The sequence below is a fragment of the Providencia rettgeri genome, assembly GCF_013702265.1.
Classification (GTDB): Bacteria; Pseudomonadota; Gammaproteobacteria; order Enterobacterales; family Enterobacteriaceae; genus Providencia; species Providencia zhijiangensis.
Window position 1 is genome coordinate 2,535,374 of the sequence record NZ_CP059348.1, and the last position, 115,343, is coordinate 2,650,716.

Annotated in this window: 96 protein-coding genes and 9 tRNA genes; 33 read left to right on the forward strand and 72 right to left on the reverse strand. The window is 43.5% G+C overall.

The annotated features are described in order from the left end of the window. The first annotated feature begins 160 nt into the window (after positions 1-160). Positions 161-1,600: a catalase gene (locus H0913_RS11635; RefSeq protein WP_154602866.1), complete on the forward strand. Its 1,440-nt coding sequence runs from the start codon at positions 161-163 to the stop codon at positions 1,598-1,600. An 82-nt stretch (positions 1,601-1,682) separates the two neighbouring features. Here H0913_RS11635 and menE read toward each other — a convergent pair whose 3' ends face one another. From menE to H0913_RS11665, 6 genes are all read right to left on the reverse strand, one after another. Further along, positions 1,683-3,101, reverse strand: coding sequence for an o-succinylbenzoate--CoA ligase (menE, locus tag H0913_RS11640; protein ID WP_181477298.1), 1,419 nt, complete (start codon positions 3,099-3,101; stop codon positions 1,683-1,685). Next, positions 3,089-4,060, reverse strand: coding sequence for an o-succinylbenzoate synthase (gene menC, locus H0913_RS11645; RefSeq protein WP_154639268.1), 972 nt, complete (start codon positions 4,058-4,060; stop codon positions 3,089-3,091). Before menC ends, menE begins: the two co-directional genes overlap by 13 nt. Continuing rightward, positions 4,060-4,917, reverse strand: coding sequence for a 1,4-dihydroxy-2-naphthoyl-CoA synthase (gene menB, locus H0913_RS11650; protein ID WP_154602869.1), 858 nt, complete (start codon positions 4,915-4,917; stop codon positions 4,060-4,062). Before menB ends, menC begins: the two co-directional genes overlap by 1 nt. A 12-nt stretch (positions 4,918-4,929) precedes the next feature. Next, positions 4,930-5,712, reverse strand: coding sequence for a 2-succinyl-6-hydroxy-2,4-cyclohexadiene-1-carboxylate synthase (menH, locus tag H0913_RS11655; protein ID WP_181477299.1), 783 nt, complete (start codon positions 5,710-5,712; stop codon positions 4,930-4,932). Then, positions 5,706-7,385, reverse strand: coding sequence for a 2-succinyl-5-enolpyruvyl-6-hydroxy-3-cyclohexene-1-carboxylic-acid synthase (gene menD, locus H0913_RS11660; RefSeq protein WP_181477300.1), 1,680 nt, complete (start codon positions 7,383-7,385; stop codon positions 5,706-5,708). Before menD ends, menH begins: the two co-directional genes overlap by 7 nt. Positions 7,386-7,541: 156 nt before the next feature. Further along, positions 7,542-8,867, reverse strand: a complete 1,326-nt coding sequence (locus H0913_RS11665; RefSeq protein ID WP_181477301.1) for an isochorismate synthase — start codon at positions 8,865-8,867, stop codon at positions 7,542-7,544. A gap of 716 nt (positions 8,868-9,583) precedes the next feature. Here H0913_RS11665 and H0913_RS11670 point away from each other — a divergent pair. Further along, a complete protein-coding gene (locus tag H0913_RS11670; RefSeq protein ID WP_154602871.1) occupies positions 9,584-10,795 on the forward strand; it encodes an alpha-xenorhabdolysin family binary toxin subunit A in 1,212 nt (403 codons plus the stop codon). An 11-nt stretch (positions 10,796-10,806) separates the two neighbouring features. Then, a complete protein-coding gene (locus tag H0913_RS11675; RefSeq protein WP_181477302.1) occupies positions 10,807-11,814 on the forward strand; it encodes an alpha-xenorhabdolysin family binary toxin subunit B in 1,008 nt (335 codons plus the stop codon). A 79-nt stretch (positions 11,815-11,893) separates the two neighbouring features. Here H0913_RS11675 and nuoN read toward each other — a convergent pair whose 3' ends face one another. The 14 genes from nuoN to H0913_RS11745 form a co-directional block, all read right to left on the reverse strand. Then, positions 11,894-13,405 carry an NADH-quinone oxidoreductase subunit NuoN gene (nuoN, locus tag H0913_RS11680; RefSeq protein ID WP_181477303.1) on the reverse strand — a complete coding sequence of 504 codons (1,512 nt, stop codon included), beginning with the start codon at positions 13,403-13,405 and terminating at the stop codon, positions 11,894-11,896. Between the two features lie 9 nt (positions 13,406-13,414). Next, positions 13,415-14,938: an NADH-quinone oxidoreductase subunit M gene (gene nuoM, locus H0913_RS11685; RefSeq protein ID WP_154602874.1), complete on the reverse strand. Its 1,524-nt coding sequence runs from the start codon at positions 14,936-14,938 to the stop codon at positions 13,415-13,417. 19 nt (positions 14,939-14,957) lie between these two features. Next, positions 14,958-16,799 carry an NADH-quinone oxidoreductase subunit L gene (gene nuoL, locus H0913_RS11690; RefSeq protein ID WP_181477304.1) on the reverse strand — a complete coding sequence of 614 codons (1,842 nt, stop codon included), beginning with the start codon at positions 16,797-16,799 and terminating at the stop codon, positions 14,958-14,960. Next, positions 16,796-17,098, reverse strand: coding sequence for an NADH-quinone oxidoreductase subunit NuoK (nuoK, locus tag H0913_RS11695; protein WP_006660292.1), 303 nt, complete (start codon positions 17,096-17,098; stop codon positions 16,796-16,798). Before nuoK ends, nuoL begins: the two co-directional genes overlap by 4 nt. Next, a complete protein-coding gene (nuoJ, locus tag H0913_RS11700; protein ID WP_036952750.1) occupies positions 17,095-17,640 on the reverse strand; it encodes an NADH-quinone oxidoreductase subunit J in 546 nt (181 codons plus the stop codon). Before nuoJ ends, nuoK begins: the two co-directional genes overlap by 4 nt. A gap of 12 nt (positions 17,641-17,652) precedes the next feature. Beyond that, positions 17,653-18,195 carry an NADH-quinone oxidoreductase subunit NuoI gene (gene nuoI / locus H0913_RS11705; RefSeq protein WP_004259834.1) on the reverse strand — a complete coding sequence of 181 codons (543 nt, stop codon included), beginning with the start codon at positions 18,193-18,195 and terminating at the stop codon, positions 17,653-17,655. A 14-nt stretch (positions 18,196-18,209) separates the two neighbouring features. Further along, positions 18,210-19,187: an NADH-quinone oxidoreductase subunit NuoH gene (gene nuoH, locus H0913_RS11710; protein ID WP_036952747.1), complete on the reverse strand. Its 978-nt coding sequence runs from the start codon at positions 19,185-19,187 to the stop codon at positions 18,210-18,212. Further along, entirely contained in the window at positions 19,187-21,919 is a 2,733-nt protein-coding gene (gene nuoG / locus H0913_RS11715; protein WP_154639263.1) for an NADH-quinone oxidoreductase subunit NuoG, read from the reverse strand. Before nuoG ends, nuoH begins: the two co-directional genes overlap by 1 nt. A gap of 88 nt (positions 21,920-22,007) precedes the next feature. Continuing rightward, positions 22,008-23,369, reverse strand: coding sequence for an NADH-quinone oxidoreductase subunit NuoF (nuoF, locus tag H0913_RS11720; protein WP_036952742.1), 1,362 nt, complete (start codon positions 23,367-23,369; stop codon positions 22,008-22,010). Further along, the gene (gene nuoE / locus H0913_RS11725; protein WP_225575697.1) at positions 23,366-23,938 is read right to left on the reverse strand and encodes an NADH-quinone oxidoreductase subunit NuoE; all 573 of its coding nucleotides are present in this window, start codon (positions 23,936-23,938) and stop codon (positions 23,366-23,368) included. Before nuoE ends, nuoF begins: the two co-directional genes overlap by 4 nt. A 2-nt stretch (positions 23,939-23,940) precedes the next feature. Continuing rightward, on the reverse strand, positions 23,941-25,743 hold the full coding sequence (gene nuoC, locus H0913_RS11730; RefSeq protein ID WP_181477305.1) for an NADH-quinone oxidoreductase subunit C/D: 1,803 nt from the start codon (positions 25,741-25,743) through the stop codon (positions 23,941-23,943). A gap of 74 nt (positions 25,744-25,817) precedes the next feature. Beyond that, positions 25,818-26,492 carry a NuoB/complex I 20 kDa subunit family protein gene (locus tag H0913_RS11735; RefSeq protein ID WP_004912254.1) on the reverse strand — a complete coding sequence of 225 codons (675 nt, stop codon included), beginning with the start codon at positions 26,490-26,492 and terminating at the stop codon, positions 25,818-25,820. A gap of 18 nt (positions 26,493-26,510) precedes the next feature. Then, the gene (locus H0913_RS11740) at positions 26,511-26,954 is read right to left on the reverse strand and encodes an NADH-quinone oxidoreductase subunit A (RefSeq protein ID WP_036952734.1); all 444 of its coding nucleotides are present in this window, start codon (positions 26,952-26,954) and stop codon (positions 26,511-26,513) included. A gap of 980 nt (positions 26,955-27,934) precedes the next feature. Continuing rightward, positions 27,935-28,843, reverse strand: a complete 909-nt coding sequence (locus H0913_RS11745; RefSeq protein ID WP_154602877.1) for a LysR family transcriptional regulator — start codon at positions 28,841-28,843, stop codon at positions 27,935-27,937. An 810-nt stretch (positions 28,844-29,653) separates the two neighbouring features. Here H0913_RS11745 and H0913_RS11750 point away from each other — a divergent pair. Continuing rightward, complete coding sequence (locus H0913_RS11750; RefSeq protein ID WP_154602878.1) at positions 29,654-30,868, forward strand: pyridoxal phosphate-dependent aminotransferase; 1,215 nt, start codon at positions 29,654-29,656, stop codon at positions 30,866-30,868. A gap of 484 nt (positions 30,869-31,352) precedes the next feature. Beyond that, on the forward strand, positions 31,353-31,934 hold the full coding sequence (yfbR, locus tag H0913_RS11755) for a 5'-deoxynucleotidase (RefSeq protein ID WP_181477306.1): 582 nt from the start codon (positions 31,353-31,355) through the stop codon (positions 31,932-31,934). A 619-nt stretch (positions 31,935-32,553) separates the two neighbouring features. On the opposite strand, the gene H0913_RS11760 is transcribed toward yfbR, so the two are convergent. The 4 genes from H0913_RS11760 to yfbV all read right to left on the reverse strand — a co-directional run bounded on the left by H0913_RS11760 (position 32,554) and on the right by yfbV (position 36,325). After that, positions 32,554-34,383: an SLC13 family permease gene (locus H0913_RS11760; RefSeq protein ID WP_154639262.1), complete on the reverse strand. Its 1,830-nt coding sequence runs from the start codon at positions 34,381-34,383 to the stop codon at positions 32,554-32,556. A gap of 87 nt (positions 34,384-34,470) precedes the next feature. After that, positions 34,471-35,145 carry a sugar phosphatase gene (locus H0913_RS11765; protein WP_181477307.1) on the reverse strand — a complete coding sequence of 225 codons (675 nt, stop codon included), beginning with the start codon at positions 35,143-35,145 and terminating at the stop codon, positions 34,471-34,473. Positions 35,146-35,213: 68 nt separating this feature from the next. Continuing rightward, positions 35,214-35,708: a YfbU family protein gene (locus H0913_RS11770; protein WP_036952716.1), complete on the reverse strand. Its 495-nt coding sequence runs from the start codon at positions 35,706-35,708 to the stop codon at positions 35,214-35,216. Positions 35,709-35,869: 161 nt separating this feature from the next. Further along, the gene (yfbV, locus tag H0913_RS11775; RefSeq protein WP_036952713.1) at positions 35,870-36,325 is read right to left on the reverse strand and encodes a terminus macrodomain insulation protein YfbV; all 456 of its coding nucleotides are present in this window, start codon (positions 36,323-36,325) and stop codon (positions 35,870-35,872) included. Between the two features lie 638 nt (positions 36,326-36,963). Between yfbV and ackA the strand changes: the two genes are divergently transcribed. The 3 genes from ackA to H0913_RS11790 all read left to right on the forward strand — a co-directional run bounded on the left by ackA (position 36,964) and on the right by H0913_RS11790 (position 41,644). Further along, complete coding sequence (ackA, locus tag H0913_RS11780) at positions 36,964-38,166, forward strand: acetate kinase (protein WP_036952711.1); 1,203 nt, start codon at positions 36,964-36,966, stop codon at positions 38,164-38,166. 81 nt (positions 38,167-38,247) lie between these two features. Further along, positions 38,248-40,377, forward strand: a complete 2,130-nt coding sequence (gene pta / locus H0913_RS11785; protein ID WP_154600249.1) for a phosphate acetyltransferase — start codon at positions 38,248-38,250, stop codon at positions 40,375-40,377. A 139-nt stretch (positions 40,378-40,516) separates the two neighbouring features. Beyond that, positions 40,517-41,644 (forward strand): hypothetical protein, encoded by a 1,128-nt coding sequence (locus H0913_RS11790; RefSeq protein WP_181477308.1) that lies wholly within the window; start codon positions 40,517-40,519, stop codon positions 41,642-41,644. A gap of 46 nt (positions 41,645-41,690) precedes the next feature. Here the strand turns inward: H0913_RS11790 and yfcD are convergent, their stop codons facing one another. Then, entirely contained in the window at positions 41,691-42,233 is a 543-nt protein-coding gene (gene yfcD, locus H0913_RS11795) for an NUDIX hydrolase YfcD (RefSeq protein WP_154602882.1), read from the reverse strand. A 271-nt stretch (positions 42,234-42,504) separates the two neighbouring features. On the opposite strand from yfcD, the gene H0913_RS11800 reads away from it, so the two are divergent. Further along, on the forward strand, positions 42,505-43,410 hold the full coding sequence (locus H0913_RS11800) for a TIGR01777 family oxidoreductase (protein ID WP_154602883.1): 906 nt from the start codon (positions 42,505-42,507) through the stop codon (positions 43,408-43,410). 16 nt (positions 43,411-43,426) lie between these two features. On the opposite strand, the gene H0913_RS11805 is transcribed toward H0913_RS11800, so the two are convergent. The 11 genes from H0913_RS11805 to pdxB form a co-directional block, all read right to left on the reverse strand. Then, on the reverse strand, positions 43,427-43,999 hold the full coding sequence (locus H0913_RS11805; RefSeq protein WP_154602884.1) for a UbiX family flavin prenyltransferase: 573 nt from the start codon (positions 43,997-43,999) through the stop codon (positions 43,427-43,429). Positions 44,000-44,381: 382 nt separating this feature from the next. Then, positions 44,382-44,921, reverse strand: coding sequence for a hypothetical protein (locus tag H0913_RS11810; protein ID WP_154602885.1), 540 nt, complete (start codon positions 44,919-44,921; stop codon positions 44,382-44,384). A 271-nt stretch (positions 44,922-45,192) separates the two neighbouring features. Further along, entirely contained in the window at positions 45,193-46,710 is a 1,518-nt protein-coding gene (gene purF / locus H0913_RS11815; protein WP_154602886.1) for an amidophosphoribosyltransferase, read from the reverse strand. 14 nt (positions 46,711-46,724) lie between these two features. Further along, a complete protein-coding gene (gene cvpA / locus H0913_RS11820) occupies positions 46,725-47,228 on the reverse strand; it encodes a colicin V production protein (protein WP_132495458.1) in 504 nt (167 codons plus the stop codon). A gap of 177 nt (positions 47,229-47,405) precedes the next feature. Further along, positions 47,406-48,128 (reverse strand): cell division protein DedD, encoded by a 723-nt coding sequence (gene dedD, locus H0913_RS11825; RefSeq protein WP_181477309.1) that lies wholly within the window; start codon positions 48,126-48,128, stop codon positions 47,406-47,408. Between the two features lie 5 nt (positions 48,129-48,133). Continuing rightward, entirely contained in the window at positions 48,134-49,423 is a 1,290-nt protein-coding gene (folC, locus tag H0913_RS11830; RefSeq protein WP_220127907.1) for a bifunctional tetrahydrofolate synthase/dihydrofolate synthase, read from the reverse strand. Beyond that, complete coding sequence (gene accD, locus H0913_RS11835) at positions 49,413-50,381, reverse strand: acetyl-CoA carboxylase, carboxyltransferase subunit beta (RefSeq protein ID WP_108478580.1); 969 nt, start codon at positions 50,379-50,381, stop codon at positions 49,413-49,415. The genes folC and accD overlap by 11 nt, the downstream gene beginning before the upstream one ends. A gap of 160 nt (positions 50,382-50,541) precedes the next feature. Continuing rightward, positions 50,542-51,249: a DedA family protein gene (locus tag H0913_RS11840; RefSeq protein WP_154602888.1), complete on the reverse strand. Its 708-nt coding sequence runs from the start codon at positions 51,247-51,249 to the stop codon at positions 50,542-50,544. A 35-nt stretch (positions 51,250-51,284) separates the two neighbouring features. After that, on the reverse strand, positions 51,285-52,100 hold the full coding sequence (gene truA, locus H0913_RS11845; protein WP_181477310.1) for a tRNA pseudouridine(38-40) synthase TruA: 816 nt from the start codon (positions 52,098-52,100) through the stop codon (positions 51,285-51,287). After that, complete coding sequence (locus tag H0913_RS11850; protein ID WP_154602890.1) at positions 52,100-53,110, reverse strand: aspartate-semialdehyde dehydrogenase; 1,011 nt, start codon at positions 53,108-53,110, stop codon at positions 52,100-52,102. Before H0913_RS11850 ends, truA begins: the two co-directional genes overlap by 1 nt. Positions 53,111-53,184: 74 nt before the next feature. Further along, positions 53,185-54,309 (reverse strand): 4-phosphoerythronate dehydrogenase PdxB, encoded by a 1,125-nt coding sequence (gene pdxB, locus H0913_RS11855; RefSeq protein ID WP_181477311.1) that lies wholly within the window; start codon positions 54,307-54,309, stop codon positions 53,185-53,187. 266 nt (positions 54,310-54,575) lie between these two features. Here pdxB and H0913_RS18915 point away from each other — a divergent pair, with 266 nt between their 5' ends. After that, complete coding sequence (locus H0913_RS18915) at positions 54,576-55,439, forward strand: hypothetical protein (protein ID WP_232368785.1); 864 nt, start codon at positions 54,576-54,578, stop codon at positions 55,437-55,439. An 11-nt stretch (positions 55,440-55,450) separates the two neighbouring features. Here H0913_RS18915 and H0913_RS11865 read toward each other — a convergent pair whose 3' ends face one another. Beyond that, positions 55,451-56,248, reverse strand: coding sequence for an AraC family transcriptional regulator (locus tag H0913_RS11865; RefSeq protein ID WP_154602892.1), 798 nt, complete (start codon positions 56,246-56,248; stop codon positions 55,451-55,453). 98 nt (positions 56,249-56,346) lie between these two features. Here H0913_RS11865 and H0913_RS11870 point away from each other — a divergent pair, with 98 nt between their 5' ends. Continuing rightward, positions 56,347-57,267, forward strand: coding sequence for a DMT family transporter (locus tag H0913_RS11870; RefSeq protein WP_181477313.1), 921 nt, complete (start codon positions 56,347-56,349; stop codon positions 57,265-57,267). A 175-nt stretch (positions 57,268-57,442) separates the two neighbouring features. Here the strand turns inward: H0913_RS11870 and H0913_RS11875 are convergent, their stop codons facing one another. Both H0913_RS11875 and tctD read right to left on the reverse strand, forming a co-directional pair. Beyond that, the gene (locus H0913_RS11875) at positions 57,443-58,879 is read right to left on the reverse strand and encodes a sensor histidine kinase (protein ID WP_154602894.1); all 1,437 of its coding nucleotides are present in this window, start codon (positions 58,877-58,879) and stop codon (positions 57,443-57,445) included. Then, positions 58,876-59,544 carry a transcriptional regulator TctD gene (tctD, locus tag H0913_RS11880; protein ID WP_154602895.1) on the reverse strand — a complete coding sequence of 223 codons (669 nt, stop codon included), beginning with the start codon at positions 59,542-59,544 and terminating at the stop codon, positions 58,876-58,878. The genes H0913_RS11875 and tctD overlap by 4 nt, the downstream gene beginning before the upstream one ends. A gap of 342 nt (positions 59,545-59,886) precedes the next feature. On the opposite strand from tctD, the gene H0913_RS11885 reads away from it, so the two are divergent. From H0913_RS11885 to H0913_RS11895, 3 genes are read left to right on the forward strand one after another with little or no spacing between them, the layout of a single operon-like run. Next, positions 59,887-60,861: a Bug family tripartite tricarboxylate transporter substrate binding protein gene (locus H0913_RS11885; RefSeq protein WP_154639253.1), complete on the forward strand. Its 975-nt coding sequence runs from the start codon at positions 59,887-59,889 to the stop codon at positions 60,859-60,861. Positions 60,862-60,871: 10 nt separating this feature from the next. After that, complete coding sequence (locus H0913_RS11890) at positions 60,872-61,303, forward strand: tripartite tricarboxylate transporter TctB family protein (RefSeq protein WP_181477314.1); 432 nt, start codon at positions 60,872-60,874, stop codon at positions 61,301-61,303. A 10-nt stretch (positions 61,304-61,313) separates the two neighbouring features. Then, positions 61,314-62,822 carry a tripartite tricarboxylate transporter permease gene (locus H0913_RS11895; protein WP_154602898.1) on the forward strand — a complete coding sequence of 503 codons (1,509 nt, stop codon included), beginning with the start codon at positions 61,314-61,316 and terminating at the stop codon, positions 62,820-62,822. 67 nt (positions 62,823-62,889) lie between these two features. On the opposite strand, the gene H0913_RS11900 is transcribed toward H0913_RS11895, so the two are convergent. The 3 genes from H0913_RS11900 to fabB all read right to left on the reverse strand — a co-directional run bounded on the left by H0913_RS11900 (position 62,890) and on the right by fabB (position 65,023). Further along, positions 62,890-63,216: a hypothetical protein gene (locus H0913_RS11900; protein ID WP_154628915.1), complete on the reverse strand. Its 327-nt coding sequence runs from the start codon at positions 63,214-63,216 to the stop codon at positions 62,890-62,892. Positions 63,217-63,391: 175 nt separating this feature from the next. Beyond that, positions 63,392-63,649, reverse strand: a complete 258-nt coding sequence (locus tag H0913_RS11905) for a hypothetical protein (RefSeq protein ID WP_154602902.1) — start codon at positions 63,647-63,649, stop codon at positions 63,392-63,394. 162 nt (positions 63,650-63,811) lie between these two features. Beyond that, positions 63,812-65,023, reverse strand: a complete 1,212-nt coding sequence (gene fabB, locus H0913_RS11910; RefSeq protein WP_154602903.1) for a beta-ketoacyl-ACP synthase I — start codon at positions 65,021-65,023, stop codon at positions 63,812-63,814. A gap of 201 nt (positions 65,024-65,224) precedes the next feature. On the opposite strand from fabB, the gene mnmC reads away from it, so the two are divergent. After that, positions 65,225-67,255, forward strand: coding sequence for a bifunctional tRNA (5-methylaminomethyl-2-thiouridine)(34)-methyltransferase MnmD/FAD-dependent 5-carboxymethylaminomethyl-2-thiouridine(34) oxidoreductase MnmC (gene mnmC, locus H0913_RS11915; protein ID WP_220127908.1), 2,031 nt, complete (start codon positions 65,225-65,227; stop codon positions 67,253-67,255). Between the two features lie 227 nt (positions 67,256-67,482). Here mnmC and H0913_RS11920 read toward each other — a convergent pair whose 3' ends face one another. From H0913_RS11920 to hutI, 11 genes are all read right to left on the reverse strand, one after another. Further along, positions 67,483-68,016 carry a GNAT family N-acetyltransferase gene (locus tag H0913_RS11920; RefSeq protein WP_181477316.1) on the reverse strand — a complete coding sequence of 178 codons (534 nt, stop codon included), beginning with the start codon at positions 68,014-68,016 and terminating at the stop codon, positions 67,483-67,485. A gap of 4 nt (positions 68,017-68,020) precedes the next feature. Next, positions 68,021-68,293, reverse strand: a complete 273-nt coding sequence (locus tag H0913_RS11925; RefSeq protein ID WP_181477317.1) for a YfcL family protein — start codon at positions 68,291-68,293, stop codon at positions 68,021-68,023. A gap of 31 nt (positions 68,294-68,324) precedes the next feature. Beyond that, positions 68,325-68,873, reverse strand: coding sequence for an elongation factor P hydroxylase (locus tag H0913_RS11930; protein WP_154602907.1), 549 nt, complete (start codon positions 68,871-68,873; stop codon positions 68,325-68,327). 17 nt (positions 68,874-68,890) lie between these two features. After that, positions 68,891-69,694, reverse strand: coding sequence for a TSUP family transporter (locus H0913_RS11935; protein ID WP_154602908.1), 804 nt, complete (start codon positions 69,692-69,694; stop codon positions 68,891-68,893). A gap of 176 nt (positions 69,695-69,870) precedes the next feature. After that, positions 69,871-70,959, reverse strand: coding sequence for a chorismate synthase (gene aroC / locus H0913_RS11940; protein ID WP_181477318.1), 1,089 nt, complete (start codon positions 70,957-70,959; stop codon positions 69,871-69,873). A 116-nt stretch (positions 70,960-71,075) separates the two neighbouring features. After that, positions 71,076-72,008 (reverse strand): 50S ribosomal protein L3 N(5)-glutamine methyltransferase, encoded by a 933-nt coding sequence (gene prmB / locus H0913_RS11945; protein WP_154602909.1) that lies wholly within the window; start codon positions 72,006-72,008, stop codon positions 71,076-71,078. A 193-nt stretch (positions 72,009-72,201) separates the two neighbouring features. Beyond that, positions 72,202-73,608 (reverse strand): amino acid permease, encoded by a 1,407-nt coding sequence (locus H0913_RS11950; protein ID WP_181477319.1) that lies wholly within the window; start codon positions 73,606-73,608, stop codon positions 72,202-72,204. A gap of 100 nt (positions 73,609-73,708) precedes the next feature. Beyond that, entirely contained in the window at positions 73,709-75,241 is a 1,533-nt protein-coding gene (hutH, locus tag H0913_RS11955; protein WP_181477320.1) for a histidine ammonia-lyase, read from the reverse strand. Positions 75,242-75,253: 12 nt separating this feature from the next. Continuing rightward, positions 75,254-76,933 carry a urocanate hydratase gene (gene hutU / locus H0913_RS11960; protein ID WP_036949358.1) on the reverse strand — a complete coding sequence of 560 codons (1,680 nt, stop codon included), beginning with the start codon at positions 76,931-76,933 and terminating at the stop codon, positions 75,254-75,256. Positions 76,934-77,260: 327 nt separating this feature from the next. After that, the gene (gene hutC / locus H0913_RS11965; RefSeq protein ID WP_181477321.1) at positions 77,261-77,992 is read right to left on the reverse strand and encodes a histidine utilization repressor; all 732 of its coding nucleotides are present in this window, start codon (positions 77,990-77,992) and stop codon (positions 77,261-77,263) included. 296 nt (positions 77,993-78,288) lie between these two features. Beyond that, positions 78,289-79,524, reverse strand: coding sequence for an imidazolonepropionase (gene hutI, locus H0913_RS11970; protein ID WP_181477322.1), 1,236 nt, complete (start codon positions 79,522-79,524; stop codon positions 78,289-78,291). Between the two features lie 266 nt (positions 79,525-79,790). Between hutI and smrB the strand changes: the two genes are divergently transcribed. Continuing rightward, a complete protein-coding gene (smrB, locus tag H0913_RS11975; protein WP_036949350.1) occupies positions 79,791-80,336 on the forward strand; it encodes an endonuclease SmrB in 546 nt (181 codons plus the stop codon). Between the two features lie 42 nt (positions 80,337-80,378). On the opposite strand, the gene sixA is transcribed toward smrB, so the two are convergent. The 4 genes from sixA to H0913_RS11995 all read right to left on the reverse strand — a co-directional run bounded on the left by sixA (position 80,379) and on the right by H0913_RS11995 (position 85,190). Then, positions 80,379-80,864, reverse strand: coding sequence for a phosphohistidine phosphatase SixA (gene sixA / locus H0913_RS11980; RefSeq protein ID WP_154602913.1), 486 nt, complete (start codon positions 80,862-80,864; stop codon positions 80,379-80,381). Between the two features lie 232 nt (positions 80,865-81,096). Beyond that, positions 81,097-83,310, reverse strand: coding sequence for a fatty acid oxidation complex subunit alpha FadJ (fadJ, locus tag H0913_RS11985; protein WP_181477323.1), 2,214 nt, complete (start codon positions 83,308-83,310; stop codon positions 81,097-81,099). After that, entirely contained in the window at positions 83,310-84,629 is a 1,320-nt protein-coding gene (gene fadI / locus H0913_RS11990; protein WP_181477324.1) for an acetyl-CoA C-acyltransferase FadI, read from the reverse strand. The genes fadJ and fadI overlap by 1 nt, the downstream gene beginning before the upstream one ends. Positions 84,630-84,893: 264 nt before the next feature. Further along, entirely contained in the window at positions 84,894-85,190 is a 297-nt protein-coding gene (locus H0913_RS11995) for a YfcZ/YiiS family protein (RefSeq protein ID WP_132495504.1), read from the reverse strand. Between the two features lie 351 nt (positions 85,191-85,541). Between H0913_RS11995 and fadL the strand changes: the two genes are divergently transcribed. Beyond that, a complete protein-coding gene (gene fadL / locus H0913_RS12000; protein ID WP_181477325.1) occupies positions 85,542-86,825 on the forward strand; it encodes a long-chain fatty acid transporter FadL in 1,284 nt (427 codons plus the stop codon). A gap of 527 nt (positions 86,826-87,352) precedes the next feature. Here fadL and mlaA read toward each other — a convergent pair. Then, on the reverse strand, positions 87,353-88,102 hold the full coding sequence (gene mlaA, locus H0913_RS12005; RefSeq protein ID WP_154639331.1) for a phospholipid-binding lipoprotein MlaA: 750 nt from the start codon (positions 88,100-88,102) through the stop codon (positions 87,353-87,355). Between the two features lie 392 nt (positions 88,103-88,494). Between mlaA and H0913_RS12010 the strand changes: the two genes are divergently transcribed. Together H0913_RS12010 and H0913_RS12015 are read left to right on the forward strand one after the other, a co-directional pair. Then, positions 88,495-88,566 (forward strand) — tRNA-Arg (locus H0913_RS12010). A gap of 103 nt (positions 88,567-88,669) precedes the next feature. After that, positions 88,670-89,041 carry a hypothetical protein gene (locus H0913_RS12015; RefSeq protein ID WP_181477326.1) on the forward strand — a complete coding sequence of 124 codons (372 nt, stop codon included), beginning with the start codon at positions 88,670-88,672 and terminating at the stop codon, positions 89,039-89,041. Between the two features lie 26 nt (positions 89,042-89,067). Here H0913_RS12015 and H0913_RS12020 read toward each other — a convergent pair whose 3' ends face one another. Then, positions 89,068-89,484, reverse strand: a complete 417-nt coding sequence (locus H0913_RS12020; RefSeq protein ID WP_154602927.1) for a GNAT family N-acetyltransferase — start codon at positions 89,482-89,484, stop codon at positions 89,068-89,070. A 209-nt stretch (positions 89,485-89,693) separates the two neighbouring features. On the opposite strand from H0913_RS12020, the gene H0913_RS12025 reads away from it, so the two are divergent. Continuing rightward, positions 89,694-90,929, forward strand: a complete 1,236-nt coding sequence (locus H0913_RS12025; protein WP_154602928.1) for an SLC13 family permease — start codon at positions 89,694-89,696, stop codon at positions 90,927-90,929. A gap of 49 nt (positions 90,930-90,978) precedes the next feature. Here H0913_RS12025 and H0913_RS12030 read toward each other — a convergent pair whose 3' ends face one another. Further along, a complete protein-coding gene (locus H0913_RS12030) occupies positions 90,979-91,716 on the reverse strand; it encodes a cyclase family protein (protein ID WP_154639242.1) in 738 nt (245 codons plus the stop codon). 158 nt (positions 91,717-91,874) lie between these two features. Next, on the reverse strand, positions 91,875-92,717 hold the full coding sequence (locus H0913_RS12035) for a MetQ/NlpA family ABC transporter substrate-binding protein (protein WP_154602930.1): 843 nt from the start codon (positions 92,715-92,717) through the stop codon (positions 91,875-91,877). Positions 92,718-92,948: 231 nt separating this feature from the next. Here H0913_RS12035 and H0913_RS12040 point away from each other — a divergent pair, with 231 nt between their 5' ends. The 5 genes from H0913_RS12040 (at position 92,949) to H0913_RS12060 (ending at position 99,327) form a co-directional block, all read left to right on the forward strand. Then, positions 92,949-94,082: a CMD domain-containing protein gene (locus H0913_RS12040; RefSeq protein WP_154602931.1), complete on the forward strand. Its 1,134-nt coding sequence runs from the start codon at positions 92,949-92,951 to the stop codon at positions 94,080-94,082. 4 nt (positions 94,083-94,086) lie between these two features. After that, positions 94,087-95,547, forward strand: coding sequence for an FAD/NAD(P)-binding protein (locus H0913_RS12045; RefSeq protein ID WP_154639241.1), 1,461 nt, complete (start codon positions 94,087-94,089; stop codon positions 95,545-95,547). Positions 95,548-95,550: 3 nt separating this feature from the next. Further along, positions 95,551-96,564, forward strand: a complete 1,014-nt coding sequence (locus H0913_RS12050; protein ID WP_154602933.1) for a methionine ABC transporter ATP-binding protein — start codon at positions 95,551-95,553, stop codon at positions 96,562-96,564. Further along, positions 96,561-97,229, forward strand: coding sequence for a methionine ABC transporter permease (locus tag H0913_RS12055; RefSeq protein WP_154602934.1), 669 nt, complete (start codon positions 96,561-96,563; stop codon positions 97,227-97,229). Before H0913_RS12050 ends, H0913_RS12055 begins: the two co-directional genes overlap by 4 nt. Positions 97,230-97,599: 370 nt before the next feature. Beyond that, positions 97,600-99,327, forward strand: a complete 1,728-nt coding sequence (locus H0913_RS12060) for a potassium/proton antiporter (protein ID WP_154639240.1) — start codon at positions 97,600-97,602, stop codon at positions 99,325-99,327. A 244-nt stretch (positions 99,328-99,571) separates the two neighbouring features. On the opposite strand, the gene H0913_RS12065 is transcribed toward H0913_RS12060, so the two are convergent. From H0913_RS12065 to H0913_RS12095, 7 genes are all read right to left on the reverse strand, one after another. Further along, entirely contained in the window at positions 99,572-99,865 is a 294-nt protein-coding gene (locus H0913_RS12065) for a helix-turn-helix domain-containing protein (protein ID WP_036949379.1), read from the reverse strand. A gap of 1,392 nt (positions 99,866-101,257) precedes the next feature. Then, positions 101,258-101,333: transfer RNA gene (locus H0913_RS12070), tRNA-Val, on the reverse strand. A gap of 144 nt (positions 101,334-101,477) precedes the next feature. Then, positions 101,478-101,553, reverse strand: a tRNA-Lys gene (locus tag H0913_RS12075). Positions 101,554-101,597: 44 nt separating this feature from the next. Beyond that, positions 101,598-101,673: transfer RNA gene (locus tag H0913_RS12080), tRNA-Lys, on the reverse strand. A 41-nt stretch (positions 101,674-101,714) separates the two neighbouring features. Then, a tRNA-Val gene (locus tag H0913_RS12085) sits at positions 101,715-101,790 on the reverse strand. A 31-nt stretch (positions 101,791-101,821) separates the two neighbouring features. Further along, a tRNA-Val gene (locus tag H0913_RS12090) sits at positions 101,822-101,897 on the reverse strand. 27 nt (positions 101,898-101,924) lie between these two features. Beyond that, positions 101,925-102,000: transfer RNA gene (locus H0913_RS12095), tRNA-Val, on the reverse strand. A gap of 356 nt (positions 102,001-102,356) precedes the next feature. Between H0913_RS12095 and gltX the strand changes: the two genes are divergently transcribed. The 4 genes from gltX to H0913_RS12115 all read left to right on the forward strand — a co-directional run bounded on the left by gltX (position 102,357) and on the right by H0913_RS12115 (position 105,757). Next, positions 102,357-103,778: a glutamate--tRNA ligase gene (gene gltX, locus H0913_RS12100; protein ID WP_154628940.1), complete on the forward strand. Its 1,422-nt coding sequence runs from the start codon at positions 102,357-102,359 to the stop codon at positions 103,776-103,778. A 220-nt stretch (positions 103,779-103,998) separates the two neighbouring features. After that, positions 103,999-104,074 (forward strand) — tRNA-Ala (locus H0913_RS12105). Positions 104,075-104,122: 48 nt separating this feature from the next. Continuing rightward, positions 104,123-104,198, forward strand: a tRNA-Ala gene (locus H0913_RS12110). Positions 104,199-104,410: 212 nt separating this feature from the next. Continuing rightward, entirely contained in the window at positions 104,411-105,757 is a 1,347-nt protein-coding gene (locus tag H0913_RS12115) for a flavin monoamine oxidase family protein (RefSeq protein WP_154639239.1), read from the forward strand. A gap of 22 nt (positions 105,758-105,779) precedes the next feature. On the opposite strand, the gene H0913_RS12120 is transcribed toward H0913_RS12115, so the two are convergent. The 4 genes from H0913_RS12120 to zipA all read right to left on the reverse strand — a co-directional run bounded on the left by H0913_RS12120 (position 105,780) and on the right by zipA (position 110,629). After that, a complete protein-coding gene (locus tag H0913_RS12120; RefSeq protein ID WP_132495526.1) occupies positions 105,780-105,995 on the reverse strand; it encodes a DUF3820 family protein in 216 nt (71 codons plus the stop codon). Between the two features lie 81 nt (positions 105,996-106,076). Next, positions 106,077-107,261 carry a NupC/NupG family nucleoside CNT transporter gene (locus tag H0913_RS12125; protein ID WP_036949543.1) on the reverse strand — a complete coding sequence of 395 codons (1,185 nt, stop codon included), beginning with the start codon at positions 107,259-107,261 and terminating at the stop codon, positions 106,077-106,079. Positions 107,262-107,503: 242 nt separating this feature from the next. Next, positions 107,504-109,540: an NAD-dependent DNA ligase LigA gene (gene ligA / locus H0913_RS12130; protein WP_154639238.1), complete on the reverse strand. Its 2,037-nt coding sequence runs from the start codon at positions 109,538-109,540 to the stop codon at positions 107,504-107,506. 45 nt (positions 109,541-109,585) lie between these two features. Then, positions 109,586-110,629, reverse strand: a complete 1,044-nt coding sequence (zipA, locus tag H0913_RS12135) for a cell division protein ZipA (protein WP_154639237.1) — start codon at positions 110,627-110,629, stop codon at positions 109,586-109,588. 219 nt (positions 110,630-110,848) lie between these two features. On the opposite strand from zipA, the gene cysZ reads away from it, so the two are divergent. From cysZ to ptsI, 4 genes are all read left to right on the forward strand, one after another. Continuing rightward, positions 110,849-111,613: a sulfate transporter CysZ gene (gene cysZ, locus H0913_RS12140; RefSeq protein ID WP_154639236.1), complete on the forward strand. Its 765-nt coding sequence runs from the start codon at positions 110,849-110,851 to the stop codon at positions 111,611-111,613. 255 nt (positions 111,614-111,868) lie between these two features. After that, positions 111,869-112,825 (forward strand): cysteine synthase A, encoded by a 957-nt coding sequence (cysK, locus tag H0913_RS12145; protein ID WP_154639235.1) that lies wholly within the window; start codon positions 111,869-111,871, stop codon positions 112,823-112,825. Between the two features lie 355 nt (positions 112,826-113,180). Beyond that, positions 113,181-113,438, forward strand: coding sequence for a phosphocarrier protein Hpr (gene ptsH, locus H0913_RS12150; protein WP_006658608.1), 258 nt, complete (start codon positions 113,181-113,183; stop codon positions 113,436-113,438). Positions 113,439-113,574: 136 nt separating this feature from the next. Then, positions 113,575-115,302, forward strand: a complete 1,728-nt coding sequence (gene ptsI, locus H0913_RS12155) for a phosphoenolpyruvate-protein phosphotransferase PtsI (protein ID WP_154602689.1) — start codon at positions 113,575-113,577, stop codon at positions 115,300-115,302. Positions 115,303-115,343: the final 41 nt, after the last annotated feature.

The window sequence follows — 115,343 nt, forward strand, 5'->3', positions numbered from 1 at the left end:
CTATGATTACAGTGATTGGTCAGAGCGATTAGATAATTAATTCTTTGCTTATTATACTGTTCATCAAGTTTATTATAGAGATGAAGTGATATTCTACAAATATTCATCCAGTTAGTTACTTTTGTGTAGTCTATAAATCTAATAGCTTGGGAGTATTGTGATGAAAAAAAGAGGTCTAACTACCGCTTCAGGCGCACCTGTAGTGGATAACAATAACGTGATGACAGCGGGCAAACGTGGCCCGATGCTGTTGCAAGATGTTTGGTTTTTGGAAAAGCTCGCCCACTTCGATCGTGAAGTGATCCCAGAGCGCCGTATGCACGCTAAGGGTTCAGGCGCATTCGGTACTTTCACGGTCACCCATGACATTACCCGCTATACCCGTGCTAAATTATTCAGTGAAATTGGCAAAAAAACTGATTTATTTGTCCGCTTCTCCACCGTAGCAGGTGAACGTGGTGCCGCTGATGCCGAGCGCGATATTCGTGGTTTTGCCATGAAATTTTATACCGAAGAAGGTAACTGGGATATGGTGGGCAACAACACCCCTGTATTCTATCTGCGTGACCCGCTGAAATTTCCAGACTTAAACCACGTCGTTAAACGCTGCCCTTACACCAATATGCGTAGTGCAGCCTATAAATGGGATTTCTTCTCTCATTTACCTGAAGCACTGCATCAATTAACCATTGATGTGAGCGACCGTGGATTACCAAAAAGCTATCGCTTTATGCATGGCTTTGGTAGCCATACCTATAGCTTTATCAATGCGAATAACGAACGTTTTTGGGTGAAATTCCACTTCCGTAGCCAGCAAGGTATCGAAAACCTTATGGATGACGAAGCAGAAGCGCTGATTGGTAAAGATCGTGAAAGCTCTCAACGTGACCTGTTCGATGCTATCCAACGTAAAGAATATCCTCGCTGGAACTTACAGATTCAGATCATGCCAGAAAAAGAGGCGTCAACCGTCCCTTATAACCCATTTGATCTAACCAAAGTGTGGCCACACAAAGATTATCCATTGATTGATGTGGGATATTTTGAACTGAACCGTAACCCAGATAACTATTTCTCAGATGTGGAACAAGCGGCATTTAGCCCTGCGAATATCGTTCCGGGAATTGGGTTCTCTCCAGACAAAATGCTGCAAGGCCGCTTATTCTCTTACGGGGATACTCAGCGTTACCGTTTAGGTATTAACCACTATCAAATTCCGGTGAATGCGCCGCGCTGCCCATTCCACAATTATCATCGTGATGGTGCAATGCGCGTTGATGGCAATAGCAGCAATACCGTAACCTATGAGCCAAACAGCGCAGGTATGTTCCAAGAACAACCGGACTACAGCGAACCGCCATTATCCATCGAAGGTGCGGCTGATCACTGGAATCACCGTGAAGATGAAGATTACTTCAGCCAGCCTCGTGCACTGTATGAATTACTGGACGATGCCGAACACCAACGTATGTTCCAACGTTTAGCGGGCGAGTTGATTGAAGCGTCAGAAGAGACGCAAAAACGTCAAATCGAGTTGTTTAAGAAAGTGCACCCAGAATATGGTGCGGGTGTTGAAAAAGCGTTGAATGCACTGAAATAAACAAGCATTTCCTGTTATAACCAAGCGCTAGAGCTTTCTAGCGCTTTTTATCTATTCCTTAATTCATTCCGCGTTTAATTCATCACTGTCTTTGTGTTAACACCCACTGCTTCACCTGCTTGCGAGACACTTTAATCCCCCCAGCTTTCAATTCAGGATCTAAACGATAAAATGCCATTGGGAATTGATACGGGGCTAATTTATCTTTTAGCCAATCCGCCAGCATGTTTAAATCCATTGATTCATCCGCGTCAATAACTGCCACCGGGCGCTGCCCAAATTGCACATCATCAACAGGAACAACAAAGCTTTGGTGCACATCAGGATGCGCATTGATCACCGCTTCAATATCTTCCGGCTGCACACACTCCCCACCACTGATAAACAGATTATCCAAACGGCCTAAAACCTGATATTCACCATCAATAAAGGCGCCTTTGTCATTGGTTTTAAACCAGCCATCCACTAAATTTAAAGGATGTAATTGCCCATCAAACCAATACCCTAAGGATTGGCTGTCCGACTGAATTTGAATTTCATCATCCACCAGCCGTACTTGTTTACCCGTTAACGGAAGCCCCACGCCTTTCTTACCATCTGTACGTTTAGCACACACGGTTGACGCCATTTCCGTCATCCCATAACCGCTCCAGCATACAATACCACGCTGCTCGGCTAGCGCCGTTAAACTGGTTGGGATCATGGCGCCACCCAACAACACTTCTTTTAACGAAATATTTAATGGCATCTCGTCATTCAGTAACCGCCATAGCTGAGTCGGCACTAATGATGCATGGGTGACACCCTGTAATGCCTCTGGCAATGGTGTAGAACGAATAGCGAGTTTTGCACCACTCAGTAACCAACGCCATACAATCCCTTGCCCTGAAACGTGAAATAATGGCAACGAGAGTAACCAGCAATCCTCTTGCTGATAATTCATGGCATTCAGTACGCCAGCCGCACTGTTCAAATGAGCCGAAACACTGTGTACTGCCGCTTTAGGTAACCCTGTTGAACCTGAAGTTAAAATTAACGTTGCAGGTTGCTCAGCGATTTTCTGAAAACTCACCGAAGGGAAATCATCATATTCAATAAAATGAGAATAAAGCTGGTGATCCAAATGGCGATAATCCGCTAACGCGTTCTGCTCATCGGTAAAATCAATCACTGCACCAATATCAAGATGCGGTAATAATTCATTTAATAACCGCTCAGGAAGGCGAGGATTGAGAGGCAAAACTTTCGCCCCACAAGCTAACAATGACAATTGACTGAGTAGCAGTTCGACGGAGTTTTTACCGCGCAAAGCGACACATTGCCCTTCTTGCACACCTTGCATCGTAAAGTAAGTGACTAAATCGGCAATCTGCTGATTTAACGCCGCCCACGTTACCGATTCGGTATCCGTAAAAAGTGCGATGTTATTTGGTTGAAGACTGGCCCAATGCTGCCAAGGCCAGTCGGTAAAGCGGCTAGACGATGATGCTAACTCTGCCATACAACGGTCAGCTCATCTAACTGTTGAACAGGAATTTGGCATTGTGGCCAAGGCCTCACTAACTGAGATTGGATCAGTGAAACCGTATCTAAACCAGGGATGGTGTTCGGTGTTAACCAATTTGCGACCCGCGCCAATTGGGTTAAACCAAAGCTACTTTCGATGGAGGAACTGATCACGGCTTGCATCCCTAACTGATGAGCTTGTTCCACCAAACTACGGCAATAACTCAAGCTGCCCGTTAAGGTCGGCTTAATGATAATCGCCGCCACACCCGGCTGTGCTTCAACCTTGAAGCCTTCTTCACGCACACTTTCATCCCATGCGATAGCGATGCCAGTCTCCGCGGAAAATTGCAAAGATTCCTCACGGGTTTTACATGGCTCTTCAAGGAACGCAATTCGTGCACGGTAATCTGGATTCACATATTTAGCAAAGCCATCTGCTTTTGCTCGAGTCCAGCTACGGTTAGCATCTAAACGCAGCTTTAGCTCAGGCACCGCTTCCAATAATAAGTTTGCCACCATGCCATCACGTACCGCTTCGTAGAGCCCCACTTTCACTTTGGCGACTTTTTCCCCGTCCATAGCATCAAGACTTAGGATCAGGTCATCAGGGTCACCGCTGCATAATGGCGCTTTACGATAATCCGCTTGTTGTGGAAGCTCACCGGTCAGCTCTGCTAATGCACAGCTACAGCCAAAGGCAACTGAAGGTAAATGGCTTGGCGTCATTGTGCCCTCATTCACCCATTCATTTAGCCATGCGATGGTTTCTGCGGTTGCTTCCTCCAAGGTTTCACGGCTAAATTCTGGCAGAGGTGAAATTTCCCCCCAGCCTTCGCTATCCCCATCTTGTAAACACACCAAAAGCCCATCACGGGTTTTTAGTCGTTGATAGCGAAGGATAACGCCTGCCTCCATCGGCAGGCTGAACGAGTAAAGTTTGGCTTTTCTCATTATGGGTTACGCTTATATTTAGAGAAATCTGGCGCACGTTTTTCGTTGAATGCGTTACGCCCTTCTTGACCTTCATCCGTCATATAGAACAGCATCGTTGCGTTACCCGCTAGCTCTTGCAGACCCGCTTGACCATCACAATCAGCGTTCAGTGCTGCTTTCAAGCAACGTAATGCCATTGGGCTGTTTTCCAGCATTTCACGGCACCAGCGTACGGTTTCTTTTTCTAAGTCAGCATAAGGGACAACGGTGTTTACCAGACCCATGTCTAACGCTTCTTGGGCATTGTATTGACGGCACAGGAACCAAATTTCACGGGCTTTCTTTTGACCGACGATACGCGCCATATAAGATGCGCCCCAACCGCCATCAAACGAGCCAACTTTAGGGCCGGTTTGACCGAAAATCGCGTTATCGGCTGCGATAGTTAAATCACACATCATATGTAAAACGTGACCGCCACCGATAGAGAAACCAGCAACCATTGCCACGACAGGTTTTGGACAGGTACGAATTTGACGTTGGAAATCTAATACGTTCAGATGGTGCGTACCGCTTTCATCGCGATACCCGCCGTAGTCACCACGGATTTTCTGGTCACCACCTGCACAGAAGGCTTTTTCGCCTTCACCCGTTAGGATGATAGTCCCGATATGGTCGTCATAACGCGCGTCTGACAATGCTTGGATCATCTCTTTCACGGTTTGAGGACGGAATGCATTGCGAACTTCAGGGCGGTTAATGGTAATTTTAGCAATCCCTTCTGGGGATTTGTGATATCGAATATCGTCAAAACCTTCTGAGCAATCTTGCCACTCAATCGGTGCGTACAGTTTTTCTTCGCTTGGATAAATCATTATCAAGTTCCTTTAACCACAGTGTGATAAAAAATAGTGAAGTGCAGCTGCATAATGTTGGGGATTTTCCCGATGCGCATTATGCCCTGCATTCTCAATTAGCGTAAACGGCAATGCATATTGTTGCGAAACGCCTCGAAATTTTTGGTCTTTCTCACCGCAAAAATAGCAGTAAGGGACCGATAATTGCTTTAGTGACTCAACTAAAAATGGTTGTTTGGATAGCGACGTATTTTCCAGCATATCAGCAACCGCCAATGGGTTATTTTGACCTCGGAGTGCTACCAGCTTTTCACGTTGGGCAAGAGTAAGGTCGGCAAAAACCGCTTGTTGGTACCAGTCATTCAAAACCTGTTCGATAGGCTGATGTCGAAAACGTTCTGCCCAGCGATGGTCGTTATCCGCACGCGCAATACGTTCTTGTTCACTCTGTAAACCGACGTTGCCCCCCTCTATCACCAAGCCTTGTAGCCCTTTATGAGCGCTAAAGCAGGCAAAGTGCATCGCTAAGCGTGCACCGAGCGAATAGCCAATCAACACAAATTGTGAAGCCGAGTAATGCGCTAACAGCTGAGTCAGTTGCTTGTCAAAATCTATAAAGCCTTGGCAATCGATGCGGTGTGAATCACCATGCCCCGGCAAATCGACCACTAAACGCGGATAATTGGGGCAAGCCGCAACAATCGATGACCAATCATCGTGACTACCTAATAAACCATGAAGGAAAACTAACCACGGTGTTTTTTCGCCGTTGGCAGTCTGTTCCTGACTCGGATAATAGTGCGCAGCTAGCACGGTAAACTTTCCACGTCTTGCAGTAGCTGTTTGAGTGTTCGGGCACCTTCATCCCCATCAACCACTAACTCAATCAGCAGTGTACCGTGTTGCTTGAGCCAGAATTCTTGCACTGTCTCTTTTAAGCTCGACCAATCTGTTGGCGCGCAGTATTGCAGACCAAACATCATCGCCGCACCTTCAAAGCTCACATTTTGTGGCATGCAATAATAGTTTTGGCGAGCTTCTGGGGAGGTTGGCAGCATCGAGAAAATTTGTCCGCCATTATTGTTTACTATAATCAATACGCTAGGGGCTGAAGGTTCACGCAACAATGCCAGACTGTTTAAGTCATACAGGGCGGAGATGTCTCCGACGATACCGAGTGTTGGCTTCGCTGTTGCTCGCTGTACGCCAGCCATCGTCGAGATCAGCCCCTCGATACCACTGGCGCCACGGTTACTAAATACCGGGTAACCCGCAGGCAATTGAGCCAGTGCATCAATTAAACGCACAATTAAGCTATTCCCCACGAAAAGTTGTCCGCGAGGCGGGAGAAGCTCTGGGAGTTGATGCGCTACCGCAGCTTCAGAAAATTGGTTTTGCAGCTGGGCTTGAACATGTTGCAAGGTACGATTTGTTAAGTCCATTAAGCCTTCGCACCATGCACCGCGCGGTTGAGCAGGATGTTGCTCTATCCACCCTTTTACGCTGCAAGTGAGTTTACGACCCTGATGGTTGGCAGGATCTAAACGCCCAGGGATGGTATCAATTATCCAGTACTCTTGAGGATGACACTGGCTTTGCCACTGTAATGCGCGTTTTCCTGTTATGCTGGAGCCAAATTGAACCACTAATTCTGCTTCATCTAACCACGCTTTGGCGTTTGGGTGCTGTAACCATAAATCAGCGCATGGATAAGGTTGTCCAGTCTGAGAGAGCACATCACCGATAACTGGCCAGCCAAGTTCTGCAGCCCACTTTGCAACAAGCTCGCCATCACTGCTGCTCATACGCCCAGCGATAACGACCCCTTTTTTCTGGCGCCAAAAATACCAATCCGCCACCAATGCGACAGCATGGGTCGGAGGTTCACTTAGCCACGGGTGAGACGATTGCCACCAATCACCTAAACTCGCTTGCCACTCAGTTTCCCCTTCCGTTTCACCATATAATGGTTCAGCAAAAGGGCAGTTCACATGAAATGCACCATGGCGTAACTGATTCATACCGTTATCTAGCGCAGAAACCAACCATTTCGCTGAAATATCGCGAGTAGGTCTTGGTAACATGAGATTTTCAAACGGATGACTAGCAAAAATATGGGTTTGGCGGATAGCCTGATTGGCACCACAGTCAATTAATTCTGGTGGCCTATCTGCTGTGAGGAAAATGACTTTTTCCCCCGTTAATCCGGCTTCTATCAATGAGGGATACAGGTTAGCGACCGCCGTACCAGAGGTGACAATCACGCCAACAGGTTCGCCACTCGCTTTCGCAAGCCCAAGAGCAAGATGGCCTAATCCGCGCTCATCAAAGTGCGTATGGCAATGAAGTTTTGCATTATTTGCAGCAGCTAACGTTAACGGCGTGGAGCGAGAGCCGGGAGCAATACAGATATTTTTCATTCCGTGGCGGGCTAGCGCCTCAATAATTACCTCAGCCCAACGGAGATTAAATGCTGAATTCGACATAATGTGCTCGGTAAATTATTCATGATGCTGAGTGTAATAGGATTGAGAAAAATTTCTTGATCTCAAAACAATTTTTCATGAACTAATTGAAAATAAAAAAGAAATAACCATTTTAGCTATAGGGTTTTTAGCCTGTTTTTCATTGTGCTTGGTTTTTCATTGCGTTTTCAGTAAGGATTTTAGCCCAGCCGCTTTGTTTTCAATTTCTTCCCACTCTTGCTCGGGATCTGAACCGCTCACAATCCCTGCGCCTGAATAGAGGGAAATTTGGGCGCCATCAATTTGAGCACAACGCAGCGAAACCGCAAACTCACTGCGATTTAAACTGATAAAGCCACCTGTTCCAGCATACCACCCACGAGAAAATGGCTCGTGCTCAGCAAGGAATTCACGGGCAACGCGACGGGGTAAACCACATACCGCTGCTGTCGGTTGTAAACGCTGCAAACAGTCACTGTCTGAAGGCGCTAGCAGCGTTGCTGCAATAGAGCGATATAAATGTTGGATTTTTCTCAGTCGGATCACCTTCGCGGGTGAAACATCAATACCTGTTACTGCACCTTGTAATTGCTGACAAATATCATCAACCACCACTAAATTTTCATGCTGGTTTTTACTGTCTTCCATTAACCATTTAGCATTTTCAGCCGCAATCGAATCATCGACATGGTTCGCAACCGTGCCAGCTAATGCTTCAGAGTTAAGTTGAGTACCTTGGCGCAAGTAAAGACGCTCTGGCGTCGATGACATAAAGCCGGAATGCGCACTAAACGCCATCATAAAATGGTAGCAATGGTGATTCACTTTTTGGCTAGCGGATAGAAACTCCGCCACAGTTATAGGCTGAGATAGAGACAATTTGGTTTCCCGTGCCATCACCACCTTTTCCATTTTGCCTGCGCGCATATCGTGAATTGCCCCAGTGAGTAACGCACACCATTCATCATGATCGGGAATATGCTGCTGCCCAATGATTTGAGTGGATAATGGGGATACATCGTTCGATACCGAATTTAGCTGCCGTACAAAGGCAATTGCGGCTTGGAGATCCTCAGCACCATCAATGTTTAGCGCAACAGTCACCGTTGAGCGCAAGCGGAAGATTTCTAATCGAGGTAGAAAATAGAATGCGGATTCTCGCTTAAGGGTTTCACTGATACCTTCACCCACACCATTCCAACCATTTAGCCCCCATAATCGCATATCAGGAATTTCAGTATGCTCGGAGATAAATTGCTCAGCATCCGTGATCGCATTAAATGATTTTACTGTGCCTAAAGCACTGCATTCCTCGGAACCAGTACGATGATACCAATAGAACTGAGGGTAGCTATCTTGAGATGATAACCACGCTAATCCCGGAAACGCCTCTTTTGCGTCCATCTTCCACGCTAAGCGGATATATTCGTTAGAATTGAGTACTAATGTAGACAAATGGGTCAGAATTTCAGCTAATAATTTATCAATTTTTGTTTTTGTCACTTTAGATTCCCACTGCACATCACAACGACATCGATTTACTTATAATTATTATATATCGCAATGTAATTTATTAATACATTCATTATTAATAGCACAAGATGTTTAAAAAACCGTCAGGTAAAAATCAAAAATGATACGCTTACGACATGTGCACGTTTTCGAAATCATGTCATATCAAGCTGTTAAATAAGAGCTTATACCCTTCTTATTTGTATAAATTGACTATCAAGTTACGAATTAAATATAAAATATTAATAATTCACCTTATAAACTATTTTTATTCTCTAATTGATTCTAGATATTGAATTCTAATTAAGACTAATTTCTTATTATTTAAAAACCATAACATTCACTTAGAAACTCAGTGACGGCTCTATATCTAGATTTGAAAATGGTAATTTATGTAATAGATAAATATTTAAAACTACAACCAATGAGTTATTTTTTAGCGCTGATTTTCATTTTTTAATATCAACATAAGCTCTACGTTTCTAGTAGGTTATGCGTTATAACTTTGAACGTGATAAGCCTATTGTTTATTACTATTAAAAACTTATAACGATAAAAATTTCACAGTAAATCGAAATTCATCATCATTAGAATCTTATAACTATTAAAAACGAAACGTAAATCGATAAATTAATCATCTAAGTAATAAGATAATTAGCTCTCTAACTTTATCATTCCATCTTTATTTAATTAATTGGAAATCCAGAATGAATACTCAGCTTAACTATGACCGAATTATTGAAAAGGAAAACATTGGCGATGCAACATTGGCATTATTAACCAATCAAGATTCCTTATCCGCAAGATCCGCAGGTATATTCACCCTTGAAGATTTAATTAATATTCACCGGCACGTCCAGTTTGCTTTAACCCTTCCCACTAAAGAAATTGATATTTTCAAATGGTTCGGTATTAATGATGAAAATGATTCATTACTGCCAGCTAATGAGTTAACTGAGATAATCCTGAGTATTCGTAAACACGCCAACACCTGGGATAATGTTGAGCTCAAAGTGAAAGAGCAATCTATCGATTTATCTTTAACCAGTCGTAATATCATACAAACTGGCGCCCAAATTCTTGAATATATTAACCATATGCCGATTATTCAAAAAATCTCAGACAGTTTAGAAGATTTATCGGAGAGTGATTTAAATCAGATTACATACCAAAACGACGACCAACAAATTGCCACCGAGCTTTTAAGTATTCTGCATTTAATAAAAGGAGATATAAAACAGCAATCAATTAAAACCATTCAAATTAAAAACACAGTCTCAGATTTTCGATCTCATATTACCGGTGGATATCTTTCAGACTATACCCATGTAGATTCATTACTCTTCACAATAAAAGGACTATATCAACAATTAGAATCTAACGAGGACCCCAGCAATAACGAGTCATTCTATAAAGAACTTATCGCCTTTAAGAAAAATGAACTACACCAATTAGAGCAGGAGTATAACCACTTTGTTAAGCTTTGTTTTACAGGACTTGCTGGAGGCATTATTGGTTTAGTGATTACAAGCAGTATTTTTGGCGTAAAAGCAGAAAGCATCCGAGATAGGAAGAATAAGTTAATTAAAGAAATCGAAGAAATAAATCACAAATTGCATCAAGAAGAGCTACTACAGAAAACTATCTTTGATATTCAAATTAATTTGCAAAAAATTGAAGGCTTATTTAAAGATGCACGCCTCGCTATTGACCACTTAGATTATATGTGGCTCGTGATCCTCACAGAGGTTAAACAATCTATTGATATATTTGCAAGGATAAACAATGCAGAAAAACTGATCCGGTTTATCACGCAATTCAAACGTATCATCACATCTTGGACTTCTATTCAAGATTATTCAGTTCATTTGATTAAGCTATTTGATGAGCTACAAATCAATGAAAAAAACTCACAATAAAAGGCGTTAATATGCATGATAACCTCGATTTACCTATGTTACCCTCCATTGACATCTACCAATTAAGGTGTATTTCAAATAGCATTAGTTCTTTTAATAAAAATATCCTTAACTATGATTATATTATCTATGGTCGAATTCAAAAAATCGCAATTAAGATTGAAAGGCTCAATGAACTGATTAGAAATTCCGTTCCTATTCTAAAAATTAAATTGAATTATATTATTAAAAATGATGATTATGCATTGCTATCGTCTGAAAATAGTGATGATTTATCAGATATGCGCCGAAAGATTGCGATTACAGGCTTTGTAGATGACTTAATGGATGTCAAATTTGAAATTGAAAAACTTATTTCAAAAACACGCTATACATTAGAATCATTATTAGTTTTTCATTTAAATGAGCCTAACAAACTAAAGCATTCGCAATATGCCAAGCAAAAAGAGTTTCTTGTGAACTCTAAAAATAGTAAGCAATCCAAGGTTAATGAATTAAATAACAATCTCTCTGTAATCCTTGCAGCGGAAGATATTATATTAAAACATAAAATTACAGATTTCTTTGACCGCTATTTTCAAGGGAAAGAACTTATCGACTCTATTGATATTCAACCAAATAAAAAAGACATTCTGAAAGCGGCTATTAGTTATATCCGTAACTTATTAACGATGGTGGATGATGGGCTCGAATTTAGTCAACTTGTTGATGTAAGAATCTATATCAGTGACCAAATTATTGAAGCGCGAGAAGAGATAAATACGATGGATAATAATATATTTCGACTCTCGCAGCTCATGAGCTATGCCAATGATATCAATCAAATAGAGGTCCACAAACAGACCATTATCACTCAATCTAGTGCTTTAAAATCTTATTGGGAATCTTGGTGTGGGTTTATGAGTGAGAAAGTCTCTGAGGAGTGTTTGAATTTCAGTCAAATTAAGACCGTTAGCCAAATGCTAATGACCTATTTGAACGATATTGAGTATCAATATCAACGACAATTACCAGATTAAAAAAAGCCCCGTTACTGTTAAGTAGCGGGGCTTTTATCGGAACTGATTTGTTTACTCTAAACGAGTTATCTATCTAAACTTAGTTAAGAGATGGCAGTGTTGATGTAGCAATATCAATAATCGGTTGTGGCCACAGACCAAACACGATAACCGCTATCGCACACAGCGCCGCAAACACAGTTCCCAACGTCATTTTTTGTGGGCCAGTATAACGGTCTGCATGTTCTGCATCACGGCTATACAAGCTCGCCATAAAGCGCAAGTAGTAGAATAATCCAAGTGCACTACCTACCACAACAGCCCCTGTTAACCACCACAATTGTGCGTAAACGGCCGAAAGAATGGCATAGAACTTACCGATGAATCCAAGCGTAATTGGAATACCCGCTAGAGATAACATCATCACTGTCATCACCATTGCCAAGACTGGCTTGTGCCAGAATAAGCCGCGGAATGCACTGAAGTCATCTTGGTCATCACCACGGTATGGGCTCGAAATCACGCTAACCACACCAAATGCACCCAAGCTCGCTAATAAATAGCTCACCAGGTAGATAGCAATAGTGACTTGTGCCAATTGAGCATCCACACGCATTGCCACTAACGTAACCAGTAAGTAACCCATATGGGCGATAGACGAGTAACCAAGCAGACGCTTAGCGCTCTTCTGAGTCAATGCCAGTAAGTTACCAAACAAGATTGACGCAATTGCAATCACACCAACAACAGCTAATAACGTATCTGTTTGCGCGATACCATCAACATGTGTAATCGGTGCTTCTAAGAAGATACGAACCAATACCGCAAAGATAGCGATTTTACTGCCGGTTGCTAAGAAAGCGGCAACAGGCGCAGGCGCACCTTGATAAACGTCTGGTGTCCATAATTGGAATGGGAACAACGATAATTTAAAGCCGAAGCCCACAATCATCATGCCTAAACCAACTAAAATCAGAGGCGCGTGAATGCTGCTATTCGCTAAGCTTTGACCGACTACGCTGAAGCTTAAGCTACCTGATTCTGCGTATAATAAAGCGATACCAAACAGCAGGAATGAAGACGCGGCTGCGGATAACACCATATACTTGATACCCGCTTCCAAAGTACGGCTGCGCTCAAAGGTATAAGCAACCAAACCAAACAGTGGGATAGAGATCAATTCGATACCGATGAACATCGAAGCCATATGGTTCGACATTCCCAGCAGAACGCCACCCGTTACCGCAATGCTCAATAAGAGGTAAAACTCTTCTTTGTTATCATTAAAGCCTTCTAACCAATGATAAGCAAAAATAGCGGTACCCATACCTGCGATCAGAACCAGTCCCGAGTAGAACAGAGCAAAACCATCAACTAACAGCAGTGAAGTCACTGCTCTTGGCAGTAATGCTTCCTCGCCCACTGATGTAGGAATGGCATAGCCATTAACCCAAATCAGTGAAACAAATGTCAGGAGAAAGCCAACAACCGTTATTGCGGCACTGGTTAAGTGATCTCGCCGCCACGCAATTGACAGCATCACAATCACTGCGGTCAATCCGGAAAGGATTAACGGCAGCATTGCTAACAATTCTAAAGTTGTTATTGTCATGGCGAATTACTACCCTTGTGTTGAAAGTGAAGCAGAATACAGGTTATGCAGTGTTTCCATCGAACCCGCAGACGTATCTAAGATAGGTTGTGGGTAGAAACCAATGATAACCAATAAAGCCGCCAGAACCAGTAAAACACCAAACTCACGAGCCGTTAGCCCTTTCAGTTCAGTTTCTGATTTCGGCGTTCCGTAGTAAGTCTGCTGCATCATCCATAGTGCATAGATAGAGGCAAACACCACACCAAACACCATAATGCAGGTCACTAATGTGAATTGGCTGAAGCTACCGAAGAAGATCATGAATTCGCCGATAAAGTTACCTGTGCCCGGCATACCTAAAGTTGCTGCGGCAAAGAATAAGGATAAACCCGGTAACCATTTGATGCGTTTCCATAATCCACCCATCATACGCATATCACGGGTCTGAGTACGTTCGTACAACTGACCACTGATAATAATCAGCGCCGCACCCGACAGACCGTTAGTAATCATTTGCACCACAGCACCTTGATAGGCCAGTGTTGATGCTGCGTAGATAGCCACAGTCACAAAGCCCATGTGGGACAAGCTACTGTACGCCGCTAAACGTTTAATATCCGTCTGTTTGAATGCTAACCATGCACCGTAGAAGATACTGATCACACCCAGCGTCATTGCCACTGGCGTGAATTGCAGTGAAGCTTCAGGAAACAGTGGCAGTACAAAACGTAATAAACCGTATGCGGCTGTTTTCAGCATGATACCGGAGATATCGACAGAACCCGCCGTTGGCGATTGTTCTTGGGTATCGGCCATCCAGCCGTGGAATGGCACTAATGGCATTTTTACTGCGAAAGCAATAAAGAAGCCCAGCATCAGTAAGAAACTAGCAGTACCTGACAACGCACTTTCAGTACCTAATAACGCGTTATAGTCGAATGTCAGTTCATTGAACGCAATCCAGTGAAGGATAACCAAGCCGACAATCGCCACCAGCATGATCAAACCGCTGACTTGCGTATAGATAAAGAATTTTGTCGCTGCCTTAACATGCTGACGGTTACCTGACCCTTTGTGTCCCCAATTCGCAATCAGGAAGTACATCGGGATCAACATCATCTCCCAGAAGAAGAAGAATAAGAACAGGTCAACCGCCGTAAAGATCCCCATTACACCTGCAATAATCCATAACAGGTTAAAGTGATAAGCACCTTGGTTCTCTTGCTGCTCGCTCCACGAACTGAGGATTGAAAACGCGCCCATGATGGCGGTTAACACCACCATCAACAGCGATAATCCATCAACCGCTAACGAGAAATTGATACCTAGCGCAGGGATCCATTCCGTTGAGTATGTGTTTTGCCACTCTGGAATACCTTGCGGGTTAACCAGCGAATAATCCCCTTGCGCCCAAAATAGTACCGCAAGGATAAGCGTGATCCCCATCGTCCCCAGCGCAACCCAACGAGGTGCGCGGTGACTGAATCGGTCAGCCTGCCAGCTTAGCAGGGCACCGATAAAGGGAATAAGTATTAGCCAATATAATTGCATGGCGCAATGTGTCCCTTAATTAAACCAAAAGCAGCAGAGCAAGAATCAGCACTGCACCCAGCCCCAGAGAGGCAACATACCAACGGATCTGACCGTTTTCACTCACTGCTAGTCCTTTGTTTGCCCAACGTGAAAGATGTGCAGGGATATTCATCAGTGAGTTAATCGGATCGCTTTCGAGTAACCATGCAATCCCTTTGAAAGGTTTTACAAAAATTACATCATACAACCAGTCGAAGCCCCATGCGTGGTACCACCACGTAGAGAAGAAACGACCAATTGCTGTTTTCGCAATCGCATCAACGATAGAACGTCTAAACAGATAGAGGAACGTCGCAATCAACAGACCTGCGATAGCAAAACCACCCGAGATAGCTTCGATGAACAGTTTACCGTCTTCAGCTTCCATTGGTTTTGCAGGGAATACGCCCTCTAATGGCTGATGGATCATCGCACCCACGAAGGTTGCGAGAATTGCCAAAATAGCCAGTGGTACAGTGTGAGTGATGCCTTTAACTTTATGCGTTTTGATTTTTGCTTCACCGTGGAACACGATGAAAATCATACGGAAGGTGTAAATTGCGGTCATTAATGCACCGAGGATACCCGCCCATAACAGCACAGTTTGTCCATCCACTTTCGCGCCCCACAAGATGGCATCTTTACTGTAGAAACCAGAAGTAAACAGAGGCAACGCGGCCAATGCACTACCACCGATTAACATCACAATATAAACGAATGGAATTTGCTTACGCAGGCCACCCATCTTGAAGATGTTTTGCTCGTGATGACACGCGATGATCACCGAACCTGCGGACAGGAACAGTAATGCTTTGAAGAAGGCGTGAGTCATTAAGTGGAAAATTGCCGCATCCCATGCTTGTACGCCCAGGGCCAAGAACATGTAACCAATCTGGCTCATAGTCGAGTAAGCAAGAACACGTTTGATATCCGTTTGAACCAGTGCTGCGAAACCTGCAAACAGCAATGTTACCGCACCCACAACACCCACTAAATGCAGAATGTCTGGGGTTAACAGGAATAGTCCATGAGTACGCGCGATTAAGTACACACCCGCAGTAACCATGGTTGCGGCGTGGATCAGCGCAGAAACTGGGGTTGGACCCGCCATCGCATCGGCTAACCATGTTTGTAATGGCAGCTGAGCTGATTTACCGACCGCACCACCTAATAACATCAGCGTTGCCCAGTTCAGCATCGATAAGCCTTCCGGAGACAACTGAGTCGCACGTTGTGCCATTTCGCTGAAGTTTAAGGTGCCCAATTCGTTGTACAGGATAAACATGCCGATAGCCAAGAACACGTCACCGATACGGGTCACGAAGAAGGCTTTCATTGCCGCTTTACCGTTCTCTGGGTTGGTGTAATAGAAACCAATCAACAGATAACTACACAGCCCTACCCCTTCCCAACCGAGATACATCAGCATCATGTTATCGGCCAGCACTAATACCACCATGCTCGCGATAAACAGGTTAGTGTAAGTGAAGAAACGTGAGTAACCTTCCTCGCCACGCATATACCAAGAGGCATACACATGAATAAGGAAGCCCACACCCGTTACCACACCTAACATGGTCAGTGAAAGACCATCAAGAGATAGGCTAAATGGGATAGTGAAATTACCCACAGACATCCAAGTCCATAACATTTGTGGATAAACATACCCAGCTTCATGAGTTAAAAACTCAGAGCCTGCATAAAATGCAACTAGAGCGGCCAGACCCACTGAGCCTGCACCGATAATCGCGGATACATTTTCTGACCAACGACCGCGGGAAAATGCGAGAAGCACAGACCCTAACAGCGGGAACAGAATCGTTAAATAGAGTAAGTTCATTCGCGCATCTCACTGACTTTATCAATGTTCAGGTTTTGACGATGACGATGGAGTTGCAGTAACAACGCCAATCCAATACTCGCCTCCGCTGCCGCCAGAGTGATTGCCAGAATATACATAATCTGACCATCTGGTTGCCCCCAAAAACTGCCTGCGACCACAAAGGCTAATGCCGTTGCGTTCACCATGATTTCCAGTCCGATCAGCATGAAAAGCAGGTTACGGCGAATAACAAGACAGCTCAGTCCCATTACAAAGATAATTGCCGCTAAAATCAGACCATGTTGAAGAGGTATCATTGTTTCTCCCCCGCATTACGGCTGTTGCTGACAAGATCAGCGCTGTTTTCTGAACGGTCACGACCCACGTGGAAGGCAACAACCAGACCCGCGAGTAATAATAACGATGCTAATTCAACGGCTAAGACGTAAGGACCAAACAAGCTGATACCCACTTCTTTCGCTGTGATAATCACACCTTCCGTTTTTTCTTGGTGAGAAAGGCTGGTGATCCCATACACTAAAATGCCCAGTAAAACGGCAGATAACACTGCGGGACCAATCCACGTTTTCGGTGTTAACCAAGCACGCTCTTGTTCTTGTACTGAGCGACCTAAGTTCAACATCATCACCACGAAAACAAACAGAACCATAATGGCGCCAGCGTAAACGATAATCTCCAATGCTCCGGCAAAATACGCACCGAGCGAGAAGAACACCATTGACAGTGCCAACAGAGAAACCACCAGATACAGTAGCGCATGCACTGGATTAGTATTAGTAATCACCCTCAAAGTTGCTAGAACAGCAACTAGACCGGCGATATAAAATGTAAATTCCATGAATATCGCTCCTTACGGCAACAGGTCTTTGACGTTGATAGGTTTCGCTTCGTTATCCGCTTCGCCTTTATCTTTACCTGCGATCGCCATACCTGATTTACGGTAAAAGTTGTAATCAGGATATTTACCCGGCCCTGAAATCAACAGGTCGTTTTTCTCATAAACCAGATCCTGACGACGCCAATCTGCCATTTCGAAATCTGGCGTCAATTGGATTGCCGTGGTTGGGCAAGCCTCTTCACACAGACCACAGAAAATGCAGCGAGAGAAGTTCACGCGGAAAAATTCGGGATACCAGCGTCCATCTTCGTGCTCGGCTTTTTGCAGTGAAATACATCCCACTGGGCAAGCAACCGCACACAAGTTACACGCAACACAACGCTCTTCACCATCAGGATCGCGCGTTAGCACGATGCGCCCACGGTAACGGGGTGGCAGATAAACCGGCTCTTCTGGGTACATTTGCGTTTCCCGTTTATCGAACGCATGTAGACCCACCATCCAAATACTGCGTACTTGGGTGGCGAAACCGACCAATAACTCTTTTAATGTCATGGTTCAATCACCCCTTACTGAGCGTTGTATAAAATCACTGCTGCGGTACCCAGCAGGTTAAGCAGTGTCAGTGGCAGACAAATTTTCCAGCCGAAGGACATTACTTGGTCATAACGTGGGCGCGGTAATGAAGCACGGATCAAGATGAACATCATCATGAAGAAGGCTGTTTTAATCGCAAACCACAGGAAAGCAGGCAGGAACGGACCATGCCAACCACCAAAGAACAGCGTTACAATCAGCGCAGACACAGTCACGATACCGATATATTCACCCACGAAGAACAGACCGAATTTCATACCGGAATATTCCACATGGTAACCGTCGGCAATCTCTTGCTCCGCTTCTGGCTGGTCAAATGGGTGACGGTGACATACCGCGACACCCGCAATCGCAAACGTGATAAAACCAAAGAATTGTGGGATCACGTTCCACATACCTTCTTGGGAATTCACGATGTCGATTAAGTTGAATGAACCCGCTTGCGCGACCACACCCATTAGTGACAAGCCTAAGAACACTTCATAACTCACCGTTTGAGCCGATGCACGCATCGCACCCAATAAGGAGTATTTGTTGTTACTTGACCAACCGGCGAACAGTACCGCGTACACAGCCAGACCTGCCATCATCAGGAAGAATAAGATCCCGATGTTCAGATCAGCGACGTGCCAAGTCGGACTGACTGGCACAATGGCAAACGCTAAGAACAGAGAACAAAATGCGATAACTGGTGCAAGCGTAAAGATTTTCTTGTCCGCAAACTCTGGGATCCAGTCCTCTTTAAACAACATTTTGAACATGTCGGCAATCAGTTGCCCCATTCCAAATGGACCTACACGGTTTGGACCGTAACGGTTCTGGAATAGACCGAGAATACGGCGTTCGCCGAGACTCATGTATGCCCCGCAGGTCACGACAACCAGCAAGATAACAACCGATTTAAGGATGGAAATCAGGACTTCCATCACCGCAGGAGAAATCCAATCCATCATGCGCCCCTCCGCAGATTATTCACTGACACGCCCGCCATTACCGGAGCAATTCCCGGCATACCCAGAGGTAAACCGATTTGACCCACAGCAAGGTGCTGACTAATGCGCACTGGCAGATTAAAGGTTTGACCTGCATGACTAAATTCAGCTTTTACGCCAGCATTTAGACCGAGTGTCGCCGCATCTTGCGCGTTCAACATGATATAAGGCTCTGGCATACGTTGCTGGATCACATCAGAACGTTGTGAGGTTTCATCACTACCAAATAGATGATAGTAAGGCGCCACAACCCACTGTGCTTCGCCGCTTTGGTAAGCCGCAGGAACCTCAGTGAAGTACGCTAATTTGCCTTCTGTCGAATTGAATAAACGCACACCCGGATCACCAAACAGTAAGTGTCCGCCCACCTCGGCTTGGAATTTGTTCCATGCTTGTGGTGAGTTCCAGCCCGGTGCCCATGCAAATGGAATTTGCTGGCGTGGCGCTTTCGGTTGGTTATTCCCTTCCATTGAGAACGCAAATGGTGAGTCGATATCTTGCGGTTGACGCGGTTCATGAACCGATTTGTCCGCCAGCATTGCCGTACGGCCGCTGTAACGATGCGGTTCACGCGCCAGTTTCTGTCCACGAATGCGGAAAGAGGCTTTCGGTGCCGTATCTCTAATACCCGCAAACTGCGGCAGTGCAGCCACACACTCTTCGATAACGTGGTCTAATTGTGACCAATCGGCATCACGTTGCTGCGCTTCAGTTTGCAGAGAATGCATCCAGCGCCAGCTTTCGTTCATCACGATGCTGTTATCGTAGTAAGTTGGGTCAAAGACTTGGAAGAAGCGTTGAGCACGACCTTCTTGGTTGATAAGCGTACCGTCTGCTTCAGCAAAACTTGCCGCTGGTAGCACTAATGTCGCTTTATCCATGATGTCCGTGTGCTGATGGTCTGCCACGATCAGGTGCTTCAATTTCGCTAATGCGCTATTGACGGCATCCACGGTGCTATGACGATAAAGGTCATTTTCCATCACGATAGCCACATCCGCTTCGTTCGCTTCAATGCGTGAGAAAGCATTTTCTAATGGCAATGCGTTCATCATCGCGAGGCCAAAGCTGTTGGCATGAGATGCGACATAAGACAGACCGACGTTCGCCCCTTTCGCTTTCAGCGCAAATGCCACGTTAGCTGCGGCTTCGATCACTGCATCGCTAGCGCTATGGCTACCACTGATAATCAGAGGTTTTTTCGCACCCGCTAAAGCTTGAGCCACAGTTTCTACTTTCGCTTTCACATCAGCCGGTAAATCATTCACTGCTGGTGCGTCACCGTTGATCAGGTTAGCAATCGCAAAACCGAAACGCGCTTGATCCGCCACTGGTGCACGGTAGTTGTAAGCCGCTACATCATCTAAACGCGTGTCATCCACGTTAGTGATAAACAGTGGATACTTGGCGTGTTGACCAATGTTTTGGATAGCCGCGATTTGCCAGTCAGCAACTTTCTGTGCCGCTGCCATTTCACGGGCTTTACCTTTCACCGCTTGGCGAACAGATAATGCCATACGTGCGCCCGTCTGAGTCAAATCCTCACCCAGAACTAAAACGGCATCGTAGCCTTCGATTTCACGCAATGTAGGGGTGTAAACACCGCCGTTTTGCAGGATGTTTTGCATCAGCGCTAAGCGACGCTGTTCATCCTTAGAAATGCCGGAGTAGAAGTTTTCCGCACCGACTAAAGCACGCAGTGCGTAGTTGCTTTCAACGCTAGCACGTGGAGAACCGATACCAATCACTTTCTTCGCATGATTGATGATCTGCGCACCGCTTTGCATCGCTTCAATCGCCGAAACCACCTGCTGGACGCCATCTTTCGTTAACAGCGCTTGGCGAGGACGGTCTTTACGGTTTACGTAACCATAACCGAAGCGACCACGGTCACACAGGAAGTAATGGTTTACAGAACCGTTATAGCGGTTTTCAATACGGCGCAGTTCACCATAACGCTCACCTGGGCTGGTGTTACAACCGATGCTGCACTGTTGGCAGATACCCGGTGCAAATTGCATATCCCATTTACGGTTATAGCGTTCTGAGTGCGTTTTGTCGGTGAATACCCCTGTTGGGCACACTTCGACGAGGTTACCGGAAAATTCACTTTCCAGCGTGCCATCTTCAGTACGACCAAAGTAGACATAGTTATGCGCACCATATACACCTAAGTCGGTGCCATCGGCATAATCTTTGTAGTAACGAACGCAACGGTAACACGCGATACAGCGGTTCATTTCATGACTAATGAATGGACCGAGATCTTGGTTTACGTGCGTGCGTTTTGTAAAACGATACTTACGCATGGTATGACCGGTCATCACCGTCATATCTTGTAAGTGGCAGTTACCGCCTTCCTCACAGACTGGACAGTCGTGTGGGTGGTTGGTCATCAGCCATTCAACAACACTTTCACGGAATTGTTTGGCTTCTTCATCATCGATTGAGATGTAAGTGCCTTCCGTTGCCGGTGTCATACAAGACATCACGAGGCGACCACGAGTGTCATCCGCGTTTTGATACTGCTTCACCGCACACTGGCGGCAAGCGCCAACGCTTCCCAGCGCCGGATGCCAGCAAAAATAAGGAATATCTAGCCCCAACGATAAGCAGGCTTGTAACAGGTTTTCAGACCCGTTTACGTCATATTCTTTGCCGTCTACATATATCGTAGCCATAGTCAGCATGCTTCCCAAAGGCCCGCTTTAGCAGGCGTTAAACATAAATACGTTCTTCGTCAAAAATTCGTTTAGCGGTTGCTCAATCGCTAAATGCTTACCAACGCTGCTTGAGCAGGTTTGGCTGGATCCCAGCAATCTGTACGATGTTACGCAGATCTTTTTTCGAGATACCCGCTTCGAACTCTCCACGGAAATATTTGATGGCGCTTTGTAATGGCTCAACCGCACCCGGTGCGTGTGCACAGAAGGTTTTGCCGGGTCCTAAGAAACGGCAAAGCTGTTCAAGAGTTTCGATATCCCCTTCTTGACCTTCGCCTTTTTCCAGTGCCTGTAGAATTTTTACGCTCCACGGCAGACCATCACGGCACGGTGTACACCAACCACAGGATTCACGCGCAAAGAAGGTTTCTAAGTTACGCACTAAAGAAACCATGTTAATTTCGTTATCGACTGCCATCGCTAGCGCTGTACCTAAACGGCTGCCTGCTTTTGCAATGTTTTCGAAATCCATCGGTAAATCGAGGTGATCGTTGGTCAGGAAGTCAGTTCCTGCACCACCCGGTTGCCATGCTTTGAGTTTTAATCCATCACGCATACCGCCCGCGTAATCTTCTAAGACTTCGCGCGCCGTTGTACCAAATGGCAGTTCCCACAGACCTGGATTTTTCACACGTCCAGAGAAGCCCATCAGCTTAGTGCCCGCGTCTTTACTCTTGCCCGCACTTAAATCGATATACCACTGGTCACCGTGCTCTAGAATTGCAGGCACGTTACAGATAGTTTCGACGTTATTAACGCAGGTCGGTTTACCCCATGCACCTGAACTTGCAGGGAATGGTGGTTTAGAGCGTGGGTTTGCACGACGACCTTCAAGGGAGTTAATCAGTGCGGTTTCTTCACCACAGATATAACGACCTGCACCGGTATGCACAAATAGCTCAAAATCAAAGCCCGAACCGAGAATGTTTTTACCTAAGAGACCCGCTGCTTTGGCTTCTTCGATGGCGCGACGTAAATGTTTCGCCGCTTCAACATATTCACCACGTAAGAAGATATAACCACGGTAGGCTTTTAATGCATAAGCGCCGATGATCATCCCTTCCACTAATAAGTGAGGTAGTTGTTCCATCAATAAACGGTCTTTATAAGTGCCCGGCTCCATTTCATCCGCGTTACATAAGAAATAACGCAGTTTCATGTTTTCGTCTTTTGGCATTAAGCTCCATTTCAGACCCGTCGAGAACCCTGCACCACCACGACCTTTCAGTCCGGCGTCTTTGACAAGGTTAACCACTTCATCAGGAGCCATGCCTTTGAGGGCACGTTCGACACCTTTGTATCCGTTTTTGCTGCGATACTCATCTAACCAGACTGGCTGCGCGTCATCGCGTAGGCGCCAAGTTAATGGATGAGTTTCCGCAGTACGGATCACAGGGTTTGCGGAGAAGTTTGTCATGGATACTGCTCCAGTAGCTTTTGAATATTTTCAGGCTGCACATGACTGTGGGTATCGTCATCGATCATCATCGTTGGACCCTTGTCACAGTTACCTAAGCAACAGGTTGGCAGCAGCGTAAAGCGACCATCAGCGGTGGTTTGACCTGGGCGAATACTCAGCTGTTTAATAATTTCAGCTTCTAAGCCTTGGTAGCCCGTAATATGGCAAACAACGCTGTCGCAATAACGAATAATGTGGCGACCCACTGGTTGGCGGAAAATTTGGCTATAGAATGTTGCCACGCCTTCTACGTCACTCGCAGGAATGCCTAAAACTTCAGCGATAGCGTGAATAGCGCCATCTTCTACCCAGCCACGATTTTTTTGCACAATTTTCAGCGCTTCAATTGACGCCGCGCGTGCATCTTCGTAGTGGTGTTTTTCCCCTTCAATTTCCGCACGCTCATGTTCGGTTAAAACAAAACCGTGATTAGCTTGCGGTTCGAAGGTATTCACCACGTCAGACTGGCTGTTACAGCCGCATTGGCCAGTGCCACATTGACCTTGTTTATCTTGTTCATTATGCATGGTTAGCGATCCACATCCGACATTACAAAATCGATACTACCCAGATAGACAATTAAGTCAGAAACCAAGCTACCTCTGATTGTCGCCGGAATTTGCTGCAAGTGCGCATAACTCGGGGTACGAATACGTGTACGATAGCTCATGGTGCTGCCGTCACTGGTTAGGTAGTAGCTGTTGATCCCTTTGGTTGCTTCAACCATCTGGAATGATTCGTTAGCTGGCATTACCGGGCCCCAAGACACTTGTAAGAAGTGGTTGATTAGGGTTTCGATATGCTGCAATGTGCGCTCTTTCGGCGGCGGCGTTGTCAGTGGATGATCAGCTTTAAATGGACCTTCAGGCATATTCTTCAGACACTGCTCAAGAATACGGATACTTTGACGCATCTCTTCCACTTTGATCATTACGCGGTCATAGCAGTCACCGTTGTGGGCGATTGGAATGTCGAATTCAAAGTTTTCATAACCTGAATAAGGACGTGCTTTACGTACGTCAAAATCCACACCCGTTGCACGTAAGCCTGCACCTGTCACGCCCCACGCTAATGCCTCTTCCTTGGTGTAAGATGCCACACCAATAGAACGACCTTTCAAAATGGAGTTTTTCAGCGCAGAAGTCACATAGGATTCTAGGCGTTTCGGTAACCAGTCTAATAATTCACGCAGTAATTTATCCCAGCCACGCGGTAAATCGTGAGCAACCCCACCGATGCGGAACCATGCTGGGTGCATACGGAAACCAGTGATCGCTTCAATCACGTTGTACACTTTTTGTCTATCAGTGAACGCAAAGAACACTGGCGTCATCGCACCAACGTCTTGAATATAGGTACTGATATACAGTAGGTGACTGTTGATACGGAACAGTTCAGACATCATGACACGGATAGTTTTTACGCGATCCGGTACTTCAATACCTGCCAGTTTTTCAACCGCAAGAATATATGGCATTTCATTCACACAACCGCCGAGGTATTCGATACGGTCGGTATAAGGAATATAGCTATGCCATGACTGACGCTCACCCATTTTTTCTGCACCACGGTGGTGGTAGCCGATATCGGGAACGCAGTTAACAATCTCTTCACCATCCAATTGCAACACGATACGGAATGCACCGTGAGAAGATGGGTGGTTTGGACCCAAGTTCAGGAACATGAAATCTTCGTTTTCATTTCCGCGATCTAAGCCCCACTCTTCTGGTTTGAAAGTCAATGCTTCCATTTCCAGATCTTGCTTTTGCTTAGTCAGAACAAAGGGATCGAATTCCGTGGCGCGCGCAGGGTAATCTTTGCGCAGCGGATGACCTTCCCAGCTTGGAGACATCAGCAAGCGACGTAAATTCGGGTGACCTTGGAAGGTGATCCCGAACATGTCCCATACTTCACGCTCATACCAGTTGGCATTGGGGAATAAAGAAACCACCGATGGCACGTTTAAGTCTTTCTCATTAAGAGCCACTTTCAACATGATGTCGCGATTTCGGTCAATGGAAATGATGTGGTAGAACACACTAAAGTCCGCTTCAGGCAGACCTTGGCGATGAATACGCTGGCGTTCATCGACTCCGTGTAAGTCGAACAACATCACATAAGGTTTAGGTAGTTTCTGTAAGAAATCTACAATTTCCAGTAATTGTTCACGGCGTACCCAAACCACTGGCATGCCAGTGCGGGTTGCTTGAACTGAAAAGGCATCCGGGCCAAATTGGTTGCGCAGTTCCAGAAGCACAGGATCATTAATGTGATCTTGTGTCTGCCATTCTGGCTGATTATGACTCGCTTGCGCTATCTGATCTGTCATCATTCTTCACCATAACGCTTGATCAGGTTTATTATTTCGCAACAACATTGCTCTGTTACGCTGTATGGCTAAAAGCCTTAAATTTCGTCAGGGGTACGCAGGTTGGTTACTGCGATACGTTCACCGTGTTTTCTTTCTCTTTCTGACTGCATATTCGCACGATAAACACCCTGATCACCGACAACCCATGAAAGTGGGCGACGTTCTTTGCCGATGGATTCTTGTAACAGAAGGAGAGCCTGCATATAGGCTTCAGGGCGTGGTGGGCAGCCTGGAATGTACACATCCACGGGAATAAATTTGTCGACGCCTTGAACAACAGAGTAGATGTCATACATCCCACCTGAGTTCGCACATGACCCCATGGAGATAACCCATTTTGGTTCAAGCATTTGGTCATAAAGGCGCTGGATGACGGGAGCCATTTTGGTAAAACAAGTTCCCGCAACAACCATAAAGTCGGCTTGACGAGGAGAAGCACGCAGTACTTCCGCACCAAAGCGGGCTACGTCATGAACAGCCGTGAACGACGTCACCATTTCTACATAGCAACATGAAAGACCGAAGTTGTATGGCCACAGAGAGTTTTTACGTCCCCAGTTCACCACATCATGAAGTGCATGGGATAATTTCCCCATATACACACTGTTTTCAACTTGCTGCTCAAGGGGATCAGTAACGATTTCTTGAGTTTGCAGTGGGTAACGGTCGTTCTCACCGTTCGGATCTATGCGGGTGAGCGTATAATCCATTGTATAATGCCTCGCTTTTTACTGCGGATGACGATTGCTGATTTTAATAACTTCACTAGGACCTTTAACTGCGCGACGTGAACGGATTGGAGTCCAATCGAGTGCACCAACGCGAATCAGATAAAATAATCCCGCCAACAATACCAAGATAAAAATAGCGGCTTCGATGAAACCGACCCATCCCGCTTCGCGGATGGCGACAGACCATGCAAATAAGAACATAGCCTCCACATCGAAGATCACGAAAAACATCGCGACCAAGTAGAACTTGGCTGACATACGAAGACGAGCACTACCGACAGAGTCAATACCTGACTCGTAGGGAACGTGTTTTGTTCTGGCTTTGGCGCGGCTACCCAAGAAATGACCTGCGGTCAACATGAAAGCGCAAAGACCAATAGCGCCGAGAAGGAATATAGCAAAGCCCCAGTTATGGGCTAACTCTAGGATTGATGTAGACATACTCGTTGCTTACTCATTACTTATGGTACTTAACTGCTCTTTTTTATAACACGGCAGTATTGCACCACAATTGCCCAGTTAATCGAGAAGAAAGACCAAAATTGACCTCAAAACTAAAAGATCCCCCAAACTAAAATCAGCCTGACGACCGCTGTTTGGTTTGCCCCTCTCTCACTACATTTTATTTTGCTCAAATGAGACAAAATAACCGTATTTATTACAAATAATTCACACGTGAAAAACATCTGCGAAACAAAAATAACTCATTAACTGCTAAAACGTGTCAGTGTTACTATACACAAATAAACACGCAAAGTAGTCTAACTGATTATTCGCTTTTACTACACCATTATCTCAGGAAAAACCTGTCTTAACAGACGAAAAAATGTGCTTTTTATTTGATCTAACGCACAGATTTATTGAAAAAATACTCAATTTGTTTACATAACATCCGAATTTAATTTAAGAGGCAGTAACGAATTTTTATTCATCATCCCCACTAAGCCTATGACTACTCTCAGCTATTTTATCAATTCAGCAAATAAATATTGTTAACAGCGTAACAAATCGTTAACTAACTAATGAATTTCATGTTATGCCATATACATCACAATTATTTCATGCTCTTACGCGTAAATCCATACTTAATAAGTGGTTAATTCGTGTATTTTGTCACCTATTGAACAGAAACATTGTTCACTTTTTTATCACCTCATTCTTAAGTAAAATATCGTACTGCAAAAATCGCCTTCCTCCCCTATTAACCACTTAATGAGTACGGTCAGTAAATTTCAGTTAAGAACATTTTGATAACAATTGGAATGCGTAAAATTGTGAAGGCGGTTTTCAGGTGGGATATTCATAAAAATAAAACGGCTGAGTCAGGATTAACTGATTCAGCCGGATAATGTCACTCTATGTATGTTTGCCACTTATCATTGATAAAAACCCTATTTTATCGATAAGGACAAATTGCTCTCTTATTGGGCGCTGTTCTCAGTTTGGTCAGCAACAGCATAAGAGATTTTTTTGTTTTCAATGGCATTAAAGACAGTGAGCACAAAATCTTTTTGCTCATCCGCATTTTTATATAACCAGTACTGAATATCTGGTAGACGCGGTAAACCATCTGACTCACCTAAAACACGCAGATCTGCGTTTTGCATTTCCATTGGGCGAGCAGTCACTCCGACTTCTGCATTCACCGCGGCACGAACAGCGGGTAATGATGCAGCTTCATAAGCCACATGCCATGGTAAGCCTGCTTCATCTAATGCCTGAGTACATAACTTACGGTATGGATTCGTTTCATCCATTACCACCAATGGAATTGGCTCATTTGTACGTAGCTGAAAATCAGGTGCGCTGTGCCATAAAATCGGGACAGTTCTTAATGCTGTTTTTGGGTGCTGAGGAATACGGCTTGTCGTCAATGCTAAATCAATTTCATGATTATCTAACATTGACTCAATAAACTGAGCACGTTTAATTCTCACTTCTACCGCGATGCGTGGAAATACGGAGGCAATACGGTTTAGTAAGAAAGGTAATAAGATATCGACTGTATCGTCGGATGCCCCGATACGCAATTCACCGTCTGCATCGTTATAGGTTAAAGATGCGGTGGCATCGTCATTAGCACGTAAAATCTGTCTCGCATAGCCGAGTAATTGCAAACCGTGGGCGGTTAATAGCTTATTACGCCCGTGGCGTGCAAATAATTCACGACCAACTAATTGCTCTAAACGTTGCATCTGCTGACTAACAGCGGACTGGGTTCGACATACTGCGGCAGCAGCAGCGGCAAAAGTGTTAAGATCAGCCACTGCGACAAATGTGCGTAGTAAATCGAGATCTAAGTTCATTATGGGACGATTGGAATTTATCATCGTACATTCTCTTTATATAATTTTATGATACCTGGTGTTTCTGCTCTCCTCCGTGAGAATCAGCGAGTCTTAAAAATAATCCAACTTTTTGCATTTCTAATCCATAGATCTGCATTTATTGTATTCAATACTCTATATTGCTATATCTATTTGATAATTAACTTAAACAGCTTAATTATCCAATTAGCGTTTTAAATTTCTATCAATTAAAGCGGGGTTGATTAACGTAAAACTCAATAAGCACGAATTAATTGAAGAAGACTAAATAGTAACATATTTAATGTAGTTGCAATTATTTTAATGTAAGCTCTTTATGTAACATATGATGTAAATTAACAATTTTATTAATTATCAATACACTAAACATTATAACCACGGTTTCACTAAGAATATTCTCATTAAAATAATCAATATTGCTAACAAAAAAAGCCAAAAACCACCCAAAACGCCCCGACCAATAGTTAAATTTATTTCTAATTTAATGATTTAAGATGCAAACTTACAGAGTGATACAATTTTTGTCACTTTGTCATTACGCGACTTTTCCGCCATTTTTTTACGACTCATTCACTAACACACTCCAAAACCACGATAATTATCAGAATTAGATTCCAACTTAATAGCCATAATAAGAACCATCATCTGACTTATTCAATACTTTAAGATAGCATATATCTGTTTTATGTCTAAACCAACCTTTTGCACCAAAAATTATCTAGCATCTTCAAAAGCTTCCGAGGGAGGAGTACAGTAGATAGTAACGCCGGAAGTCCCCTATGATTGCGAGCCCGTTAGGGTAATGAGAGAACCATGAATACGATAATGAAATCCAATAAGCTCGATAATGTTTGCTATGACATTCGTGGGCCAGTTTTAAAAGAAGCGAAACGCTTAGAAGAAGAAGGCAATAAAGTCCTAAAACTGAACATTGGTAACCCGGCACCGTTTGGCTTTGAAGCACCTGATGAGATCCTCGTTGATGTCCTGCGCAATCTGCCAAGCTCGCAAGGTTACTGTGATTCCAAGGGCTTATATTCCGCGCGTAAGGCAATTGTTCAACACTACCAAGCCCGTGATATCCACGATATGACCGTTGAAGATGTCTATATCGGTAACGGTGTTTCTGAATTAATCGTTCAAGCCATGCAAGCGCTATTAAACAATGGCGATGAAATGCTGGTTCCAGCCCCTGACTATCCACTCTGGACAGCGGCTGTTTCGCTATCGGGCGGTAATGCTGTTCACTATATGTGTGATGAACAACAAGGCTGGATGCCCGATATTGACGATATCCGCAAGAAAATCAGCCCACGTACCCGCGGGATTGTCATCATCAACCCAAATAACCCAACAGGGGCGGTGTACAGCAAAGAGCTATTAATGGAAATCGTCGAGATTGCTCGTCAACATAGTTTGATTATCTTCGCCGACGAAATTTACGATAAAATTCTGTATGACGATGCGCAGCACCACTCTATCGCTGCACTGGCACCTGACTTACTGACTGTCACGTTTAACGGGTTATCAAAAACTTATCGCGTCGCAGGTTTCCGCCAAGGCTGGATGGTATTAAATGGCCCGAAAAAACAAGCCAAAAGCTATATTGAAGGGTTAGAAATGCTGGCATCTATGCGCTTATGTGCTAACGTGCCAATGCAACACGCTATCCAAACAGCATTAGGCGGTTACCAAAGTATCAGCGAATTTATCCAACCGGGGGGTCGTTTATACGAGCAGCGTAACCGTGCATGGGAACTGATTAACCAAATTCCTGGTGTCTCTTGTGTTAAGCCACAAGGCGCCCTGTATATGTTCCCGAAAATTGATATTAAACGTTTTAATATCCACGATGACCAAAAAATGATCCTTGACCTGTTACTGCAAGAAAAAGTGCTATTAGTTCAGGGAACCGCATTTAACTGGCCACACCCAGACCATTTCCGTATTGTCACCCTCCCTTATGCAGATGACTTAGAAATGGCAATCAATAAATTTGGGCGTTTCTTAGAAAACTATCGTCAATAAATTTTCGTTTTATCAAAATAAAATAGCCCAAATAAGGGCTATTTTTTTATCTTAATAAAAACAAGTTTCTCTATGAAACTCCAAATTCAATAGTCTTTATTAGATTAATTAAATAATAGAAATAAAGTAAACAGCTGCTAAGAAAAACAGAACTAAAATTATTGGAAAATATTTCATCTCATCCTCAGATTATTTTCAATTAAATATCATCTTGATTGTAATGATTTAAATAAACCATTCAAATATTAATTGAAATAAAATATAAAAATACAATTGAGACCCTCCTAATATGAGCATCTTTATTTGTATTTATTTTTAGATTGAAAAATATTATTTATTAATTCATCTTTAATAGAATTTAATACTGACATTATCTTTGTCTTAACTAACAATCTATTAGCGAATAAATTCCATTATTCTGATATCCCTGTCGCTGTAATAGCGCTATAATTTTGCAGATTAATCCATCATTAATGAGGGTCTTATGAGTTACTTTTTTGCCCATCTCGCTAGAATGAAACTCATTCATCGCTGGCCACTAATGCGTAATGTACGTACCGAGAATGTCTCTGAACATAGCTTACAAGTGGCCATGGTGGCACATGCTCTCGCGGTCATTAAAAACCGCAAATTCGAGGGAAATGTCAACCCCGAAAAAATTGCGCTATTCGCCATGTATCATGATGCCAGTGAAGTCATCACCGGTGACTTACCAACGCCCATTAAATATCACAATCAGCAAATCGCCCACGAATATAAAAAAATCGAGAAGTTTGCCCAACAAAAATTGTTGGATATGCTGCCAGAAGAGTTGCAAGACGATTTTAAATGTTTGCTGGTAGAAGAACTGCAGTCTGAAGAAGAACATTTTATTGTAAAACAAGCAGATACTTTATGTGCCTATTTAAAATGTTTAGAAGAGCTATCCGCAGGTAATAGCGAATTCAAGTTAGCCAAAAGACGCCTTGAAAAAATGCTCGCGGAGCGCAATAGCCCTGAAATGGAATATTTTATGAAAACGTTTGTACCCAGTTTTACGCTTTCATTAGATGAAATCAGTAATTGATAAAATATAAGGAATGGCAAATGTCATTCCTACTTTTACCTTCCCTGATATTGCATTATCGAATATGAATGGCGGTTGAGCCGCTCGAAGAACTCAGGAAGCTCACATACATTCTTTCCGATCCACCGTTAATCCCTAATGTTGCCTTTCCATGATCTTTCGCGGTGATATTGCAAGAAAACCCTAAAGATGATTCATAAACACTGCCTGTCTGTGTCCAGAATGTAATATGCCAACAATTAGTTGTTGCTCCAATTAAATATTTAAATCCCAAAAACATCCGTCAAAATTTCTTTATCCGCAACAGGACCCAACTCTTTTTTGTCATCCAATAATACAACAGCCGTACCTAACGAATGCGTTAAAATAACCTTTTTAAATCTTGCCCCCAAAATTTTTCAAGTTTCAGGTAGCCATAATAATAATTCGATAATGCTTTTTCATTCAGATTTATATTTTCATTCTACGCCATAGTAACCTCCTAATTTTTTCACTGGTAAGGTGAAATTCAATCTAGCAGTATTCACGATGGAAACAGTAGCCGAGTGAATAATATTTCGTACTATTTTTAATTTATATTAAGAGAACTTAGGCTCTACTATTTAGAGCCTAAGTTATTTTAAAATGGGAATAAAACGGGGATCACAGCCACGCTGATAAACATCACAATTATCGTAAATGGCACGCCAATCTTAAGAAAATCTGCAAATTTATAACCACCGGGGCCCAATACCAATGTATTCACAGGGGAAGAAACGGGAGTCATAAACGCAGCGGATGCCGCAATACCAATCACCATCGCAAACGGTAGCGGAGAGACTTCCATTTGGCGCGCGGCGGCAATGGCAATCGGTGCCATTAATACTGCAGTGGCCGTATTGGAAATAAACAAGCCTATCGTCGCGCATAGAATAAACAGGCAGACTAGCATGACATGAGGCCCCAATCCGCCAGCTACCTTCATCAGTGCGTCTACCGCGAGGGCTATCCCCCCCGTATCCTGTAAAGCGATAGCGAATGGCATCATCCCAACGATCAAAATAATGCTCGGCCAATGAATTGACTTATACGCACTTTCCATATCAATACAGCGAAATTTTCCCATTAATAAACAGGCAATTAATGCCGCAATAAAGTTAGGAATTTCATTGGTGACCATCATCGCCACCATGAGTGCAAGGCAAAATAATGCATGAGGGGCTTGTGAGGAGGCTGGGGCAACGGCCTCAACTTCAGCGGCTAAGTTCAATACGATAAAATTACGTGGTTTGGTCGATAGAATACGGATCAGCTTCCAGTCTCCAATGACCAGCAAAATATCCCCTAAGCGCAGAGGTTCATCCACTAGCTTTCCATCAAGGGCCTTTCCATCACGGCGGATCCCTACGATGTTTAAACCATATCGGGTACGAAATTTAATCTCTCGTAACGTTTTACCCAATAATTCTGAGTCTGGGTTCATGGAAACTTCCGCCATCCCGACATCCCTTGATTGCTCGGAAAAATAATCCCCACGCAAGATCATCGGTTCAAGAAGTTGCTCACTGCAAAATTGGCGTAGTTCATCGTCAGTCACTGAAATATCAATCAGCAAAACATCGCGCTCGCGTAGCTCAGTTCCCCCCGTTGCACTCACCATCACACGGCGAAACTTACGCCAGCGCTCAATCCCCACCACGTTTGCACCATAACGGGAACGTAAATGAAGCTCATCAAGCGTGTGTCCTATCAGTGAAGAGCCTTTACGAATAGCTAATCGGCGAGCGCGTCCTGCTAATTTATAATCGCGGATCAGGTCACGGAAACTGCGTTGATATTTAACAGGTTGTTTATCCGGCTCATTGCTCCCTAACCAGCGACGAGTTAGCCACATATAGCCAATACCCGCGATTAAAATAAGCAGCCCTATCGGGGTAATTGAGAAAAATTGAAAGCTGGGTAATCCTTCGCGAACTAATTCACTGTTCACCACCATGTTGGGCGGTGTTGCGACTAATGTCATCATGCCGCTGATTAAGCCAGCAAAGCCCAGCGGCATCATTAATCGACTTGGTGAGGTTTTCATCCGTGCCGCTACACTGAGCACTACCGGAATAAAGATAGCGACCACGCCAGTGGAGCTCATAAATGCACCGAGCCCCGCCACCGTCATCATTAAAAAGACCAGCATTTTACTTTCGCTGCTGCCTGCGACTCGGACGAGCCACTCCCCCATTTGGTAGGCAATTCCGGTACGAACCAGACCATCACCGATGACAAATAGAGCGGCAATCAACAAAACGTTAGGATCCGCAAAACCCGCCGTTGCCTGTTGTAAGGTCAGTGTGTCACTTAATACAAACGCCACAATCACTAATAAGGCAACCACATCCATGCGGACTTTATTGGTAGTAAATAGAACAACCGCGATCAATAGTAGGGTTAGCACCCACAGCAATTCTCCGTTCAAAGTATCCCCTTTCGACGAAAAAAAACAGGCTAAAGATTTTAGTTAGTTAACCATGTTTTTCAGAGGATTTCTTTGATTAGATCGCAATTAGACGTTTTTCGACACGAAAAGCTCAAAATAGCCGTTATTGTCAGGGCCTGTCACGGAAATTTGTTCTAATGTACTAATAATTGCAGAGATTTCATCTCGTCTTGGCATACCTTCAGGATCATGAACCGCAATAACTTGGCAACCCGCACTTAATGCTGAATGGATCCCTGCTGGCGCATCTTCAAAGGCAATGCACTCTTCAGGAGGCAGCTCGAGGCTTTTCGCCCCTAATTGGAAAGGTTCTGGGTCTGGTTTACCTTTCGAGACTTTTTCAAACGTGACCCAGTGCTTCGGCTCAGGTAAACCCGCTGCTGCTCGGCGTCCGTGAGCAATTGGCACTGTGCCCGATGTTACAATCGCCCAAGGGGCACCTAATTTATTCAGTAAAGATAACAGCGCTGTTGCACCCGGCAGTGCAACAACACCGTCCATATCTTCGCTTTCCATTTTCTCTAACCAACGAAAATGGCTCTGTAGCTCTTCTTCGCTTGCATTAGGTAGGAAATGGCGCAATGTGGTCATTGCAGGTTTTCCATGGATATAGTCGATAATCGCTTGATGATCTTCACCAATTCTATCGCCGAATAAACACCAACAACGCTCAACGACAGCCAGTGAGTCCGCCAATGTTCCATCGAGATCGAATAAAAAACCTTTTGCTTTTAACTTCACATCAAACCCTTTTTTAGAAAATCAGCTACCTAATACAAGACGTAAATGCGTCCACCTAAAAAGATAGGTTAAGCATTGAGAATTTGAGAAACCTCAACCGCTGAAAGGTGATATTGGCGAGGACAAGCTTGCCAAATTTTCAGCATTCTTAAATATTTATCCCACATTGGTGTTTGTGAGTTAAAGCCATGAGTTCCGCTATCGAAATGGGTGTAGCGCCCTTCGGTATTGACCATAAAGCGCACGTAACTCAGATAACGCGCTTCCGTTGCAGCATCAAAGCCCAAAAACTGCACACGACGGCCATCCACACCATGTTTGTCTTCCATGTTGCCGTAAGAAACTTGCAGCGCATGGTACATTTCCATTACTTCAATAACCGTACGGCACGTTTGCTCGCTGAGTTCACCAAAATCCCTATCCAGCTCGCGCATTTGTAAACCAAATCCACGCTCAATGATAGTTTGTAGACGACGGTAACGCTCTGCGTTATCTGGGTCTAACATGGTCATCATTTTATATTGATTGGATAAAATTAAGCGTTCAGCATTGGTCATTTCCATCACAGCTCTCCGTTGATAATTTTCTGCAATCTTCGCATTCAATGTTGATAATGCACAGATTAAATATCACTTTTATTGATCTAAACAGTTATTTTGCGTTAATTACTGTTAAATAACGGTTTGTTATCAAATCGAATGCTAAATAAGGTTCAATGAACCGTTTAGATATCTTCCATAAAGGTATGATCTAACTGATTGAACGCTTTTTTCAAAAGTTCGGCTAACGCCATATAGTCAGGCTGCTGCTCAACGGGTGCCATCGCAATTCCCGCTTCAGTGAATTTATCGCGAATTTCATAGAACCAGCTTAATAACCCTGCCGGTAATGGTGTAACGGCACGCTTACCTAACCACCATAACCCTTGCATTGGCAAGCTGCAGGCAAATAATGCCGTCGCGACAGCTGGGCCTAACTGCCCGCCTAACGCAATTTGCCAAGCCAGCGTAAATATCGCAATGGGCGGCATAAAGCGGATCCCAAACCGAATCGCTTTATTGATACGTAGTTCAGGAAACAGTGGCGTTAGCTTTTTTTCCATAGGAAAAACCTTCAGATAGTGATTACCTAATCTGAAGCGTTTAAAAAAACCTGGAGGGGTACTTTGCATTGTGCTCATCAATTAATTTCCTACTACTTATTCATTTTTTTACTGCTATTGATTTTCAGTGACTATCAATTTCAATCTGCCATCACAAAAACAATATCAATCTATGGCTAGCTTACGTCAAATTCAGCGTGAACGCACACTCAGTTTTTAAGTTAATTTTCACAAATTTAGCTTTAATTAAGCTAACTTAAATGAAACCCGCTATTCTCTTGAATACGTAACTCACCGCTATAACTACACTTTATATGGCATTTATGATTTTAATCAACCAAACGCCCTATTTTTAAAAAAAACGTATAAAATATAAAATAGTTTTAGTAGAATCGACCGTAATTAGAATTACTGCCGAACTATGTTACTTAATAGTTCTCTTTAATAAGTCAACAACAGTGATATATTGGGGTTCTGCACGTTATTTCAACACGATACTGTGACTTATTTTTCACAGTTATTTAACAGCATCACGTAACGTTTGCGCGAGAAAACCCTGTAAAATCATCGACCCATGTACTTTTTTGCACATATCATGATATCAATCATGAATTGGTCGGATATAAATGCGCTAGGCTCTAGCGAATTACATTTTTCAACTAAGTCTGTGTGTCCTCATAACGGGCTTCACAACATCAACTAAGATAGGTATTTCCATGTCAAGTAAGCTGGTACTGGTTTTAAACTGCGGTAGCTCCTCACTGAAATTTGCAATCATCGATCCGACTAATGGAGATGAATTTCTATCAGGTTTAGCTGAATGTTTTAATTTACCTGAAGCTCGTATTAAATGGAAAATGGACGGTGAAAAACATGAAGCACCTTTAGGTGCAGGCGCTGCACACAGCGAAGCACTGAATTTCATCGTAAACACAATTCTTGCTGCTAAACCTGAATTGTCCGCACAGATTTCCTCTATCGGTCACCGTATTGTTCATGGTGGCGAGAAATTCACTTCTTCTGTTGTTATTGATGACGAAGTCATCGCGGGTATTAAAGCGGCAATCCCATTCGCGCCATTACATAACCCTGCTCACCTTATCGGTATTGAAGAAGCGAGAAAATCATTCCCTCATCTGATCACCAAAAACGTAGCGGTATTCGATACAGCATTCCATCAGACAATGCCTGAAGAAGCTTACTTGTATGCACTGCCATACGAGTTATATTCCGAGCACAGCATCCGTCGTTATGGTGCGCACGGTACTAGCCATTTCTACGTTTCTCGTGAAGCGGCGAAAAAACTGAACAAGCCAGTTGATGAACTGAACGTTATCACTTGCCATTTAGGTAATGGTGGTTCAGTATCTGCTATCGTTAACGGTAAATGTGTTGATACATCAATGGGTTTAACTCCATTAGAAGGCTTAGTCATGGGTACTCGTAGCGGCGATATCGACCCTGCGATTATTTTCCACTTACATGATTCATTAGGCATGAGCGTTGACCAAATCAACAAAATGCTGACTAAAGAATCTGGCTTACTGGGCTTAACTGGCGTGACTAGCGACTGCCGTTATGTTGAAGATAACTACGGCACTAAAGCGGATGCAACCCGTGCAATGGATGTGTTCTGCCACCGTTTAGCAAAATATGTTGGTGCGTACAGCGCGCTGATGGAAGGTCGTCTTGATGCAATTATCTTCACTGGCGGTATCGGTGAAAACTCTGCACAAGTGCGTGAGATCACGCTGAAGAAACTGGCAATCCTTGGTTTCGAATATGACCACGAGCGCAACTTAGCTGCACGTTTCGGTAAAGAAGGTGTTATCACCACCGACAACAGCCGTCCGGCACTGGTTATCCCAACCAATGAAGAGTTGGTGATTGCCCAAGATGCTGCACGCTTAACAGCATAAAGACTTTCTTGCCGCCAGCCTTATGCTGGCGGTACTGCTTTAGAGTAACCAAAAAACGAGGTTCCTGTGTCCCGTACAATTATGCTAATTCCTACTGGCACCAGCGTTGGTTTAACCAGCGTTAGTCTGGGTGTCGTCCGCTCAATGGAACAAAAAGGTGTCCAGCTGAGTGTGTTTAAACCTATCGCACAACCACGCGTTTCCGGTAATAAAGACCAAACCACTGAAGTTTTACGTTCACACTCCAGCATCACGACCATTGTTGAACCACTAACAATGGAATATGTGGAATCTCTGCTGACTTCATCAAAGAAAGATATTTTGATGGAAGAGATCGTGGCTCGCTACCACGACCACACTAAAGATGCGGAAGTGATCCTAATCGAAGGTTTAGTCCCAACTCGCAAGCACTCTTTTGCACAATCACTGAACTACGAAATCGCCAAAACCTTAGGCGCTGAAATTGTCTTTGTTACTGCGCCGGGCAATAGCTCAATCCAGCAAATGCAAGAGCGTTTAGAGCTGGTTCGTAACGAATTTGGTGGCCAACGTAATGAAAGCATCATTGGGGTTATCGTTAACAAAGTTAACGCACCCGTTGATGAGCAAGGTCGTACTCGCCCTGACCTGTCTGAAATCTTTGATGATTCAACCAAAGCGACTGTGGCAAATATCGATGCCAAAGCGCTGGAGTGTTTAAATCTGCCAGTATTAGCGTCAATTCCTTGGAACTTTGACCTAATTGCCACTCGTGCAATCGACATGGCAAAACACTTAAATGCAAAAGTCGTTAACGAAGGTGAAATCAACACTCGCCGCGTTAAATCCGTCACTTTCTGCGCACGTAGCATTCCACACATGCTGGAACACTTCCGCCCAGGTTCATTGTTAGTGACTTCAGCTGACCGCCCTGACGTGCTGGTTTCTGCCTCTTTGGCGGCAATGAACGGCGTAGAAATCGGGGCTATCTTACTAACTGGTGGCTATGATATCGATGCACCTATTCGCAAACTTTGTGAACAAGCATTTGAAACGGGCTTACCTGTGTTTATGGTGAACAGCAACACATGGCAAACTTCGCTGAATCTGCAAAGTTTCAGCCTTGAAGTTCCAGCTGATGACCATGAGCGTATCGAAAAAATTCAAAACTATGTGGCTCGCCACATTAGCAGTAATTGGATTGAATCTCTGGTTGCTGATTCTGAGCGTCCTAACCGTCTGTCTCCTCCTGCATTCCGTTACCAGTTAACTGAACTGGCTCGTAAAGCAGGCAAACGCATCGTGCTACCAGAAGGTGATGAGCCACGTACCGTTAAAGCAGCATCGATTTGTGCTGAACGTGGTATCGCAACCTGCGTACTGTTAGGTAATCCTGATGATATCCGCCGCGTTGCGGCATCTCAAGGTATCGAATTAGGCGCTGGCATCGAAATCGTTGACCCAATTAAAGTTCGCGAAGAATATGTTGCTCGTTTAGTCGAACTGCGTAAAAGCAAAGGCATGACCGAAGTCGTTGCTCGTGAACAGCTGGAAGATAACGTTGTTCTGGGCACATTGATGCTGGAAAAAGGCGAAGTAGATGGTCTAGTCTCTGGTGCTGTTCATACAACTGCAAACACCATTCGCCCACCATTACAGTTAATCAAAACTGCACCAGGTAGCTCATTAGTTTCTTCTGTATTCTTTATGCTGCTGCCAGAGCAAGTGTTTGTTTATGGTGACTGCGCGATTAACCCAGATCCAACAGCTGAGCAACTGTCTGAAATTGCAATTCAATCTGCGGATTCAGCAAAAGCGTTTGGTATCGAACCTCGCGTTGCAATGATCTCTTACTCTACGGGTAATTCCGGTGCGGGTAGTGATGTTGAGAAAGTACGTGAAGCAACACGTTTAGCTCAAGAAAAACGCCCTGACCTGATGATCGACGGCCCATTACAGTACGATGCTGCGGTAATGGCTGATGTGGCAAAATCTAAAGCGCCAAACTCGCCAGTTGCGGGTAAAGCAACTGTGTTTATCTTCCCAGACTTGAACACCGGTAATACCACCTATAAAGCAGTACAACGTTCTGCTGACTTAGTCTCTATCGGTCCAATGCTGCAAGGTATGCGTAAACCCGTTAACGACTTATCCCGTGGCGCACTGGTAGACGATATTGTTTACACTGTTGCACTGACTGCGATTCAAGCGGTACAAAACGAAAACGCATAATCTTAGTTATTAAGCTTTGTGTTAAAAGGTCAATCCGGAAACGGGTTGACCTTTGTTTTTTCATCGTTATATGAAAATGATATTCCCCTCATTTCATATCATTAACCTCTATATTTTCACAAAAATATTGAGGATGATTATGATTATTCCCCAAAGAGTCAGTATTAAGTTTAAACAGATAAAATTAACAGATCATTTTAAAGATACCGTTAAAAATGAGTTTTCCCGTAATATAATCGGTATTAAAAATATTCAAGAAGCCGAAAAAGGTGTCTGTTATGGATTAACACATGCTTTCTTATTTTATGCCCATGCAAATGATGAAAAAACATATATAAAAAATCTGGCGATAGCATTGAAAAAAACACATAACTCCAAGAAGAATATTCACCATTATCATACTTTTTTAAATGATGCCTTTTGTCAAATTATTTATAGACAGAAAATAATTGATTATGTTCTGCATATTGACCATGCCATAAAAAAATTTGATTTTCCAAATGATGACAGAGAGTTAAAACAAAGAAACATGCTTAACTCAATCAATGCCGTATTTTTTAAAAACAGTGCGTTATTACTGGATAATATAGGAGAAGATGATGCCATTGATTTTAAAAAATTATTACATCAGTTATATTTTTATACCTATTCCACATCAGCAAGTGCCCGGGATAATATATTAAAAATGAAAAGTCAATTTGAAGTTAATTTAATAAAATCAACTGTTCGAGAAATCAAGAAAAAATGTTCTAACTTTGCAATGACTGATTTATCAATCAACGGCATTAAACCATTTTTTGAATTAGTTAAAAACCACCAGAAAAAAATCATTAAGTATCAAATAACACAAAGAAATAGCCAATATAATATAAAATATGACGCCTATACGATTATTGATAATAATGTAAAATTAAATCCAAAAAATTATATAACCTTTGAGCAATTCAAACAGCGTATTAATAACCGACTACAGCAACAGAAAGATACCATTTGTGATTTTCTAACTAAAGATCATGCTATGGGGATCACGATTAAACATATTAACGATAAAATCATATTCACGTTCTTTGAGCCTAATAAAGGCCTTTATATAACAGAAAATAAGAAAAAGTTTTTTAATCTCATTGAAAAAATAATGTCTCAGCAAGAATGCTTAGTTAATTCTCAACATGAGAAAATCATCGAGATTAATACGTCCTACGCCGATAAACTTCATCAATATCCACTGTCCAATAAAATCAAAGAACCTAAATTTTATAAATCATAAAAATACAAAAGGACTACCAAAGTAGTCCTTAATTCAATACTCACATTTATTCTGGGTTTGAACAGCTAATCGCTTTATCCGCTTCATTATTGCGCGTTAACCATAATGACAGTGCTTTAAGCGAATCTGGCGTAAATTCATCACAACGAGCGGTAATTTCCTTGGGAGTCAACCAAGTTACTTCCACGACTTCACTTTCTTGCAAAGCAAAAGGACCGTGACTCACACAACTAAATAATCCACCCCACACGCGGCAAATTTCATTTTCATAATAGAAAGTACCATGTTCTGCAAACGGAACACCTGCAATCCCCAATTCCTCTTCAGCTTCACGCTTAGCTGATTCAAGGATCTGTTCATCTTGCATCACGACACCACCCGCCGTCGCATCCAAAAGCCCTGGGTAGAAATCTTTAATGTCCGTTCTCCGTTGCACCAGAATTTTACCCATTCCATCGTGCACCACGATGTAGGTCGCACGGTGACGTAAGTTTTCTGCACGCATTTGGCTACGGGTTGCTTGCGCTATTACATTATTATCTTCGTCAACGATATCTACCCATTCGACGAATTCGGTCTGTTGTTCCATCCTGAAAACCTTATTTAGCTTGTCCACCAAAATACTTTGATACAAGGTATTCTTTTCGCATATATGTTGCAAGAGATCCTAACCAAATTTGACCTTGCTTTCCATCACAAAAATCAATGCATCTCTTTAAGATACAGTACAAAATTCTTTTTTGTGAAGCGTTAACTGAAACCCAACAATTCCTATTTGCAAATGCTATAGTTATCTTTATAGGGTGGTAAAAATTGGATTATTTAGAGTGTGATAGCGCTTTAAATATAGGGGATAAAAAATGAGAATTCTAATAACAGGCGGAACAGGGTTAATTGGCACCCAACTGGTTCAAACGTTAGTGATGCACTCACATCAGGTCACCGTATTAAGCCGTTCACCGCAAAAAGTATACAGTTTATTTTGTAAAGCCGTTGAGTGCTGGACAACCCTTCAAGATAAAACAGACCTCGATGGCTTTGATGTGGTCATCAACCTTGCCGGCGAACCTATCGCAGAAAAACGCTGGACAGCAGCACAAAAACAGATCCTCTGTGACAGTCGCTGGAAAATTACGCAGCAATTGACGAATTTAATCAAAGCCAGTCAAAACCCACCGAGCGTATTCCTGTCAGGCTCTGCTGTAGGCTACTATGGCGACCAAGGCCAATCCGTCGTGACGGAAGAGGATCAACCCCATGATGAATTTACCCATCAGCTAGCGGCTCGCTGGGAAGCTATCGCCCAAGAAGCGCAATCGGATAAAACCCGAGTGTGTTTATTACGTACTGGATTAGTTTTATCCCCTAACGGCGGTTTACTTGCCAAAATTCTGCCTATTTTTAAAATGGGTGCTGGCGGGCCGATTGGTCATGGAAAACAATATATGCCGTGGATCCATATTAACGATATGGTGAAAGCTATTTTATTCTTGATGGAGACGCCAACCCTTTGTGGCCCATTTAATATGACTTCGCCTTACCCTGTCCATAATGATCAATTTGCCGCCATGATGGGGGATGTGACCAACCGCCCTTCCTTTATCCGCACCCCTGCATTTGCAGTTAGAGGCGTGCTTGGGGAGTCCGCGACATTATTGCTTGGTGGACAGCAGGCCATACCTAAACGTTTAGAAGAGGCTGGCTTTGAATTTGAATTTATTGAACTGAGAATTGCACTAGAGGATTTATTAGCACCAAAATCATAATCATTTAAAACAGGCGCTATTTAGCACCCTGCCAACGGGTGAATAAATCATACTCAAGCTCGATATCAAATTGGTCAAGAATCCGGTTAACGGTCTGGTTAACAATATCTTGAATGGATTGAGGCTGATGATAAAACGCAGGCATTGGGGGCATAATCACCGCACCCATTTCTGCGGCTTGTACCATCAATTTCAAATGGCCAATATGCAACGGTGTTTCACGCACGCCCAACACCAATTTTTTTCCTTCTTTTAAAACAACATCTGCGGCACGGGTAACTAACGTGTCTGTATAGCTGTGAACGATGCCAGAAAGGGTTTTCATAGTACACGGCATGATAACCATACCCGCAGTACGAAAAGAGCCTGAGGAGATGGCAGCGGCAATATCGCGGCTATCATAAACATGGTCTGCGAGCTGTTGTACATCTTTAACACTGAATTCTGTCTCCAGTGCTAATGTCTGACGCGCTGCTGCACTCATCACTAGGTGGGTTTCCACATCTTTCACAGGTTTAAGCACTTCCAGCAATCGAATACCGTAGATCGCTCCACTCGCACCCGTTAACCCAATGATAAGTTTTTTCATGTTCAGCCCCAATTCACGTAATTTCCTGCATTATATACCAAATATCGTGAAGTAGTGAGTGAGGAACCTTATGTGGCCTTAAGGAAGGTAAAGACAATAAAAATAGAGAGCTGATTTTTCAGTTCTCTATTCTAGACAGATTAGTTCGATGGGATTGATGTTTTTTTCTGTCCTGCTATTTCAGGAGCTCTAGTCTTAAAATGTTTAGATGTTAAAGCCTTAGCATTAGATAGCACCAATAATCGTAACTCTTCAGTAGTTAACCGTTTAGTTTTACCGTTATTCATATTTAGCCTCTAGATATAAATATGCATAAACATATTGTATGCAGCGATAATATTATATCGCTTGCTGTTTAGAATTCAATCAGAAATAATCTAATTTATTGTTCTTCAATGTTTTCTCTGAATAGATTTAACTGAGCCAACTGTAATTCTTCAACAGTTGCATACATTACTAATTCATTTTCTAATAACTTAAAACCAAACTTTTCATAATACGAAATCAGTTCTGGATGAGGCTCTATAATATAAACCCCTTTACTATCTGAATATTGTGACAAAAAAAACATCGTAGCCACAATAACAAACATTGTTAGTCGCCCTGATAGCGGATGATCGGGATTATTTCTCACAAACGATTCAATGAGAAGAATGTGTAACTCACCATTTTCAGAGGCATAAATACCCAGCATGGCACCATCAATATTAGATTCATCATCTAACCTAATCCCTAGGTGAAAACTACTTTCACTCAAGTAATGAGGAAATTTATCTCTCCAATTCAATATTGAACGTTCATCTCTAGTTAAGGATTCAAAATCATCTTCACAAAGGGCATCGACTTTTAAACCTAATTGAGTGCTATCTATGAATTCTTGCAATAATTCAATCGTTTTAGAAAGATTAGATGTTAATGACAAAGTTCACTCCTAAATCTCGAATTTAATATTCAATACAGAGCAAAACTTTACTCACGGAATAAGCAGTCATCAATAAAGGAAACTTGAGCGGAGGGTAATTCAGACTAACTTCATTTTCAGCTTAGTTTTAGATGTAATCCTCTAAATAATTCATGTTGTAGCTAGGCGGCAAGTTAGCTAATCCCTAGGAGCATACACAAGTATGTGACTAGGGTTAGCTAATGCAGCCAACAACGCTACAGCGTGAAGTATGACGAGGATTCCCTAACGTTTAGCCTTCGTTGTATATCTCTAAATCCTCAACATCACTCTGATCTTTCAACTTCAACTCATCATCTTTACGCAGATTTTCCAGATAATCTAAATAGGTCTGGTCAATATCTTTGGTCACGTAGATGCCATCAAATACGGAACATTCAAATTCGTTGATTTCAGGATTTTCTTCACGAACCGCGTCAATGAGGTCGCTAAGATCTTGGAAAATTAGGCCATCTGCGCCAATCAGTTTACGGATTTCATCCACTTCCCGACCGTGTGCAATCAACTCATTGGCATTTGGCATATCGATGCCGTATACGTTAGGGAAGCGAACTTCCGGTGCTGCTGAAGCAAAGTAGACATTCTTTGCACCCGCTTCACGAGCCAGTTCAACGATCTGTTCTGATGTGGTACCGCGCACAATAGAGTCATCCACCAGCAGAACGTTTTTATCACGAAACTCTGCACGGTTTGCATTCAGTTTGCGGCGTACAGATTTACGACGTTCTTGTTGCCCAGGCATGATAAAAGTACGGCCCACATAGCGGTTTTTCACAAAACCTTGGCGATACGGTTTATCGAGGATATGGGCGATTTCTAACGCGATATCGCATGAAGTTTCAGGGATTGGGATCACCACATCAATATGCAAGTCTTCCCATTCGCGAGCAATTTTCGCGCCCAGTTTTTGCCCCATACGTAATCTTGCGTTATACACCGAGATTTTATCGATAAACGAATCTTGGCGAGCAAAATAAACATATTCAAAAATACACGGTGTCAATTGAGGGTTTTCCGCACATTGGCGGGTAAATAATTTACCGTCTTCAGTAACATACACCGCTTCGCCTGGCGCAACATCACGCAGGAATTCGAAACCTAAAGTATCAAGTGCTACGCTTTCAGACGCGACCATGTATTCATGTTCGCCAGTCGCTAGAATACGGCGACCAAGGACTAATGGGCGAATACCGTGAGGGTCACGGAATGCCACCATACCATGACCAATAATCAGTGCCACGCAAGCATAGGCGCCACGGATTTTTTTGTGCATTGATGCTACGGCACTAAAAATGTTGTCGGGTTCGAGAGGAAAATGATCAAACTTATCTAATTCGTATGCTAATACGTTTAGAAGAATTTCGGAGTCTGACGTGGTATTCACATGGCGACGTGCTGTTTCAAATAGACTCCGAGCGAGTTCGTGAGCATTTGTCAGGTTACCATTATGTGCAAGGGTGATACCAAAAGGAGAGTTAACGTAAAAAGGCTGGGCTTCGGATGCGCTGGAACTACCCGCAGTTGGGTAACGCACATGTCCAATACCCATTGAGCCTTGAAGGCGCAGCATGTGGCGCGTTTCAAAGACATCTTTTACTAAACCATTTGCTTTACGCAAACGGATATTGTTTTTACCATCAATAGTCGCAATACCCGCTGCATCTTGCCCACGATGCTGTAGCACCGTTAACGCATCATAAATTGATTGGTTTACCGGTGAAACACCGGCGATACCGACAATACCGCACATTTAGTCTTTCCTCATCAGCCAGACGGAGAGATATTCTCCGGTAGGAAACTTGACGCATTTTGCAGGTAGTCAAAGAACCACCTAATAATATGACTGAACTGCGGAATAAGCTGTGAACGATGCCAATCCTCACTTTGAGGAAGCGGTGTAAATGTATCGAGAAAGAACAATAGCGCCGATACAATTAATACCCCACGCAACGCACCGAAGCAAATCCCCAGTACACGATCTGTACCCGATAATCCGGTTTTTTGTACTAATGAGCTAATCACATAGTTCACCACTGCACCGACAATCAATGTCGCGATAAACAGTGCTGCAATCGCAATACCATTACGAACCAAAACATCCTCAAAGTTCGTAAAGTAACTCGCTAAGTAAGGATAGAACGTACTTGCTACGAAGAACGCACAACCCCAAGTGATTAACGATAATGCCTCACGTACAAATCCACGGATCAGGCTTACCAGTGCCGAGAAGCCAATAATGGCGATAATTGTGTAATCAATCCAGACCATATTTCATTCCAAAATTCGCATTCACGTCAGCGGCGAATGCATTCTAACAGAAAACGAAAACGTTTGCGTAACCATTTTTCATTGAATTTAAAAAAATCAGCGGCGAAAAGAAAAAATCATAATCGCCGCAGTAAGTTACTAAATACCCTTATTTTTTAGGGATAACTGAATGTCAATTTAAGGCTTAAAAGCTTGGATTATCCCTTTTGTGCCGGTAATTGCGTTCAGTTCAGGTAAAGCTGATTCCAGCTTCTGCCTTGACGCTTCAGGCCCCACATAAATACGAGTTAATTTGTTGTTCACCGGCTGCGCTGGCACCGTATAAACCTGATACCCAGACAGTCTTAGTTTCGCCACAATTTCTTCAACCTTGCTGGCATTATTGAGAGCAATCACTTGCACCACATAGGCTTTACCTTGAGGTTCTTGTTTTGGCTCTGGCTTCGGTTCTGGTTTCGGTTCCGGCTTTGGCTCCACCTTAGGCTTAGGCTCAGGCTTTGGCTCAGGCTTTGGTTCCGGTTTCGGCTCTACCCGTGGTTTTTCTGGAGTGACATTGGCAGGAATGGCGCTTCCATTTTGATTCACCACGTTTTGACTATTATTACTTTGATTTGCACTGTTTGCGGCTACAGGAGGCTGCTCACTTTGCTTTTGCTCAGTAATAGCTTCCGATAACATCGCTTCAGAAGTTCCTTCCGAAGAAGCGGTCGATGCACTGTGTGTAATTGGCGCAATTGACTCAATATCTTCTTCATCACCCGGTTTGGGAATAATCGGAATGGCTGCAAATTCATTCTCATTGTATTTTTTATCGCCATCCAGCAATGCAGGCAATACGATGACCCCTGCAGCGACTAAAACAATGGCGCCAGCAAGACGATTCTGGAATTTACTAGCCACTGGCTTTATCCTTCTGTTTTCTCTAATAGCATCATGACATGAGCCACGGTATGGAATGATCCACACACCACAATCACATCTTGTGGTTGCGCATCCGCACACGCTTGTTGCCAAGCTGCTTCCACGGAATCAAACTCATGTGCACCGTCAACGTGCTGGCTAAGCTCAGTCACATCTGCGCCACGAAACTCTCTCAGCGGTGCAAGATACCAGTCAGTTACCTGCAGGGATAAACAAGTTAATGTCCCTTGAATATCCTTATCCCCCAGCATTCCCACTACCGCACGAATTCGGCGACCTTCTGTCACTGGTAATTGCGCAAGTTTGGAGACTAAATAGCCTGCAGCATGAGGGTTATGGGCTACATCTAAGATCATTAACGGATGTTCACCAATGATCTGGAAACGTCCCGGTAACTGAGCGGTACTTAAACCTTGATGGATAGCTTGGTCAGTGATTTTCTGCGCTAAGTCCGCATCAATCTCCATCAAGCAGCTGATCACCCCCATCGCGGTTGCCGCATTGGCCAACGGCACATTCGGTAATGGTAAATTAGCCCATGACCTCTGAGAACTTTCCCAAGACCAATGTTGTCCCTGCTCTTGGTAATGCCAATCCTTGCCACGACGAAACAGCATGGTGCCAATTTTGTCGGCATAAGCGCCTATAGAGTCCGGCATATCAGGCTCACCCACCACGCCATAATGGCCTTGACGGAAAATACCCGCTTTCTCATGGCCAATATGCTCACGGTCAGAACCTAGCCAATCGGTATGGTCAAGCGCAATACTGGTGATTGCCGCGATATCTGCATCCACGACATTAGTTGCATCAAGGCGACCACCCAACCCTACTTCAAGGATCACAATATCTAACTCAGCTTGCTTAAATAATTGTAGTGCAGCTAAAGTGCCATATTCAAAGTAGGTTAACGAAATATTTCCACGCTGCGCTTCGATAGTCGCAAATGCTTGGCAAAACTCACTTTCAGTAAGTTCTTTGCCTTGGATCCGGACGCGTTCCGTGTAGCGCACTAAATGTGGCGAACTGTAGACACCCACCTTCAAACCCGCCGCCATCAAAATGGACTCAAGCGTATGGCAGGTTGTGCCTTTTCCGTTGGTTCCAGTGACAGTGACGACGCGAGGAGCTGGTTGAGTGAGATGCATTTGACGGGCAGCTTGCCCTACTCGTTCCAACCCCATATCAATATTTTGACTATGCAGGTCGGTGAGATAAGAAAGCCAAGCCTCCAATGGAGACTTGGCGGTAGGAATGATTAGATTACTCATCATCTTTTTTATGTTTAGCGCCTTTTGCTTTATCTGCACCATCGACAGCATCAGCAAGATCAATTTCCACGTCAACCACTTCAACAACCAGCGCTGGCGCGGTGTTTAGACTTGGTTGATTGGTTAACATCGCTAGGACATCAGCCAAACGATCACGCATATCTTGACGACGCACGATCATGTCAATTGCCCCTTTTTCCAGCAGGAATTCACTGCGTTGGAAACCTTGAGGTAATTTTTCACGAACGGTCTGTTCGATAACGCGAGGACCCGCGAAACCAATCAGTGCTTTAGGCTCGGCAACGTTGATATCACCCAACATCGCTAAACTTGCAGAAACACCACCCATAGTAGGGTCGGTCAGTACAGAAATGTACGGTAAGCCACGTTCTTGCATTTTCGCCAGTGCAGCACTGGTTTTCGCCATTTGCATCAGAGACAGTAACGCTTCTTGCATACGCGCACCACCACTCGATGAGAAGCAAACTAATGGACAGTTATCTTCCAATGCTTGTTCCACAGCACGGACAAAACGTGCGCCCACAACCGATGCCATTGAACCACCCATGAAGGAGAATTCAAATGCAGCTGCAACAACAGGCATCTCTTTGAGCGTACCTTTCATCACGACGATAGCATCTTTTTCACCCGTTTCTTTCTGGGCTGAGCTAATTCTGTCTTTATATTTTTTAGAGTCGCGGAATTTGAGCACATCTTTTGGCTCTAATTCGCTACCTAATTCCGTTGTTGAGTTTTCATCAAGGAAAGATTCAAGGCGTTGGCGAGCATGAATACGCATATGGTGGTCACATTTTGGACACACTTGTAGGTTACGCTCAAGTTCAGCACCGTAGAGGACTTGCCCACAGCTATCACATTTAGTCCAAACACCTTCAGGGATGTTTGCTTTATGGGATGGGGTTGAAGTACCTTTTTTTAAAATTTTCTCAATCCAGCTCATTAATGGACCTTTTCGTCTGATTGCACTCTGACGACACTTCGAATAATACTGCCCCTGAATTTTAGGGATGGTTATATAAGAAGCATCTATCAGTATGTTATTTTTTTGCCATTAAACCACAATGATATCTCACTGTAGATAAAAACTTTTTTCAAACCGATTATTGGTTATCGTTTTTTTGCGTCGCCGCACTCTTTTCTTTTGCCACTGCATTTTTTTCTTTTGCAGCAGCTCGACGGTGGCGAATAATTTCAATGACACCCGGCAGAATCGAAATAAAGATAATCGCGACTATCAGTAATTTCAAATTCTTTTGTACTATCGGTAAATCACCAAATAAATATCCTGCATAGGTAAAGAGTAGCACCCATAATAACGCACCTGTCACATTATAAAAGGCAAAATGACGGTAAGACATTTTACCCATACCCGCAACGAAAGGTGCAAAGGTTCTCACGATAGGCACAAAACGCGCCAAAATAATCGCTTTTCCGCCATGTTTCTCATAAAACTGATGAGTTTTATCCAAATAGCTACGACGGAAAATTTTTGAATCTGGGTTTTTAAACAGTTTCTCACCAAAGATACGCCCAATGGTGTAGTTCACTGCATCACCAATAATTGCTGCAATAATCATCAACAACACCATGACGTGTACGTTTAAATCATTACTTGGCAATGCTGCTAACGCACCCGCGACAAATAATAATGAATCTCCAGGAAGGAAAGGCGTAACCACCAGCCCCGTCTCGCAGAATAGGATCAGGAATAAAATTCCGTAAACCCAAACACCATATTCGGCGACCAATTCCGCAAGATGCACATCAATATGTAAAATAAAATCAATGATAAAACTGATAAACTCCATGGGGTTCCTCATGTGGAGATTTATATTAACGACCTTTACAGTAGCTCATCCGCGAGAAATAGAGGCCCCATCACATTCTGTGGCAGGTTAAATTTTTCAGGATAATCCACGCTCACTAAATACAGTCCTTCCGCTTTGGCTGTCGCCGCCGCTTTCGTTCTATCTTTTAATTCTAGAAGATGTGCCATCCAATCAATGTCTTGATTACCACAGCCTATCTCCAACAAACTGCCAACAATATTTCTCACCATATGGTGTACAAACGCATTGGCTTTAATATCCACAACCACATAGTTTCCGTGACGCGTTACATTCACGTGCATCACATTACGCCAAGGGCTTTTTGATTGGCACTGCACCGCACGGAATGAGGTAAAATCACGCTCACCCAGTAATGCTTGTGCCGCTTGGTGCATACGCTTTTCATCAAGGGGAAAATGAAAGTGCGTGACACCATTCGATAAAATTGCAGGTCGATAACGGTGATTAAAAATCACATAGCGATATCGACGTGCAGTTGCACTAAAACGCGCATGAAACTCATCATCCACAGGTTTACACCAGCGAACCGCTATATCGTCAGGAAGATGGGTATTCGCCCCCATCGTCCATGCCGCTTCTTTACGGTTAGCTGAAGTTTCAAAATGCACCACCTGCCCAGTCGCATGAACACCAGCATCTGTACGCCCTGCACAATTGACAGTGATTGGCTCTGCAGCAATTTTAGACAGAGCAGCCTCAAGGCAGCCCTGTACGCTTTTCACTTCTTGTTGGCGTTGCCAACCATAATAACGGCTACCGTTATACTCAATTCCGAGGGCAATGCGATGCAAGTTTGGGGACTCCGACATTAGTAATACAGCTCCTGAGCCAGTTTTTCTGCTGTCTCAACCGCCATTAACGCGCCACCAAAACGAACGTTATCCGCCACTGACCAGAATTGTAAAATTTCCGGGATACCGTAATCGTTACGAATACAGCCAATGCTTAAGAAATCATTACCTGATGCGTCAGTCACTTGAGTTGGGTAATCACCCTCTTCTGAGACCTGAATATCATCAAAACGTTCAAATTCTTCGCTCGCTTCTTCTGCGCTAACTGGGCGTAGTGTCTCTAAGTGCACCACTTGCGCATTACCATAAAATACGGGGGACTGAATAAAGCTTACGGAGACTGGCAAACCGTCGTCTTGCAGCACTTTACGAACTTGCTCAACTAAACGGCGTTCTTGCACAACACTGCCTTCGCCATCCGCTAATAATGGCAGCATGTTAAAGGCTAATTGCTTAGTAAAACGACCTTCTTCAGCAGGGATGCCATTCAATAAACGCGCGCTTTGCCCTGCTAATTCATCAACGGCGGCTTTACCGTACGCTGACATCGATAGCATATTGGTCAGTGTAATACGCCCTACACCAGCCGCATCCACTAATGGTTTGATAGACGTTAGTAGCTGGCTAACATAACTGTCTGCCACTGAAATAATATTGCGGTTACGGTAATCCGCTAATACTTGAGGGTTAACGCCCGGTACCACTAACGGTACATCAGGGTCTAACGCAAAAATACCACTGTTATCAATCACAATGCAGCCTTCTTGCGCTGCTAATTCCGCATACTGTGCCGCGGCCTCTTCACCTGCTGCAAAAAAGGCAATTTGTGCCTGCGACCAATCGAAGTCCGCGACATCTTGCACTTGATAGCTTTTACCGTTGAAGCGAATGCTCTCCCCTGCACTGCGCTCACTGGCTAGTAAATAAAGCTCACCAACGGGAAACTCTCTTTCTTGAAGCAGGGAAAGAATACCTTCACCCACTGCGCCGGTTGCCCCGAGTAATGCAATATTCCAACCTTCTGTCATGGTTTTTCCTCTAAAAAAAATCAAAGTGAAACAAGCCGTGATTCGCCACTCATTTCACCTAAAAGAATCTGTTATTAAATTTTTGTGGTAAAGCCTAATTCGCTCAGTAACTGGGCTGTCTCTTGGTTATCGCACTGAACTGTTAACGATGACCATTCACGGCGTTCTTGGTAATGTTTACGTAATTTATCGAACTCACCGGGAATGCCAGCCACTGCGCGCAGTGATGCATCATCACGGCGCACATCATACACGAGATGCACTAATCTTTTGAGCTGGCTTTGCGTTAATTTACCATTGAAATTAATGCAGTCGATATCCGGCTTCGGTAACAGCGATGTCAGAGACACGTTCGCAGGTTTACCTAGGAATTCACAATAAGCTTCAAAGACTTGGGTTGTTCCTCTTGCTTTTCCTTCTAAAGTATAGCCTGCAATATGCGGCGTACCGATATCCACATATGCCAGCAATTCTGTATCCAGATCAGGCTCAGGTTCCCATACATCCAATACCACACTCAGCGGCTTACCTTGTTCAAGCAACTGTAATAGCGCTTGGTTATCCACCACTTCACCACGGCTCGCATTAATCAAAATGGTACCGTCGCGTAAATTTGCCAATCGAGACTCATCCATTAAATGGAAAGTGGAATATTCACCCGCCATATTAAGCGGTGTGTGGAACGTTAAAATATCAGCCTGTTCCAGTAACGAATCGAATGGAACAAAAACTTCTTGGTCTCCTTTATCTGCTCGAGGAGGGTCACATAATACGGTATTAACGCCCCACGCTTGCAGACGTTTATACAAGCGCCCTCCCACATTCCCGACACCCACTATCCCTACGGTTTTATCGCGTAAATCAAAATTATCGCGCTCCGCCAGCATCAGTAATGCCGAAAAAACATACTCAACGACAGCAATGGCATTGCACCCTGGCGCTGAAGAGAATCCAATATTGGCTTCGGCAAGCCACTGGGTATCAACGTGGTCAAACCCTGCTGTTGCCGTGCCGACGAATTTTACTGGCGTATTGCTCAGTAATGATTTATTCACTTTGGTAATTGAGCGCACCATTAATGCATCTGCATCAGTCAGTTCCTGTTCTGGCACTGGGCGCCCTGGTACTGCTTTAACTTCGCCTAGCTCACTAAATAGTGTTTGAGCATATGGCATGTTTTCATCAACCAAAATTTTCACGGAATTCGTCCCAATAGAATGTGTGTCATGCCCGATTTGGCTGCCACACTATACTCCAAATCGTCGATAGGCTGAATCATTTACATGACAATGCTTTTGGTTGAAATTAATAGTCTAATCGGTGACATTTAATTTTTCTTTTTATTAAACAAACTTACAGATGAGTCTGACTACCTAATCCCAAGGATTTCATGTTTAATCAGCAAAACTACATTAAAAGTTATTCATTTTTCAGGAAGACATTTATTTTGAAAGGCATATTGATTGTGAAAAAAGTATTACTGTCGCTACCCCTAATGTGCTCGTTTTATGCCTATGCTGGCGAACAAAACTGCTCTGCGGACACCCTCGCTATCAACAATTTTAATAATTTCGTCTTTGCTCAAGAGCGCCCTTTTAACGACGCATTGAAAGAGATGAATTTACACACCACCAGCCAAGATGACTATATTAACAACACGGTTCAAACGAAGTTTGATGATTGTGGAGCCTTAATCGAATTAACGGGTCATGAAGTTGTCAAATTCAGCATCCACGACAGCGTATCCGTCAAATCCATTGATATGAGCATGAAAAAAAATGGTCACGGTTGGGACTACAAATCCGCATTTAAACTGTCTGTTATTAATCAAGATAATGTAGAAAAAACTATCTTGCAGCAAAAAATGAACGGGAAGTTTTTCACTGATCAGAATGGAAAAATAACCGAAGCCAAAGATTCTTCTTATACAACGACGCTCGACAAAGAGCGCATGTTAACGAGAGCTGTCACTACTTTTTTAACTGATGATAAAGGACGATTATCTGAATCCAACCGAGTCAGTACGCTCGAAAATGATAGTGTGAAAACAGCCTTCCATTATGATGCGAAAAATCGCTTAGTTCGTATGCAGTCTGACTCAACCGTCAAAGAGTTTACCTATGATGATAATGACAGACCGTTAATCGAAAAAACTATTGAAGAATTTTTTACCACCGAAACAACCATGACAACATGTAAAAGCTGGAATACGTTCGGAAGATGCACCGACTCGGAAAAAAATATCACCACATTAATTAAAGATGAACACGGAGGGAAAGATAGCGTGTACAACTACCACGCTAATATCAAATACGATTATGTATATTGATTTTCCCTCTACTATGGGGTCAGCTCTTTCATCCGAAATCGGTCTGGAGTGACCCCTGAAATTTGCTGGAACATTGCAATAAATGCGGATGCCGAGCTATACCCCACATCCAAGGCAACTTCATGGACACTTTTACCTTTATCCAGCCCTGCCACTGCATGTAAGTAACGCAGTCGCTGGCGCCACTCGCTGAATGACATACCCAGCTCTTGTTGGCAACGGCGAGATAACGTTCGCTCCGAGGTATAGGCCCGTTTTGCCCACTGGGCAAGCGTTGTATTATCCGCAGGATCTTGCTGTAACTCCGCTAAAATAGGCGCTAACAATTTATCTTTGCTGGTGGGTAAATAGGTATCTTGGCACGGTGAAATGGCAAACTGGTCAATCAACACTTCTCCCAAACGAATATCCTGCTCGGTTTCGGGCTGCACAATGCCCCGTTGATACATATCCGTCATAATCGTGTGGAAAATGGGACTTAATCGTACAACACAGGCCTTACTCGCCAGTCGCGGCGTATAGGCTTGGGCGAAATCAATAATACGAAATTTAACACTCTGCTTATTAAAACTCGCATGTTGGGTATTGGCAGGGATCCAGATGCAAAACTCTGGCGGTGCCATATAATGCTTGCCTTCCACTTCCATTTCCATAATTCCGCAAACCACATACAACAATTGACCAAAGGTATGGGAATGGGATTTGTATTCGGTTTGCTGGTTGATTTGTTCATGACGTAAGGCAATAAATTCAGGCTCAATAATATTGCATTCGTTAATCTGCAGAACATCACTTTTTAAATTATTCATAGGCTGTCTGAAAAGCGTTATCGATTGTCTGAATATCAGTATATATAATATTTCGGACAGATGTATACTCCTGTGACTGATTAGGGAGAACGTTGTTAATGAAATATTTCCTGTTTCCGCTGACCGCGGTTTTATTATGGTCCATAAATGCCATCGTCAACAAAGCCGCTGCAACGGCAATTGACCCTGCTGCCATTTCGTTTTATCGCTGGGCTCTGGCATTTTTAGTCATGACCCCATTTGTTCTGCGCTCGGTACTGCGCCATGCCAAAGTGGTTAAGCAACATTGGTGGCAACTGGCCATCTTAGGTGCTCTGGGGATGATGCTATATCAAAGTTTGGCTTACTATGCCGCACATACGGTAAGCGCGACATTTATGGGTGTTATGAACTCATTTATTCCGCTATTAACTGTGGTGATTAGTATTTTTGTTCTGAGGGTGATCCCAACCGTTGGGATTGTTGTTGGTTCCGTTCTGTCTCTGTTTGGATTGGCTTGGCTAGTCAGCCAAGGAAACCCAAGCTCATTACTGGATAATGGATTGGGTCAAGGCGAATTGCTGATGATCGTCGCTTCCGCCGCTTATGCCCTATACGGGGTATTAACTAAGCGCTGGTCGATTCAACTTTCTAGCTGGGACTCCCTGTATGTTCAGGTATTCTTTGGGGTTTTATTATTAATTCCAAACTTCTTGATGGCAGATGATGTAAGCCTTAACAGCAATAATATCGGGTTAGTTTTATTCGCAGGGATTGCCGCATCGATTCTGGCACCCGCAATGTGGATCCAAGGTGTTCTCCGCTTAGGCGCCAATACCACCTCTATCTTTATGAACCTTGCCCCTGTATTTACTGCCATTATCGCGGTATTCACCCTTGGGGAAGAGTTAAAGAGTTACCACTTAATTGGGGGCGGTATCGTGTTACTCGGTGTGATGTTAGCTCAACAGCTACGCACCCCGCTCACTCAAGTATTTTCCCGCAAGAAAAAAGCGTTAGAAGAAGATACTTGCCAGTAAGCCACATTAATAGCTAATAGCTCGGTTGATTAAAAGCCCCATAAATCTACTTCAAGGTTATGGGGCTTTGTTTTATATCCAATTGATTTCGCCTCTAAACTTACAGCACCTAAAAAGGGGCATAAATTGGATAATGACCGTTTTTAGGTGCAACTAGATAATAACAAAGTACCCACTAAGCTTTCTTCGGTGCCCGACTCGCTTTCAAGGTGATCCGCACCAACAACCCGCCGAGATGTTCACTCTTTAGCAACTGCAATTCTGAGCCGTGATAACTGGCGATATCTTTTACAAGCGCCAAGCCCAGCCCTGAACCTTCCAGTCCTTTGGCATTATTCAAGCGCCTAAAGGCTTTTAATGAACGGTGAATATATTTATTTTCGATACCCGGCCCTGAGTCTTCAACTTCCAGTTTAATCATGGAATTGCGACTTTCATCTGCCACGATTCGCACCGTAACAATCCCCTGTTCAGGGGTATATTTAATCGCATTATCAATCAGGTTCGCACACATTTCCGCCAGCAAAATAGCATCCCCTTTGACCCAGCAATGCTCTAATCCTTCATAGCCTAAATCAATCTGTTTACTCTCGGATTGTCCCAAACGGGTAAAACAGACTTGCTGAACAATTTCCACCAAATTAACCGCACGATAAAGTCTGATCGCCTCTTTTTCGTGCTCTTTTAAACGCGCAAGCTGCAATAAGCGGTCAGTTAATACGATAGTGTTATCCAAGGTTTTATTAATCGCCTGCAAACTTTGTTGCTTCTGTTGCTCATCATCGCTATTAAGTGCCACTGAAACTTGCGTTTTTAATACGGCTAGCGGGGTTTTTAGTTGATGGGAAGCATCCGCACTGAAACGTTCTTGACGCTTTAACATCCGTTTTAACCGCTCCACATAGCGGTTCAAGGCATCTACAAGCGGCGAAAGTTCCGACCATGGCAACACATTCGGGATTGGTGTGAGGTCATTCGCAGCGCGACCGAGCATTAAATTAGAGAGTTTTTTCAGTGGCGTTAATAGCTTACGCAACAGTAAATACGCCAATATCAGCGTCACGACCACCACGGTACCTTGGCTCATCAGCGCAGAGATCAGCAGTTGATTGGCGAAATCTTGCCGAGCATACACCGTTTCAGCAACGCGGATCTCCACCATGCCCTGGATACCACCTTCGTTAATCGGCTGGAAAAAGGTCGCCACACGAATGGGCAGCCCCATGTATTCCGCATCATAAAAGTAGACTAAAGCAGTGTAATGTTGAGAGCGCATCCAATAAGGCGGGATTGGCGGTAGGTCATCATAACCAGAAATGGTTTCCCCGTGAGGGGCGATGACTTGGTAAAACAGACGGTCATTATTATTCAGCTCAAAGCTATCGAGCACCACATAAGGAACGTTCACAGAAAGATGTTCATCCACCACCTGTAAGCGTTCCGCCACGGTTCTCGCCGACGCCAGTAATGTCCGGTCATAAGCGAGGTTTGCCGCGTTTTTAGCGCTATAATAGTGGGTATAAACGGAGAAACTTCCCAACAAAATGAGGGGGATACCGAAAAAAAGCAGCAACTGATGAAAGAGAGAGCGTGGATGAGAGACTAATTTCATACACTACACTGCTCTAATCGGTATCCCAATCCGCGTAAAGTATTGATATTGATATCTGAACCTGTGAGTTTTTTACGAACCCGATGCACATACAGTTCAATACTTTGTAAATTGGCTTCATCCGACAGCGAGAATACCTGCTCAAATAATTGTGTTTTTGAAACAGGTCGCCCTCTGCGATGAAAAAGTGTATTCAATACCGCGTATTCTCGCGGCGTTAAACCTAACGGTTCTGCCTTCAGTGAAAAATAACCGTCATCATGAAAACAGAGGTCACCAAAACATTGGTCGCTATTCACATTCCCTTGACTACGGCGTAAGAGCGCACGCGCTCGAGCCTCTAATTCAGCGATATCAAAGGGTTTGGTCAGGTAATCATCCGCCCCTGCATTCAGCCCTTTCACGCGGTCGGCCACATCTGAGTTCGCCGTTAATAGCAGAACAGGTGTTTCTTGATGACGTTTGCGCATCTGGGCTAATACATCTAAGCCACTCATTCGTGGTAATGAAACATCCAAGACCACCAACGAATAATTTTCGGTTTGTAATAGCTGATCGGCGATGTAACCATCACTGGCGATGTCCACAGCAAATCCCGATGCCGTTAAGGCTTTCTGTAACCACAAAGACAACTCGTCATGATCTTCAACCAATAACATTCTCATTAGTCGCCCACTCATTATGATTATTTATGCGTATAAGTTGGCACTCTCTCGATTGAATGAAAAGTGTTAAACGTGATTTTTACCGAAGCTATCACAACTATCCTTCGTTAACCTGCTACCACAAATAAAAATTAACATTAAATTAACACGACCAAGAAGAGTAAATATAAAACAATCTGATATGTATCACATAAAAATAATTTTATTTGTTAATGAAAGGTAAATGAAAGGTTCTCAATACAATGATGCATAGCGAACCAACATTGTCCAAAGCTATTCATCGACAGCGACATAACCAACAACAACCAAGTAACTTAATTATTGTCTAGTGAGGAATGAAGCATGAAGAAGTTCACAATCAATGCCTTAGCAGCAGCAATTTTTTTAGTTGGCGTTAACCAAGCAATGGCGTTACCCGAAAGAACAGAATGTATAGCCCCTGCCAAACCTGGCGGTGGCTTTGATTTAACCTGTAAACTTGTTCAAGTCTCCATGCTGGAAACCAAAGAGATCGAAAAACCGATGCGTGTGACTTATATGCCAGGTGGAATTGGTGCCGTTGCTTACAACGCCATCGTGGCTCAACGCCCAGCAGAGCCGGGCACCATCGTTGCATTCTCTGGTGGCTCCTTACTCAACCTTGCTCAAGGTAAATTTGGTCGTTACAACGAAAATGATGTTCGCTGGCTAGCAAGTGTTGGCAGCGACTATGGCATGATTGCCGTACGTGCCGACTCCCCTTATAAAACTTTAGGCGAACTGATGGACGCCTTCAAAAAAGATCCAAACAGCATTGTCTTTGGTGCGGGTGGCTCTATCGGTAGCCAAGATTGGATGAAAACGGCGCTACTGGCCAAAGCTATCGACTTAGACCCACGTAAAATGCGCTATGTGGCTTTCGAAGGCGGCGGTGAAACACTGACAGCCTTGTTAGGCAACCACGTCCAAGTGATCTCCGGCGATATTAGTGAAATGACCCCGTATATCAGCGACGGAAAAATTCGCATCCTAGCAGTGTACGCCGATAAACGCTTACCAGATGCCTTATCCAATATTCCAACTGCTAAAGAGCAAGGCTACGACATTGTTTGGCCAATTATTCGCGGATTCTATATGGGACCAAAAGTGTCCGATGCGGATTACAACCAATGGGTTGAAGCCTTCCAAAAATTACAACAAACCGACGAGTTTAAAAAGCAACGTGAATTACGTGGCTTGTTTGAATACAACCTATCGGGCCCAGAATTGGACGCTTACGTGAAAAAAGAAGTTGAGAACTACCGTGAGCAAGCGCGTTCCTTCGGATTAGCGAAATAACGGAGTCACCATGAGCCAACGCATATTTGCCATAGTCTGGCTAATACTGTGTGGGATCGGGCTGTATATCGGCTGGGGCATCCAAAGTGAGTTTACCTATGAACCACTGGGCCCCCGCCCCTTCCCGATAGCCATACTGTCATTAATGACCCTGTGCGCACTCGCACTTCTACTGGGTCGCCAAGAAACGGTTGAATGGCCAAAGCCTTATGTCTTGCGCCGTTTAGTCTTGTTAATCATTGCATTAGTTATTTATGCATGGGCGTTTGAGTGGTTAGGATTCCCATTAGCGACCACCTTATTAACCATCAGCGTTGCCCTGTTATTTGGTGCAACCCCGATAGCCGCTCTGATTTCCGGTCCGATTCTTGGTCTTTCGCTGTTTTACGCCTTCGACAAATTGCTCGATGTGACATTGCCCATCGGCGAACTTTTTAGCTAAGGAGAAAAGTATGGAAACGTGGATGTATTTATCTCAAGGCTTTGAGGTAGCGCTGATCCCGCAAAATATTATGATCGGGCTGATTGGCTGTTTCATCGGCACGATTGTCGGCATGTTACCGGGTTTAGGCCCTATCAACGGCGTAGCGATATTATTACCCTTAGCGTTTGCGCTCAAGCTACCGGCCGAATCCGCACTTATTTTACTGGCTACCGTCTATCTAGGATGCGAGTACGGAGGACGAATTTCCGCCATCCTATTGAACGTTCCCGGTGACGCCGCGGCGATTATGACCACGTTAGATGGTTATCCGATGGCGAAGCAAGGCCAAGGCGGTATCGCGCTCTCGATTTCTGCCGTCAGTTCATTTATCGGTTCCACCATTGCGATTGTTGGGATCATTTTATTTGCACCTTTACTGGCACAATGGTCGCTCGCTTTCGGGCCTGCTGAATATTTCGCGTTGATGGTTTTTGCTATCGCGTGTTTAGGCAGCATGATGAGCCAAAACCCCGTCAAATCGCTGCTCGCAGCATTGATTGGTTTGGCGCTAGCGACCGTCGGTGTCGATGCCAACTCTGGGGAATACCGTTTTACCTTTGACAGCGTTAACCTATCCGATGGCGTTCAGTTTATCGTCGTGGTTATTGGACTGTTCTCTGTGAGTGAAATATTACTCATGCTAGAAGGCACCGCGACCGGACAAGGATTAATCCGCAAAACGGGTCGAATGTTATTTAGCAAGAAAGAGGCTAAAGCCTGTGCTGGCCCAACATTACGATCCTCATTTATTGGCTTCTTTGTAGGAATTTTGCCGGGTGCGGGGGCAACTATCGCCAGCGCCATCACCTATATGACAGAGAAAAAAATTGCCGGTGATAAAGGGACATTTGGTGAAGGAGATGTTCGCGGTGTCGCGGCACCTGAAGCCGCCAATAACGCCTCTGCTTGTGGGTCATTTATTCCGATGTTAACTCTCGGTGTTCCGGGTTCGGGGACGACAGCGGTTATGATGGGGGCACTGACCCTGTATAACATCACTCCGGGTCCGGGGATGTTTACTGAACAGCCACATATCGTTTGGGGATTAATTGCCGCGCTGCTTATCGCTAACGTTGTGTTGTTAGTAATGAATATTCCGCTGATTGGTCTATTCACTCGAATGCTCACCGTACCGCTGTGGTTCTTAGTCCCTGCGATTGCTTGTGTCTCTGCAGTGGGTGTTTACGCCGTACATAGCACCACTTTTGACTTGTTACTGATGATGGGGCTTGGGGTATTCGGCTATATCTTAAGGAAGATGAATTTCCCACTATCCCCGCTGATCCTCGGATTTGTTTTGGGTGAGATGTTAGAGCAAAACCTGCGCCGCTCGTTGTCTATCAGTAATGGGGATTTTAATATTCTGTGGAGCAGTACGATTTCTAAGAGCTTATTAATTCTGGCGGTGTTGGTGCTGGTGTTACCACCGATTGTGAAGCTTATTCGTAAACGCCGTCATCAAACTGCGAAAGCATAATTCCAAACTGTACGTTATGACTGAAAGACTTAGCCCCATGAAAATGGGGCTTTTTTTGTTTACTAGCTCACTGATTTTCTAATTTCGGGTATCCCTGCTCACGTAGCCATTCGCGACCCACATCAATGGTTGGCGTTTGTACAATAAAGACAAACAAGGCACCGATCATACCGCCTAACAATGCGCCGCCTAGAAAGCCACCAGAAAAGAAACCAAAGAAAAACAACATGAAGGCCAATACGGCGGAAAGTAAAACCGCGAGTCCAGTGAGCTTCCAATATTTCGCGCCCATGCGTTTTTTACCTTCTTTCAGGCATTGACGAAACAAGCGCCCTTGCTCTTTTCTCTCTAATCCTGCTAATTCAGGAACACTCTTCGCCGTCCAATACGCCATCTTATCTACCTTTCTTTTTAATTAAATTTTGTCTAACGCATTTATACGCAGCTTAGAGGTAAGATACTTGCGGATAACTCTGATAATCGTCGTGAGAACGTCAATATTCAGTGGGCTGAGCGGTTTGTGTGGTCAATAAAATTTGCCCCATAAAGATTTCGGGGCAAACTTTTTATTAATAAAACGGATATTTCGTATAACTCAGCAAGGTAACATTTTTATTACTCGCGTCTTCGCCATAATAAACATGTTTTGATGGTGGTGTGAAAATCTGAACCGCTTCTTTTTGTCGTTTTTCAAAAAGTGGAAACGTGATTTTAGTGTTAAATGCACGCTTAATTTTGGCAGGGAACAGCCCCTTAATACTTTTAATCAATGCATTACCCAAAATTTTTAAATCATTTTTCCAAATCTTACACCGTGTGAAATCCATATTAGCTCCTTATTGATACATTAATGGAGCAAATATCATGGCACTATTTTCATTACGGTAATTTAATAAAATGATGATTATGGTGGCGACAATAATTAAGCCATAAAAAAAGCGAGAGCCTTAGCCCTCGCTTTCTATGCAGTGCATTTCAGTGAATGAAACTTATGCTTTGTATTTGCTCATCACTAACGTTGCGTTGGTACCACCAAAACCGAAGCTGTTAGACATCACTGTATTCAGTGCTTGCTCAGTTGGTTGGGTGATGATATTCAAGCCTTTCGCTTTCTCATCTAAATTTTCAACGTTGATGCTTGGTGCGATAAAGCCATGTTCTAACATCAGCAAGCTATAAATCGCTTCTTGAACGCCCGCTGCGCCTAAAGAGTGACCTGTCATCGCTTTGGTTGCAGAAAGTGCAGGGCAATCGTGACCAAACACTTCTTGGATAGCTTCTAACTCTTTAGTATCACCGACTGGCGTTGAAGTGCCGTGTGTGTTGATGTAATCGATTTTATCAACACCCTGCATTGCCATTTGCATACAACGCACTGCGCCTTCGCCCGATGGAGCCACCATATCAGCACCGTCAGACGTTGCGCCGTAGCCAACGACTTCTGCGTAAATGTGTGCGCCACGTGCTAATGCATGCTCTAACTCTTCAACCACGACGATACCGCCGCCGCCCGCAATAACGAAACCATCACGGTCTTGGTCATAAGTTCTTGATGCTTTTGATGGAGTTTCGTTGTACTTAGTTGACAACGCGCCCATTGCATCGAACTCACAGGTCATTTCCCAGCTCAGTTCTTCACCGCCACCAGCAAACACAACATCTTGTTTGCCCAGTTGAATCAGTTCAACCGCGTGACCGATACAGTGTGCAGACGTTGAACATGCAGAGCTGATGGAGTAGTTAACGCCTTTGATTTTGAACGGGGTTGCTAAGCAAGCAGAAATACCGGAAGCCATTGCACGAGTCACCATATATGGACCCACACCACGCAGACCTTTTGCACGCATACCGTCAGAGCCAGCTACTTGGTTACGAGGAGAACCACCACCAGAGCCAACAACAACACCCGTACGCAGGTTAGACACTTGGTCTTCCGCTAAACCTGAATCTTTAATCGCCTGTTCCATTGACAGGTAAGCATAGACAGAGCAATCACTCATGAAACGGCGGACCTTACGGTCAATCAGACCTTCAGTATCCAGCTTGACATCACCCCAGACATGGCTACGCAGCCCTGCCTCTTTAAATTCTTCTGAGAAAGTGATCCCGGAACGACCTTCCTTCAGAGAAGCCAGTACTTCTTCCTGGTTATTACCAATGCTGGAAACAATACCTAGGCCAGTTATGACTGCACGCTTCATTCGTTACCTCATGTCTATAATTATATGATTACGGGATTACAGGTGTCACTTTAGCTTACACTTGTACGCTGAACAAGTCCGATCAGGGTAAATATTTGTATTTTTTTTATCATGACACAAATAAGGCTTTTATGTGACGGTAGCCTTACAGTGATATCAGCGTTAGAATTTGAATATGATTTTGCAATAACGGGCTTAAACGTGAAAAAGACAGCTGTACAAACCGCTCACCTCAGTTGGAATGAGGAAGGCACACCGATTTCAGAACAGTTTGAAGACATCTATTTTTCTAACCAAAATGGCTTAGAAGAGAGTCGCCATGTGTTTTTGCAGGGAAACCATTTTCCACAGCGATTTCTAACACACCAAGATGAAACTTGTGTGATTGCCGAGACAGGATTTGGTACTGGATTGAATTTTCTCGCTTTATGGCAGGCCTTCAACCAATTCAAAGCCGAAAACCCCAATGCAAAATTACAACGATTACATTTTATTAGCTTCGAAAAATACCCTTTATCAAAAGCCGATTTAATCGCCGCACACCGTTGTTGGCCAGAGTTAGCCGAGCTTTCAGAGCAATTATGCGAACAGTGGCCACCCGCCTTACCCGGTAACCATCGAATTATTTTAGAAAATAGTGCAATCACCCTCGATTTATGGATTGGTGATGTAAATACGCAAGTATCCATACTTAATGACAATTTAAACAATAAGATAGATGCGTGGTTTCTAGATGGTTTTGCCCCTTCCAAAAACCCGCAGATGTGGAGCGAACAGTTGTTCGCTGCAATGGCAAAATTTGCACGTAAAGGTGGAACATTTGCCACCTTTACGGTTGCTGGATTTGTTAAACGTGGATTACAGCAAGCGGGCTTTACAATCATGAAGACCAAAGGATTTGGTCAGAAACGTCAAATGCTAACGGGGGTACTAGAAAATAATCTGACTCGCCCGATGGCACCTTGGTTTGCGCGTCAACCCGCATCTCATACCGATGATATCGCGATTATTGGCGGTGGTATTGCCAGCCTCACCTTAGCCCGTTCACTCAGGAAACGCGGTGTGAATGTCACTATTTACTGTCAAGACCAGCAAGTCGCCCAAAATGCGTCTGGAAACCGCCAAGGTGCAGTCTACCCCCTATTAACCGGGAACGATAATGCCCTAGAGCGCTTTTTTGTCAGTGGCTTCCCGTTTGCCACTCGCTTTTATCAGCAACTGAGCACGCAAGGTATCGAATTTAATGGGCAATGGTGTGGGGTAAGCCAAATGGCGTATAACCCTAAATCCACCAAAAAAATCGACAACATGCTGCAAACCGAATGGCCGGAAGAGTTTGTTGTTGGCAAAGATAGGCAACAACTCAGTGAACTTAGTGGTGTGGATGTCAATCATCGAGGTATTTATTACCCCTCTGGCGGCTGGCTATGCCCTGCGCAATTATGCGAAAGCTTAGCGCAAAAACTCGCTGAAGAAGGCGTTAAATTCCACTTTGGTCTGTCAGTCACCGGCTTACAACGTTCAGAAAACGGTTGGGAACTGACATTCGATAACCAGCAAACAGCCCATCATCAAACGGTGGTGATTGCCAATGGCCATTTGCTGAATCAATTTGAGCAGACTCAGAACCTGCCTATCACCCCTGTTCGTGGGCAAGTGAGCCATATTCCGACAAACCCAACATTGCAGCAATTAAAAACCGTGTTGTGCTTCGAAGGTTATATGACGCCGGAAGATACCACAAACCAGCACCACTGCTTGGGGGCGAGTTATCAACGCGATAATTTGAGTCTTGAATACTCTAAGGAAGAGCAGCAAGAAAATCTGCAAAAATTGCTCACCAGCTTACCGGATGTGGATTGGACGGCGCAGGTGGATATCTCTGACCAACAATCTCGCCAAGGGATCCGCTGCGTGATCCGCGACCATATGCCGCTACTCGGCAATGTGCCTGACTTTGATGCTTTAATGCAGCAATATGCGGATTTACCTGACCAACTGCGCCACGAACACGCCGTTGCCCCATCCCCAGCTTATCCTGACCTGTTTGTATTCGGTGCATTAGGGGCTCGAGGACTTTCCACGGCCCCACTGTGTGCAGAAATCCTCGCGGCGCAAATTTTTGATGAACCCATGCCTGCTGACGATGACGTACTTTCCGCATTACATCCAAATCGTTTTTGGGTGAGAAAGTTATTGGCGGGACGCCCAATCACCACGAAAGAAGCATAAGTGAAAGAAGCAGAAACGAAAAAGGGTTTCCATTTGGAAGCCCTCAGACCATTGACAAACCATCAGGTTTGGAAATGGCTCTTTTGGGTTGTAAAATTAACGAGGAAAATCAATTTATTGATTTTCGCCTGATAACACAAAGAGGGAAAAACCACGCTTTTATCCCTCTTTGTCATCAACCTCAAGGGCTTCCATTTGGAAGCCCTCTGTACGAATCAATATTAAACTTAATTCACGTTCAACTGCATAGCACAGCGATCTATCGCTTGAAACCCTGCATCCACTTCGTGTTGCAAGATATCTTGTAATTCACTCGTCAATTGCACCTCTTCCATTATCGAAAAACCAAGGCGCTGATAATATGGCGCATTCCACGGAATATCACGAAATGTGGTTAGTGTAACCTGACCAATCTGTAGGGACTGAGCGAACTCGATAACCTGCTGAATAAGCCGCTTACCTAAACCCTGCCCTTGCGCTGACTGCTGGACTGAAAGCTCCACAATATGCAGGCTATCACTCAAATGCTCCGCCATAATAAAGCCAACTGGCTGATCATGATTATCCACAGCAAGCCACTCTAAGCCATTCGCAATACACTCAACGTGGTTTTCTTCCGGTTGAACTTCACCTTGGGCAATCCAATCAAACTTCGGATGTCCGGCAAAAGTCTGCCCCGCAGACGCTTCTACCTCAGGTAAAAATTGGGCATCTTCATGGGTTGCTAATCGAATAGAATACATGCGGTCAATAGAGTCCATAAAACTAACGCACGGTATCTAACAGTGTTTTCCACATACCCAGCACCAAAACTTGGTCTGGCGGGGTCAATTCACCTGCTTTAATGGCGTTTTGGATACTCAGCTCAACGCGCTGATACAGTGCATCAACACTGGTTTCGTTCTCTTCTTCCAGCTCTGCTACAGCAAGGGTTAAGTGACCACGCAGATAGCCACCAGCAAACAGCTCATCATCGCTGGCGTGTTCAACCATATCATCAATTTTTGTCAGTATGCGTGTTTCAAAATCCGCAAGCATGCTTAATCCTTAACTATAGTGAGTGATTCTATTAGGCGAAAATATCTTCCGGATAAGGGAACAGTTCCGCGCAAAGTGGAGGTGTATTGTAAAACGATTGTAACGCATTAATAAAGCGCAGCGGTCTCTCTGGGATACCTTTTTCGAGGTACTCCATCACTTGGGCATGCACTTTGCGCATAAAAGCGATACGGTCGGGTTCGAAATCCCCTTCTAAATTGTCGCAACTCACATTAAACGGGATGCCCGTTGCCACACAGAAAAACCAATCTAGCGCTTGTGGTTTAATTTCAACCACTTCAAAGTCACACTGGGTTTTCTCATCGCGACCATCTGGGCAGTACCAATAACCGTAATCCACTTGCTGGCGACGTTTTTCCCCAGCAATGCACCAGTGAGAAATTTCATGGAGAGCACTGGTAAAAAAGCCGTGTGCAAATACAATTTGGCTGTATGGCGTGGTGTCATCGGCTGGTAAATAGATAGGCTCGTCGTCCCCTTTTACCAATTTGGTATTGTACTCTTCGCCGAAACACTGTTCGAAAATATCAATAAGTTGCTGATAATGATGTTGAGTCATGGAACGCTTAAATCATCTTAAAATAATGTGAGAAACCAAGCTTTAATCTCGTCACCGTGGCTGTCATTTAACAGCTTAATACTCATTAAGAGTGAAATCACGACGATCATCGGCCTGATAAGTTTTTGTCCTTTGGTTAACACTAAGCGAGCACCAAGTCTCGCACCAACCATTTGGCCGGCAAGCATAACAAACCCGAGCACCCAAAGAACATGACCTCCGATAATAAAAAAGATCAAAGATCCAAAATTGGAGGCGAAATTTAACAATTTTGCATGGGCGGTGGCTTTGGCGAGGTTATACCCTAATAGCAAGACATAAGCGAGCGCTAAAAAAGAGCCAGTTCCTGGGCCAAATGCGCCATCATAAAAACCAATTCCCATCCCCGCAGCAACCCCAAAAATTGGCATACTAACGCGCTGAGGCCTATCTTGCACCCCCAAAGATGGCGTGAGTAAGAAATAAAGCCCGACGCAGATGACCATCACTGGCAGCAACTGCTTTAAAAAAGCGGTATCAATGGATTGGATTAAAATCGCCCCGAGCATTGCCCCAATCATCGTCATGATCACGGGGAAGATTTGCTCTCGCAAATTAATGGCTTTACGCCGTGCAAAATAGAGTGTGGCGGAGAATGACCCACCGATAGCTTGTAATTTATTGGTCGCCAAGGTTTCCACGGGAGTGATCCCCACAGAAAGCAGCGCAGGAATAGTCAGTAAACCACCGCCCCCTGCGATAGAGTCAATAAAACCGGCAAGTAGAGCGACAAAAAACAACAGAGCGTAGACTTCAGGCGCAACGGCGGTAAGCCAATCCATTTTACATTCCAGATAAGTGAACTATCACGATGCAGATTTGTTATCTATTGATTATCTTATTGAAAGCTAAACAATATCACAGCCCGGATGGATTATAATCGAGGTTTCATCCCAACCTTTAACTCACAGTGGATACCCTTGCCAAGCAAGAATATCCACTGAAAAACGTCAATGATTTATTCGAATGGCGCCACTGCTGGCACAACATCCGCACACTGCCCGCGGTGACGCAAGAAGTGATCCATCAGCACAATTGCCATCATCGCTTCCGCGATAGGCACCGCGCGAATACCCACACAAGGGTCATGGCGACCTTTGGTGATCATCTCAACTTCTTCACCATCACGATTCAAGGTTTTCCCTGAAACGGTAATGCTAGAGGTCGGTTTCATGGCGATATGGGCAATAATTGGCTGGCTACTGCTAATGCCCCCTAAAATCCCACCGGCGTGGTTAGACGCAAAACCGTGGCGAGTGATTTCATCGCGGTTTTCACTGCCTTTTAAGCTCACCACACCAAAACCATCGCCAATTTCTACGCCTTTTACCGCATTAATGCTCATCAGCGCATGGGCGATATCCGCATCTAGGCGGTCAAAGACTGGCTCACCTATACCCGCTGGGACATTTTCAGCTACAACGGTGACTTTCGCACCGATGGAGTCACCCTCTTTTTTCAAGCCACGTAGCAGCTCATCAAGGGCATCCAATTTGCTCGGATCAGGGCAGAAGAATGGATTTTCTTCGACAAGCGACCAATCTTTAATTTCACACTCTACGCTGCCCATTTGGGTCAAACATGCGCGAATTTGAATCCCGAATTTCTCTTGCAGGTATTTCTTGGCAATCGCACCCGCAGCAACACGCATCGCTGTTTCACGGGCGGATGAACGCCCGCCACCGCGATAATCGCGCAGGCCATATTTCTGTTCATACGTGTAATCGGCGTGCCCTGGACGGAACACGTCTTTAATCGCACCATAGTCTTGGGAACGCTGATCGGTATTTTCAATTAATAGACCGATACTGGTGCCTGTCGTCACTCCGTTGAAAACTCCCGATAGAATTTTCACTTGGTCGGGTTCACGACGCGCCGTAGTATAGCGCGATGTGCCCGGACGACGGCGATCTAAGTCGATTTGTAAATCTGCTTCTGTCAGTGCGAGTCCCGGCGGAACACCGTCAACGATGCAGCCTAATGCTAGCCCGTGTGACTCTCCAAAGGTGGTCACACGAAACAGTTGCCCAATTGAATTTCCAGCCATTCCCTGTTTCCTATTTGCTTGCGATTCTTATACTTGTTAAGAAATATGATGTTATGCGTAATTATTATGTTTTATTTGATTATGCCGAGTAACGCAACTCTTTATTAATTAATATATTAATCAATATAAAGAGCAAAGTGCTCGTGATGTTCAACCAACTGTTCGCGGGTTAACATAAACACACCATCACCACCAAATTCGAAATCTAACCAGATAAATGGAATATCTGGATATTGCTCAATCAGATGCACCATGCTGTTACCCACTTCGCACACTAAAATTCCCTCTTCGGTTAAGAAGCGTGGAGCATTAGCGAGAATGCGGCGAACCAGTTTCAGACCATCGCTACCGGCTGCCAGTGCCAGCTCAGGCTCGACACGGAACTCTTGCGGCAGATCGTCCATATCTTCTGCATCCACATACGGTGGATTGGTAACGATCAGGTCATATTTAACGTCTGGCATATCACGGAATAGGTCAGAACGAATTGGGATCACGCGGTGCTCTAAACCGTGATTCGCAATGTTTTGCTCCGTCACAGCCAAGACATCCGTAGAGATATCAACTGCATCGACTTCCGCTTCAGGGAATTCATGGGCGCAGGCAATCGCAATGCAGCCACTTCCCGTGCACAGGTCGAGGATGGTTTGTGGTTCATCAGATAATAAGCCCACAAAATGGTTGTTAATCAGCTCACCAATTGGCGAGCGTGGAATCAACACGCGCTCATCCACATAGAATTCATGTCCACAGAACCACGAGCTATTAGTCAGATAGGCAACTGGAATACGGTCATTGATACGGCGTAATACGCGCTCAATAATCCGGTGACGCTCCGTTGGAGTCAGACGCGAAGTTAGTAGCTCATCCGGTAAATCCAGCGGTAAATACAGGCTTGGCAAAACTAACTGTAAAGCTTCATCCCATGGGTTATCGGTGCCGTGACCATAATAGATATTGGCAGCATTAAAGCGGCTCATGGTCCAACGTAAAATGTCTTGAATGGTATGAAGTTCTGCGACGGCTTCATCAACGAAGATCTTTTCCAAGAAGGGATTCTCCTGCCTGTGGATTAAAAGGGAAAATTTGAATGGCTAAAGTTTGCCACGAAGTGAAAGACAAATCAGCAGATTAATGCAAGAAAATACGCAGATAAGCACTTGTTTGCGCATTTTGGCGCTAAAAATAACCGAGCCCCGGATTTTCATCAAGGGCGCAGTGTCTATCATGATATTAAAAACGTTACGCTAATTCTTCGACTTCTTCCGCCGTTTTTTCTGGTTTTTTCACCGTTCCTGATTTTTTCACTAATAGCGCGTAAGCAATAGTGAGTAATAGCAGCCAACCGATACCCACATACAGCGCAATTCGGGTACTTTCGAAATAGCCTAATACACCGAAAATAAACACCATAAAGGCAATTGCAAGGATAGGTGCAACTGGCCACATCGGAACTGGGAATTTCAATTGCTGAACTTGCTCTGGCGTCATCTTACGGCGCATCGCAAATTGTGCCAGTAAAATCATTAACCAAACCCAAATCGTAGCAAACGTAGCAATCGAGGCGATCACTAAGAACACATCTTCGGGGATCACATAGTTCAGTACCACACCAATAAACAGCACCAGCACCATGACTAAGACGGTCATCCATGGCACCCCATTTTTGGTTAACTTAGTGAATGATTTAGGCGCCTGCCCTTCATGAGCCATGCCGTACATCATGCGACCTGCACCAAAAATGTCACTGTTAATTGCCGAGATGGCAGCGGTGATCACCACCACGTTCAAGATATTCGCCGCAGCTGAAATGCCTAAACTATCAAAAATCTGTACAAACGGGCTGCCATTTTGGCCAATTTGGTTCCATGGGTAGATGCACATCAATACAAATAGCGTTAATACGTAGAACAGTAAAATACGTACAGGCACCGCATTAATGGCTTTTGGAATAGTCACTTCCGGGTTTTTGGCTTCGCTCGCCGTGATCCCAATGACTTCAATTCCACCAAAGGCAAACATCACTACCGCAAATGACGCGATAACCCCACCGATACCATTTGGCATAAATCCACCATGGTCAAATAGGTTTGATACCCCAACCGCATGTTCAGCAGCTTGACCGAAACCAAACATCATAATGGCCGCACCGCCGACGATCATGGCGACAATCGCCCCCACTTTCACTATCGACAACCAAAACTCCATTTCACCGAATGTTTTTACGTGGCACAGGTTAATGGCACCGATAAAGCAGATAATACTGAGCACCCAAATCCACTGAGCCACATCAGGGAACCAGAGTTTCATATAGACCCCGAATGCCGTGACATCAGCCAAGCAGACAATTAGCATTTCAAAAACATATGTCCAGCCGGTGAAAAAACCCGCTCGCGGACCTAAATAGTGGCTAGCATATTGGGAGAATGACCCTGCCAATGGGCTGCGAACCGCCATTTCACCGAGCGCGCGCATCACCATAAAAACAGCGGCGCCCCCAATAATATAAGCCAGTAAAACGGCCGGGCCGGCAGTCTCAATAGCTTTGGCTGAACCATAGAATAACCCCGTTCCTATTGCTGAACCGAGGGCCATAAATCGGATGTGGCGCGCAGAAAGCCCACGCGCAAGTTGTGATGTGCTTTGCATGTTGTGTCCTTCGTATTTTTATCAGTCGTTTCGAAGAGAATTCGCAGCCGATACATAGTCGGCTGCTTCTAAAACACTTACTTATAGGAACTGCTGGTTTTTATGAATGAAAAACCGAGTTTGCTGCAAACAACGTGGCAAGTTTATGTTGATCAATCAGCGAGATAGCCGCCTCGATATCCGGTGCGAAATAACGGTCTTTATCGTAATACGCCACTTTATCACGCAGAGTTTTACGGGCTTTTTCCAGTTTTTCGCTCGATTTCAAGCCATCGCGGAAATCCATTCCCTGACACGCAGATAACCACTCAATGGCTAAAATGCCTGTCACGTTTTTCGCCATTTCCCATAAACGGCGACCTGCTGCTGGTGCCATGGAAACGTGGTCTTCTTGGTTGGCGGATGTTGGTAAGCTATCCACACTAGATGGATGCGCTAATGCTTTGTTTTCACTGGCTAATGCGGCTGCCGTCACCTGTGCAATCATAAAGCCGGAGTTTACGCCACCATTGTTAACTAAGAATGGCGGTAATTGGGACATGTGCGTGTCCATCAACATCGCAATACGGCGCTCTGATAATGCACCAATTTCGGCTAATGCCAGCGCGATATTGTCCGACGCCATGGCAACTGGCTCCGCATGGAAGTTACCGCCAGAAATAATGTCACCATTATCAGTAAACACCAGCGGGTTATCGGATACCGCATTAGATTCAATTAAAATCACTTCTGCCGCTTGACGGATTTGCGTTAAGCAGGCCCCCATCACTTGAGGCTGACAGCGTAATGAATATGGGTCTTGAACTTTCGAGCAATTTGCGTGAGATTGGGACAATTCACTCGTTGGCGATAACACATCGCGGAATAACGCCGCTACATCGATTTGACCTTTTTGACCGCGAACTTCTTGGACACGCGCATCAAATGGCTTGCGTGAACCTAATGTCGCTTCCACGCTTAACGCCCCACACACAATGCCAGATAACAGCAGATTTTCCGCCGCAAACAAGCCTTTTAACGCAAACGCGGTCGAGGTTTGAGTGCCATTCAGGAGTGCTAAACCTTCTTTAGCTTCCAACGTTAATGGTTTCAAGCCCGCTTTTTCTAACGCTTTTTTCGCAGGTAGCCATTGGCCTTCAAAGCGCGCTTGCCCTTCACCAATCAAAATCAAGCTCATATGCGCTAGCGGTGCTAGGTCGCCAGATGCGCCCACTGACCCTTTTGCAGGAATGAATGGGTAAACTTGTGCGTTAACCAGTGCAATCAGCGCTTCAATCACTTCCAAGCGAATACCTGAAAAACCGCGCGCAAGGCTGTTGATTTTTAATACCATAATCAAGCGAACCAGATCATCGTCCAGTGGCTCACCAACACCAGCCGCATGGGACATCACAATCGAGCGCTGTAAAGATTGCAGATCTTTGCTAGCAATACGGGTGTTAGCGAGTAAACCAAACCCAGTATTGATCCCATATGCGGTTTTATCTTCCGCAATGATTTGATTTACGGTCGCAACGCTTTTTTCGATAACACTGTGGGCATGTTTATCTAACGCGACAGTCACTGGCTTTTGGAAGACAACGCGTAATTCGTCGAGTGTCATTTTCCCTGGATGGATAGTTAATTTAGTCATCAATGGCACTCCTTAACGTGTTTTTAGCATAGGTAAGTTTAAGTTTTTCTCTTTGGCGCATTCGATAGCAATGTCATAGCCCGCATCCGCGTGGCGCATCACGCCTGTCGCTGGGTCATTGTGCAGCACACGGGCAATACGTTCTGCTGCCGCATCCGTACCATCACAGACAATCACCACACCTGAATGTTGGGAGAAGCCCATTCCAACACCGCCACCATGATGCAATGATACCCACGTTGCCCCGCTCGCCGTATTTAATAGCGCGTTGAGTAACGGCCAATCAGACACCGCATCCGAGCCATCTTTCATCGCTTCAGTTTCACGGTTTGGACTCGCTACCGAGCCTGAATCTAAATGGTCACGACCAATCACAATCGGTGCAGAAACTTCGCCACTTCTGACCATTTCATTGAACGCTAAACCTAATTTGGCGCGATCTCCCAAACCAACCCAGCAAATACGTGCTGGTAAGCCTTGGAAACTAATACGTTCACGCGCCATGTCTAGCCAACGATGCAGATGCTTATCGTCTGGCAGTAATTCTTTCACTTTGGCATCCGTTTTATAGATATCTTCAGGATCCCCAGATAACGCCACCCAACGGAATGGGCCAACACCGCGGCAAAATAGTGGGCGAATATAGGCTGGAACAAACCCAGGGAAGTCAAACGCATGTTCAACGCCCATTTCCAATGCCATTTGACGAATGTTGTTACCGTAATCGAACGTAGGAATACCTTGGGCTTGGAAAGCCAGCATCGCTTTCACATGTTCCGCCATGGATTTTTTCGCCGCCAGCGCAGTGCCTTGCGGGTCTTTCACGCTCTTTTCACGATATTCATCCCAACTCATACCAATTGGCAGATAACCATTGAGCGGGTCGTGAGCACTGGTTTGGTCGGTGACCATGTCTGGCTTAATGCCGCGACGAACCATTTCAGGTAACACTTCAGCCGCGTTAGCACACAGTGCGATAGAAACAGCTTTGCCTTCTGATGTGTACTTTTTGATGCGCGCTAATGCGTCATCCAGATCGGTGGCTTGTTCATCCACATAGCGAGTTCTTAAGCGGAAATCGATGCGGCTTTGCTGGCACTCAATATTTAATGAACAAGCGCCCGCTAACGTTGCTGCTAATGGCTGTGCGCCCCCCATTCCACCTAGACCGGCGGTTAATACCCAACGCCCAGTGAGGTCGCCATTGTAATGTTGACGACCCGCTTCAACGAAAGTTTCATAGGTGCCTTGAACAATCCCTTGGCTACCGATGTAAATCCAGCTTCCTGCCGTCATTTGACCGTACATAGCTAAGCCTTTAGCATCCAATTCGTTGAAATGCTCCCAATTCGCCCAATGTGGCACAAGGTTGGAGTTAGCGATTAATACGCGGGGCGCGTTTTCGTGGGTTTTGAATACACCGACAGGTTTTCCTGATTGCACCAGCAGGGTTTCGTCGCTATCTAGCTGTTTCAGGGATTCAATAATTTGGTCATAACATTGCCAGTTACGGGCTGCGCGACCAATGCCACCATAAACCACAAGTTCATGGGGATTTTCTGCTACGTCAGGGTCGAGGTTGTTCATCAACATGCGCAGTGGCGCTTCTGTCAGCCAACTTTTAGCTGTTAAGGTCGTTCCACGAGGTGCTCGAATTTCAATATTACGATATTTGTTATTTAACTTTGTCACGAATATACCCTCACTTAGATGCGTGTTTGACTTATTGCGTCTCCTTATAGATATAGTTGTATATACATGTACAATCAATTTATTTTTTAACAATTGTGATGACTAAAATAGACTCTAGCAATAAATATTATTTATTAAAAACAATATGATAAAAAAACACCCTTTGATTTTACTGGTGTTTTTTTATTCTAAATATGCCTACCAGATCACATTTAATTCACAGTTATTTTACATTTGATATTAACAAGAATGGTAATGAGCACAGCCAACAGCCCTGCGCTCAGATGAGAATAAGTGTGAGAATGAAATATCGTTAATTGAAAAACGCTATGAGGAAAAACTGCCTTTGAGTTTATATCGATGACCGGGAAACAATAACTTAGTACTGGTCACGATATGGCTTTGTGACCATGTTCGGCGGGTAATTTGCAGGCACGATGCGCCCACATGCACTTGCAAAAGCCGGGCACTGCGGTCATCCGCTTCTACCGCTTCAACAATATGCTCGCCCTGAGTCAGCGGCGCAACACGGGATAAATAATCGTGGGGAGTGATGGTCAGAAAGTCTTGTTCCAGATAATCCGGTGCTGCCAGCGCATTCACAAAACGGTCTTCAATTTGTACTGGAATATCATTCTCCAAATGGACAATCACGGAATGATAAACCGGCGTTTCTGGGGAAATATTTAACTCTTTAGCCAGTGTTACTGATGCACTGACTTTTTCTAACTTGTTAATTTTGCAGCTGTATTGATGATTTCTGGCGAGGATCTCATCTTCAATGCTGTGGATTTCAAACAAGGCAGATTGCCCTTTAGGCTCGGCAACAAAGGTGCCAACGCCTTGAAGACGCACCAATAACCCTTCAGCGGTCAGTTCCCGCAAGGCTCGGTTCGCCGTCATTCGGCTACAATCAAACTGCACTACCAACTCGGCTTCTGAAGGCACACGATCGTTGGCTTGCCACTCTCCTGATTGTATTTTTTCAATAATTGACTGCTTAACTTGCAAATACAATGGAACAGGAGTTTTCAGCTTCGGTTTTTTTTCGGCTGTCACGTTTATTTCCAAATAAGTAATGTGTGTGAGTCGTCAACATTGAAAATTAATCAAAATAATTACTGCCTATAGTGGAGATAAGATCCCTAGGCAGCAATCAGAACTTTATGAATAAATAGTATTATACTCGTCATACTTCAAATTTCAGCGTTATTGACTACGCTCATTCGCACTAGTTACATACTTATGTATGCTCCTAGCGACTCATTGACTTGTCCCCTAGCTGCACCTCGAATTATTTAGAGTATATAACCTGAAAATCAGAAACGCTTTTCTATTTTAACTCAAATAAACCATTAATTTTTGTGGGTGACTTTTCCTTGGTAAACACGCTGATTTAATGGATTACTGCCCTGTTCATAAATCATTTCTACCGGATCCTTGGCATTCCAGACCACAAAGTTGGCTTGATAGCCGACGCGTAGTTGCCCAAGGCTGTGTTCTCGCCCTAGGGCTTTGGCCGCGTGACATGTTACGCCAGCCCAAATTTCTTCAGGGGTTAGTCTAAATAATACCGCCGCCATATTCATCACCATACGCAGTGAGGCAAATGGGCTAGTGCCTGGGTTAAAGTCTGTGGAGATGGCCATGGGTACTTGGTTTTCGCGTAATAGTTCAATTGGCGGTAATTTGGTTTCACGTAAAAAATAGAACGCACCGGGTAATAATACCGCCACGGTTCCACTGCGTTTGAGGGCTTGAATACCTTGGAGATCTAAGTATTCAATATGGTCGACTGATAGCCCGTTAAACTCGGCCACCAGCTCGCTTCCCCCTAAATTAGAGAGTTGCTCCACATGCCCTTTTACTGGAATTCCTAATTTTTTCGCTGCTAAGAATAATTTCTCGCTTTGTTCAAGAGAAAAGCCAACACTTTCACAGAATACGTCTACCGCATCAAATAGCCCTTTCTTCCATAGCTGCGGCATAATTTCATCGCAAATAAGGTCAATGTAATCGTCCGCTTTACCTTTATATTCTGGTGGAACCGTATGCGCGGAAAGTAATGTCGAACTCACGTCGATCGGATAAGCTGCAAATAATCGTTTTGCCACTGACAGTTGTTTTTCTTCGTTGGCAAGATCTAAACCATAGCCCGATTTCATTTCAACGGTGGTGACGCCTTCACGGATCAACGCTTCTAAACGCGGTTTCGACACCTCAAATAGCTCAGCTTCACTCATGGCTCGCGTGGAGCGAACGGTAGAATTGATCCCGCCACCTTGTGCACTAATCGTTTCATAGGAGACGCCATTCATACGCTGTTCCCACTCTGCGGCTCGATTACCGCCAAACACTAAGTGGGTATGGCAATCAATCAGTCCCGGTGTGATTAAGCGCCCTTCAACATCAATGATGTGGCAACCGTTGGCATCAACTTGGTCGCTTGGATGAATGGCAATGATCTGCTCACCACGAATGATTAAATCGTAATTTTCCAGTAACCCGTATGCCGTTCCAAGTTCAGTATTCATTGTGGCGATCCGCCCGTTACGCCAGATCACATCATTTGCGTGTGCTTTAAATAACATAAATCATCCCATGGCAGCAGAAACCCGATTCGGCTTCACATATGAAAGGTACAAATAAAAACGTATAGATATGTATATACAATTAGACTACTTATCGGTCTGTTGTCAATGTCTACTCTCGTAAAAGTTATAAATTTGTTACGTAGCGCTAAAAATATTCTATGATAACCGTTCATGGGAAAAATGGGTTACACTACAATCCATTTTGTGGGTCCTGTTTTGCCCATCCAAGAAAGCATCATTTATTAACAATTGATTTATAAACAATGACTAAAAATAAATTCGCCTTAGAAGATGGCGACATCAATCTCTTTAAAGACGCTATTCAAGGTGCTAAGAAAATTCACCAAGACCAAATAGTGCATGCCCCTATTCGTGCGAAAGTCACTCAACCATCCAGTAAGAAAGTTCAGCAAGAACAAGTGGATGCTTCGTTTTATTTTTCTGATGAATTTCAACCACAGCTCGATAATGAAGGTCCTACTCGCTATTTAAGACCGGATGCTAACCCGTATGAGTTGAAAAAATTACGTCGTGGGGACTATGTGCCGGAGTTATTTCTGGATCTCCATGGGTTGACCCAAATGGAAGCGAAACAAGAAATTGGTGCGTTAATTGCGGCCTGTAAGCGGGAAAATGTCCATTGTGCCTGCATCATGCATGGGCACGGTAAGCATATTTTGAAGCAGCAAACGCCTCTATGGCTTGCCCAACATCCTGATATCGTTGCTTTTCACCAAGCCCCTAAAGAGTGGGGTGGCAACGCATCGCTGCTGTTATTAATTGAAACGACTGAGAGTGCTCGCCGTTAAGCACTCACTTCGTTCAGCTTTCATCACCTAGGATGCTCAAACTTAAGATTGAGTCAACGAAATCTGCGATGGGCTAAGCATCCATTCTAAGTGGCATTTCATCTGATCAGTATCCACTTCAACACATGCAATCGTCGATGTTGTAAACATTGGCGGTGCTTCGTGGGGACATAATTCTGAGACCAAATAGCCAACCAGTGGCAGGTGCGAAACCACCAAAACGGCCTTGGCACCACTAAATGCATAATCTCGAATCTGAGAGGCAATCCAATCCGCATTTCCTCCAGGGGTTAACCCTTCCATGATTTGCGCTTGTGCTGGTAGTGATAATGCATCACGCATCACTTGCAATGTCTGTTCTGCGCGTAAATAGGGGCTCACTAATACCGTATCAATCTGAGGTTGACGGGCTTGTAACCATTTCGCCATCAGTACCGAATCATCTTTTCCCTTTTGGGTTAATGGTCTTGCTGAGTCACTCGCCGCCTGAATCGCCGCATCGCCGTGACGCATAATATAAACTTGCATAATCCACCATCTGTGCCGCAGTCCCACGAGAGAACACGGGTCTTTTTGTTAAGATAATTATTGTTAAAGATAACCATCAGTTGGGGTGAGGAGAGATTCTGCAACAAACCCGTTGCAAATAAAATGATTTACATTGTTTTTTACTGACATTTTTCGTTATTCAGCCATAAAAAAAACCTGATAACCACAGCATTTAACTGCGGCATCAGGTTGATTAAACAGCGATTATCGCTTAGTGAATATCGCTATTTTCTTCCGTTGAAGATGCATTTTTTTCATGATCATTCACCGGATAAAACGTGTGATTAGACTGTGCCATTTCAATCAATAAATCACACGGCGCAAACTTATCACCATGTTTTTCCGCTAAGTGTTGCAACGTTTCCACGGTTTTACTGATACCAAGGCTATCCATATAACGGAAAGGCCCCCCGAAGAATGGCGGGAAACCAATACCAAATACCGCACCAATATCCCCATCTCGAGCACTACGAATAATCTTCTCATCTAAACAGCGTGCAGCTTCATTGAGCATTAACATGACACAGCGTTGAGCAATATCCGTGTGGCTCGTTGACGTTGAGGGGTGAATGTTAATCAGTGAATAAATACCCTGGTCAACTTGACGTTTTGTGGATTTTTTCCAGAAAGCCAGCTTACTTTTTGTCTGCCCGTAAACATAAAAACCACGGCTGTTTTTCTTCCCTTTACGGTCATCGTTGACCACTTTGTCGAGCGCATCAGGGGCTTTAAAGCGGTTACCAAAACGCTCAACCAAAATGGGTAGAATTTTGGTTCCAACATCGATACCCACTTCATCAAGTAGATGGAACGGCCCAACCGGGAAACCAAACTTCACTAATGCCTTATCAATATGGTCAATCGCCTCGCCTTCCACAAGACATTGCGCCGCTTCACACAAATACGGTGCCAGAATACGGTTCACATAGAAGCCTGCATCATCACCAACGACGATGGCGGTTTTACCTTGGCGCTTAGCAAAGGCAACCGTGGTTGCGATGGTAGTGGCATCCGTTTGCTGATGTGGGATCACTTCTACCAGCGGCATTTTATCCACGGGACTAAAATAGTGCAGCCCAATCACTTTCTCAGGATGGGGGCTACCTTCAGCAATACGATGGATGGGTAATGAAGAGGTATTTGAGGCAAAAATCGCTTTGCCATCTGACATTTTTGCGGTTTCTTGCACCATTTTACGTTTCAGTGCCAGATCTTCAAACACCGCTTCCACCACAATGTCTGCTGACTCTAATCCTTGATAGGTCAATGTCCCCGAGATCCGAGACATAATTGCATCCCGCTCCCGAGGCTGTAAACGCCTTTTACTCACTCGCTGGGAAAGCAAATCCCAGCTATAACGCAGAGCTTGAGCGATACCTTTGTCCGAGATATCTTTAATGCGTACCGGATATTTACCCAATACCGCACTCACATAAGCGATGCCACCGCCCATCAATCCACCACCAAGCACACCCACTTGTTTGATGATTTGCGGTTTAGCGTCCGCCCCAGTTTCATTTTTCAATGCGGTAGAGGCAAAAAATAGGCTACGTAATGCGGCAGATTCTGGCGTCATCGCCAGTTCACCAAACGCTTTAGCTTCTTCAGCGAACCCCGTTTTTAGCCCGCTATTCATACCCGCTTTCACCACCTGAATAATTTTTTCGGGTGCCGGATAGTGTCCTTGGGTTTTACTTAATGTTTTCTCTTTTGCGCTGGAAAACACTTTATTACGCAATAACTTGCTACTGAGTAAACGCTGTTGCCAAGGGAGAGGTTTACGTTTCACGCCTCCTTTCTGTGCCAGTTCAACCGCCGTATCCAATAGAATCGAAACCGGAACCACGTCATCCACCAGTCGCATTTTTAACGCTTGTTTGCCTTTTAATTGGCGTCCTGTCAGCATCATATCTAAAGCATTTGGGATCCCAATTAAACGTGGTAAACGCTGAGTTCCGCCGGATCCTGGCAGTAACCCTAACTGCACTTCAGGTAAGCCCAGTTTGGTTTTATCGTCATCTGAACAAATGCGCGCATGACAAGCGAGCGCTAACTCTAAGCCACCACCAAGGCACGCGCCGTGGATAGCCGCTATAATCGGGAGTGGGTAATTTTCAATTTTATCGAACAGAGTGTGCCCCTGCTTAGATAGCTCACTCGCCTGCTCTTTGCTCGTGCAGTTAGCGATCATGCTAATATCGGCACCTGCGATAAAACTGTCTTTTTTACCCGAAGTGATCACCAAGCCTTTCAGGCCTGATGTCGATTGTGCTTGCTGTAAAATGGCATGAAATTGCTGTGCAAACTCCGCCTTTAAGGTGTTCACTTTTTCATTAGGAACATCAATGTAAATCACACCAACATTGCCATTTACTATCTTTAATGTGAATGCAGGTTCCGTGATGACTGCTGAATGTTGCGCCATTATTCCGCCTCCAAAATCATTGCCACACCAAGTCCGCCAGCTGCACACGCTGTGGTTAACCCAAATCCGCCACCGCGTCTACGTAGCTCATTCAATGTTTGAGTCACCATTCTCGCCCCAGTCGCGGCAAAAGGATGACCATAAGCAATAGAACCGCCCAGCACATTAAATTTGTCCATATCAATTTCCCCAATCGCCTTCGACAAGCCAAGTTTTTCTTGAGCAAATTTTTGACTGGCAAACATTTGAATATTGGAGAGTGTTTGAGCGGCGAATGCTTCATGCATATCAATCAAAGTCAAATCTTGCAGAGAAAGCCCCGCGCTTTGTAATGCAATCGGTGTGGCGTAGGAAGGTCCCAGTAGCATATCTTCCCACACATCGATTGCCGAGAAAGCATAACTTTTGATGTACCCTAACGGGGTATAACCCAATGCTTTTGCTCGAGATTCAGTCATCATCAACACAGCAGCCGCCCCATCAGTTAATGGTGTGCTGTTGGCTGCGGTCACGCTACCGTGTTTTCTATCAAACGCAGGTCTGAGTTTCGCATAGGAAGCGAGCACGGAATTTTCACGCACATTGTTATCCTGCGAGAATGCTTCCTTGTAAGGTGGCATATACGCGGTCATCACCTCTTGCTCTAGCACGCCACTTTTCCAAGCTTTGGCGGCCAGCAAATGAGAGCGATGAGCTAATTCATCTTGTTGCTCGCGGCTAATATGGTAACTTTTCGCCATCTGCTCGGCGGTGTCTCCCATGCGTAATCCCGTCGAGTATTCCGCAACACCCGGCGCAACGGGCGCTAAATCTTTCAGACGTAATTTACTGATAAGCGATAATTTTTGCCCAAAGGATTTGGCCTTACTTAATGCCAATAGTGTAGCGGCAAGCTTTTTCGATACGCCGATAGGCAGCACAGAGGATGAATCTGCTCCACCCGCGACACCCACGGAGATATCCCCCACCATCATGCTTTGCGCCACATTCACGATCGCTTGAAAGCTGGTGGCACAGGCGCGAGAAACACTGTAAGCATCCGTCGAGACACTCATGCCAGTGCCTAACACAATTTCTCTGGCAATATTAGGCGCTTCTGGCATTTGAACCACTTGCCCGAAAACCAATTGTTCAATAATCGACGGGTCAATATCACTACGATGCAGTAGTTCTGCAACGACGGTTTTGCCTAAATCTACCGCTGGCGTGTTTTGGTAGGCTGTGGATTGTTTAGCAAAAGGCAAACGTAATCCACTAACAATGGCAATCCTTTCTTTTGTGGCATGTTTATTATCGCCATGGTGGGAGAGTTGATTCATGGTCGCTCCTGCTAAAAGAAAAATAAGTAGAATTGTTGTGATTAAACTGAGAGGTCTGACCTGTATCGATTGTTAACATATTCTTCACATTTATCAATCAGCGTCGATAAAAAATGCGAGCTCACACACAAGTTACAATTAATTGGCAATAAAGAGGGGAAATTAGGTTAGTTTTAAGCAATAAAAAACCCATTCACTTCTAAAAATGACGCATCCGCGAAATAATAGAGTTAATGGGCTTTAAAAAGGAATTCAAACGTTTGATTAACGCAAGCCTAATTGGAAAATCAGACTTTCTGCTTCACAGCTAAATGTAAAGTTAGCCGATAACTCTACACCACCCGCAACAGGGTTGATTGAGTGAGCAATTTCACACGGTTCTGACTCAACAGATTTGGCTTTTTCTGTGAGTGTTTTCAGCATCGCTTCAGCTTCTTGCTGAGTCGCAAAAACATGCTGATACGATGCGGTACAATCTTTATTTTCCAGAACGGTACCCACATCTACACAGCAGCACGCAGCTGTTTCATCCGCGCTACAACGTTTAATCGCATCAGTCATTTTATTCTCCCAATGAACAAACTGTTAAGTAAGTATCATAACGCTGAAAAAGTGCCAAACACTAGTGATATCAAATTTAGTTGCTAATAATTCAATATAAGTTTGATCTAGCTCCTTATATGAGCACTTATTACTCGTTAAGCTCATGCGAATGTTGCCATTTTGTTAATTGCATCGCATTTTCGAAAAGAAAAATCGCACAAAAACAAAACAACCTTGCAACATACCCAGTGGTCAGACCTATACTCATTGAACTGGTCTGATTTGTCGTAGAAGCAAGCGACCCTACAATTCAGCGCTTCTTGCGATAGAAGTCGCTTATTTAAATAAAACTACTAGAGGGTTTTGGTCATGAACCAGAAAAACCTATTTGCTCGATCAGCTTTAGCAATCGCAGTGGCTGTTATTTCTTCCAATGCAAGTGCAGCTGGTTTTTTGCTGAATGAATATTCAACCTCAGCCTTAGGACGTGCATTTTCAGGCGCAGGAGCCGTCGGCGACAACGCAAGTGAAGGCAGCCGTAACCCAGCTGCAATGATGTTATTTGATCGACCAACCATGTCTCTCGGTGCTGTTTATATCGACCCAACCGTTGATATTAAAGGCCGTGACAGCGATGCTTTTACTGCCAACAACATCGCTCCTAACGCAGTTGTACCTAACGCTCACTTTATCTTCCCAATTAATGATAAATGGGCTGTAGGTACCTCAATGACCACTAACTTTGGTCTCTCTACTGATTTCAATAAAGATTACGCTGCTGGCCCTATCGGCGGAAAAACAGATTTAAAAACGGTTAACTTAAATTTAAGTGGTGCTTATCGTATCAATGATAATTTTAGTTTTGGTGTGGGTGCTAACGCTGTCTATGCCGATGCTGAAATTACCCGCCATATGGGTATGGGTGCAGGAGCTGTTCCACCAATGTTTGGTGTTACCCCAAGTACAACCGCAGCATCATTGAAAGGTGATGATTGGGGCTATGGTTGGAATGCTGGCTTACTATATGAAATCAACCAAGATAACCGCTTAAGCTTTACTTACCGCTCAAAAGTGAAAGTGAAATTTGAAGACGGTAAATATTCTAATGACTTGCCTAAGCAAATTGGCGGTTTAGGCGGTACTACCGTTAAAGGGACTTTAGACCTTAACTTACCAGATATCTGGGAGTTCTCTGGTTACCATAAAGTCGATCCTAAGTGGGCACTGCATTACAGCGTTTCTTATACTGGCTGGAGCACCTTTAAAGACCTAACAGCTTACCAGAAGAGTAATGGTAAGGAACTGTTCCACAAACCAGAAAACTTTGATGATGCATGGCGCTTAGCATTAGGTACTACCTACTACTATGATGATAATTGGACCTTCCGTACGGGTATTGCATACGATGAAAGCCCAGTGCCATCTAAATACCGTTCAATCTCAATTCCAGACCAAGACCGCTACTGGCTGACCGCAGGTACCACTTATGCATTTAACAAAGATGCCTCTGTGGACTTAGGTATTGCTTATATGCACGGTAAAAAAGTGAATATTAACGAAAAACTGGCAGAAACACCTAGCTCCCCTGTGATTGCTTTCAAATCTGAAGGCTCTGCATGGTTATACGGCGTTAACTTTAACTATACATTCTAATCAGTTATATCTTATCGGGGGAGTTCCCTCCCCTGATATCTCCCTCTTCTATTTCTTCCTCTGCTTCACTTTCTTTTTATGCTCTTCGCAGAAAAATCATCCTCAAGCCAAATTTTTCCTTGACTTTTTTTTGTACAGATTTATATATTAATTATAGCCCGATGTTATTTTATTGTTAAAAACATTCCCGCGGCTTATTCATGTACTGATCCCAGTCATAAGTATCCACCCAACCATTTTTAAATCGATTTTTAACTACGATGCTGCCCTTCATCTTTTTGACATGAAGACGCAGTAAAGTTGCTCACTTAGCGCTCATTTGAGGAAAACCATGGAAAAAACATAGGAGGGCATTATGGGAACATTATTCACTATCAGCTTTGTTAGCGTGTTAGTCGTCAGTGCCGTGATTGACACAGTCATCCAACGAGGAAAACAGGACAATGACTAGCAGTTTATTTATCACTCTCTGATGTCCAAAAAAACATAGAGAGTGATAAACCCCACCAAATCAATCGATCAACCAATTAGTCAATCGAATCCAACTCGCCTTCAATGACCGCCGCATTTGGGTTATCTGCTGGTTGCAGCGTTCCCCCTTTAGATAAGAAATCATTACGTTGGAAGTAAGCTTCGCGGAACATTAAGTAAGGGTCGGAAGAGCTTTTCAGCAATCCATCAGAATCAAGTAATCTTGCCCGAGTCTCAATACCTTCCAGTGCCCATTTACCCGCTGACATCCAGAACGTTAAATAACTCAGCATTGGGTAGAGATCGTCTGCTAGGTTGCCGCCTTGCTCACGCAATGTTGCGCTGCCATAACCCGGTAAAACCACATATGGACCGTAACCCACATCATAGTAGCCTAACGTATTTCCGAAACGCTTCGGTTCTTCTTTAACTAACTGAGGGTTTGCCATGCCAGCAACATCAATTAAGCCACCGATACCAAACACCGAGTTCAAGAAGAAGCGGTTAAAGTGCTTAAAGCCTTGCTCCACTTCCCCACGGAAAAAGCTGTTTAACATACTGGCTGGTTCTTCAAGGTTGCCGAGAAAATTACTGAGTCCGTTTCGAGCAGGCATTGGCACGTAATCATTCCAAGCAACGGCTACAGGTCTTAAGACATATGGGTCTAAGACATTATAGTTAAAGTTAAACATTGCTCGGTTAAAGCCTTCTAACGGGTCTGAACGCTGCTGCGTTTCTGGGTCAACGCTCGCGCACCCAATCATTAAAACTCCCGCGAGAAGAACGCTACTTATGCGAAACTTCATCATTCTCTCCATCCTTTATTCCACCTTGCCATGGTGTTTTTATCATTATTGCTAATCGCTTTATCATAAAAGCAAATACAAAAACTTGTTAAGCGTTTTGAGTGGTTTAATTGCCATATTGATATAATTATAACCCATTTAATTATCAACTTATCATAAGAAATACATTCGAATTACCCCAAACGCTAGAGTAGCTTCAGTAAATGCTATTAATTAGTGAATTAACATGGAGATAGACTTATATGAAATTATTTTAGACTAAACCGTCAGATGCTTAAAAACCCAACAAAGAAAAGAATAAAAAAGATAAAAGCAGAGAATTTGGGTGTAACAGCTTGATTCGATGGAGGGTGGACAGTAAAATGCCAAGCGCTATTTATCAGCATCTCAATGTCCCCTTAGTTAAATGGATATAACGAGCCCCTCCTAAGGGCTAGTTGCAGGTTCGATTCCTGCAGGGGACAGATCCCGCACCAAGAACTTTCCCAATCTTTCTTCGTCCTATTTCGCTTTTACTTCTTCCCCTATATTATTTTGTCCATATTCCTATTTGATGGGCTGACCACAATGCGAACACTTTTTGCCTTATTGATTGGTATTCTTCTGATGGGTTGTACGATGGAGAAGTCGCCTTCCGTGGTTATGGTGGGGATGACAACAAACCAAGTGATGCAAATCGAAGGAACGCCGGATGAGCAAGCGAATCAGGATGGTTACCAGTTAATGATTTATCATGATAAACCACAACCAGAGGCCACTGCTAAAATAACAGACCGCTGGTTTATTTTTAAGAATGAGTATCTGTTAGAATATTCTACGCAATATTTAAATTCATCTAACGTGACAAATACGCCATTGAGATTAACTGCAAAACAAATATTATCTCAATGGATAGATAGCCAATCCTTGCCAACAAATCCATCTGCTCGCATGAATTAAAAGATAAAAAGCTGACATAAAGACTGTTATATCTCTTTAGAAAGATAATGCCGCTGCATGCCTAATTCAGGGAAATTAGGGAGTGACATTTGTTTCACATAACCCAGTTTTTCATAAAATGGCAAAGCTTGGAAACTAAAGGTATCCACCAATGCATTATGGCAGCCGAGTTTTTTACTCTCTTCTTCTGCAACGTGCATTAATTGGCTACCTAATCCATTCTTACGCATTGACTCATCCACCCACAGATAATCAATACATAACCATCGACCTTTAATTGATGCGAGAAGCCCCCCCTGCATGATCCCATTATCATCTTTGCTATACACACCAAGTTGTCCAAAATAGCTATTTTGTAAAAAAGATCGGTTGTAGCTTCTTAGCCCAGTAAATAATTCTTCTTTATCTTCAGGGGTAATCTCATGTGTAACTGTAATTTTCATAGCAACCTCATTTTATTTATCAGTATTTTTTATACTGCAGAAAAGATCCCACCAACAAATTAATTATCGCTTACTACCCGCATAAACATCGTATTACGAACATCCTAGTTAGACACCATTTACTTAACTAAAAACTAAACATTTTTTATCTTGCCTGTAATTTTATTCACCGTAAAATCCCCTAATCTTTCAGAAAAAATGTGAATAATATGACGCTTACCATTATTATTTTTGTCTTGGTCTATATCGCCATGGCATTTGGCAAACTGCCCGGCTTTAAAGTTGATAGAACGGGCGCTGCCGTCATCGGTGCGTTAGCCATGATGGCCATCGACAGCATTACGCCACCTCATGCCTGGAATGCTATTGATTACCGCACTATTGGCATGCTATTTGGTTTGATGGTGGTATCGGCTTCGTTTGTGGTTTCGGGCTTTTATAGCTGGACCGCAGATCGCGTGGCGATGCTCAAAGTCAGTGCGCCTACGCTGCTTGCCGTACTAATCGCCGTTGGCGGATTACTTTCCGCACTGTTAACCAACGACGTGGTTGTCGTCGCGATGACGCCGTTATTGGTCTCCATCACGCTATCTCGCGGGCTTAATCCCATCCCGTTTCTGCTTGGATTCTGTTTTGCCGCCAACAACGGCGCAACAGGCTCGCTGATTGGTAGCCCGCAAAATATGATTGCGGCACAGGGGCTAGATATCTCCTTCGTGGGCTTGCTTCAATCTTCAGCAATACCCGCACTATTATCCTTACCACTTACATGGCTGGTACTGGTTTGGCTATATCGCAATCGTTGGTACTTAGCTAAAGAGCCGAGTAATACGCCAAAAACGGTCTCTCCTCCAACGCCGCTCGATACTTGGGAAACCGCTAAAGCCGGTGTGATCACACTCGCGGTGATTGTGGCTTTTGTGGTGAGTGATATACCAAAAGAGTTAATCGCATTAACGGCTGCGGGTTTCCTATTATTGAACCGATCTATTGCTTCTAGCGATATGCTCAAGTTAGTGGATGGGAATTTATTACTATTAATCATGGGATTATTTGTCGTCAACGCGGCCTTTGCGGGAACAGGATTACCGCAGCAAATGCTGAACGATTTGCGTGCCCATGGTGTTGAGCTCAATAACCCTTTCATTCTGTTTTTAGTGACGGGCGTCCTTAGTACTATTGTCGGAAATAACCCCTCCGTCATGCTACTAGTTCCTTTTTTAACACCTGATGGTAATGCCGATGCATTAGGTGCCGCATTAGTGCTTGGCTCCGGCTTTTCCAGTAACTTATTTGTGTTTGGTAGTTTGGCGGGCATTATTGTGGTGGAACAGGCCGCTGCTTATGGTGTGAAAATTACATTCTCAGAATTTGCTAAATCAGGGGGAATTGTCGCGGTGCTCTGTATGTTATTAGCCACCGCTTGGATTCTGTTTGCGTTATAAAACTGACGCCTTTCTCAGCTTATTTAACTGAGAAAGGCGTTTAAGATTTTCAGGGAAGAATAGCAAATGAGCGAACAGGAAACCCACTCGCATTATTAGGTTTAGCGACAATATTAAAAATCACGGCGCCACGAGCTGGTAATTGATCTAAATTCGCCATCAACTCTATTTGGTAAGTATCTTGTTCTAATACGTAATATTCGCCTAATAGCGCATTATTTTGGCGAAAATCTTTTGCTGCATCAGTATCAAATGTCTCATGCCCAATGGCTTTAATGCCACGCTCTTCAAATAAAAATTTGAGCGCATCCATACCCCACCCCGGAATTTGGTTATTACCTTCAGCGTCTTTATTATCCATCGCTTCCTGAGAAGGCCAACGTTTATGCCAGTCTGTACGTAGCGCCACAAAGCTATCGGGTTCGATTCGCCCATACTCGCGCTCAAAGGCTAAAACATCATCGCGAGAAAATGCAAAATTAGGGTCTTGTTTCGCTCGATCAGATTGGTCGATAACAATCAGCGGTAAGACTAACTCTTGCAGTTCCAATTCATGTAAAAAGCGCTTTCCTTCAACAAAATGGCAAGGCGCGTCAATATGCGTACCGTATTGGCCAGGAAAGGTAAATTGCTGAGCAAAAAAACCGTCAGAGTAGCCAAATAATGTTTTAAATTCTGCAGAATCAAACATAAAGAAATGAGGAGAATCTTTATCAAAGCTGTGCGTTAAATCCACCCATTTTTTGGATTTTAAGACCTTTAGTGCATTTAAAATCTCGTTAGCCATCATTTTCCCCTATCTGTTTTTGGTCTTTATCAAGACAATTTTATTTTGCTATTTTTATTTATTCTGAATAGGTAATAACCAACTCTATGACGTTTGTCTATCTTTCTAAACGATCTGTTGCCAATTTTTTCACCAAATTGGCAACGAAGATTCGACTATTATTTAGAATAATTTGCCCACGCAGCAGGTTCAATAAAACCATCATAAATACGCTGAGAGCGAATATAATCTGCATACTCTTTTGATTCAAAAGCCTCTTTTAAATCTTTAGCCCATTGAGTATCGAGATCTTTTTGTAGCACAGAAACCACAACGCGATGTTCAAGTGGTGAATTTTCAACAACCAAACCATCCGCAATACGCTGCCCTGCACTCGCTACATAGTTACCATTCACTACCACAAAATCCACATCATCCAATAGACGTAAACCTTGCGCGGCATCTGTTTCACGGATATCGAGCTTATATTTTGCAGGTTCAATGTCATTGACGCTAAAGCTGAGCGTACTGACATTCGGCTTGATTTTAATCCAACCCAGTTGCTCTAAAATTCGAGCACCACGTTCCGCGTTTACAGGGTCATTTGACAGCGCGACAATCATGCCATCTTGCACGTCATCCAGCGTTTTGTGTTTATTCGAACGTAAGCTCTGCGGTGCGCTTGGTGAATCGGCCAATGCGACCATATTAATGTTATTTTTTTGGTTATACGCTTCCATATACGCGCGACTTTGGTTTACTGATGCGTCAATTGCCCCTTCTTCAAATGCAGGGTTAATTTGCCTATTCTGTGAAAATTGACGTAAGGTCACTTGGTAACCTTTTTTCTCTAAAATAGGCACAATGCCTTTATCGACCTGATCAATATAATTCCCGACACCGAAGCCAATCGTAATTTGCTTTTTATCTGAACTGTCTTTTTCTTTATTATCACCACATCCTGCCAATACAATGATTGCGGTTGCCACTAAAGATAAATTTATTATTTTTTGTTTGAACATTTGCTATTCCCTATGGTGATTACTTTCAATTTTTAATATTGCCAATCGACCGGAGTATAAACAGGATTTATTTAACGTCTTAGATCCGTTCGTTATAACTTAAATAGAAATGAATATAAAAATTAACCAAACTAAAATGGTTATAACCATATAACAAAATGGTAGTTCGAATAATGATGTGATTGATATGTAATGAAGGAGATAAAAAAATTTAAATAAAGTGAGTTATTTATGACAGTAAAATTTGATTTAATTAACAATATTCTTAACCTGACACCAGACTCAGAATTAGCGAAAACCCGCGCAGAAAGACCGGTTGCAACAGAGAATACTCAAGCCGCTTTTGAGGCCATTTTTTCTGTACCCTCTCAAATACTGCCTCTAAATGTGAAATATTATTTTGCGCTTTCCGTGGCAAAAATTACTGGTTCAGTATTACTCGCAAAATATTATGCTGAATTATTATCATCACAATCTATCGTCGAAATAACACCTGACATTACGCTTGCTGAGAAATATCTTCGAGTATTAACCAGTAATCCAAATCAAGCGGATTACGCTTTAACGCAACAATTTATTCAACAAGGATGGTCCGAGTCCGATATTATTTTATTGGCTCAGTTAATTACATTTGTCACTTATCAATCCCGCTTAGTTGCTGGATTGGAATTATTAGTTGGACAGAATCCGAATTCAGATAATAAAGCAGTTCAACACTTTCCAATTACAGCAGGAAATTGGAATCACGCAACGACAACACAATTGGGACAACCATCACCAACCGCTTTTACACAACTGCAATTAGGTTGGGAATCTTGGTTATCTGCACGAGATGTCAATTCGTTAAGTGACGATGAAACTCAAACGCTGAAAAAACATGGACAATTAAATTCTGAGTATTTCCTTCTGTTAGCTCATCAAAGCGAAATTTTAGCGCTACGTACACAGATAGACCGAGGTATTTTTTATACCTCAGGTGGATTACCTCGTTGGGAGAGAGAGTTTGCCGCCGCTGCAGTCAGTAAAGTGAATGGCTGCATTTATTGCGCCTCAGTTCATGCGCGCAAAGCTAGCCAGTATGCAAAAGAACATCTCGTTGATGTCGAGAAACTATTAGCAACACCCGCCGGAAGCGTACTTGCTGAAGGCTATGAACCAAGGCTTTTAGCTACCGTTTCTCTTGTCGCTTCGCTCTCAGCTACGCCTATTCAAGCCTCTGTTGAACAAATCGAACAATTACGTTCATTAGGATTAACGGAGCTAGAATTACTCGACTTAATTCAATCCAGTGCTTTTTTCTCATGGGCTAATCGCTTAATGCTGACATTGGGAGAACCGTTTGAACTCCCTGAAAATAAGGAGTAATACCATGGATAAGGTTATTGGATTAGCCGCTCTAGAGGCGCAAATAAATCAGGATTTGCAGTATCTTAATTTGCCGATTGGTTCATGGTCGCTATCAGATGAAGATCTTGATAAACAACAGATTAATGTTGCCATTATCGGTGCGGGCATGTCGGGAATTACTGCGGCTTTTGCCTTGAAATTACGGGGAATTAACGCCATCGTTTTTGACCAAGCAGCCTCAGGCAAAGAAGGCCCTTGGCAAACGCCAGCTTTGATGGAAACCTTGCGGTCACCTAAACAGGTTGTCGGTCCTGCTCTCGCCTCTCCCTCTTTAACATTCCAAGCCTGGTTTAAAGCTCAATTTGGCGATGGTGCGTGGGAAAATCTCGATAAAATTCCACGTTTACAATGGGGTGAGTACCTACAATGGTTTAAAACCATGACGGCACCCACACTGCTGAATCAGCACCAATTAGTCGATGTTAAATTAATCCCTCAAGGTCGTGAATTAACGTTTGACACTCCCAATGGACAGGTCTCTTTTATCGCGCAGCATGTTGTGATTGCAACGGGTATGGAGTCATTTAGCGAGCCTAACATCCCAGAATTTATGGATAAAATTCCAACCCAATACTGGGAACATTCATATGCAGGTAGCAACTATCAGCGATTTAACGGACTCAATATTGGCGTTGTAGGCTACAGTGCGGGGGCGATGGACAGTTCAGCCACTGCATTAGAACATGGTGCTAAGTCTGTTGAGTTATTGATCCGAGCAAAAGAGATGCCGCGAGTAAACCGAGGAAAGGTCGCCGGAAGTGCCGGTTTTACCAATGCCTATGGGTATTTTACCGATGCGCAAAAATGGCATTATGCCGACTATGTTTTGAAAGCGAAAACCCCAGCCCCTCATGGCAGCACACTGCGTGTTTCTCGCCATACTCATGCATATTTTAACTTCGATACGCAAGTCAATGATGTCACCGTCAAAGAGAATAAATTGCACGTTGCCACCACTCAGGGGGACTTCTCTTTTGATTACCTCATTTTAGCGACAGGCTATCGACTGAATTGGCAGAAACACAGCGCATTTCATCGCTTAGCACCGTTTATTAAAACATGGAAAGATGTTTATACCCCACCTAAAGGTGAAGAAAATGATGAACTTGCCGCACATCCCTATCTTGGTGAACACTTTGAATTACAAGCAAAATCGGGTTACGAGTTTCCGTTTATCGACCATTTTTATTGCTTCAATTTAAGTGCCTCACTCAGCATGGGTCCCGTAATTGGTCTGATCCCAGGTACCAATACAGGAGCTGAGCGTTTAGCGGATCATATTGCAGCTAAATTGTATCTGGCCCATCGGCTGCAGCACCTTGAGTTGGTTAAAACCAGTACAGAAAATGAGTTATTAGGTGATGAATGGCAGCCTGCCTTACCTCCCGCTCAGCGCGTACAACTGATTGAAAATGTGGAGTAAAGGATGATTGAATTTAACAATGTCCAAAAGATCTATGAAAAAAATGGGCAATCCTTAGTCGCTCTACAAGATATTAATTTGCATATCAATAAAGGTGATATTTTTGGTTTTATTGGTTATAGCGGGGCAGGTAAAAGCTCCCTGATCCGCTTAGTCAATCAATTAGAAAAGCCAACCGGTGGCTCCATCAAGGTCGATCAGCACAATTTAGCGGAGCATACCCCATCGCAAATACGGGCTCATAAAAAAAGCATCGGAATGATTTTCCAACATTTCAATTTGTTGGAAACCAAGACCGTTGAACAGAATGTTGCAATGCCTCTGGTTTTACTCGGCATTGATAAGCACGAAATTGCCCGTCGTGTAGATAACATTCTCGAATACGTTGAATTGAGCGATAAGAAACACCAATACCCTAACCAGCTTTCTGGTGGGCAAAAACAGCGTGTTGGAATAGCAAGAGCGTTAATTAATAATCCGCAAATCTTGCTGTGTGATGAGGCAACCTCTGCCTTGGATCCACAAACTACCGCCTCCATTTTGGCATTACTGCAAAAAATCAATCGTGAGCAGAAAATTACCATTCTATTGGTCACTCATGAAATGGAAGTCATTGAGCAGATTTGTCATCGTGTCGCCGTTATGGAATCCGGTCGCATTGTTGAAGAAGGCACAGTACTTGATATTTTTGCCAATCCTCAACATTCGACCACGCAAAAATTTGTGGGTACGGTACTCAATGAAAAAATTCCGGAGCGTGTACTCCATCAGCTTGAACATCAAGAAGATGTGTATCGATTAGAGTTTTTAGGCAAATCGGCTCAAGAGCCTGTAGTGAATGAACTTATCATAAAAAATATTATTAAAATCAATATCCTGTTTGCCAACATGAAAGAGATCAATGGCGTCGTTTTAGGCAGTATGTTTGTGCAAATGTTAGGAGATAAACAACATATTGATGAAGCCATAACCTATTTACGCCATCGTGGCGTTGCAGTGAATAAGGGGACAGTATGAATGAGTTTTTTGAAACAGCACTGACAAGTAAACAATTTTTATTGGCCATGTCAGAAACATTCACTATGGTGAGTATTGCACTTGTCCTAGGTTCACTATTCGGGATCTTATTGGGAATTTTATTAGTTATTACACGACCAGAAGGGATTTGGGAAAATAAACGTATTTATCGCGTGATTAACCCTATAATTAATATATTCCGTTCACTACCTTTTATTATTTTATTAGTGGCAATAATCCCATTAACGCGCTTTGTGGTAGGAACATCTATTGGCACCACCGCAGCCATTGTGCCATTAGTCATTTATATTGCGCCTTATACGGCAAGATTGGTCGAGAATTCATTACTCAGTGTCCATTCAGGCATTATTGAAGCCGCCGATGCAATGGGGGCGACTAACTGGCAAATTGTGTGGCACTTTATTTTACCAGAAGCAAAGTCATCATTAATTTTAAGTCTAACCGCTGCCAGTATAACGTTAGTTGGAGCAACCGCGATGGCTGGAGCTGTTGGCGGCGGTGGTGTTGGTGACCTTGCGCTAAATTATGGTTATCAACGCTTTGATAATGTTGCTATGGCAATTACGGTTGTGACCTTGGTGATTATAGTGCAAGGAATACAGTTTATTGGTGACACTTTGGCAAGAAAGGCGCGTTTTCACTAGTTAATATAAAGTCGATGAAATATCTTCATCGACTTTTATTGATTTCTCATACAATTACCCATCTTCCCTCCCCCTTTTCAATTCAACCTCAAAAAATATTTACACATAAAAAAGTCACTATTAACACGAATTTAATAAAAAAATAGGCTATTTCTAAAAATCAAATTTAAAAAAATGCAGTAAAATACCAATATATTTCAAATGATTCATATATAATCATAATAGTATACATCATAATGTTTATTTGGCCTCTTGGGACTAAAAACACCATTAAATGTATATTTTAGTCACTTTGATAACATCTTTAGCTACCTCGCGCGCTTTACGATGCATCGTCAGCGTTTTATTCACCTCTAACTGAAAACTGATTATGCCGACTATCGAACAACTTATATTGCTTTCATCCATATTGATTTTACTCGGTATTTTTTCGAGCAAACTGTCTGCAAGACTGGGTTTGCCTATGCTGGTTATGTTTCTCTTTATTGGCATGCTGGCAGGTGAGGATGGCTTAGGGAAAATTACCTTTGATAACGTCAATGTTTCTTATGCTGTTGGCTCTCTCGCCCTTGCTCTGATTCTTTTCGATGGTGGACTACAAACCTCAGTAAAATCAATTAAGCTAGTCTGGAAACCTGCATTCACCTTAGCGACCGTTGGGGTTTTGATTACTGCGGGTATCACTGGGTTAGCCGCTGCCTACATTTTAGGTATTCCACTTCTTGAAGGGTTACTTTTAGGTGCCATTGTTGGCTCAACGGATGCCGCCGCCGTATTTTCACTGCTACGCAATGCAGGCATTTACCTAAACGAGCGTTTACAGGCGACTTTAGAGATAGAGAGTGCAACCAACGACCCGATGGCCATATTTTTAACCGTTGGTCTGCTGCAACTTCTAATGAACCCACAAGCTTCCGGCAGTGAATTGGCGTTATTATTTGTTAGTCAAATGGGAATCGGTGCTGCTGTAGGAATTGGGGTTGGTTGGATTTCAATAAAAATCATCAACAAAATTAAGTTACTCGCCGCAGGTCTTTATCCTGTTTTAGTGGCTGCCTGTGGTTTATTTTCATTCGGTGTCGCCAGTAATTTAGATGGCAGTGGCTTCTTATCTATTTTTGTCACGGGTGTGGTTATTGGTAATCACTCGTTTGTTTTTCAACGCAATACCTTTTTATTCCATGATGGGCTGGCATGGTTAAGCCAAATCATCATGTTCGTGATGTTAGGCTTACTGGTTAACCCTAGCTCGTTAATTGAGGTATGGCAGGAAGGGTTGCTCATTGCGCTAGTATTAACCTTTGTAGCAAGACCACTCGCAGTTGTCCCAGTACTCAAACTATTTCGCTTCACACGAAATGAGATAGCACTTATCTCCTGGGTGGGGCTAAGAGGCTCTGTCCCGATTATTTTGGCTATTTTCCCCTTTATTTTTGGATTACCGGGTGCCAACCTTATTTTTGATGTTGTCTTCTTCGTGGTTCTAATTTCTGCAACATTACAAGGTTCCACACTGCCTTACTTTGCCCGCAAGTTAAATCTTATGCAGCCACCACCGCTTATACCCGCTGCGACATTAGATATTACCGCTGTCGACCAGATTGATGCTGACTTAGTCGAATATACTCTGGGCGAGGACTGCTCTGCTGTGGGGCGCCGATTATCTCAATTAGCACTACCGGACCAAACCGTGATTGCGATGATCACCCGAGAAAAAAGCGTGTTACCACCTCGCGGGTCAACAATCTTAATGGCGAATGATCATTTGTTTGTCGTCCTAAAACCACAAAATCGCTTATTCCTAGAAAGACTATTCTCTGGCCAAACGTCTTCGGAGCCAACCATTATGGAGTTACCTGAGTCTGGTTTAAGCTTAAAAGGTACAACGCGATTAAATGAAATTTATGAGTCGTATGGAATTTTGATTGAAGTTGATTCCGATAAAACACTCAATCAATTTATTCACGTTAATACTGAAAATGAACCCTCTCAAGGGGATGTGATTAAGCTAGATAACATACAAATAAAAATTGATGAAATGATCGGTCCACGTATCGTTACCGTTATTTTAGAACCAGTAAAAATCCAGCAGGAATAATATGGTAAAAATAGTGATAATCCATTTCCATTTTTCCACGCTTATTTTCTAATTTGTATGTATAAAAAATAAAAGCCCCAAAGGGGCTTTTATTTTTGCAAGTACTCTATATAAGAGGGCGATTAATATATTCAATGACTTTTACTAATTAACTTGGGTTAATTAATTTCACCGTTCTCATTTGAAACAATTTAATTACTGAACTTAATTTGTTTCATTATGAAACATGCGCAAAGAATTAATGTCATACGAGAGAATAAAGCGAGTCGTTAAACCCTTTAGATTCTCTTTCCTCAGATGCATTGATATCATCCTGGAGAACTTCACTGAAGAACTCTCCCATATTTACGCCTAATACCTTTAATACGCGAACTAAACAATCGATATCAATACGATTCACACCTCGTTCATAACGAAATAGTTGTTGTTCACTAATGTCGATCTCTTTAGCTAATTGGAAAACTGTATAGCCTTGAGCTTTTCTTAAAGATTTAATTTTTTGTCCAACTGCACAAGCGACAGGATATTTTGTATTCATAAACATTCTCGCTTCAATCTATATTAATTGAATAAAAATCAGCAGGTATTTTCTGCCATTTTCATTGTTATTTTATATGTACTATGTAGTTCATTGATAAAAACACGGTGATACATCCAACATCACTAAGAGAATGATATACTAGCCTTCTAATTAGTTTCAACTAGTCCAAAAATGACATTGCAACTATGTAACAAAATATTTTTCTCTATACAAACAAGACGAGTTAGCAAATTAGTTATTTATTATCAATGGCTTATACAAATTAACAGCCAGTGAATATCACCTAGTAAACTCAGGTGAAATAGCACATAGCAAGACAATTCACTAAAAACCAATCACTTTCCCGCCAATAAATCCAAAAATAAAGGAAATAAACAGAATAATTTAACACTGTAACAAAGTTAATCGTTTCACGATAACATTGGTGTTTTTTTGAGTCAAAAACCACATTAAGTGAGCATTTTCTGTAAAAGAAAGTAAAAAATATATGTTTTACATATATAACTATTTCGCAACATAAAACATCAATAACTTACATTTTTTGAACTGTATGCTACAAATTAATTAAACGCTATATTTTTAAAGTAACCTAGTGAATTTAATGCACCTACACATTCAACATAACAAAACATTAACGTTAAGGAAGTCGAACATTCACTTTACTTGATGAATATCACAAAAATATGAACATTACTGATTATCGATAATCTTATTTTAATATTATGAATACATAGACACTCGAAAATTATTGAACTTTAAGATTATCAAAACGAGAATAACTAGAATTATTCACCAATATACTACTTTACAGATGTTCTTTTGTTGTAATATCAATTAAAGTTTTATTTGCTGTTTTTTAAATATCAACTAAGAATATTCTCAATAGTCTATTTAATCCAAACCAACATAAGGCTGTTCATGTGGTATGGCATAATTTAATTTCTAGCATAATTTCATTGCCATCATAGTTTTTAATAAAAATTCATTTTAGATAAAACTATAAATGGATTAATCCTTTAACATTATCATTTAAGTGATTTTACTTATGGCATTGATATGCTTTATTTTTATTAACTAAATTTTGGTTTCAAAAAAACTAAGAGCACTACAATACAAGGAAAAGTCTCGTTATCGTTTCATTCACTATTTTGATTCATTAAAAATTCAAAAGTTTATATTAACAATATAATGGCCAATATAACGATATGTGCAATCTCAATAGGAATAATACTTTATACGTAATATGAATATTTAAGCAAAATAAACGAAGAATGGCTGAGAGAGGGATAGTAAAATCTTACTGGGCACAGCTATGCATAAACCAATTAAAATCAGTAGGTTAAGTTTTGTTTTTGGGGATTTATGACGTGATTTTTGATAAAAATGAAGTGGTGGGCGATAGCGGGCTCGAACCACTGACCCCCTCCTTGTAAGGGAGGTGCTCTACCAACTGAGCTAATCGCCCACTTCATGACGCTATTTTTGATGGTGGGTCGTGCAGGATTTCTCGGCCTTTGGCCTCACCCTACGGGTCGAACCTGCAACCATCTTGTTAGTCGCTAATGTTCACACCGAATAACCCAAACATCTTTCAAGTTACAGATTTTAATGGTGGGTCGTGCAGGATTCGAACCTGCGACCAATTGATTAAAAGTCAACTGCTCTACCAACTGAGCTAACGACCCATATTCAAGTATCTGTACTGCTTGAATGATTTACTTCATTTAGATGGTGGGTCGTGCAGGATTCGAACCTGCGACCAATTGATTAAAAGTCAACTGCTCTACCAACTGAGCTAACGACCCATCTATATTTCTGAATTGTTTTAATGCAAGAAAAGATGAAGTGGTGGGCGATAGCGGGCTCGAACCACTGACCCCCTCCTTGTAAGGGAGGTGCTCTACCAACTGAGCTAATCGCCCACTTCATAATAATCACATTGTCATAAATAATTGGTGGGCGATAGCGGGCTCGAACCACTGACCCCCTCCTTGTAAGGGAGGTGCTCTACCAACTGAGCTAATCGCCCAATCATTTATGTTTTCATCGTCAACGGTGGTGGGCGATAGCGGGCTCGAACCACTGACCCCCTCCTTGTAAGGGAGGTGCTCTACCAACTGAGCTAATCGCCCCGTCGTCGATGGAGGTGCATTATAGGGATACTGCGTTCTGAGTCAACGGTTTTTGAATAGATTTTTTCTGTTCGTTGCAAAAATAATCAAGATGTTTTAATTATCACCTAAGAAGTACCCTTTTTAATCAATTAACTACATTATCCTACTAAATTTTATTAGAAAAAAATCACTCAAAGCTCACCAGACTAAAAATTTTAGCGGTTATTTTCCCAATTTGATGATTTTCTTTATCTGTATAGAGATAAGCAGATTGAGGATTCACTACAGGGTGATAGAATAGAGGAACTTTTAGCAATGCTTACGATGATCATAAGCGCATTAAGAAACAACGTTTCGCAATTAAGGCAATCTCGATGAGTAAAATCAAAACCCGTTTTGCACCAAGCCCAACTGGCTACTTGCACGTTGGTGGTGCTCGTACCGCCCTGTATTCCTGGTTATATAGTCGCCACAATCAGGGCGAATTTGTCCTGCGTATTGAAGACACCGACTTAGAACGTTCAACTCAGGAAGCTATCGACGCCATTATGGACGGTATGAACTGGTTGAATTTAAATTGGGATGAAGGTCCTTACTATCAAACTAAGCGTTTCGATCGCTACAATGCCGTAATCGATACCATGTTAGAAGCAGGTACCGCTTACCGCTGCTACTGCTCTAAAGAGCGTTTAGAAGCTTTACGCGAAGAACAAATGGCAAAAGGCGAAAAACCTCGCTATGACGGTTGTTGCCGTGACCATGAACATAACCACACTGCGGCAGAACCGCATGTTGTTCGCTTCCGTAACCCGCAAGAAGGTTCCGTTATTTTCAATGACACCATCCGTGGTCCAATTGAATTTAGCAACCAAGAGCTAGATGACTTAATCATTCGTCGTACCGATGGTTCTCCAACGTATAACTTCTGTGTGGTGATTGATGACTGGGATATGGAAATTACCCACGTCATTCGTGGTGAAGACCATATCAATAACACCCCTCGCCAAATCAACATTCTCAAAGCATTAGGCGCGCCAGTTCCTGAATATGCTCACGTTTCTATGATTTTAGGTGATGATGGTAAAAAACTGTCTAAACGCCATGGTGCTGTTAGCGTTATGCAATACCGCGATGACGGCTACCTGCCACAAGCGCTATTAAACTATTTAGTGCGCTTAGGCTGGTCACACGGCGACCAAGAGATTTTCTCAATTGAAGAAATGAAAGAATATTTTTCTCTTGATGCTATCAGCAAATCAGCGAGTGCATTCAACACTGAAAAATTACAGTGGCTGAACCATCACTACATCAATACCCTGCCAGCTGAAGAAGTGGCTACCTACCTTGCATGGCATATCGAACAGCAAAATATCGATACCAGCACTGGCCCACAGTTAGTTGAGTTAATCAAATTACTGGGTGAGCGCTGTAAGACACTGAAAGAAATGGCGGAATCTTGCCACTACTTCTATCAGGACTTTGAAGAATTTGATGCTGATGCAGCGAAAAAACACTTACGTCCAGTTGCTCGCCAGCCATTAGAAGTCGTGAAAGACAAATTAATCGCTATTTCAGATTGGACGGCTGAAAATGTTCATCAAGCCATTGAAGCGACTGCGGCTGAGTTAGAAGTGGGTATGGGTAAAGTGGGTATGCCTCTGCGTGTAGCCGTAACTGGTGCAGGTCAATCACCTGGGTTAGATGTTACCGTTCATGCTATCGGTCAGGCTCGCTCTGTCGCTCGTATCGAAAAAGCATTGGCGTTTATCGCAGAACGCGAAGCATCCGCACAATAATTTTCTAAATAAGAAGCCTCTACACAAGAAGTTTCTAAACAAGATGCCTCTCTATAAACTGCCTCTTAACTTAAGGGGCAATTTTTTTCAGCTCCCATATCAAATGGGAATTGATTGCAAAATGTTCTATATTTCAGCAGTTAAACCCGAAAAACATATTAATATATTGACACTCCAACCGAGCTTGAATATGATGCCTCCCGTCCAAAAGATTTTGTTTGGGGCTATAGCTCAGCTGGGAGAGCGCTTGCATGGCATGCAAGAGGTCAGCGGTTCGATCCCGCTTAGCTCCACCATCTAAAAACCAGTTTAGATGGCTGAATTTCAAAACAAAATATTCGTTTGGGGCTATAGCTCAGCTGGGAGAGCGCTTGCATGGCATGCAAGAGGTCAGCGGTTCGATCCCGCTTAGCTCCACCAAACTCTTTCTTATCTCCCTTTAATTCATTCTTTCCTTTTCCAAATCCTATTTGCAGTTTATCTTAATAATTTAGCCTAACTCACTTTCCCCTACTGTACCGTCTATTCACATTTGATTTACTCATATATAATTAGCTTATAATTTTATTTAAATAGAATTATTCAGATGTGTCATCGCACATCGTCCGTATTCCATTTCAACTAGGTGAGTTATGCCACACATAGATGCCGATATCATTGTGATAGGAGCAGGCGTTTCAGGTTTATCAGTCGCAAATCAATTACAGTCGCAACCCCAAAACCCCCAACATAAAACAGTCCTTATCTTAGAAGCACGCGACAGGCTTGGCGGGCGCATTTATACGCAGGAAATTGATAACCAATTTTATGATTTAGGCGCTTCTTGGATCCACGGTATTACCGACAATCCAATCAGTGCAATCGCACAACAGCACCATATTCAAACTGTTGTTTTCAATTACCAAGACGCTATTTTCTATAAAAAAAATGGCTTGGTTTTATGTGAGAACGAAAAAGAGGCTTTTGAAGCGGGCCTTGATTATTTAATGGAGCAGTTTGAGAACATTTCATCACCTTGCCAATTTAACAATGCAGCTGAAGCGTTAAATAGCTGGTTGCAAAGCCCTGAATTCCACCATTTATTGACTGTCGATCACCATGCAAGTCAGTCGTTGTTTGAACAGCTACAAACAGGGTTACATGAATTTTTTGAAGCTATCGCTGAAGATCCCTGTGCTTGCACATTAGAGACATTATCCCCCTATTTTTTACAACTCGAAGGCTTTTGTGAAGGCGATGAAGTGATCTTCCCGCGTGGATATTCCCAAATTATCGAAACGCTATCGAATGGCCTGGATATTCGCCTTAACCACCCTGTTGAACATGTTCATTACTTAGATAATTATGTCACTGTCACCACGCTTGATGGACAACAGTTCAATGCCCATAAGATCGTTGTGACTGTACCACTTGGGGTGTTGAAGAAAGATAAAATTCATTTCACGCCTGCCTTGCCTGAAAAAACGCAGGAAGCTATTAATCAGTTAGGTTTCGGTGTATTCAACAAATTATTTGTCACCTTTGAACAAGCTTTCTGGCGCAAAAATTCACTCAATAACGTCAATAGTATGTACATTCATGAGTCTGATTATTGGTTGAATTTTATGGATGTGAGCGCGATTTATCAAAAACCAACATTGCTGTTTTTATTTGGTGGGTTGTCCGCTAAATGGCTTGAAGAGTGTGATGAACACACCGCATGGCATGAACTGCAAGAATCGCTCAGTAAGGTATTTGATAATATACCCGCACCTATACAGCTGATAAAAACCGAGTGGGAGAAAGATATTTACGCTTATGGTTCGTTTAGCTACCCCGCCCCTAACTATTCGGCTGATCAAATAGCCCAATTAAAACAGCCTATTAATAACAAAATTTTCTTTGCTGGAGAACATTTGGCGCTATTAGGAGCCGGTACCGTACATGGTGCTTACCTATCGGGTATAGAGGCGGCCAACAGCCTGCTTAACGCGCAATAATTATCGATTAAGCCTCTAACCCTTATTTTCGTTTTAGAGGCTTAACAATGCTATCTAGCCCTTCTATCTTCAGTCCGAGAGTCATCTCCATCAATTCCCCTAATCGCCCTGCTGGAAACTCCCCTTTTTTATAAAACCACAGTAGGTATTCCTCAGGAAGATCAATCAGGACACAACCTTTATATTTACCAAATGGCATGGATGTATTCGCGATATCGAGTAAGTCTTGTTTTTCCATTTATCCGCTCTTGTTTTAGATATAAAAAAAACGGCATTCACTGAATGCCGTTTCTCACTGTAACACTTTTTATCGTGATGACTACAGGATTAATCCAACCACCGCAGCAGATAAGAAGCTTACCAGCGTTGAACCGTACAGTAATTTCAGACCAAAACGTGCAACGGTATTACCTTGTTTTTCATCTAACCCTTTAATAGCACCAGCAATAATACCGATGGAAGAGAAGTTAGCGAATGACACTAAGAATACCGATAAGATGCCCACAGAACGGTCAGATAAACCCGATGCTACCGCTTTTAAACCATCCATTGCTACGAATTCGTTAGTCACCATTTTCACTGCCATGATGCCACCAACTTGTAGCGCTTCATTCGCAGGGATACCTAACATCCAAGCAAATGGATAGAACACATAGCCCAGCATAGTTTGGAAGCTAACATTGAAAATAGCAGAACAGATTCCGTTAACCATCGCAATCAGGGCGATAAAACCAATCAGCATCGCAGAAACGATAATCGCAACTTTAAACCCAGCAAGAATGTATTCACCCAGCATTTCGAAGAAGCTTTGACCTTCATGCAGGCTGCGCATTTGGATCTCTTTTTCCCCTTCTGGTGGGTATGGGTTGATCAGCGATAACACCACGAATGTACCAAACATGTTTAAGACCAGAGCGGCAACAACATATTTTGGATCTAACATGGTCATGTAGGCACCCACGATGGACATTGAAACGGTAGACATCGCCGTTGCCGCCATGGTGTACATTCTTCTTTCTGACATACTGCCTAATTGGTCTTTATAGGCAATAAAGTTTTCGGACTGACCCAGTAATAATGAACTTACTGCGTTGAATGACTCAAGTTTACCCATACCGTTTACTTTCGACAGCACCGTACCGATGATGCGGATAACAAAAGGCAGAACTTTAATATGTTGTAAAATACCAATCAGTGCAGAGATAAAGATAATTGGACATAACACTTGCAGGAAGAAGAATGCTAAGTTGCCTTCAATCATTCCGCCAAAAATAAATTTGGTCCCTTCTGCCGCATAACCCAATAAATGGGTAAATACGCCAGCAACACCAAGAACGAAAGACTCACCGATACCTGATTTTAAGAACAGGTAAGCGAGTGCAATTTGGATCACAAGTAATTGAATAACATAGCGAGGGCGGATCCCTCTACGGTTACTACTCGCTAGAATCGCGAGAGCGCCGATGATGACGATGGATAAAATAAAGTGCAGGATCGAGGTCATATTTGACTCCAACAAAGTTACGAATCAGTCTATGCGCATATTCTATGTAATAGACAACATTTAAATGAGATTAACGTCACATTAATATGAAAACTGACTCAGCCTATCTTTCAAAAGTCACGACCAGATCACGTTTCACGAGTAACACATTAATAACAACTGTAAAAATGTTAGCCAGAAAATAAGAAATGCCATTATCACAGTGGTCGATAATGGCATTGCGCATTAAATATAGGTCACGATTAGATATTCAGCAAACGAATTAACTCTTCTTCATCAATGACTTTTATACCCAATTCTGTCGCTTTCGCTAACTTTGAACCCGCCGCTTCACCGGCAATCACCAGGTCAGTTTTCTTCGATACACTGCCTGCGACTTTTGCGCCTAAGGCGACCAGTCTATCTTTAGCTTCATCGCGGGAAAGCGTTGACATCGACCCAGTCAGTACGACCGTTTTTCCAGCGAATGGACTATCAATGTCAGCACTGTTAATCACTTTCACTTCAGGCCAGTGGATGTTCGCAATGGTCAATAAATCATGAATAACTTGGCGGTTGTGCTCTTCACGGAAGAAATGCACCACATGCTTCGCCACCACTTCACCAATATCTTGAACGGTTTTCAGTGATTCTTCATCCGCTGCCATCACCGCGTCTAATGATGCATAATGTGCCGCAAGGTTTGCCGCTGTCGCCTCACCCACTTCACGGATCCCTAATGCATAGATAAAGCGAGCCAGTGTCGTTTGTTTGGATTTTTCGAGTGCATCAATGAGTTTTTGCGCGGATTTTGGTCCCATTCTTTCTAGGCCAGTTAATTTACCCGCTGATAATTGGTAGAGCTGCGCCGCGTTTTTCACATATTCCGCATCGACCAACTGCTCAATAATTTTATCGCCCATCCCGTCGACATCCATCGCACGGCGAGAAACAAAGTGTTTCAGTGACTCTTTTAATTGGGCACCACAAGTTAATCCACCAGTGCAGCGAGCCACCGCTTCCCCTTCGATACGTTCAATATCTGAATTACATACAGGGCAATGGGTCGGGAATAGAATTTCACGACTATCTGCAGGGCGTTTGTCCAGCACGACACTCACGATTTGAGGAATAACATCCCCTGCACGGCGGATCACGACGGTATCCCCAATGCGAACGCCCAAACGGTCAATTTCATCCGCGTTATGGAGTGTGGCATTGCTTACCACAACACCCGCAACTTGTACTGGCTCTAAGCGAGCCACTGGTGTAATCGCCCCAGTACGCCCCACTTGAAATTCAACATCTTTCAGTAACGTGATTTGCTCTTGAGCAGGAAATTTAAACGCGGTTGCCCAGCGTGGTGCCCGGGAAACAAAACCTAATTCTTCTTGAGTGGCAATATCATTCACTTTAATCACGACACCATCGATATCAAAACCGAGTGTCGGGCGAATTTTTTCAACATGGTGATAGAAATCGAGGACTTGTTGGCAACCAACACGTAATTGCACATGCTCACTCACTGGCAGCCCCCACGCTTTGAATTGCATCAAGCGCTCATAATGGGTATCTGGCAATGTTTTACCTTCCACTAGCCCTACACCATAGCAATAGAAGGTTAATGGACGTTTAGCCGTAATACGTGGATCTAACTGGCGAAGGGAACCCGCTGCCGCATTACGTGGGTTAGCGAAAATCTTACCATCCGTTTTACGTGCTTCTTCGTTCATCGCCTCAAAGCCTTTTTGAGGCATAAAAACTTCACCACGAATTTCAACACGGGCAGGAATATTATCCCCGCGTAAACGTAGCGGAATTGCTTTGATCGTGCGTACGTTGGCCGTGATATTTTCGCCAACAGTTCCATCACCACGGGTTGCCGCTTGAACTAGCTCGCCATTTTCATACAGCAAACTGACGGCTAGACCATCTAATTTGAGTTCGCAGCAAAATGTTAATTCAGTGTGGTTATGCAGTCGGTCTTTCACGCGTTTATCAAATGCGAGATAGCTTTCTTCATCAAATACATTATCTAAAGAGAGCATGGGAATTTCATGGCGAACTGTATCGAATGCAGCTAATGGTGCTGCACCCACGCGCTGAGTTGGGGAGTCTGTGGTGATCAGTTCTGGATGCTGCGCTTCGAGGCTTTTAAGCTCCTGCATCAGCTTGTCATATTCCACATCGGGAATTTCTGGTGCATCCATAACATGATAGAGGTATTCGTGATAGCGCAATTGTTGTTTTAACGCGTCTATTTTTTGCGTGAGTGCGTCTGGAGTTTGTTTCGTCGTCATGTTTCACCAATAGATATAAAAAACCCCCTGAATCGGGGGTTTTAATTAACTTAATGTATTTCGAATTCTAGCATGATACACCTCTATTTTTTGAGGTGTCAGTATTTTTCGTTCATCATCCAACACAACACCACCTGCATCTGATGCAATACGTTGTGCCGCTTGGAGCATTAATTTAAAGTTCTGGCTAGCTTCACCATAAGACGGCACCATCATAAAGATAGAGACACCCGGCGTGGTGAAATCAGACATGGCTTCTGGGTCAAATGACCCCGGTTTCACCATATTTGCCAAACTAAACAATACTGGCCCCGATCCCGCCGGATGAACGTGACGGTGGAAGATATTCATGGCACCGAATTGGAAGCCAGCCTGAAGAATACTTTGTAGTAATGCTTCACCTTCAAGAACCTGCCCATGATGCGCGGCAACATGCAGTACCAGAACAATTTCCTTTTCGTTTGCAACTGCCGCTTTTTCTGCCGGTGCACTAGGTGCTTCGTGCTCTACCTCGGTATGGGGCTGAGCCACAGGTTGTACTGCTTCTTGATGAGCAGAGACTTGTGGTACAGACTCTGGCTGTGCAGAAACATGAATCTTTGGCTCTGTATGAATGCGTACAGGTTCTGAAACATGTTCTTGTAAATCAGCTTCATCCACCATATTAATCGTCAATTGCTCAGGGGCATGGCGATTATCAACATGTGGAGCAAACACAGGCTCAGAAGCTGTTGGTTTAACTGGCTTTGAAGCAGGTTGTGGTGAGTGCTCCGCAGTTAAATTAAACTCAGGCTCAGCGTCACGTTGAATTGTATGGGGTTGAGAGACAGGCTCAGCGCGCGGCTCCTCTTTCACCATATAGATAGGCTGATCTTCAACAGCGGCTTTTTGTACCGGTTGATTTTCAGTAAACAGAGCAGAATCATCATATTCTGATGAATTTTCCTGCGTGTCATTCTTTCTACGTTTTACAGGTCTGTCGCGAAATAACTTAGAGCGCTCTTTACGGCTGGTCCATAAACCATGCAGTAATAAAGCGACAATGGCTATCGCACCTACGACCACTAATATTAGACGCAAATCCTGCATCGCTGCTATCTCTAGTTGATGAATAATGATGCCATCACGGCGGAAACTACCTTAAGATTATTTCTCAATTGCTCTAAGTGCAACCCTCAGAACGATTTTCTTACAAGAAAGAGAATATCCCGCCTTCGTTTGCTGCTTTTTTATACAAAATTATCACTAGTCAGTGTAATTTCATACCTATATGATACATGCTCACCCGCAAAGGAGATAATAAGAAGTATGACCCAATCGACATTTTCGCCACAAAAAAATCACTCTGGTTTTTATTACTTTTCACAAGGGTGGCGACTAATCACTCGTCCTGGCATTAAGCGCTTTGTTCTTTTACCCCTACTAGCAAACATTCTGCTTCTTGGGGGCGCTTTTTGGTGGTTATACAGTAAGCTTGGTGGATGGATTGATCAGGTTATGAGCTACATTCCTAGCTGGCTACAATGGCTTGACTATCTGATTTGGCCTGTCGCCGTCATTTCTATCTTACTGGTTTTTAGCTATTTTTTTAGCACGATTGCCAATATCATCGCTGCACCGTTTAACGGCTGGCTATCAGAGCATTTAGAAGCAGAACTAACCGGTAAGCCCGCTCCAGATACGGGTATGGCAGAATTACTAAAAGATGTACCACGCATGATTAAACGAGAATTTGTGCGAATTGCTTACTATTTGCCGCGAGCCATCGTGTTATTGGTGCTGTTCTTCATTCCAGGTATTGGGCAAACTGTTGCGCCCGTTTTATGGTTCCTATTCGGCGCTTGGATGATGTCTATTCAATATTGCGATTACCCATTTGATAACCATCGCGTTGGGTTCAACGACATGAAACAAGCACTCTCAAAAGATCGAGTGAATAATATTCAATTTGGTGGTGCAGTCAGCTTATTAATGATGATCCCAATTTTAAACTTAGTCATCATGCCCGTTGCGGTTTGTGGCGCAACCTTAATGTGGGTTGATCGTTATCGCGCTCGTTACGCGCGCTATTAGTCCTTCTCGAAATTAACACTTTCTAGGGATATGCAGGTACCTATCTGCATATCCTTCTCAACGGCTTCTGCTCTCAATCCAGCCCAATACCAGACTTTTCATCTTAGTTATAATAACGTGACTTTAAATAACCCACGGTTATATTCTAGCGTTAAATCATATTTGCAATAATCAGATGTTCGAGTATGTTGAATTCATATTCAATTTTGAAAACACACCTAATTCTTGGCTAACCGTTAATTTTAAGGATGTCCCATGAGCAAAATTTATGAAGATAATTCGTTGACCATTGGAAATACCCCATTAGTGCGTTTACAGCATTTTGGCAACGGTAATATTTTGGCAAAAGTGGAATCTCGTAACCCAAGCTTCAGTGTGAAATGCCGTGTGGGCGCGAACATGATTTGGGATGCTGAGAAAAAAGGCATCCTGACAAAAGATAAAGAACTGGTTGAACCAACAAGCGGAAATACAGGTATTGCCCTCGCCTACGTGGCTGCGGCTCGCGGTTATAAACTAACGCTAACCATGCCAGAAACCATGAGCGTAGAACGCCGTAAACTTCTAAAAGCCCTCGGTGCTAATTTAATCCTGACTGAAGGCGCCAAAGGTATGAAAGGCGCCATTGCTAAAGCGGAAGAAATCGTCAACAGCAACCCAAGTAAATATCTGCTATTACAGCAGTTTAGTAACCCAGCCAACCCAGCTATTCACGAGAAAACGACTGGGCCTGAGATTTGGAATGATACCGATGGCAACGTAGATGTCGTTGTTTCTGGCGTTGGAACTGGCGGGACAATCACAGGTATTGGCCGCTATTTAAAGCAGACAAAAGGGAAAAAAGACGTGGTGATGGTTGCCGTTGAACCCGCAACTTCGCCAGTGATCACTCAAGCTCTTGCAGGTGAAGAAATTAAGCCGGGACCTCATAAAATCCAAGGTATCGGTGCTGGTTTTATCCCTGGCAACTTAGACCTTTCTATTATTGACAAAGTCCTACAAATTACCGATGACGAAGCGATTTCAACCGCTCGTGAGCTAATGGAAAAAGAAGGCATTTTAGCCGGTATTTCATCCGGAGCAGCCATTGCAGCAGCTGCTAAACTTGCGGCACTACCTGAATATAGAGACAAAAATATTGTAGTCATTTTACCGTCTTCAGGTGAGCGTTACTTATCCACCGCACTGTTTGCGGATATTAATGCCGAATAATGATAGTTAGGTTAACATTACGTTAAAAAAGCACCAATTAGGTGCTTTTTTTGTGGGTGAGATCATAGATTAGCACGGATTGGGATGATTTATTATCCGGCATTTAGTATTAAACATAGTAATTATTTCACACCTCGAAATTAATCATTTTTTAGCCACTCACTGATTGAATGGCGAAATACTCACTAAAAGCGTCGTGTGAAATTTAAGCTAAATAAATGATAATTTGGTTGATACCAAACAAAGTAGAAAACCAAATGAATCGTTGATAATCTAAATTATACGCATGCTCAGCATATTTCATCTACAATAGGCTGTGTCATCATAAAAAACTTAAAATCACTGAGGAAATATTATGTTCCAGCAAGAAGTTACTATTACAGCACCTAACGGTTTACATACTCGTCCTGCGGCTCAATTCGTTAAAGAAGCAAAAGCATTTACTTCAGATATTACTCTGAGTTCAGGCGGCAAATCAGCTAGCGCAAAAAGCCTGTTCAAACTACAAACATTAGGTTTAACCCAAGGCACCGTAGTCACCATTTCTGCTGAAGGTGAAGATGAGCAACAAGCAGTTGAATTTTTAGTTAAACTGATGGGCGAATTAGAATAAATCTTCACTTTGCCATCTTGTTTTAACGTAATAATTCCCTGTCCCTGAATAGATTATTCGGGGACACCTGCTTAATCACTTATATCTACTGTTGTCTCTGCAACATCAAATCTCCTATCAGTAGTAAGGTAATATTATGATTTCAGGAATTTTAGTATCCCCAGGTTTTGCTTTTGGTCAGGCTCTCATCCTCAAAGAAGATCCTATTGTTGTCAGCACCCGTAAAATCACTGACGAGCAAGTTGATAAAGAGATCCAAAACTTCATTGATGGACGTAACAAATCAGCTGAGCAGCTTAGCCTTATCAAAGATAAAGCAGAAAAAAATCTTGGTGCGGAAAAAGCTGAGATTTTTGAAGGTCATATCATGCTGCTGGAAGATGAAGAATTAGAGCAAGAAATTGTATCTCTCATCAAAGGCGATAAAAAAACTGCAGATGCGGCAGTTTATTCAGTCATTGAAGACCAAGCACAAGCATTAGAAGCATTAGATGACGAATACCTGAAAGAGCGTGCCGCTGATGTACGTGATATTGGTAAACGCCTGCTTAGAAATATTCTGAATATGCCGATTGTGGATTTAAGCGCAATAACCGAAGAAGTTATTCTAGTCGCCCCAGATTTGACCCCATCCGAAACCGCTCAGTTAAACTTAGACAAAGTATTAGGTTTTATCACTGACCTCGGTGGTCGTACTTCCCATACCTCTATCATGGCTCGTTCACTGGAAATTCCTGCGATTGTCGGTACCACCGACGCGACCAGCAAAGTGAAAAGCGGTGATTTTATTGTGTTAGATGGCGTGAACAACACCATTTACCTCAACCCATCTGAAAGCGAAATTGATAAGCTGAAAGCCTTCAGAAATGAATACCTGCAAGAAAAAGAAGAGCTGGCGAAATTAAAAGATTTACCGGCAATGACCTTAGACGGTCATCAAGTTGAAGTCTGTGCAAACATCGGTACTGTGCGTGATGTCGCGGGTGCTGAGCGTAATGGTGCAGAGGGCGTAGGTCTATACCGCACTGAATTCTTATTTATGGACAGAGACGCTCTGCCAACAGAAGAAGAGCAATTCCAAGCGTATAAAGCTGTAGCAGAAGCCATGGGCAGCCAAGCCGTGATTGTACGCACAATGGATATTGGTGGCGATAAAGACTTACCATACATGAACTTACCTAAGGAAGAGAACCCATTCCTTGGCTGGCGTGCAATTCGTATTTGTCTTGACCGCAAAGAAATTCTACACTCTCAATTAAGAGCTATTTTAAGGGCGTCTAAATTTGGTAAACTGCGTATCATGTTCCCGATGGTTATTTCTGTCGAAGAAGTTCGAGAACTGAAAGCAGAACTTGAGATGCTTAAAGAGCAGCTACGAGAAGAAGGCAAAGCCTTTGATGAGGCGATTGAAGTCGGTATTATGGTGGAAACACCCGCTGCCGCAGTCATTGCGCATCATTTGGCGAAGGAAGTTGATTTCTTTAGTATTGGGACGAATGATCTCACTCAATACACTTTAGCGGTTGACCGTGGTAATGAGCTGATTTCACACCTTTATAATCCGATGTCTCCAGCCGTCTTGAACTTGATTAAACAAGTGATTGACGCTTCTCACGCGGAAGGTAAATGGACGGGTATGTGTGGTGAATTAGCAGGTGATGAACGTGCGACCTTATTGCTGTTAGGCATGGGGCTGGACGAATTTAGTATGAGCGCAATCTCAATTCCTCGTATCAAAAAGCTCATTCGTAATGCGAATTTTGCGGATACTCAAGCGCTAGCGGAACAGGCACTTGCTCAACCAACAGCCGATGAATTGATGAAACTTGTCGATACCTTTATCCAAGAAAAAACGTTATGCTAACAGCAGCACATTAGTTCGGTCCCATATAAAACGATTAGGAG

Bases quoted from the DNA above. Each gene is read 5' to 3' on its own strand.
- nuoE (WP_225575697.1), bottom strand. From the start codon at position 23,938: ATGCATAATGAACAAGATAAACAAGGTCAATGTGGCACTGGCCAATGC.
- H0913_RS11850 (WP_154602890.1), bottom strand. From the start codon at position 53,110: ATGACAGAAGGTTGGAATATTGCATTACTCGGGGCAACCGGCGCAGTG.
- yfcD (WP_154602882.1), bottom strand. From the start codon at position 42,233: ATGGAACAACAGACCGAATTCGTCGAATGGGTAGATATCGTTGACGAA.
- H0913_RS12020 (WP_154602927.1), bottom strand. From the start codon at position 89,484: ATGAAAATTACAGTTACACATGAGATTACCCCTGAAGATAAAGAAGAA.
- H0913_RS11905 (WP_154602902.1), bottom strand. From the start codon at position 63,649: ATGGATTTCACACGGTGTAAGATTTGGAAAAATGATTTAAAAATTTTG.
- nuoG (WP_154639263.1), bottom strand. From the start codon at position 21,919: ATGCTGACTATGGCTACGATATATGTAGACGGCAAAGAATATGACGTA.
- H0913_RS11790 (WP_181477308.1), top strand. From the start codon at position 40,517: ATGATTATTCCCCAAAGAGTCAGTATTAAGTTTAAACAGATAAAATTA.
- H0913_RS11875 (WP_154602894.1), bottom strand. From the start codon at position 58,879: ATGAAATTAGTCTCTCATCCACGCTCTCTCTTTCATCAGTTGCTGCTT.
- nuoF (WP_036952742.1), bottom strand. From the start codon at position 23,369: ATGACAAACTTCTCCGCAAACCCTGTGATCCGTACTGCGGAAACTCAT.
- ackA (WP_036952711.1), top strand. From the start codon at position 36,964: ATGTCAAGTAAGCTGGTACTGGTTTTAAACTGCGGTAGCTCCTCACTG.
- H0913_RS11800 (WP_154602883.1), top strand. From the start codon at position 42,505: ATGAGAATTCTAATAACAGGCGGAACAGGGTTAATTGGCACCCAACTG.
- H0913_RS11745 (WP_154602877.1), bottom strand. From the start codon at position 28,843: ATGATAAATTCCAATCGTCCCATAATGAACTTAGATCTCGATTTACTA.
- H0913_RS11865 (WP_154602892.1), bottom strand. From the start codon at position 56,248: ATGAATAATTTAAAAAGTGATGTTCTGCAGATTAACGAATGCAATATT.
- nuoN (WP_181477303.1), bottom strand. From the start codon at position 13,405: ATGACAATAACAACTTTAGAATTGTTAGCAATGCTGCCGTTAATCCTT.
- H0913_RS12030 (WP_154639242.1), bottom strand. From the start codon at position 91,716: ATGGCTAACGAGATTTTAAATGCACTAAAGGTCTTAAAATCCAAAAAA.
- H0913_RS11770 (WP_036952716.1), bottom strand. From the start codon at position 35,708: ATGGAAATGACCAATGCTGAACGCTTAATTTTATCCAATCAATATAAA.
- fadL (WP_181477325.1), top strand. From the start codon at position 85,542: ATGAACCAGAAAAACCTATTTGCTCGATCAGCTTTAGCAATCGCAGTG.
- H0913_RS11870 (WP_181477313.1), top strand. From the start codon at position 56,347: ATGAAATATTTCCTGTTTCCGCTGACCGCGGTTTTATTATGGTCCATA.
- cvpA (WP_132495458.1), bottom strand. From the start codon at position 47,228: ATGGTCTGGATTGATTACACAATTATCGCCATTATTGGCTTCTCGGCA.
- H0913_RS11890 (WP_181477314.1), top strand. From the start codon at position 60,872: ATGAGCCAACGCATATTTGCCATAGTCTGGCTAATACTGTGTGGGATC.
- purF (WP_154602886.1), bottom strand. From the start codon at position 46,710: ATGTGCGGTATTGTCGGTATCGCCGGTGTTTCACCGGTAAACCAATCA.
- H0913_RS11750 (WP_154602878.1), top strand. From the start codon at position 29,654: ATGAATACGATAATGAAATCCAATAAGCTCGATAATGTTTGCTATGAC.
- H0913_RS11740 (WP_036952734.1), bottom strand. From the start codon at position 26,954: ATGTCTACATCAATCCTAGAGTTAGCCCATAACTGGGGCTTTGCTATA.
- H0913_RS12065 (WP_036949379.1), bottom strand. From the start codon at position 99,865: ATGAATACAAAATATCCTGTCGCTTGTGCAGTTGGACAAAAAATTAAA.
- H0913_RS12120 (WP_132495526.1), bottom strand. From the start codon at position 105,995: ATGGAAAAACAAGACTTACTCGATATCGCGAATACATCCATGCCATTT.
- H0913_RS12035 (WP_154602930.1), bottom strand. From the start codon at position 92,717: ATGTTCAAACAAAAAATAATAAATTTATCTTTAGTGGCAACCGCAATC.
- menC (WP_154639268.1), bottom strand. From the start codon at position 4,060: ATGAGAAAAGCCAAACTTTACTCGTTCAGCCTGCCGATGGAGGCAGGC.
- H0913_RS12055 (WP_154602934.1), top strand. From the start codon at position 96,561: ATGAATGAGTTTTTTGAAACAGCACTGACAAGTAAACAATTTTTATTG.
- cysK (WP_154639235.1), top strand. From the start codon at position 111,869: ATGAGCAAAATTTATGAAGATAATTCGTTGACCATTGGAAATACCCCA.
- H0913_RS11995 (WP_132495504.1), bottom strand. From the start codon at position 85,190: ATGACTGATGCGATTAAACGTTGTAGCGCGGATGAAACAGCTGCGTGC.
- zipA (WP_154639237.1), bottom strand. From the start codon at position 110,629: ATGCAGGATTTGCGTCTAATATTAGTGGTCGTAGGTGCGATAGCCATT.
- yfbR (WP_181477306.1), top strand. From the start codon at position 31,353: ATGAGTTACTTTTTTGCCCATCTCGCTAGAATGAAACTCATTCATCGC.
- H0913_RS11805 (WP_154602884.1), bottom strand. From the start codon at position 43,999: ATGAAAAAACTTATCATTGGGTTAACGGGTGCGAGTGGAGCGATCTAC.
- nuoM (WP_154602874.1), bottom strand. From the start codon at position 14,938: ATGCAATTATATTGGCTAATACTTATTCCCTTTATCGGTGCCCTGCTA.
- truA (WP_181477310.1), bottom strand. From the start codon at position 52,100: ATGTCGGAGTCCCCAAACTTGCATCGCATTGCCCTCGGAATTGAGTAT.
- nuoJ (WP_036952750.1), bottom strand. From the start codon at position 17,640: ATGGAATTTACATTTTATATCGCCGGTCTAGTTGCTGTTCTAGCAACT.
- H0913_RS11635 (WP_154602866.1), top strand. From the start codon at position 161: ATGAAAAAAAGAGGTCTAACTACCGCTTCAGGCGCACCTGTAGTGGAT.
- mlaA (WP_154639331.1), bottom strand. From the start codon at position 88,102: ATGAAGTTTCGCATAAGTAGCGTTCTTCTCGCGGGAGTTTTAATGATT.
- ptsH (WP_006658608.1), top strand. From the start codon at position 113,181: ATGTTCCAGCAAGAAGTTACTATTACAGCACCTAACGGTTTACATACT.
- H0913_RS11670 (WP_154602871.1), top strand. From the start codon at position 9,584: ATGAATACTCAGCTTAACTATGACCGAATTATTGAAAAGGAAAACATT.
- H0913_RS12060 (WP_154639240.1), top strand. From the start codon at position 97,600: ATGCCGACTATCGAACAACTTATATTGCTTTCATCCATATTGATTTTA.
- sixA (WP_154602913.1), bottom strand. From the start codon at position 80,864: ATGCAAGTTTATATTATGCGTCACGGCGATGCGGCGATTCAGGCGGCG.
- fadJ (WP_181477323.1), bottom strand. From the start codon at position 83,310: ATGGCGCAACATTCAGCAGTCATCACGGAACCTGCATTCACATTAAAG.
- H0913_RS12045 (WP_154639241.1), top strand. From the start codon at position 94,087: ATGGATAAGGTTATTGGATTAGCCGCTCTAGAGGCGCAAATAAATCAG.
- H0913_RS12025 (WP_154602928.1), top strand. From the start codon at position 89,694: ATGACGCTTACCATTATTATTTTTGTCTTGGTCTATATCGCCATGGCA.
- aroC (WP_181477318.1), bottom strand. From the start codon at position 70,959: ATGGCTGGAAATTCAATTGGGCAACTGTTTCGTGTGACCACCTTTGGA.
- accD (WP_108478580.1), bottom strand. From the start codon at position 50,381: ATGAGCTGGATTGAGAAAATTTTAAAAAAAGGTACTTCAACCCCATCC.
- H0913_RS11885 (WP_154639253.1), top strand. From the start codon at position 59,887: ATGAAGAAGTTCACAATCAATGCCTTAGCAGCAGCAATTTTTTTAGTT.
- H0913_RS11735 (WP_004912254.1), bottom strand. From the start codon at position 26,492: ATGGATTATACGCTCACCCGCATAGATCCGAACGGTGAGAACGACCGT.
- H0913_RS12050 (WP_154602933.1), top strand. From the start codon at position 95,551: ATGATTGAATTTAACAATGTCCAAAAGATCTATGAAAAAAATGGGCAA.
- H0913_RS11925 (WP_181477317.1), bottom strand. From the start codon at position 68,293: ATGCTTGCGGATTTTGAAACACGCATACTGACAAAAATTGATGATATG.
- pta (WP_154600249.1), top strand. From the start codon at position 38,248: ATGCTAATTCCTACTGGCACCAGCGTTGGTTTAACCAGCGTTAGTCTG.
- nuoL (WP_181477304.1), bottom strand. From the start codon at position 16,799: ATGAACTTACTCTATTTAACGATTCTGTTCCCGCTGTTAGGGTCTGTG.
- H0913_RS11930 (WP_154602907.1), bottom strand. From the start codon at position 68,873: ATGACTCAACATCATTATCAGCAACTTATTGATATTTTCGAACAGTGT.
- nuoH (WP_036952747.1), bottom strand. From the start codon at position 19,187: ATGGATTGGATTTCTCCTGCGGTGATGGAAGTCCTGATTTCCATCCTT.
- menB (WP_154602869.1), bottom strand. From the start codon at position 4,917: ATGATTTATCCAAGCGAAGAAAAACTGTACGCACCGATTGAGTGGCAA.
- menD (WP_181477300.1), bottom strand. From the start codon at position 7,385: ATGTCGAATTCAGCATTTAATCTCCGTTGGGCTGAGGTAATTATTGAG.
- fabB (WP_154602903.1), bottom strand. From the start codon at position 65,023: ATGAAGCGTGCAGTCATAACTGGCCTAGGTATTGTTTCCAGCATTGGT.
- tctD (WP_154602895.1), bottom strand. From the start codon at position 59,544: ATGAGAATGTTATTGGTTGAAGATCATGACGAGTTGTCTTTGTGGTTA.
- H0913_RS11900 (WP_154628915.1), bottom strand. From the start codon at position 63,216: ATGGCGTATTGGACGGCGAAGAGTGTTCCTGAATTAGCAGGATTAGAG.
- folC (WP_220127907.1), bottom strand. From the start codon at position 49,423: ATGATGAGTAATCTAATCATTCCTACCGCCAAGTCTCCATTGGAGGCT.
- H0913_RS11675 (WP_181477302.1), top strand. From the start codon at position 10,807: ATGCATGATAACCTCGATTTACCTATGTTACCCTCCATTGACATCTAC.
- cysZ (WP_154639236.1), top strand. From the start codon at position 110,849: ATGACCCAATCGACATTTTCGCCACAAAAAAATCACTCTGGTTTTTAT.
- H0913_RS11840 (WP_154602888.1), bottom strand. From the start codon at position 51,249: ATGGAGTTTATCAGTTTTATCATTGATTTTATTTTACATATTGATGTG.
- H0913_RS11935 (WP_154602908.1), bottom strand. From the start codon at position 69,694: ATGGATTGGCTTACCGCCGTTGCGCCTGAAGTCTACGCTCTGTTGTTT.
- yfbV (WP_036952713.1), bottom strand. From the start codon at position 36,325: ATGAGCACAATGCAAAGTACCCCTCCAGGTTTTTTTAAACGCTTCAGA.
- H0913_RS11895 (WP_154602898.1), top strand. From the start codon at position 61,314: ATGGAAACGTGGATGTATTTATCTCAAGGCTTTGAGGTAGCGCTGATC.
- menE (WP_181477298.1), bottom strand. From the start codon at position 3,101: ATGGCAGAGTTAGCATCATCGTCTAGCCGCTTTACCGACTGGCCTTGG.
- H0913_RS12040 (WP_154602931.1), top strand. From the start codon at position 92,949: ATGACAGTAAAATTTGATTTAATTAACAATATTCTTAACCTGACACCA.
- H0913_RS12125 (WP_036949543.1), bottom strand. From the start codon at position 107,261: ATGACCTCGATCCTGCACTTTATTTTATCCATCGTCATCATCGGCGCT.
- hutI (WP_181477322.1), bottom strand. From the start codon at position 79,524: ATGTTATTTAAAGCACACGCAAATGATGTGATCTGGCGTAACGGGCGG.
- H0913_RS12015 (WP_181477326.1), top strand. From the start codon at position 88,670: ATGCGAACACTTTTTGCCTTATTGATTGGTATTCTTCTGATGGGTTGT.
- H0913_RS11920 (WP_181477316.1), bottom strand. From the start codon at position 68,016: ATGGACTCTATTGACCGCATGTATTCTATTCGATTAGCAACCCATGAA.
- H0913_RS12115 (WP_154639239.1), top strand. From the start codon at position 104,411: ATGCCACACATAGATGCCGATATCATTGTGATAGGAGCAGGCGTTTCA.
- nuoI (WP_004259834.1), bottom strand. From the start codon at position 18,195: ATGACATTAAAAGAGTTATTGGTCGGTTTCGCCACCCAAGTACGCAGT.
- ptsI (WP_154602689.1), top strand. From the start codon at position 113,575: ATGATTTCAGGAATTTTAGTATCCCCAGGTTTTGCTTTTGGTCAGGCT.
- nuoC (WP_181477305.1), bottom strand. From the start codon at position 25,743: ATGATGACAGATCAGATAGCGCAAGCGAGTCATAATCAGCCAGAATGG.
- smrB (WP_036949350.1), top strand. From the start codon at position 79,791: ATGACTAAAAATAAATTCGCCTTAGAAGATGGCGACATCAATCTCTTT.
- H0913_RS11950 (WP_181477319.1), bottom strand. From the start codon at position 73,608: ATGCAAAGCACATCACAACTTGCGCGTGGGCTTTCTGCGCGCCACATC.
- gltX (WP_154628940.1), top strand. From the start codon at position 102,357: ATGAGTAAAATCAAAACCCGTTTTGCACCAAGCCCAACTGGCTACTTG.
- hutH (WP_181477320.1), bottom strand. From the start codon at position 75,241: ATGACTAAATTAACTATCCATCCAGGGAAAATGACACTCGACGAATTA.
- ligA (WP_154639238.1), bottom strand. From the start codon at position 109,540: ATGACGACGAAACAAACTCCAGACGCACTCACGCAAAAAATAGACGCG.
- nuoK (WP_006660292.1), bottom strand. From the start codon at position 17,098: ATGATACCTCTTCAACATGGTCTGATTTTAGCGGCAATTATCTTTGTA.
- fadI (WP_181477324.1), bottom strand. From the start codon at position 84,629: ATGAATCAACTCTCCCACCATGGCGATAATAAACATGCCACAAAAGAA.